The organism is Dysgonomonas sp. GY75 (assembly GCF_015234155.1).
Taxonomy (GTDB): Bacteria; Bacteroidota; Bacteroidia; order Bacteroidales; family Dysgonomonadaceae; genus Dysgonomonas; species Dysgonomonas gadei.
Window position 1 is genome coordinate 1 of the sequence record NZ_JADCLQ010000022.1, and the last position, 115,343, is coordinate 115,343.

The 115,343-nt window shown below is 39.5% G+C and carries 99 protein-coding genes and 3 pseudogenes (1 of these 102 running past the window's edge); 62 read left to right on the forward strand and 40 right to left on the reverse strand.

All coding sequences use genetic code 11. The features are described 5' to 3' along the window. From IR083_RS10350 to IR083_RS10445, 20 genes and pseudogenes are all read left to right on the forward strand, one after another. Positions 1-243 (forward strand): annotated as a pseudogene (locus tag IR083_RS10350) (IS110 family transposase); the annotation flags it as partial. Next, positions 244-612 (forward strand): annotated as a pseudogene (locus IR083_RS10355) (DUF4138 domain-containing protein); the annotation flags it as partial. A gap of 3 nt (positions 613-615) precedes the next feature. Beyond that, a complete protein-coding gene (locus tag IR083_RS10360; RefSeq protein ID WP_194224262.1) occupies positions 616-1,203 on the forward strand; it encodes a conjugal transfer protein TraO in 588 nt (195 codons plus the stop codon). A 164-nt stretch (positions 1,204-1,367) separates the two neighbouring features. Beyond that, the gene (locus IR083_RS10365; protein WP_194224263.1) at positions 1,368-6,092 is read left to right on the forward strand and encodes a beta strand repeat-containing protein; all 4,725 of its coding nucleotides are present in this window, start codon (positions 1,368-1,370) and stop codon (positions 6,090-6,092) included. Positions 6,093-6,142: 50 nt separating this feature from the next. After that, complete coding sequence (locus IR083_RS10370) at positions 6,143-7,201, forward strand: T9SS type A sorting domain-containing protein (RefSeq protein ID WP_194224264.1); 1,059 nt, start codon at positions 6,143-6,145, stop codon at positions 7,199-7,201. Between the two features lie 150 nt (positions 7,202-7,351). Further along, on the forward strand, positions 7,352-9,184 hold the full coding sequence (locus IR083_RS10375; protein ID WP_194224265.1) for an OmpA family protein: 1,833 nt from the start codon (positions 7,352-7,354) through the stop codon (positions 9,182-9,184). A 45-nt stretch (positions 9,185-9,229) separates the two neighbouring features. Then, positions 9,230-9,682, forward strand: a complete 453-nt coding sequence (locus IR083_RS10380; protein ID WP_194224266.1) for a TraQ conjugal transfer family protein — start codon at positions 9,230-9,232, stop codon at positions 9,680-9,682. 135 nt (positions 9,683-9,817) lie between these two features. Continuing rightward, the gene (locus tag IR083_RS10385) at positions 9,818-10,210 is read left to right on the forward strand and encodes a hypothetical protein (protein ID WP_194224267.1); all 393 of its coding nucleotides are present in this window, start codon (positions 9,818-9,820) and stop codon (positions 10,208-10,210) included. A gap of 211 nt (positions 10,211-10,421) precedes the next feature. After that, positions 10,422-10,706 carry a DUF6047 family protein gene (locus tag IR083_RS10390; RefSeq protein ID WP_194224268.1) on the forward strand — a complete coding sequence of 95 codons (285 nt, stop codon included), beginning with the start codon at positions 10,422-10,424 and terminating at the stop codon, positions 10,704-10,706. A gap of 764 nt (positions 10,707-11,470) precedes the next feature. Beyond that, the gene (locus tag IR083_RS10395; RefSeq protein WP_194224269.1) at positions 11,471-12,469 is read left to right on the forward strand and encodes a type IV toxin-antitoxin system AbiEi family antitoxin; all 999 of its coding nucleotides are present in this window, start codon (positions 11,471-11,473) and stop codon (positions 12,467-12,469) included. Continuing rightward, positions 12,447-13,295: a nucleotidyl transferase AbiEii/AbiGii toxin family protein gene (locus IR083_RS10400; protein ID WP_194224270.1), complete on the forward strand. Its 849-nt coding sequence runs from the start codon at positions 12,447-12,449 to the stop codon at positions 13,293-13,295. The genes IR083_RS10395 and IR083_RS10400 overlap by 23 nt, the downstream gene beginning before the upstream one ends. An 11-nt stretch (positions 13,296-13,306) precedes the next feature. Next, a complete protein-coding gene (gene mads2 / locus IR083_RS10405; protein WP_242052402.1) occupies positions 13,307-15,388 on the forward strand; it encodes a methylation-associated defense system DNA methyltransferase MAD2 in 2,082 nt (693 codons plus the stop codon). Next, positions 15,385-16,767 (forward strand): methylation-associated defense system restriction endonuclease subunit S MAD5, encoded by a 1,383-nt coding sequence (gene mads5 / locus IR083_RS10410; RefSeq protein WP_194224272.1) that lies wholly within the window; start codon positions 15,385-15,387, stop codon positions 16,765-16,767. The genes mads2 and mads5 overlap by 4 nt, the downstream gene beginning before the upstream one ends. Beyond that, on the forward strand, positions 16,752-20,825 hold the full coding sequence (gene mads6 / locus IR083_RS10415; protein ID WP_194224273.1) for a methylation-associated defense system protein kinase MAD6: 4,074 nt from the start codon (positions 16,752-16,754) through the stop codon (positions 20,823-20,825). The genes mads5 and mads6 overlap by 16 nt, the downstream gene beginning before the upstream one ends. Further along, complete coding sequence (gene mads7 / locus IR083_RS10420) at positions 20,822-22,363, forward strand: methylation-associated defense system protein MAD7 (RefSeq protein ID WP_194224274.1); 1,542 nt, start codon at positions 20,822-20,824, stop codon at positions 22,361-22,363. The genes mads6 and mads7 overlap by 4 nt, the downstream gene beginning before the upstream one ends. A 6-nt stretch (positions 22,364-22,369) precedes the next feature. Continuing rightward, entirely contained in the window at positions 22,370-27,700 is a 5,331-nt protein-coding gene (mads8, locus tag IR083_RS10425; RefSeq protein ID WP_194224275.1) for a methylation-associated defense system ATP-binding protein MAD8, read from the forward strand. Next, entirely contained in the window at positions 27,701-28,390 is a 690-nt protein-coding gene (locus tag IR083_RS10430; protein ID WP_194224276.1) for a PP2C family protein-serine/threonine phosphatase, read from the forward strand. A gap of 154 nt (positions 28,391-28,544) precedes the next feature. Further along, positions 28,545-29,171, forward strand: coding sequence for a nucleotidyl transferase AbiEii/AbiGii toxin family protein (locus tag IR083_RS10435; protein WP_194224277.1), 627 nt, complete (start codon positions 28,545-28,547; stop codon positions 29,169-29,171). Between the two features lie 125 nt (positions 29,172-29,296). Further along, positions 29,297-30,100 (forward strand): NYN domain-containing protein, encoded by an 804-nt coding sequence (locus IR083_RS10440; RefSeq protein ID WP_194224278.1) that lies wholly within the window; start codon positions 29,297-29,299, stop codon positions 30,098-30,100. A gap of 69 nt (positions 30,101-30,169) precedes the next feature. After that, complete coding sequence (locus IR083_RS10445) at positions 30,170-30,673, forward strand: hypothetical protein (RefSeq protein ID WP_194224279.1); 504 nt, start codon at positions 30,170-30,172, stop codon at positions 30,671-30,673. A gap of 144 nt (positions 30,674-30,817) precedes the next feature. On the opposite strand, the gene IR083_RS10450 is transcribed toward IR083_RS10445, so the two are convergent. The 11 genes from IR083_RS10450 to IR083_RS10500 all read right to left on the reverse strand — a co-directional run bounded on the left by IR083_RS10450 (position 30,818) and on the right by IR083_RS10500 (position 36,664). Further along, on the reverse strand, positions 30,818-31,069 hold the full coding sequence (locus tag IR083_RS10450; RefSeq protein ID WP_194224280.1) for a hypothetical protein: 252 nt from the start codon (positions 31,067-31,069) through the stop codon (positions 30,818-30,820). 75 nt (positions 31,070-31,144) lie between these two features. After that, the gene (locus IR083_RS10455) at positions 31,145-31,429 is read right to left on the reverse strand and encodes a DUF4120 family protein (RefSeq protein WP_194224281.1); all 285 of its coding nucleotides are present in this window, start codon (positions 31,427-31,429) and stop codon (positions 31,145-31,147) included. Positions 31,430-31,570: 141 nt separating this feature from the next. Beyond that, on the reverse strand, positions 31,571-32,491 hold the full coding sequence (locus IR083_RS10460; protein ID WP_410492863.1) for an LPD29 domain-containing protein: 921 nt from the start codon (positions 32,489-32,491) through the stop codon (positions 31,571-31,573). A gap of 359 nt (positions 32,492-32,850) precedes the next feature. Beyond that, positions 32,851-33,777, reverse strand: a complete 927-nt coding sequence (locus IR083_RS10465) for a DUF932 domain-containing protein (protein ID WP_194224282.1) — start codon at positions 33,775-33,777, stop codon at positions 32,851-32,853. A 32-nt stretch (positions 33,778-33,809) separates the two neighbouring features. Continuing rightward, positions 33,810-34,037 (reverse strand): hypothetical protein, encoded by a 228-nt coding sequence (locus IR083_RS10470; protein WP_194224283.1) that lies wholly within the window; start codon positions 34,035-34,037, stop codon positions 33,810-33,812. 18 nt (positions 34,038-34,055) lie between these two features. Continuing rightward, a complete protein-coding gene (locus IR083_RS10475) occupies positions 34,056-34,262 on the reverse strand; it encodes a hypothetical protein (protein WP_194224284.1) in 207 nt (68 codons plus the stop codon). A gap of 17 nt (positions 34,263-34,279) precedes the next feature. After that, on the reverse strand, positions 34,280-34,513 hold the full coding sequence (locus tag IR083_RS10480) for a hypothetical protein (RefSeq protein ID WP_194224285.1): 234 nt from the start codon (positions 34,511-34,513) through the stop codon (positions 34,280-34,282). Beyond that, a complete protein-coding gene (locus IR083_RS10485; protein WP_194224286.1) occupies positions 34,510-35,460 on the reverse strand; it encodes a hypothetical protein in 951 nt (316 codons plus the stop codon). The genes IR083_RS10480 and IR083_RS10485 overlap by 4 nt, the downstream gene beginning before the upstream one ends. 101 nt (positions 35,461-35,561) lie before the next feature. Continuing rightward, positions 35,562-35,867, reverse strand: a complete 306-nt coding sequence (locus IR083_RS10490; protein ID WP_194224287.1) for a hypothetical protein — start codon at positions 35,865-35,867, stop codon at positions 35,562-35,564. Between the two features lie 11 nt (positions 35,868-35,878). Further along, positions 35,879-36,373, reverse strand: a complete 495-nt coding sequence (locus IR083_RS10495; protein WP_242052403.1) for a hypothetical protein — start codon at positions 36,371-36,373, stop codon at positions 35,879-35,881. A gap of 15 nt (positions 36,374-36,388) precedes the next feature. Further along, positions 36,389-36,664 (reverse strand): DUF4326 domain-containing protein, encoded by a 276-nt coding sequence (locus tag IR083_RS10500; protein WP_194224371.1) that lies wholly within the window; start codon positions 36,662-36,664, stop codon positions 36,389-36,391. A 289-nt stretch (positions 36,665-36,953) separates the two neighbouring features. Here IR083_RS10500 and IR083_RS10505 point away from each other — a divergent pair, with 289 nt between their 5' ends. Together IR083_RS10505 and IR083_RS10510 are read left to right on the forward strand one after the other, a co-directional pair. Further along, positions 36,954-37,412: a hypothetical protein gene (locus tag IR083_RS10505; RefSeq protein ID WP_206759860.1), complete on the forward strand. Its 459-nt coding sequence runs from the start codon at positions 36,954-36,956 to the stop codon at positions 37,410-37,412. Between the two features lie 10 nt (positions 37,413-37,422). Further along, positions 37,423-38,163, forward strand: a complete 741-nt coding sequence (locus IR083_RS10510; protein ID WP_194224289.1) for an NYN domain-containing protein — start codon at positions 37,423-37,425, stop codon at positions 38,161-38,163. Between the two features lie 121 nt (positions 38,164-38,284). Here IR083_RS10510 and IR083_RS10515 read toward each other — a convergent pair whose 3' ends face one another. From IR083_RS10515 to IR083_RS10540, 6 genes are all read right to left on the reverse strand, one after another. Next, positions 38,285-38,461, reverse strand: a complete 177-nt coding sequence (locus IR083_RS10515; RefSeq protein WP_194224290.1) for a histone H1 — start codon at positions 38,459-38,461, stop codon at positions 38,285-38,287. A 115-nt stretch (positions 38,462-38,576) separates the two neighbouring features. Then, entirely contained in the window at positions 38,577-39,218 is a 642-nt protein-coding gene (locus IR083_RS10520; protein ID WP_194224291.1) for a nucleotidyl transferase AbiEii/AbiGii toxin family protein, read from the reverse strand. A gap of 4 nt (positions 39,219-39,222) precedes the next feature. Next, positions 39,223-39,735, reverse strand: coding sequence for a transcriptional regulator (locus IR083_RS10525; RefSeq protein ID WP_194224292.1), 513 nt, complete (start codon positions 39,733-39,735; stop codon positions 39,223-39,225). 204 nt (positions 39,736-39,939) lie between these two features. Beyond that, on the reverse strand, positions 39,940-42,942 hold the full coding sequence (locus IR083_RS10530; RefSeq protein WP_194224293.1) for an N-6 DNA methylase: 3,003 nt from the start codon (positions 42,940-42,942) through the stop codon (positions 39,940-39,942). Between the two features lie 19 nt (positions 42,943-42,961). Then, a complete protein-coding gene (locus IR083_RS10535) occupies positions 42,962-43,906 on the reverse strand; it encodes a hypothetical protein (RefSeq protein WP_194224294.1) in 945 nt (314 codons plus the stop codon). 74 nt (positions 43,907-43,980) lie between these two features. Continuing rightward, on the reverse strand, positions 43,981-44,736 hold the full coding sequence (locus IR083_RS10540) for a DUF4121 family protein (protein ID WP_194224295.1): 756 nt from the start codon (positions 44,734-44,736) through the stop codon (positions 43,981-43,983). Between the two features lie 443 nt (positions 44,737-45,179). On the opposite strand from IR083_RS10540, the gene IR083_RS10545 reads away from it, so the two are divergent. From IR083_RS10545 to IR083_RS10580, 8 genes are all read left to right on the forward strand, one after another. Next, entirely contained in the window at positions 45,180-45,491 is a 312-nt protein-coding gene (locus IR083_RS10545) for a helix-turn-helix domain-containing protein (RefSeq protein ID WP_194224296.1), read from the forward strand. Positions 45,492-45,560: 69 nt separating this feature from the next. Further along, on the forward strand, positions 45,561-45,857 hold the full coding sequence (locus IR083_RS10550; protein ID WP_194224297.1) for a helix-turn-helix domain-containing protein: 297 nt from the start codon (positions 45,561-45,563) through the stop codon (positions 45,855-45,857). Positions 45,858-46,298: 441 nt separating this feature from the next. Then, positions 46,299-46,667, forward strand: coding sequence for a hypothetical protein (locus tag IR083_RS10555; RefSeq protein WP_194224298.1), 369 nt, complete (start codon positions 46,299-46,301; stop codon positions 46,665-46,667). Further along, entirely contained in the window at positions 46,668-47,552 is an 885-nt protein-coding gene (gene fic, locus IR083_RS10560) for a protein adenylyltransferase Fic (RefSeq protein ID WP_194224299.1), read from the forward strand. It begins immediately after the preceding gene. Between the two features lie 225 nt (positions 47,553-47,777). Continuing rightward, the gene (locus IR083_RS10565) at positions 47,778-49,352 is read left to right on the forward strand and encodes a hypothetical protein (protein ID WP_194224300.1); all 1,575 of its coding nucleotides are present in this window, start codon (positions 47,778-47,780) and stop codon (positions 49,350-49,352) included. Continuing rightward, entirely contained in the window at positions 49,345-51,177 is a 1,833-nt protein-coding gene (locus tag IR083_RS10570) for a hypothetical protein (RefSeq protein ID WP_194224301.1), read from the forward strand. Before IR083_RS10565 ends, IR083_RS10570 begins: the two co-directional genes overlap by 8 nt. 5 nt (positions 51,178-51,182) lie before the next feature. Then, positions 51,183-51,983: a hypothetical protein gene (locus IR083_RS10575; RefSeq protein WP_194224302.1), complete on the forward strand. Its 801-nt coding sequence runs from the start codon at positions 51,183-51,185 to the stop codon at positions 51,981-51,983. Between the two features lie 5 nt (positions 51,984-51,988). Next, positions 51,989-57,151: a DEAD/DEAH box helicase gene (locus IR083_RS10580; RefSeq protein ID WP_194224303.1), complete on the forward strand. Its 5,163-nt coding sequence runs from the start codon at positions 51,989-51,991 to the stop codon at positions 57,149-57,151. A gap of 202 nt (positions 57,152-57,353) precedes the next feature. Here IR083_RS10580 and IR083_RS10585 read toward each other — a convergent pair whose 3' ends face one another. Further along, positions 57,354-58,586 (reverse strand): site-specific integrase, encoded by a 1,233-nt coding sequence (locus tag IR083_RS10585; RefSeq protein WP_194224304.1) that lies wholly within the window; start codon positions 58,584-58,586, stop codon positions 57,354-57,356. A gap of 65 nt (positions 58,587-58,651) precedes the next feature. Beyond that, entirely contained in the window at positions 58,652-59,878 is a 1,227-nt protein-coding gene (locus IR083_RS10590; protein WP_194224305.1) for a site-specific integrase, read from the reverse strand. 257 nt (positions 59,879-60,135) lie between these two features. On the opposite strand from IR083_RS10590, the gene IR083_RS10595 reads away from it, so the two are divergent. The 4 genes from IR083_RS10595 (at position 60,136) to IR083_RS10610 (ending at position 61,559) form a co-directional block, all read left to right on the forward strand. Continuing rightward, complete coding sequence (locus tag IR083_RS10595; protein WP_199343219.1) at positions 60,136-60,336, forward strand: tyrosine-type recombinase/integrase; 201 nt, start codon at positions 60,136-60,138, stop codon at positions 60,334-60,336. Between the two features lie 135 nt (positions 60,337-60,471). Then, the gene (locus IR083_RS10600) at positions 60,472-60,813 is read left to right on the forward strand and encodes a helix-turn-helix domain-containing protein (protein WP_194224306.1); all 342 of its coding nucleotides are present in this window, start codon (positions 60,472-60,474) and stop codon (positions 60,811-60,813) included. Between the two features lie 145 nt (positions 60,814-60,958). Beyond that, positions 60,959-61,261 carry a helix-turn-helix domain-containing protein gene (locus IR083_RS10605; protein WP_194224307.1) on the forward strand — a complete coding sequence of 101 codons (303 nt, stop codon included), beginning with the start codon at positions 60,959-60,961 and terminating at the stop codon, positions 61,259-61,261. Positions 61,262-61,277: 16 nt separating this feature from the next. Beyond that, positions 61,278-61,559, forward strand: a complete 282-nt coding sequence (locus IR083_RS10610) for a helix-turn-helix domain-containing protein (RefSeq protein ID WP_194224308.1) — start codon at positions 61,278-61,280, stop codon at positions 61,557-61,559. A 96-nt stretch (positions 61,560-61,655) separates the two neighbouring features. On the opposite strand, the gene IR083_RS10615 is transcribed toward IR083_RS10610, so the two are convergent. The 3 genes from IR083_RS10615 to IR083_RS10625 all read right to left on the reverse strand — a co-directional run bounded on the left by IR083_RS10615 (position 61,656) and on the right by IR083_RS10625 (position 65,362). Next, positions 61,656-62,864 (reverse strand): site-specific integrase, encoded by a 1,209-nt coding sequence (locus IR083_RS10615; RefSeq protein WP_194224309.1) that lies wholly within the window; start codon positions 62,862-62,864, stop codon positions 61,656-61,658. A 574-nt stretch (positions 62,865-63,438) separates the two neighbouring features. After that, on the reverse strand, positions 63,439-64,455 hold the full coding sequence (locus IR083_RS10620) for a helix-turn-helix transcriptional regulator (protein WP_194224310.1): 1,017 nt from the start codon (positions 64,453-64,455) through the stop codon (positions 63,439-63,441). Positions 64,456-64,465: 10 nt separating this feature from the next. Continuing rightward, on the reverse strand, positions 64,466-65,362 hold the full coding sequence (locus IR083_RS10625) for a hypothetical protein (RefSeq protein WP_194224311.1): 897 nt from the start codon (positions 65,360-65,362) through the stop codon (positions 64,466-64,468). Positions 65,363-65,471: 109 nt separating this feature from the next. On the opposite strand from IR083_RS10625, the gene IR083_RS10630 reads away from it, so the two are divergent. The 8 genes from IR083_RS10630 to IR083_RS10665 all read left to right on the forward strand — a co-directional run bounded on the left by IR083_RS10630 (position 65,472) and on the right by IR083_RS10665 (position 73,151). Then, positions 65,472-66,221 carry a DNA polymerase beta superfamily protein gene (locus IR083_RS10630; protein WP_194224312.1) on the forward strand — a complete coding sequence of 250 codons (750 nt, stop codon included), beginning with the start codon at positions 65,472-65,474 and terminating at the stop codon, positions 66,219-66,221. Then, a complete protein-coding gene (locus IR083_RS10635; protein WP_194224313.1) occupies positions 66,218-67,276 on the forward strand; it encodes a DNA polymerase beta superfamily protein in 1,059 nt (352 codons plus the stop codon). The genes IR083_RS10630 and IR083_RS10635 overlap by 4 nt, the downstream gene beginning before the upstream one ends. Positions 67,277-67,283: 7 nt before the next feature. Next, entirely contained in the window at positions 67,284-68,069 is a 786-nt protein-coding gene (locus IR083_RS10640) for a hypothetical protein (protein ID WP_194224314.1), read from the forward strand. Positions 68,070-68,137: 68 nt separating this feature from the next. Continuing rightward, positions 68,138-69,442 (forward strand): hypothetical protein, encoded by a 1,305-nt coding sequence (locus tag IR083_RS10645; protein WP_194224315.1) that lies wholly within the window; start codon positions 68,138-68,140, stop codon positions 69,440-69,442. A 9-nt stretch (positions 69,443-69,451) separates the two neighbouring features. Beyond that, positions 69,452-70,381 carry a 5'-nucleotidase gene (locus tag IR083_RS10650; RefSeq protein WP_194224316.1) on the forward strand — a complete coding sequence of 310 codons (930 nt, stop codon included), beginning with the start codon at positions 69,452-69,454 and terminating at the stop codon, positions 70,379-70,381. Continuing rightward, complete coding sequence (locus tag IR083_RS10655; protein WP_194224317.1) at positions 70,382-71,566, forward strand: hypothetical protein; 1,185 nt, start codon at positions 70,382-70,384, stop codon at positions 71,564-71,566. A gap of 17 nt (positions 71,567-71,583) precedes the next feature. Next, positions 71,584-72,237: a hypothetical protein gene (locus tag IR083_RS10660; RefSeq protein WP_194224318.1), complete on the forward strand. Its 654-nt coding sequence runs from the start codon at positions 71,584-71,586 to the stop codon at positions 72,235-72,237. After that, complete coding sequence (locus IR083_RS10665) at positions 72,234-73,151, forward strand: AAA family ATPase (protein ID WP_194224319.1); 918 nt, start codon at positions 72,234-72,236, stop codon at positions 73,149-73,151. The genes IR083_RS10660 and IR083_RS10665 overlap by 4 nt, the downstream gene beginning before the upstream one ends. Before the next feature lie 80 nt (positions 73,152-73,231). Here the strand turns inward: IR083_RS10665 and IR083_RS10670 are convergent, their stop codons facing one another. The 10 genes and pseudogenes from IR083_RS10670 to IR083_RS10715 form a co-directional block, all read right to left on the reverse strand. Then, positions 73,232-73,930 carry a DUF1097 domain-containing protein gene (locus IR083_RS10670; protein WP_194224320.1) on the reverse strand — a complete coding sequence of 233 codons (699 nt, stop codon included), beginning with the start codon at positions 73,928-73,930 and terminating at the stop codon, positions 73,232-73,234. Next, positions 73,927-74,466, reverse strand: a complete 540-nt coding sequence (locus IR083_RS10675; RefSeq protein WP_194224321.1) for a hypothetical protein — start codon at positions 74,464-74,466, stop codon at positions 73,927-73,929. Before IR083_RS10675 ends, IR083_RS10670 begins: the two co-directional genes overlap by 4 nt. Positions 74,467-74,474: 8 nt before the next feature. Continuing rightward, positions 74,475-75,530 carry a winged helix DNA-binding domain-containing protein gene (locus IR083_RS10680; protein WP_194224322.1) on the reverse strand — a complete coding sequence of 352 codons (1,056 nt, stop codon included), beginning with the start codon at positions 75,528-75,530 and terminating at the stop codon, positions 74,475-74,477. Positions 75,531-75,592: 62 nt separating this feature from the next. Next, positions 75,593-76,114: pseudogene (locus IR083_RS10685) on the reverse strand (type II toxin-antitoxin system death-on-curing family toxin); the annotation flags it as partial. Positions 76,115-76,154: 40 nt separating this feature from the next. Then, positions 76,155-76,739, reverse strand: coding sequence for a hypothetical protein (locus IR083_RS10690; RefSeq protein ID WP_194224323.1), 585 nt, complete (start codon positions 76,737-76,739; stop codon positions 76,155-76,157). A gap of 81 nt (positions 76,740-76,820) precedes the next feature. Further along, positions 76,821-77,165, reverse strand: coding sequence for a hypothetical protein (locus IR083_RS10695; RefSeq protein WP_194224324.1), 345 nt, complete (start codon positions 77,163-77,165; stop codon positions 76,821-76,823). Between the two features lie 7 nt (positions 77,166-77,172). After that, on the reverse strand, positions 77,173-78,279 hold the full coding sequence (locus IR083_RS10700) for a site-specific integrase (protein WP_194224325.1): 1,107 nt from the start codon (positions 78,277-78,279) through the stop codon (positions 77,173-77,175). Position 78,280: 1 nt separating this feature from the next. Next, positions 78,281-79,207: a helix-turn-helix domain-containing protein gene (locus IR083_RS10705; protein ID WP_044216727.1), complete on the reverse strand. Its 927-nt coding sequence runs from the start codon at positions 79,205-79,207 to the stop codon at positions 78,281-78,283. 270 nt (positions 79,208-79,477) lie between these two features. Further along, on the reverse strand, positions 79,478-80,869 hold the full coding sequence (mnmE, locus tag IR083_RS10710; RefSeq protein ID WP_006801207.1) for a tRNA uridine-5-carboxymethylaminomethyl(34) synthesis GTPase MnmE: 1,392 nt from the start codon (positions 80,867-80,869) through the stop codon (positions 79,478-79,480). Positions 80,870-81,200: 331 nt separating this feature from the next. Further along, positions 81,201-81,896, reverse strand: coding sequence for a helix-turn-helix domain-containing protein (locus tag IR083_RS10715; protein WP_194224326.1), 696 nt, complete (start codon positions 81,894-81,896; stop codon positions 81,201-81,203). A gap of 525 nt (positions 81,897-82,421) precedes the next feature. Here IR083_RS10715 and prfB point away from each other — a divergent pair. The 5 genes from prfB to IR083_RS10740 all read left to right on the forward strand — a co-directional run bounded on the left by prfB (position 82,422) and on the right by IR083_RS10740 (position 88,293). After that, positions 82,422-83,535, forward strand: a protein-coding gene (prfB, locus tag IR083_RS10720) for a peptide chain release factor 2 (RefSeq protein ID WP_185095965.1) whose coding sequence is annotated in 2 segments (ribosomal slippage) — positions 82,422-82,484 and positions 82,486-83,535 — 1,113 coding nt in all. Because the reading frame shifts where the segments join, the coding sequence is not laid out codon by codon here. A 48-nt stretch (positions 83,536-83,583) separates the two neighbouring features. Continuing rightward, positions 83,584-86,352, forward strand: a complete 2,769-nt coding sequence (locus IR083_RS10725; protein WP_194224327.1) for a S9 family peptidase — start codon at positions 83,584-83,586, stop codon at positions 86,350-86,352. 125 nt (positions 86,353-86,477) lie between these two features. Then, positions 86,478-87,671 (forward strand): low temperature requirement protein A, encoded by a 1,194-nt coding sequence (locus IR083_RS10730; protein WP_194224328.1) that lies wholly within the window; start codon positions 86,478-86,480, stop codon positions 87,669-87,671. Between the two features lie 60 nt (positions 87,672-87,731). Next, positions 87,732-88,028: a GNAT family N-acetyltransferase gene (locus IR083_RS10735; RefSeq protein WP_194224329.1), complete on the forward strand. Its 297-nt coding sequence runs from the start codon at positions 87,732-87,734 to the stop codon at positions 88,026-88,028. Positions 88,029-88,071: 43 nt separating this feature from the next. Continuing rightward, complete coding sequence (locus tag IR083_RS10740) at positions 88,072-88,293, forward strand: (4Fe-4S)-binding protein (protein WP_006801200.1); 222 nt, start codon at positions 88,072-88,074, stop codon at positions 88,291-88,293. An 85-nt stretch (positions 88,294-88,378) separates the two neighbouring features. On the opposite strand, the gene IR083_RS10745 is transcribed toward IR083_RS10740, so the two are convergent. The 4 genes from IR083_RS10745 to IR083_RS10760 form a co-directional block, all read right to left on the reverse strand. Continuing rightward, a complete protein-coding gene (locus tag IR083_RS10745; protein ID WP_194224330.1) occupies positions 88,379-91,039 on the reverse strand; it encodes a transglutaminase domain-containing protein in 2,661 nt (886 codons plus the stop codon). A gap of 816 nt (positions 91,040-91,855) precedes the next feature. After that, the gene (locus IR083_RS10750; RefSeq protein ID WP_194224331.1) at positions 91,856-92,377 is read right to left on the reverse strand and encodes a hypothetical protein; all 522 of its coding nucleotides are present in this window, start codon (positions 92,375-92,377) and stop codon (positions 91,856-91,858) included. Positions 92,378-92,379: 2 nt separating this feature from the next. After that, positions 92,380-93,954, reverse strand: a complete 1,575-nt coding sequence (locus IR083_RS10755) for a hypothetical protein (protein ID WP_194224332.1) — start codon at positions 93,952-93,954, stop codon at positions 92,380-92,382. 333 nt (positions 93,955-94,287) lie between these two features. Continuing rightward, positions 94,288-97,035 (reverse strand): putative LPS assembly protein LptD, encoded by a 2,748-nt coding sequence (locus tag IR083_RS10760; RefSeq protein ID WP_194224333.1) that lies wholly within the window; start codon positions 97,033-97,035, stop codon positions 94,288-94,290. A 376-nt stretch (positions 97,036-97,411) separates the two neighbouring features. On the opposite strand from IR083_RS10760, the gene IR083_RS10765 reads away from it, so the two are divergent. Next, positions 97,412-98,689, forward strand: coding sequence for a M64 family metallopeptidase (locus tag IR083_RS10765; protein WP_194224334.1), 1,278 nt, complete (start codon positions 97,412-97,414; stop codon positions 98,687-98,689). Between the two features lie 93 nt (positions 98,690-98,782). Further along, positions 98,783-99,496 carry a tetratricopeptide repeat protein gene (locus IR083_RS10770; protein ID WP_194224335.1) on the forward strand — a complete coding sequence of 238 codons (714 nt, stop codon included), beginning with the start codon at positions 98,783-98,785 and terminating at the stop codon, positions 99,494-99,496. An 85-nt stretch (positions 99,497-99,581) separates the two neighbouring features. Here the strand turns inward: IR083_RS10770 and IR083_RS10775 are convergent, their stop codons facing one another. Further along, positions 99,582-100,364 carry an NUDIX hydrolase gene (locus IR083_RS10775; protein ID WP_194224336.1) on the reverse strand — a complete coding sequence of 261 codons (783 nt, stop codon included), beginning with the start codon at positions 100,362-100,364 and terminating at the stop codon, positions 99,582-99,584. An 8-nt stretch (positions 100,365-100,372) separates the two neighbouring features. Beyond that, a complete protein-coding gene (locus IR083_RS10780; RefSeq protein WP_194224337.1) occupies positions 100,373-101,218 on the reverse strand; it encodes a hypothetical protein in 846 nt (281 codons plus the stop codon). Between the two features lie 381 nt (positions 101,219-101,599). Between IR083_RS10780 and IR083_RS10785 the strand changes: the two genes are divergently transcribed. The 5 genes from IR083_RS10785 to IR083_RS10805 all read left to right on the forward strand — a co-directional run bounded on the left by IR083_RS10785 (position 101,600) and on the right by IR083_RS10805 (position 104,916). Further along, positions 101,600-103,048, forward strand: coding sequence for a CCA tRNA nucleotidyltransferase (locus IR083_RS10785; protein WP_006801193.1), 1,449 nt, complete (start codon positions 101,600-101,602; stop codon positions 103,046-103,048). 85 nt (positions 103,049-103,133) lie between these two features. Further along, positions 103,134-103,595 (forward strand): hypothetical protein, encoded by a 462-nt coding sequence (locus tag IR083_RS10790; protein ID WP_006801192.1) that lies wholly within the window; start codon positions 103,134-103,136, stop codon positions 103,593-103,595. A 3-nt stretch (positions 103,596-103,598) separates the two neighbouring features. Continuing rightward, positions 103,599-104,099 (forward strand): dihydrofolate reductase, encoded by a 501-nt coding sequence (locus IR083_RS10795; protein WP_194224338.1) that lies wholly within the window; start codon positions 103,599-103,601, stop codon positions 104,097-104,099. 82 nt (positions 104,100-104,181) lie between these two features. Continuing rightward, the gene (gene rpmH, locus IR083_RS10800) at positions 104,182-104,334 is read left to right on the forward strand and encodes a 50S ribosomal protein L34 (protein ID WP_081852563.1); all 153 of its coding nucleotides are present in this window, start codon (positions 104,182-104,184) and stop codon (positions 104,332-104,334) included. A gap of 84 nt (positions 104,335-104,418) precedes the next feature. Further along, the gene (locus tag IR083_RS10805) at positions 104,419-104,916 is read left to right on the forward strand and encodes a CvpA family protein (RefSeq protein ID WP_194224339.1); all 498 of its coding nucleotides are present in this window, start codon (positions 104,419-104,421) and stop codon (positions 104,914-104,916) included. On the opposite strand, the gene trxA is transcribed toward IR083_RS10805, so the two are convergent. Then, positions 104,909-105,346, reverse strand: coding sequence for a thioredoxin (trxA, locus tag IR083_RS10810; RefSeq protein WP_194224340.1), 438 nt, complete (start codon positions 105,344-105,346; stop codon positions 104,909-104,911). The genes IR083_RS10805 and trxA overlap by 8 nt on opposite strands. A 147-nt stretch (positions 105,347-105,493) precedes the next feature. On the opposite strand from trxA, the gene IR083_RS10815 reads away from it, so the two are divergent. The 8 genes from IR083_RS10815 (at position 105,494) to groL (ending at position 113,393) form a co-directional block, all read left to right on the forward strand. Further along, complete coding sequence (locus IR083_RS10815; protein WP_194224341.1) at positions 105,494-106,324, forward strand: 1-acyl-sn-glycerol-3-phosphate acyltransferase; 831 nt, start codon at positions 105,494-105,496, stop codon at positions 106,322-106,324. Positions 106,325-106,330: 6 nt separating this feature from the next. Further along, positions 106,331-107,395, forward strand: coding sequence for a GNAT family N-acetyltransferase (locus tag IR083_RS10820; protein WP_006801187.1), 1,065 nt, complete (start codon positions 106,331-106,333; stop codon positions 107,393-107,395). After that, positions 107,343-107,807, forward strand: a complete 465-nt coding sequence (locus IR083_RS10825) for a methylated-DNA--[protein]-cysteine S-methyltransferase (RefSeq protein ID WP_006801186.1) — start codon at positions 107,343-107,345, stop codon at positions 107,805-107,807. Before IR083_RS10820 ends, IR083_RS10825 begins: the two co-directional genes overlap by 53 nt. Beyond that, positions 107,808-108,386, forward strand: coding sequence for a Maf-like protein (locus tag IR083_RS10830; RefSeq protein ID WP_194224342.1), 579 nt, complete (start codon positions 107,808-107,810; stop codon positions 108,384-108,386). A 58-nt stretch (positions 108,387-108,444) separates the two neighbouring features. Next, the gene (locus IR083_RS10835) at positions 108,445-109,596 is read left to right on the forward strand and encodes a sensor histidine kinase (protein ID WP_006801184.1); all 1,152 of its coding nucleotides are present in this window, start codon (positions 108,445-108,447) and stop codon (positions 109,594-109,596) included. Positions 109,597-109,688: 92 nt separating this feature from the next. Then, positions 109,689-111,059, forward strand: a complete 1,371-nt coding sequence (locus IR083_RS10840; protein ID WP_194224343.1) for an MFS transporter — start codon at positions 109,689-109,691, stop codon at positions 111,057-111,059. 312 nt (positions 111,060-111,371) lie between these two features. Next, positions 111,372-111,641 carry a co-chaperone GroES gene (locus IR083_RS10845; RefSeq protein WP_006801182.1) on the forward strand — a complete coding sequence of 90 codons (270 nt, stop codon included), beginning with the start codon at positions 111,372-111,374 and terminating at the stop codon, positions 111,639-111,641. A 120-nt stretch (positions 111,642-111,761) separates the two neighbouring features. Further along, positions 111,762-113,393: a chaperonin GroEL gene (gene groL, locus IR083_RS10850; RefSeq protein ID WP_194224344.1), complete on the forward strand. Its 1,632-nt coding sequence runs from the start codon at positions 111,762-111,764 to the stop codon at positions 113,391-113,393. Between the two features lie 150 nt (positions 113,394-113,543). Here the strand turns inward: groL and IR083_RS10855 are convergent, their stop codons facing one another. Beyond that, positions 113,544-115,343, reverse strand: the 3' portion of a protein-coding gene (locus tag IR083_RS10855) for a hypothetical protein (protein WP_242052404.1). It continues 63 nt past the right edge of the window; the window shows 1,800 of its 1,863 coding nt (coding positions 64-1,863); its start codon lies beyond the right edge, outside the window; the stop codon is at positions 113,544-113,546.

The following is a 115,343-nucleotide window of genomic DNA, read 5'->3' on the forward strand; positions in this document are numbered from 1 at the left end:
AATAACTGGTTAGGTGAATTTTACAGGCGCATCAAGGCCAAAAGCGGTGCACCAACAGCCATAAAAGCGACTGCTCGCAAGCTGGCAATTATTTTTTACCGGATGCTCAGGGATAAAAAAGAGTTTTCGCCTTTACCTCTTGACGAGTATAATCACTATTTCAAGGAACGAAGAATTAAATACGTTGATAAACAGGCCGCTAAGTATGGTTTTAGATTAGTGCCTATCGATAGCGTTTCTTAAGAGTACACGCTGAAAGGCATCTACTCGAACGGCGGGATACTGTATTTCCATATGCAGCTGAAGAATACGACAAACATGCCTTTCAATGTGGATTTTATCACATTCCGGGTCGTCGATAAGAAGGTAGCAAAAAGGACGGCTATACAGGAACAGGTTATACGGCCGCTCAGGGACTATAACAACATGACGGTAATAGGAAGTAAGCGCACCGGGCGTATGGTCTTCGCCCTGCCGCTGTTTACCCTGCCGGACGGCAAGCTGCTGCTGGTAAGTCTGCATGAGAAGGACGGGGGAAGGCATCAGCGCTTTACAGTGGATAATGCCGATCTGGCGCGTGCAAAGGTCATTAACGAACTTAAAGCGGAATAAGCCATGAGCAGGATAGCATTAATCATCACGCTGGCCTTTTCACTGGGGCTATTGTGTATCAAAGCCCCTGCTCAACGCGCCCTGCCGGGTATGAAGGGCATACAGCTAACAGGTGGTATGGTTGACGGGGTTTATTCGCCTTCAATCCAAAATGAAGCGGGCTGTTACTTCGGGGCGGCAATGGCTGCTTATACAGGCCATAGCAATAAATGGGTATTCGGCGGGGAATACCTGAACAGGTACTACCCCTATAAGGATACCCGTATCCCGGTAATGCAGCTTACGGTTGAAGGAGGCTATTACCTGAATATCCTCTCCGACGGAAGCAAGACCTTTTTCCTTTCTGTAGGTGGTTCAGCTTTGGCTGGGTATGAAATTGTAAACCAGAGTAAAAAGCTATTATCAGACGGGGCTACGCTCCTGAATAAGGACGCTTTTATCTATGGCGGGGCCGTTACATTGGAACTGGAAGCGTACCTGTGTGACCGGATTGTCTTTCTCATGACAGGACGCGAAAGGGCATTGTGGGGAAATACCACAGGCCGTTTCCATGCACAGTTCGGTGCGGGAATCAGGATTATGGTAAACTGAATAAAATTTGGCTTTGCCGAATTTTTATCTCAAAATTTCAAAATCCCGGTATTTCAAAATTCAAAGTTAAAATGAACCGGTACGCTTGCTATAAGCTACCGGCTGAAAGCTTCACCGGCACATTTTATTAATATACAGTATTCATCTTTTAAACAATTAACAATATGGCAAAGAAAATTTATCTACTGCTGCTCCTTGCAATAGCGGGGATAGCAATCTCAAACATGAATGCGCAGGTGCGCATCAGCGGCAGGGAAGCGCCGGACAGCTCGGCTGTGCTGGACTTAAATCCCGATAACAAGACAAATGAAGGCAATGCAGTCTTAGGATTGGCATTACCGAGGGTAAAGCTCAAGGGAAGCTCGAACGCTTCCCCGTTAAAAGAACATGTAAAGGGTATTATCGTCTATAATGTAAATACAGCGGGCGATGTTGTTCCCGGCTTATACCAGAACGACGGGACAAAATGGCTGCGCCAGCCCGACGCCGTATATATGGACGAGTCCCTGAAATCGCTGGCAAGGCTGCTGGCGGAAAAGGACAGCATTGTCGGCAACGAGGTGGTAAATGCGACAGGCGGAGGAGGGCTTATCCGGGCAGGGGCAGGAACAAATGCCTCGCCTTATACGCTGGGTATAGCGAAAGGAGGCGTTACGACGGATAAGATAGCCGATGGGAGCATCAACATCAATAAGTTCGCTGACAGTACGGTTATTCATCTGGGAAATAATATCGCTTCCAGTATCTATCATACAGTATTGGGCGATACCATCATTAGCTACATCAGCCGGAATATGGATAATTCCGCATTGATGGACAGTGTAGTAAATGCCATCAGCCATAACAATACTTATATCAGGCAGCTGATAGATAATATAGCCCAGAATGAGTACAGCACTGTGCTGGGTGATACTATCATTAGCTACATCAGTCAGAATGTGGACAATTCGGTGTTGATGGACAGTGTAATGAACGCTATCGGCAATAACAAAGCCTACCTGAAACAGCTGATAGACGGCATATCCCAAAACGAGTATAATACGGTATTAGGCGACAGCATTATCAATTATATTACGAAGAATATCGGCCTGACAAACCTGGGCGACAGCATCAGCTATTATATAAGCAATCATTTCAGTACGCAGCTGGGCGATACGGTAATGAGTCATATCACGAACGGACTGGACGGCTCTGCCCTGATGGACAGTATCAGTTACCATATAAGCAACAATAACGCCTACCTGAAAGAGCTGATAGATAATATCGCAAAAAATGTATATAACACTACACTGGGAGATACGCTTGTAAACCATATTGCACAAAATATCACACAGACAGTCTTAGGGGACAGTATCCTGCACTATATCACGAACGATATACGGAATACGGTACTTGGCGATAGTATTATCAGTCTGGTGCATGAGAATGAAAGGGACGGAATTATCGGCAATGAAATAACCAATGCGACAACAGGGGGTGGCTTAACGCGTTCAGGGGCAGGAACTGTCGTTTCGCCCTATACACTTGGAGTGGCTGCGGGTGGTATTACAACTGATAAGCTTGCCGATGGCGCCATTACCTTCAATAAATTCTCCGACTCTACGGTTGTCCATATCGGTAATAATATCGCCTCGCATATGCATCATACGGTACTGGGCGATACCATTGTCAGCTATATTACCCAAAATATCGGCAACACCGTGTTGGGCGGCAATATCCTGCAATATATAACGGATGATATAAGCAATACGGCATTGGGCGACAGCATCATTAGTATGGTACATAAAAACGAAAGGGACGGAATTATCGGAAATGAAGTTACTAATGCAACAATGAATGGCGGTTTAACAAGGGCAGGTTCGGGAACAGCTGCTTCTCCTTATACGTTGGGAATATCAGACGGAGCGATAACTACAGCCCGGATTGTAGACAATGCAATTACATCAGTAAAGATAGCAGATAACGCCGTTACTATTGCAAAAATAAATGATAACGCCGTAACTTCTGCTAAAATAGCAGATGGAACAATCACTAATTCCGATATTAGTACAACGGCAGCTATTTCAGGAACCAAGCTTGCCGATAGTGGTATTACTTCATCTAAAATAGCTGATAACGCTGTAACTACAGCTAAGATAAACGATAAAAGCGTTACCATTGGCAAAGTCAACGCAACAGGCACAGCTTCTTCAACTACCTTTCTTCGTGGCGACGGTTCCTGGTCTGCACCTGCGGGAGACGGGCAGGGCGTGACTTCCGTTAGCGGTGCCAATGGTCTTACTGTTACTAACGGAACAACAACACCGACTATCAGCCTTCCTGCCGGAACAACAAGTGGGAATGTTTTAAAATGGAATGGTACGGCTTGGGCTTCATCTGCCGATGCTGGGATAACAAGCGAATCGGATGGAATTATCGGCAACGAGGTAACAAACGCTACAGCCAATGGAGGCTTAATCCGCTCAGGTTCGGGAACCGCCACTGCTCCTTATACGTTGGGAATATCCGACGGAGCAGTAACTACAGCGCGGATTACAGATAATGCAGTGACATCAGCCAAGATAGCAGACGGTACAATTACCGATACAGATATTAGTGCTACGGCAGCTATCACAGGTACGAAACTAGCTGATAAAAGCGTTACCGTAGGAAAAGTCAATGCCACTGGTACGGCTTCTTCAACAACCTTTTTACGTGGCGATGGCACCTGGTCTGCACCTGCGGGAGACGGGCAGGGAGTAACTTCCGTCAGTGGTGCCAATGGTCTTACTGTTACTAACGGAACAACAACGCCTACCATCAGCTTACCTGCCGGAACAACCAATGGTAATGTCTTGAAATGGAACGGTACAGCATGGGGTTCCTCTGCCGATGCAGGTATTACAAGCGAATCGGATGGAATTATCGGCAACGAGGTAACAAACGCTACAGCCAATGGAGGCTTAACAAGGGTAGGTTCGGGAACTGCCACTTCGCCTTATACACTGGGAATTTCAGATGGAGCTGTAACAACAACCAGACTTGCTGATAACGCTGTAACTACAGCTAAGATAACAGATAATGCCATTACATCAATAAAGATAGCTGATAACGCTATTACCACTGCTAAAATCTCCGACGGTACAATTACCGATTCCGATATTAGTACAACGGCAGCTATTTCAGGAACAAAGCTTGCTGATAAAAGTGTTACCGTTGGCAAAGTGAATGCTACAGGTACAGCTTCTTCTACAACCTATCTTCGTGGTGACGGCACATGGTCTGCTCCTGCGGGAGACGGGCAGGGCGTGACTTCCGTCAGTGGAGTCAATGGCATTACTGTAACAAATGGAACAACAACGCCGACCATCAGTCTGCCTGCCGGAACTACAAACGGGAATGTTCTGAAATGGAACGGTACAGCATGGGCTTCCTCTACAGATGCGGGGATAACAACAGAGGCAGATGGTATTATAGGCAATGAGGTAACGAATGCTACAACAAGCGGAGGTTTAACCCGTTCAGGCTCTGGAACCGCTGCCGCTCCTTATACATTGGGAATATCGGATGGAGCTATCACTACAGCACGGATTGCGGATAATGCAGTGACATCTGCCAAGATAACAGATAATGCCGTAACTACGGCTAAAATAAACGACAAAAGCGTTACTGTTGGCAAAGTCAATGCCACAGGTACAGCCTCTTCTACAACCTTTTTACGCGGTGATGGCACCTGGTCTGCACCCACCGGTGATGGTCAGGGAGTAACTTCCGTCAGTGGAGCCAATGGCCTCACTGTTACCAACGGTACAACAACACCTACCATCAGCCTTCCTGCCGGAACAACAAGCGGTAATGTCCTGAAATGGAACGGCACAACATGGACTTCTTCTACCGATGCAGGGTTAACAACAGAGGCAGATGGTATCATCGGAAATGAGGTAACGAATGCTACAACAAACGGAGGCTTAACAAGGACAGGTTCAGGAACCGCTGCCGCTCCCTATACACTGGGAATTTCAGATGGAGCTGTAACTACAGCCAGGATTGCTGATAATGCCGTAACTACAGCTAAGATAAACGACAAAAGCGTTACCGTTGGCAAAGTCAATGCTACTGGTACAGCCTCTTCAACTACCTTTTTACGTGGTGACGGTACCTGGTCTGCACCTGCCGGTGATGGACAGGGTGTAACTTCGGTCAGCGGGGCAAATGGTATTACTGTTACCAATGGAACGACAACACCTACTATCAGCCTTCCTGCCGGAACAACCAATGGAAATGTTTTAAAATGGAATGGTACTGCATGGGCTTCATCCTCCGAGACAGGCATTACTACCGAATCGGATGGTATTATCGGTAATGAGGTAACCAATGCCACAATCGATGGCGGACTTGTCCGTGCAGGCTCCGGTACGGCAGCGGCTCCTTATACGCTGGGCATAGCTGATAATGCAATTACATCCGCCAGGATAGCCAATGGTACAGTTCAAGCCGAAGACTTAAACAATATGGGCGCTTCAGGCGGACAGGTACTTGCTTATAACGGCAGCGCATGGGGTCCCTCAACGAATTATACCACCCCGAGGGAGATTACCCCGCCTATTACAAGTACGGGGACAGGCACGGTGACTGCCGGTGGATTCAGTGACGTATATGTCTGGGACAATCTTCCTGCCGGATTATATACCATCCGCGTCAAGATAGCCAACGGCGGTACGGCAAAGTTCAAGCTGCATTCGGATGTTCCCTTCAGCACCAGCGCACTGTTCGAGGTCACTTCCGATTCGGAGGACAGGATCGCCGAGCTTGTGTTCCTGCATATGCATACCAGTACGCTGAGTTTGAAAGCCAATTGTACGGGAGCCTGCCCGACACGCTTATTCAACTTGTTTTTAGCGCGTTTGTAATATCTCGGACCGACAAATAATATAGGGAAATATAACTATAAATGAAAAGAATGAAACGACAATTTATTATAAAACTAACCTGCCTGCTATTCCTGTGTATAATAACAATACCTGCAATACCCATAAAAGCGCAAGCAGTACAATCAGCATGGCATGGCAAGATCAGTATCGGTGATATCCCTGTACTGATGCACGGGGATTTGGCCCTGCAATCCGACGGCGAGCTGTTTACAAATAACGGACGGATGGAGCTTGAAGGCAGCTACTACGGCGAACCCGGCTCCAGGGCTTACCGCTATATTAAAGGAACAGCTATCGATGCCGATATAGACGCATCCTTCTTTCTGGATGCATCCATAGCGACAGGTTCCACTGAAATTATACCCGAGTTGGACGAAGGCTGGGACGGCTCCCCCGTTGAATTGGTTAAGGCAGGATTGGGTATAACCGCTATTGGGACAGGAACAAGTACAGGAAGCAGCGTTTTCTATATTGAACCCAAAATACCGGATTGCGGGGACTTATATGTGCAGTTATTACATAAGGGAAATGGAAATAACTCCGTCTGGTCTCTTACCGGAACCATTACTTTACCCCTGATTAAACAGCTGCGTAACCATACTTTGCTGATAAACAACAATCCCGATACAAATGACGGACACAACTTCAGCTATTACAAGTGGTACAAGGATGGACAGCAGTTAAAGGAGGGCTCCCACAAGGAGCATGGAGGCAGCTATTATACCGGGGGAGCAAACCTGGATGAAAATGCGGTCTATATGGTAGAAGTAACAGATGCTGACGGAAAGCGTTACTTCTCCTGCCCGTACAGCTATGTCCCAATAGCACTTCCTGCCAGCGTAAAAGTCTATCCGAACCCTGTCAGCCGGGATAACAGCCGTGTTTATGTACAGGTGGAGACAACCGATGAAAAGCTGCTTGAACAGGCGGAAGTGGAGGTTTACAGTTATACGGGCAGCTATTACGGGAAAGTACAGGCTAAGGGGCAGCATACGATCCCTGTAGACCTGCCAAAGGCCAGCGGCATTTATATACTGAAGTTCAAATCCAAGGAAATGGAAACAGGACTCAAAGCAGTGGTACAATGATAATGTGCCAATGTCTAATGATTTGAGCTGTTAGCTTATAGCCGTTGGCTGTTAGCGGCGCAAAGCGAAAAAAAGCTATAAGCTAAAAGCTAATGGCTAATGGCTAACAGCTTAATTTAACCCGGACTAAAAATAAAATAGAAATAAAATATGAAGAATATAAGAACTATAAAAAATATAAAAAAACGTATAAGGCAGCCCCGGCTGTTATACAGGCGCGGGATATATAGAACCTGTTTACACAGGATATATGCCGTATTGCTGGGCCTGATGGTATTCCAGACAGCCTGTGCCCAGACGGGGGATACTAAAGATCCGGCACGGCATATAACTACAGACGGGGATGATCCTGCGGAAAGGGAAATACGGGAAAGGCAGCTGCTGGCCTATTACCTGGAATGGAGTTATGTCCCGCATGAATTGAACCTGTGGATGGCAGGGGGATTTTCTTCCCTGAACTACCGCCCGAATACAGGAAAAGCCGGTACGGGCATAGGATATGCCTTCGGTATCGGGTATACACGCTATATAAGTAGGAACTGGGGTGTTTCCACCGGTATGGAGTATGCCCTTTACCGCAGGCATATAAGCATTGGTAACATAAGCAGTTCCTATGCAACCCATGACGCTGACAATAATCCGATTGAATACCGCTCGCATATGGATTACTATAGGGAATACCAGCGTTCAGGCTTGCTGAATATCCCTATTTCATTGATATACCGTGCAGGAAGGAATAACAGGTACTATGCCTCGATGGGCTTTAAATTGGGCATTCCTGTTTACGGCAGGTACACGGCAAGCGGAAGCACGGTCGCTACCTCAGGTTACTATACTGACTACCATCAGGAAGAAATCTGGCAGAACGATCTGGGCTACGGTACCTTTTCCGTAAAGACAATGGAAAGGCCTTTGACGTTAAGAACGGCCTATACCGGAACACTGGAAGCCGGCATGAAATGGAATGTGGGTATCGGTACGGATTTATATACGGGCTTCTATCTGGACTATGGCCTGAATAATGTTGCCGGAGGCGTAAAAACACAAAAAAAACATTTTGTCGGATATAACTACGATAACCCGTCCGATCCCCGGATAAACGATTTGCTGTCCTCCGTATACGGAACTTCGGATAACAGGTTGGCCTTTATGGAGAAGGTATCGCCTTTAGCCATTGGTATAAAACTAAAGCTTGCCTTTGCCATCAGTAGCGGCGACTTGCTGGCGGAAAGGAGGAGGTACAGGGAGATGCAAAATTCAGGCGGATGGGACGATATCTATGGATATACAGAAAGCACAGGGACTACAGGCACAGATACCAAAGACAGGCACAGGGAACCGATCCGCATACGGATGCAGGAACGGAAGCAGGAGGAACAACAGTTACAAGCACCGGCTCCGGGAAAAGATCCCGTAACGGCGTTTGATGAATCTGCCGGAAGATATACAATGTCTCCAGCCGCTGCCGTAAATACAGCCGCAAAAGATACGGAAGAAACTGAACTGGCGGGGAAAAATGCAAGTGAAGCAATAAGCGGTACGGCAATAGCTCCAATAGAAACCGTCATCACCGATACAATCGTAGAAATAAAGGGAACGGGAAGACAGGAATCCGGGACAGGAAACTGTAATTGCGGCCCGGCTCTTCCATCCGTAATAACCATGGGCAATTACAAGCTGGGACAAACCGCGCTATCGCCTGAACAGAAAATCATATTGGACGGATATACCGGATTATTGCAGGCAAACCCGCAGGCGCATATCGAGATTACCGGGCATACCTGTAATATCGGTACGGAAAAGGGCAATATCCGTATGGGACAAATGCGGGCGGATAAGGCAAAAGGCTACCTGGTAAGCAAAGGCATAGCATCTGGGCGCATCAGCACATTTAGCAAGGGTGATACTGAACCTGTGAGTCCGGGTAACAGTGATGAAAGCCGCAGCAGGAACCGCAGATTGGAGATAAGGATAAGCAACTGATTTTCTGATAATATAAAGGAATAACAAAAATATAAAAAAAGAATAATGAAAAATATGCTAACGAAAATAAAACGCGCGTTTGCGCAAATAACCTGGCTGGCGGCGGTAATGCTGCTGGCCTTGGCCTGTAGCGGCGATATTGATATTAAGCGGGATTATGCATTCAAGGTTACTCACCTGCCTGTACCGAAAAAGATAAAGAAAGGAGAAACCATTGAAATCCGCTGCCGGTTGGAACGGACCGGATATTATAAGGATACGGGGTATGTAATGAGATATTTCCAGACACAAGGCCGCGGCCTTCTAAGGATGGGGGATAACGGGCCTTTCCTGCCGAATGACCTGTATGAATTGAAGGAAGATACATTCCGTTTGTATTACACGTCACAGTCGGAAGAACAGGCAGTGATAGATATTTACTTTTTTAGTTCGGAAGGCAACAGCTTTATGCTCAGCTTCAGCTTTAATAATGATAATCCGGAGGAGGAACAGCCATGATGACAATGATAATCATATCGTATACCCTCAATTGGGTATTTATAATTTACTCATTGGCGACCGCGAAAACGGATGTGGAGCTGTGGAATGGGGAAATGGAGTAAAAATGTATTATAACAAAAAAATAAAGGATTTATGTTATCAGATTTTTTTAGAATAAACCTGCCGTATGGTTTGGCAAGAAATGCGAAAGGGCAATGGATGGCTTTCAACAGGGAATATAAGCCGTTGGGTTTCAATACGACAGAAACACTTGTAGATGCCCGTACACTGAAAGAGAACAGCAGGGAACTGCCCCTGTTCTCTTTGTTCTTCGGCTTGACAAACCGCTTTATACAGGAAATAACCGAATATGACGAACACGCCGTCAACAGGGATGAACAGGGAAATATTAATCGTTTCTGGCTCTATAACGACAGTACGAATCCTATGAACCAGCCGGATAAAGACAATAAATATTGGGAAATCTACTGGAAGAAGCTGGAAAAGATAGCCCGGTTGAGCGTGCATCATAATACCGGATGGTAATATGGTTCTCCTTACCGTATATTTACAATCCGGTGAGGAAATCAGGCACAGGGCAAAAATACATTTGCTTATTTTTGCCCGGCCGCTTACTGTTGATAATGTACCGGATGATAACAAATACTTACACCTGCGTTGCGACCCAATAGATTTGGGAGGAAAGTAAGTTTTTGTATTGAGGGCTGTTAATCAAAAAACTTTAAATTAAATATATATGTCCGTTGAGAATCCGAAAAACGGGTATGGCGGCTATAATGCCATTGAAACAGATAAGGGCGTATTGCTGTTCTCCGGAACAAAAGAAGGTTTCAGGCTGTTTCACGACTGCATGGCTCTGTTTATGGATAACCTGTACAATCCCTTATGCAACAACGCTTATTTCAATATCCACTATATCGAATCGGGCAATCCTTCGGTAAGTATTCGGCAGACTGTGCAAAAACTGTCTAAAAAAATGGATTATATCAGAGCGTATAATAATTGGCATATTCCAAAATGAACTTTTTCTTCCGTTTTTTCGTAACAAACGGACATAACATAAGAATAGGTGAGCAAAACACACAACTTATTTTTGAAAAAGGCTCCATAAGGTCTTTCAACCTATTTCTGAAGCCCTCTATCCCCAAAATAGACAGGCATCTCCTTAGGTTATATACTATCATCAGTATATTCACTTCGCTTAATACATTTACTCTACCTTTCATTAAAGTATAGGTAAAGCCCCATTGACGTTTAAGAACACCAAAGGGATCAGTTCAAACGTTTGACCAGTCAATCGACCAACCAGTCAATTGATTAATCAATCAACCAATAGTAATAGTGGGCAAAACATTCTCTCTTCGTTATTCTCCATACTTCCCACTGCTGCGGATGTCGGCAATCCTAATCCGGAAGATGAACAGCCACTACGAAAACAAAAGAAAAAGAAGAAGGGTCGAAGTATGGGTTAATATACTTCTTTTTCATTTGGTAAACAAAGGTATATTCCAAGAATAAAACGTCAACACCAAGCCGCAAGCGATTTTACGCGAAATCTCCACTCCTCCGCTATGCTTCGGGTAGTATTTCGCGTAAAAGTGTTGTCTAATTTATTCTTTCCATAGAAGAGGTGTTTACAAAATGTAAAAGGGGAAAATATGTAGGTGTGTTCGCTCAGGATCTTATTTGCTTCAAAAACTGAACTTTTTTCTTGCTAATTCAAGAATGTTCATTATATTTGCATGTTCATTGACAATGAACGGCTAATTAAAATGAACAAGCTCCATGAAAACAAAAGATATCCTATTAGAGGAAGTAAAGGATAAATTGCTTGAAAAAGCGGGAATTACTATAACTTACTCTGATAGTAAAAGAGAAAGCAATAGTGTTGCTCGGATAAAAGAAGAGCGTTTTATCGTTGATGTGAAGCCTGAAATCACACAAGGAAATAAAGGTGTTGTGCTTCAGCAGCTCAAGGATGCCTCAAGGGAGGAAAATCTGCCGGTGCTTCTCATTACAAAATATATTCCTTCTGCCATAGCTAAATCTTTTGTAGAGGAAGGGATTAACTACATTGATGCAGCGGGTAACTGCAACATACAACAAAATAGTATTTTACTGATTGTTGAAGGAAAGAAAATAGAACGACTTCCTAAAACAAACCAACCTCGCGCTTTTCAAGAAGCAGGAATAAAGCTGATATATTGCCTGCTTGTTAATCCGGACAATATCAATAAGTCATTTCGAGAACTTTCCGAGTTATCCCAAATTTCATTGGGTTCTGTAAGCACGATTGTTCAAGAGCTTGTTGAGTCAAAATTTCTCTTAAAAACAAAAAATAAGAAAGTTCTTAAAAATAGAATAGATCTTCTGAAACGTTGGGTTATTGCTTATAATGATGTGCTTCGTCCTAAATTGTTCGTAAAAAAGATGAATTTCACTAATAAGTCTGAATACTCGAACTGGAGTAGTCTGGACTTATCTTCTGTCTCTGAGAAAACATTGTGGGGTGGCGAATGTGCTGCCGGTATCATAACGAAAAATCTTACTCCGGCAAATTTTATCATTTATACTGATGCCACTTGGCAAACTTTGGGTAAATCGTTGAAGTTGATTCCTGATGAGAACGGAAAAATAGAAATACTCCGTTTGTTTTATGACGCAGAAAAAGGCGATACTGTTTCTCCTCTTTTGACATACGCTGATCTTATGGGCAGTGGGGATAGTCGAAATATAGAAATCGCAGAAATAATATTGAACAATGAGCTACAATATCTCAAGTGAGAACTTAAATAATCCACTATTGAAGGATTTGCTAAAGGAACTGAACGACTTCTTTGGTAATATAAATGTAGACTTCTATGTAATAGGAGCTACCGCCCGTGATATTATACTGAGCAATCTACATGATTTAGTTCCGGAGCGTAAAACAAATGATCTTGATATCGCCATTGCCATATCAGATTGGAATCAATTTCAGTCCATTGAAAAGAATTTGCCTAAAAAAGAAGGATTTACAAAAAGCAAGGAGCAAAAGCAACGCTTTATCTACAAAGGATTTTATGTGATTGATATTGTTCCGTTTGGCGATGTGGCAGAAGATGATGGTAATATCTACTGGCCACCTGACGAAACCATTGCAATGTCGGTTTTGGGCTTTCCAGAAATGGCAGACTCAACAATTAGTGTAGAAATTGATGGGGAGGTCTCTATACAAATAGCTTCTCTTCCCGGATTATTCATATTGAAGTTGGTTGCATGGAAAGACCGTCATTTGTCGGGCTCGAAAGACGCATACGATATGGCTTTGCTCCTAGCAAACTATCTGGACATTAATACAGAAAGAGCCGTTAAAGAACATTACGATCTCTATGAAGCGGACGAATTTGTCCAAGTTATTGCCGGGGCACAACTTATGGCAAGAGATGTCAAATTATTAATACGGGATAACGAGAATACATTAATATATCTCTGCGATATAGTAATCAAGGAGATAGAACTTGCCGAAGAGAGTCAGTTAATCAATCAATTAATGGAATCAAACGCGAGTTTGCAGTATGAACAAGTCCTTGCTTGTTTGGAATCAATTCTTAAAGAATGGAAATCATAAAAAATATAGATATGGAACAAAACAAAGAATACACAACAGAAGATGTTGTCTTGGAAGACAATCAGTTGATTTGTGCTCTGACAAAAAAGATAAAAACAGCAAACGAGAAAGAGCTTACATTGCAATCAATGATTATGATGCTCAACGAGGAGTATAATTTTGATTTGAATGATATGGAGCGTGATTTCCCCTTCTCTTATGAAGATGACGAAGGAAAAACAAAACGAGCCAAGGCAGACCTTGCCATATTTGATTCTGGAAGAGCACATGATGTGGAAAATATGATTCGTATTGCAGTAGTGTTCGACTCCAAAGTAAAAGATAAAGACCCGAAGAAAGGGGTTTTTGAAACCTTGGGAGTGTATCTGGAATCTACCGATTGCGAGTTTGGCGTTTGGACAAACGGGAACGACCTTCATTATCTTCAATGCGAGAAAGACGATTTTGGGCAAGTTCAAACCAGTGATATTTCCGATTTCCCCGGCAAAGGACAATCTATGGAGGATTTGGAATTGGCAGGAGAACGGGCACATCCGCGTAAACCAGCCAATGATTCGTTGGTAAAAACATTCAAGCGTTGCCACGATTATATTTATGGAAACGAAGGGCGAAAAAAAGATGCTTTTTGGGAGTTATTGTACCTCATTTTCTGTAAATTGTATGATGAGAAACGGCGCTATATGGATGCAGAGAAAGGAATTAGCTACCATCGTCACTTCTGGGTTGGTGTGAAAGAGCAAAATGCCCCAGAAGGACAACAAAAAGTTGCAAATAGAATAAAAGGCATATTTGAAGAATTGAAAAATGGAGAAAACTCTCTATTTAAAGAGGTTTTTGATGGACATGAACAAATAACAATATCTCCAAGAGGAATTGCATATATTGCGTCAGAGTTGGCTAAATATTCTTTTTTAGATGCGACTATTGATGTAAAAGGGACAGCATACGAAACCATTGTGTCAAATACGTTGAAGCAAGAGGCAGGACAGTTCTTTACACCTCGCAATGTGATACAGTGCATGGTAGAAATGATGGATCCTGATCAGAATACTCGCGTACTTGATCCGGCATGTGGCTCCGGTGGTTTTTTAGTTATGGTATTAGATCATGTTCGAAAAAAATATACAGCCAATTTATATTCGCATTTGTCGGGAGTCCGTCTTGAAGAAAAATATAATTCTCCGGAAGTTGTGAATTTTGTAAAAGGATATGCAGAACGTATGCTTTTTGGTTTCGATTTCGACCCCGATTTGAAGAAGGCGGCACGGATGAATATGGTTATGGCAGGAGATGGACACGCTAATATTTTCAATATTAATTCACTTGATTATCCCAAAGGACAATTGGTTGATAAAGATAAAATTGCTCCCAAAGTAGCAGAAAGCATTGACATTAGTCAAGATAAAGATTTTAACTTTGAGTTTCCCAGAGAAAACGCATTTGGAAAATTCGACATGATATTTACTAATCCCCCATTTGGAGCAAAAGTGGAAGTAGATCGCAGTATATCTTGTCGGTACGAATTGGGACACAATCCGGTAAAAGATGCTTATGGAAACTATCTATTTAATGGTGCTGTAAAATCAAGTGAAGCTCCCGAAGTTTTGTTTATAGAGCAATGCTATAATTTCTTGAAGCCGGGAGGAAAAATGGCGATTGTGTTGCCCGATGGCATATTAGGAAATCCGAATACCGAGCCAGTTCGTACTTGGATACTCGAACGCTTTAAGTTATTGGCTTCAGTTGATTTGCCGGTCGAAACATTTCTGCCGCAAGTGGGAGTACAGGCCTCTTTGCTCTTTTTGCAAAAGAAAACAGCCGAAGAAAAATTGATTGCGGTTGCCGATGAAAATTACGATGTATTCATGGCAATTGTAGAAGCGGTAGGAAAAGATCGACGTGGAGTTCCTGTATATGTACGTGATGAAGATGGAGCAGAATTACTGTTCAATTACAAGAAAGAATGGCTTAGTATGGACGAGAACGGCAATACGATAGTAAAAAGTCGGAATGAGCGAGTGAAACAGTTAGATGATGATTTGCCAAAAGTGAGTGAGGCGTATAAGGAATTCTTAAAAGGATTGCAGAAATGAAAACAGCAGTAATTCAAAATAACTCTCTGCTCAATAGCGGTAGAATCGACCCAAGCTATCATTTGAGCGAAAGCATAAAGTTAAAGAAACAACTATTGGGTTCTCCTTATACATTAAGTACTGTAGGTAAAAAATCTGAAGATGTTTTTTTAGGGAATATTTTCACTCGAGTATTTGTCAAAGATGCTGAATATGGAATTCCATACATAGCAGCTTCTGACATGACAAAGGCGAATATTGATTCTGGCAAATTCATATCAAAGAAACAAGCGAAAAAAATAAACCGATTAATGCTGGATACTAATTGGATATTAATTTCATGCTCCGGAACTTTAGGAAATGTTGTTTATACAAACGATTTATTTAAGAATACGTTTGCCACTCACGACTTAATTCGCCTTATCCCTGATGAGAAGAAGTTGCCTTCTGGCTTTTTGTATACCTATTTGGCTAGTAAATATGGATATACTTTATTAACACAATCTGGATTTGGAGGAGTAGTAAAACATATTAATTCAGAGCATATTGCAAATATTCCAATCCCTCTTTTCCCTGAATCCAAACAGCAGGAAATTCACAATTTGATTGTTGAGTCGGCAAATTTGAGAGTAGGGGCGAATCGGTTGCTGGAAGAGAGTAAGGTATTATTGGACCAAGAAATAAATACTCATTTTCAAAAAGAGTCATTCAAAGTAAGCAGTAATAATATTAAGGATATTTTTTATTCATTACAGTGTAGATTAGATCCTCCTGCCTTAATTTCAGATGGCGTTGAAACAATAAATAAACTCAAAAGCAAAGGAGTTGTATTCAAAACTCTGTCTGAATGCAACACTTATGTATATAGACCGGGAATTTTTAAAAGAAGTTACGTGGAGAAGGGATACCCCTACATAAAAGGTTCAGAACTATTTGATAATAATCCCTTTTTAAGATGTCAATATCTATCTAAAACCAAAACTCCTTTTGTTGAACAAATGCTATTAAAAGAAGATCAAATTTTAGTAACATGCGCAGGTTCTTGTGGACAGATTAAGTTGATAACAAAAGAATTTGAAGACAGAGGAGCCATTGGCTCTCAAGATATAATTAGAGTTGAAGCAAAAGATTCACTGTTTACTACAGAATATCTTTTTATTTACTTTCAATTGCCATTTATTTTCGATTACATTCAATCAATGAAGTATGGTTCTGTAATAGAAAGAATTGAACCTTTTCATGTGGAATCTATTCCCATTTTTATCCCTTCTGAAGAGGTGAGTAAAAAAATTACAGATAAGATAAATACATACAAAAAGTATATGTACGTTGCATTTAATAAAGAATCCCAAGCAATCTCTCTCGTTGAAAAAGAAATAGAATCATGGCAACAATCATAAACCCGAAGTTTAATACCGGTCCGGTCAATGGGGGCGAAGAACGGCTTCTAAAGTTTCTGGAGGTCAATCTTCCCGATGGTTACTACATTGTTCCTAATGCCGAGTTTGCTAATACCAACCCACGTGGCGGAGTGCAGTATTTGGAATACGACTGCTTGGTGGTAGCTCCGCATGCTATATTCAACATAGAGAACAAAGATTGGGGTGGACATTTGGAAGGCAACGATCATGTATGGTATCTGAACGATTCCGAACGTGCCAATCCGCTGAAAACCTTACGTTACAAAACCAGTGTGCTTGCCAGCAAGCTGAAAACTAAAAACTTTCAATGGAAGGCTGCTTGGATCGAAGGGATTGTTACCTTAAGTAATCCTCGACAAAACAAATTTGGGCTCGACCGCGAAAGCGATTGTTATCGTGCTACCTACACTCTCGGAGATGAATTAATCGATTTTATTTCTAATCCAGAGAAAGTGGGTAAACAAGCCAATGCCATACAAGCTATTGCTCGCGATATTGTTGATTATCTGAGTGGTGAAAGCTTAAATCGTACTCGCAAAGAACGCACCGAGGTTATCGGATTGAAAATAGAAGAAGTCCTAGAGAAAGGAGATGACTTTACAGAATACCTTTGCGTACCGGAAGATTTTCCCGACAGACGATATAAGGTGCGCGAACACATTTTAGATGTAGCCGGAAAATCACCAACAGAACAAGAGGTACATAGCAACAAAGTCAAGAATGCGTACATGGCTCTGATGCAGATGCCATACTCTTCCTTCATCGTGAAAACAGAGTTTCAATGGAGCGAAGACCGCTTGCGATTTTATGAGAAAAGTGAGTATCTGGACGAAAACAAACTCAGTTCCGAACTCAACCGCAAAACATTTACTCAACTTGATGCTATTAAGATAGTGTTGGATATTGCTAATGCACTGAAAGTGGCTCACAGTCAGAGTATCTATCACCGGTCGGTTTGTCCAGATAATATTTTTTTGTTGACCGATAATGCCGCCCTGTCCGGTTTTGGACGTTCATGGTTTTCAAAACATATCGATTTGAACTACACTATGGGAGCTCTTTCTCAGGATATGGCAAATCCATATCAACCTGCTGAATTGTTTCAAGACGATGCTTCAACAGCGACAGATATTTATTCGTTGGGTGTTGTTTTTTATCAGCTAATTGTCGGAAAAGTGCCATTCCCTAATTTTATGGAGCTGGCTCGGTTGGGAGGAAAACTATCAGACGAACTATTACCTTCGCATATCAATTCGGCTCTTCCTACATGGATGGACGAACTTTGCTTGCACACCATGCTCGAAGATGATACTGCTCGATGGAGTCAGATGGACGAGGTGATAGATTTTATTCTGACGAATGCTTTTGGGGAAGAAATAAATATCTCTGAAAAGCAAGAAAAACCTGTTTGCTTGAAGGAATTAAAACCGACAGACCAGGTAACACCAGATTTGGTTTTGTTCGAAATGTTAGGCGAAGGCGGTTTTTCTCGTGTATTCAAAGCCAAACACTTACTTCAGAATAAATTCTTTGCAATGAAGATTTTCAGCGAAGATTTGAATCAGCAAAGTGTACAAGATGAATACAAAGCTCTATCAACGTTGTCGCACCACAACATTGTGAAGTTTGTATTCAACGGTACCACCAATCAGAATATGTTTTATACGTTGATGGAATTGATTGATGGAGAAAACCTAAGCAATTACACAAAAGGTGATTTACGATTGCCATTGAATGAAATCTATAAACTTGCCAAAGAGATGCTTTCGGCATTAGTTTACCTACAGTCGAAGCAACCGCCTGTTTATCATCGCGACATTAAACCCGGTAATATCGTTTGGGATAAGCGAGAACGTTTTGTGCTGATCGACTTTAATATCGCGGCCAATGCAGGAGCTGATAAAGACAGGGTTGGCACATATCCGTATCAAGCACCGGATTTGGTTAAAAACGGGCATAGGATGGACTGGGACACAAGTGCCGATACGTTTGCCTTGGGTGTTACTCTGTACCAGCTATTAACCCATGCCTATCCTTGGCCGGGTTCTTCAGTTCCACCGTTGGATAAAGCACCAACACCAGTTAGTAGCTTGAATCTGCAACTATCAGATGCGTTTTCGAAGTGGATAATGAAAGCGATAGGTACGAAACGTGAAAACCGTTTTGCCTCGGCTACCGAAATGCAGGAGGCTTTACTAAAAATTGATGAAGATGCATTATATAACTCAAGACAGGTAACAATAATTGATAAAACAGGAGCGGAACTGTCGATAGTTGATTATATCAACAGTTTGTATAGTCAGAGTTCTCATGGTAACGCAGGTACACGTGCCGGATGGAAAGAGCTTACCCTTGACAAAGCAACCTATACACAAACAAAACTTGACAAAAAACTTCTGTCAGCTATAAAAGAGGGGCAATATCGTCTTGTTATTATTACAGGAAATGCGGGAGATGGCAAAACCGCTTTTATTCGTCAGGTAGAAGGTATTGCTGAATATGCAGAAAAACTCTCAAATCGGAATGGAGCAATATTCTCCATTAACGGAGTACCATTCCAAAGCAATTATGACGGTTCACAAGATGAAGAGGAAAGAGCAAATGACGAGGTACTTACCGAATTTTTCAAACCATTTGAAGGATTGAAAAATTATTCAGAAGTAAAAGAAGGACGAATCATCGCAATTAACGAGGGTCGGTTAGTTGACTTCTTACAAGAGCCAACAAATAATCATACAAATTTAGCAGATATTATTGACGAGTATTTCTATAAAGAGGGATATACCGAACTCCCTGAAGGATTAATGATTATCAACCTAAACCTTCGCTCGGTGACTGCTAAAGATGAGAACAATGATTCCTTATTGCGATCACAAATAAAGACGCTGACAGATAAATCATTGTGGGGAAAATGCAACGCTTGTCCGATAGCCGAAAGATGTTTTATTAAGTACAATGTTGATACATTAAATGATAGTGCAGCCGGAGATGAAGTTATCAACCGCTTAGAGTGGTTGATTCGGACAATTGTATATAAACGTGAGTTGCACATTACCATACGTGATTTGCGTTCGTTTATAGCTTATATGCTAACACGCGATCAGTCGTGCGATAATGTTGTACAATTGCTTCAGGCTGTTGACAACAAAGAACTGGAGGAAGAAATTTATTGGGAACTTTATTATTTCAATATATCTTCGAATGAATGGCGATTACCTTCGCAAGACCGCTTAATCAAACTTATCCGAGAAACGGATATAGCTCAGGTGGTCATCCCATCAATAGACAGAGATCTTTATTTCAAAAACTTGGAAGAAGGCGATTACTTAATTTTTGAAAATCGAAAAGTTTCTCTTTTACCGATTTTCAACGAGAGAAATATTCGTAAAATAGTTTCAGAACAAGATAAAGAAAGTCTGAACCTATCGAAGGCTCGTCATAAAAGTTTTATTCGTCACCACTACTTCGAAGGGCAATATGACTTTATGAAGCGGTTGCCTTATCAATCACTTGGGAAGTTCTATAGAAAATTGGATGGAAATGAAGTAGATATGGAAAAAACCAAGCATAGCTTGGCTTATGCGATATCGTGTAGTGAAGGCGGATGGAATAAGGAAATTTCTACCAATTATTTGCTTCTGTCTTCTACACAGATTAAAGATCCTTTCAGTAGCAGTTATCGGCGATTCGCTCTTTCTGATTTTGAGCTTCTTGCCAATAAAAATGAAAAGTTGGTACAGTTTATTGAACATGAAAACGATAGCTTGATTTTCCGGCATAAAGAAAATAAGTATATTCAGTTGACGGTTTCGCTCGATCTTTATGAAATGCTTGATTATATTGAAAGAGGTTTTAATCCGTCAATCAACGATTTGAGAGGACGATTCATTGAACTTCAGGTATTTAAAAACTTATTGCAAAGCAAAGTGCATACCGAACTATTAGTTACCAGAAATAATCGAAAGTTCTACTCGATAAAGCTGAACGCAGAGACTAAGAAAATTCATATTGAACCATTAATCAAGGATAGCTTATGATTCCAAAGCTTACAAAATATGATCCGGTTTTCCGTAATGAATTAATTTTCGCCGGTGATGCGAAGAACATTACATTGGATACCACTTTAATCAACTTGTTTATGCTTATGCGAAACAACGGTTCACGCATTAAATTGAAGCTACGCCATACACATACAATAGATAGTCTAAAAAAATACTTAGAGTCACTTGAGAAGCAAGGCCATATTGAGGGGTACAAAGACAATGAAGAGGCTGGAGAAGATTGGTTGCGCAGTAACTTGATCAATATGGTAAATCGCGGAAACTTGCAAAAAGAAAACATAAGTTCTTTGCGTCCCATGCACTTAGAGAGTTATCGTATCCGAAACGTAAAATATGCTCGTGATTATAACTCTTCCGACCAAGTTTACCTGATGCTATCCAAGCAACCTAATGTTTTGCAGAGTCTTAAGGATTATTTGTCTATTGGTTGGGATGAAAGTAGTAAAACCATTGTAAGTAACTCACAATTAGATGTTGATACAGTTGGCGTTCTGCATTTGATGCGGAATATTTCGATTGAAGTATTACCTGCCGACAATATAAATAGAATAAAGCCTTTACTGGAAAGACAAGCAGATTTGTTTTGTGATGATATTAAACGTCTATTAGTATATAAGAATATTATCCCCCGCAACATTTTCATTGAATATCTGCAAACTCTAATCGGATTTCATCTGTCTCTTTATTTTCAGAAACTTATCGTTTTCCTGCCTCGAATGATTAAAGCAGGCAAAAAAGAACTTGAAGATGATTGGAGCATTGTAGTAGATGTTACTGATAATCTCGATAGTCGTATATCTTCGGTTGCTTGTGCCGATATGCTGGGAACCTTAAATAGTCAGCTTGACTACTTCAAGTCTACCATGCAAATAAATGCAGTGATGACTTTGCCCCAATTTTCAATGAAAAAACCAGATGATCTTGATCAAGTATTATCAGTCTTGGCAAATCGTGATGCTACATTTGAAGCTTATTTTATGGCTAAGTTCAGTGATTTAATAGGACGCTTCACGGAGCAGGAAGATAAAGAGCAACTGGGCGATTTTGTTCAGTATGAAAAGTCTTTTTTTGATAAATATGTTTTGTGTTTAACAAAAGTTCGCGGTGCATATCAGTTCAAACACACCTCTTCATTTTTAGATAAAATATCAATGAAGAATACAGAAACCGCTTTTATTGCTGATGGGCGGAGTCGGAAACACCCGCGAAGAGCGGTGTTAGGCTCAGGATTATTAGAAACTCTTGTTCAATTATTAGTATTAGAAATTGAGGGTAATAAATTTGTATCCAAGCCATTGTCTATCGATGAACTAATTGATAAGCTGAGAGATCGCTATGGGATAATTATAAACGGATTGGATGAAGCTCGTTTTGCAAATACGGATGTGCAAACACATTTGGCATTTAAGGAAAATGTAGAAGCTTTCAAGAATAAATTGAGACAGATTGGCTTCTATACCGATTTGAGTGATGCCAACATATTGCAAAAAATCCGTCCACGTTACAAAATTTGATATGTTATGAATCTTTCTGAATTATATTACAATAAATTTTTGGCTCTGTTTGTAGAGGAGTATAAATATGAGCTAATGCAAAATACTCCTGGCTACTGCATGAAAGTTACTGGTTTGTCTCTTGACAAGTTGGAGCAGCTATATCCTCTGATAAGGGAACTTAATCCGTCATTAGAGCTATATATACTTTCCGAAAATCAATCCGGCGATAGATATATTACTCCGACTAAGCTGATTGAGTTAAGAAATGATTTGAATATCACATTATTAGTACTTATTCCCGTAAGTAGTCGTACAAGTGCTGAAGATTCTTATGGCGATGCTACCTTTAAGGAACTGTCAATACTACCGATTGATAGTCGTATCCTAAATAATATATCTTCCGAAATTCCGGAACAATTTAAACCAATAATAGAAGAACTCTTTGCTTATCTGAAAGATAAAATAAATTTAGCTACTGTCATACAGTATCTTCTATATCAGGAACTAAATGGTTATACAAAAGAATCGATAGGCAATGGTATTTATCTATTCGGTCTGATTCCAGATAGAGATTTGACTGAAAATATAAATGTGATTCGAAAAAGACTAGCTTTTAATGTAATTTGTAGCGAGTCTCTATTTGATTTTTCCATATCGGTTTCTGAACGTATTATTAAGTTGCCAATACCTCCGGATACGCTTCAAAAAAGTATTGCCAATTTTCTTCAAGCTGAAACTGAGAGCAAAGCCAAATATGAGCTAAGTTATAGCATTCTGGAAAAATATCCCGATTTGAACTTTGCTGACTGGCAAATTCCTCTTGATCCAAGTAGCAATAACTTAACTGTTAGTGCTGAAATCCTGCAAAGCAAGGATATGGCGAAGAATAAAGAAGACGGTGGTTTCTCATTATCCATACAAAGCGGGAAAAAAGCGACACTAAAATTGAGAATATTCACAGACCCTATTCCCAGAGAATCGAAAGATTTGAAAAACTTCAGAATTATCCTGATGAATGTAGATGGGATGTATTCAATAGGGGAGATTAAAAAGATAAAAGTAACGGATGGAGCAAAGCCTTATCGTGATGTATCCTTTGAAATAGCTGATGGACAATATGAGGATGGGGCTTATTATTTTCATGTAGTTGCAGAAGATGAACATGGAACAATACTGAATCAAGATGACCCGTTTCGACAAGAATCCATTCAGGAGCAATGGGAAATAGCTCAAAAAAATGATGTCGGATTGACCAAAAGTCAATTTCAAATGGATCACCGTGTGTTATTTACAAGTGATACAGAGTCATTCTACCTGAAATTAACAGATGAAGAATCTGAATTAGTAGAAACGAGAAAAGCGAAAATAGAAAATAGACTGGAAGCCTATTTTCATTATCGTATTGAAAAGATAAGAAACAATAAAGAGTTAGATAATCTGGAACCGAGAAGAGCTGAATGGATTGAGGGAAATCTACTTTCCAGTATATTTCATATTCAGTACAACACTTCGCATAACTATCAGATCATTTTGTCGAAAAAATTGATTGATATAGAACGGAGTCTTTTACAACACGGTGACTCTGCCGGATATTTATCAGTGCAATTAAGTGCCAATCCAACTGACCACCAATTACAATCGTGCCAATTCATTTCTGCGGATGATAAGTTAGTATTTAATCAGCCACTAAAAGAAAAAAGAATCGAATTGTTTAAAGTAATTCAGGCGAGCGCCCCAGAATCAACAGGCGTTATAGAAACGTTCGATATTTTCAATCACATTAAGTTAGTGAAAGATTATCTGTTCGAATATAAGAACTGGCTTACTGAGATAATGAAAAACAGTAATGATTCACAAATTAAGAATGTCTTACAGCAATTGGATATAGCGTCTCTTTCTGTAGAAATGCCTGATGCCAGTTATAGTTTGTTGAAATTGATAACTCCATTGCACCCACTGCGTTTAGCATGGCTAGTCAATCTATTCGATTTGTTTCAAAACTGGGAAAAACAATCTTATGAAGTAATCAGCTATCAAAAAACTTGGTGGAAAAACTTGGAAAGTCTCTTTTATGGCGATCTTATGCCTGAAGTTGCTCCTTTAGTTTTAGTCGATTCTCAAAAAACAAACTATTACCAATATATTGGAGAACTAACTTATGGTTGGGGAATTTTTGCAGATCCTTCCAATCACACAAATGACACATTTGTAAATATTCACAGGCAGATAAAATCATATCTGGCTTCAATTTTAAATATTGCCAAAGAGAGGCGTATTGATAGTGATATCAGTTTGTCGTTAGTTGTTCGGCATTTGAGAAATTATATTGTACAGCATCCATATACAGATAAGTTGGTAATCAATATCTTTAATCCCGGCGATGCGGCTGTTTTTGCACGTGCAATGATAGGGTTAGAGCAAACCGGATATGATTTGCAATATGAAATATGCTTATTCACAGAGGATAAACTCATTCTGCCGGGCGATGCTCTAAGAGATTTGATTAATCCTGAAAATCAAATTTCAGAAAATGCAGAGTCTTTCTCACAAGCGGCGGAAAACCGATTATTCCCCAAATTAAGATTTTCAGTCAATGACATTGCCGATTTTTTGAATAACAGTTCTAATTATCAGGCACATATTACATTTTTGGTAAACCCATTTTCCTCTCAAACGGATTTGATAAGACCTGAGAAAGAAGAACAATCATTTTATCTCAATGGAACAATAGCCAATCCGGTAATTGAAATAACTGAAAAAGAAAACGAATTCACATGGAGTCGATACATATCTGATGCTCCTCTAAAAATGCCGGTAAATTCAGATGCAAACATAATTGTTGATTTATTTGCTTTATTTCAAATTTGCATTTCAGAATCGTTATCTGCCAATAGAGAGAACTCCATTCCCGCGATGAAGTTATCATTAGGTAAAAATGATCAGGCTTTGTTGGCAATTGTTCATGATATTTCCGATTGGGTTATTACATTCGACAAACATATGGGGCCTGAATTTTATGATTTGCCATGTCTTAATAAAGAAGATGTTCCATATTTATTGGATTACATTCCGAGCAATGATACTACGGGGATTTCCTCTTATCTAACAACCAGACCAACTTCTGAAATAGAAGGATTTATGATTCCTCTATTCGATGCTTTTGACATTGATATTTCCGGGGAAAATCGATTTGCTTATTTGTTAGAAGACCTACGATCTGTTGGTAGTTCATTAATAATGCAAGCAAACAGTTCAAGAAATAAAGCATTTGAAATTGTAGGAATCACCTTGACAAAAAGGATATTAGAAAAGAAAAGTCTGTTGGAAGATGCATTTCTTATCCCTATCGATTTACATAAAAATCTGTTTGAAGTTCTTAGAGATAGCAGTCAAGAACGAGCTGATAACTTATTGGTCGATATCTTCCCTTCAAAAAAAGAAATTGTCATAACAGTAATTGAAATAAAGTGCCGAAAAAGTCTGGGACAGCAGGAAAAAGAAGATTTGCAAGATAAAATGAATCGTCAAATTTTTAATACGATTGAAGCTTTGAAACTACATTTTGACAACCGATCTGAAATGGACGACCGTTTAGATAGAGAGTTGAAAACGATGGAATTGAAGTCTATTTTGCTATTTTATTTGCAACGGGCAAAAAGATATGGAACTATCTCTCAGGAATCCTATGACTCCTACATTAAGTTCATTTCAGAGCTTGATGCCGGATATAATTTCCGATTTAAGAACTTAGGAATTGTATTTGACTTCTCTGCTCCAATCAGAATGAAAAAGGAGTATTTGGATGATACTACTTTCTATTTTATGGGAAGTAAGGTTATTAATGAAATTTTGGATGACAAATCGGAACTGAACACTTACACAAAAGGAAAGAGTGTTCAAGATATAGATTTTATTGATTTCTTCGAAAAGTCAGAGAGAACTTTAGGTAAATTACAATTGAACAATATAGAAGCAAAGCCTAAAGGGAAGAAAAAGGTTGACCCACAGACACAACCGAAAATATATCCTACTACAGAAGAGAACAGTGAACAGCCTACCTTAGTGAAGGAGCCAGTTGTTGAACTAACTTGTACAAAAGGTAGAAAAGATACAACTCAGGAGAATCTGGCAGAAGCGCAGTATGTAGAACCCTCTTATGAAATCACAATAGGGAAAACAGCAAATAGTCCTCAATATGGTATTTTAGGAAAAACAATCACTGGAGAACGTTCTATAGCGATTGACTTAAGTGAGACAAATACAATCAGTTTGTTCGGCGTTCAAGGTGGAGGTAAAAGCTATACAATAGGGACTATATCGGAGATGGTGTTAAAGCAATTTTCAAATATAAATAAACTACCGGCTCCACTTGCAGGAGTTATTTTCCATTATAGCGAAAGTATGGATTATGCTCCGGAATTTACTTCCATGATTCACCTTAATGACGACAAGGCACAACTTAAGAAGTTGAAAGAAGTATATGGAGCAGAACCGGATAATATCGAAGATATTGTATTATTAGTTCCTCAAGATAAATTGGAAGAACGCAAACAAGAATATCCTTCAATTGAAGTGCAGCCGATATCTTTCAATTCTACCGAACTTAATGTTCAGGACTGGATGTTCTTATTAGGTGCAGTTGGAAATGACTCTACCTATATTCGCCAATTAAAGGCAATTATGCGTAGCGTTCGAAATAATATATCTCTTCAAACATTGAGGAGAGGTATTGCTAATTCAAATTTATTGACGACTTCTCAGAAATCGCTGGCAGAACAACGTCTGAATTTTGCTGCCGAATACATTAATGATAATGAATTATTAAAGGACTATTTAAAACCGGGACGTTTGATTATTGTTGATTTGCGTGATGAACTTATTGCAAAAGAAGAAGCTTTAGGCTTATTCGTTGTGATGCTTAATATCTTTTCCGGCGTGAGAGAAATTGATGGAAAGCCCTTTAATAAGTTTATTGTATTCGACGAAGCTCATAAATATATGAACAATAGTGATTTGACAGAAAGCATTGTGACCGCCATTCGTGAAATGAGGCATAAAGGTGTTTCTTTGATGATCGCCAGTCAAGATCCGATGAGTCTGCCTAATGCTATTATCGAATTAAGTAGTATTGTTCTGCTTCACAAGTTTAATAGTCCTCAATGGGTAAAGCACGTTCAGAAGTCTATTACACAGCTTTCTTCATTATCAGCACCTGAAATGGCTGCATTATCGCCGGGAGAAGCCTATTTATGGGCAACCAAATCAACAGATAAACAAGTAATGAACCGACCTGTTAAAATTTCGACGCGTCCTCGTGTAACCAAACATGGTGGAGATACGATAAAAGCTATTTAAATGATGAATACCATTTCCTATACTAATAAAGGTCTACGTTCTAAAAATGAAGACTGTCTGTTGTCAGAGCAGTTAAGTCCTGATATATCTTTCCATATCATTGCAGATGGAATGGGCGGATACAATTATGGTGAAAAGGCGGCGAAGATTGTAGTCGATACCTTATTTAGCCAAATTAGCCAAACGGATTTTTCTTCCATAGTAGAAGAATCCATAATTGGTGCATGTGAAAGAGCCAACCTAAAGTTGCGGGAAGAAGGAGCAAAACTATCTTCAAAAATGGGGGCAACCTTTGCCGCTGTCCTGATTCTAAAAGAAAAAGTCTTCGCTTTTTGGATGGGAGATTCACGAATTTACCAATACAATGCAAGCAATCGGCTACTGTTTCAAAGCGAAGATCATTCCTTAATAAATGAACTCCGCTTAAGTCGAAAACTGGCAATAAGTGAAATTCGAAAATATGACTCGATCGTCACCCGTTCTCTGACAGGCGTCACTATGGAGAATCCTCCTCAGATAGAAACATTGCAACACTCTCCGAAAGACAAGTTTATCCTTTGTTCTGACGGATTACATAAACAAACCAATATAGATGCCATTCTTAACATGGCTCAGGAGGATTTACTGTCATATTTGGCTTCTGTAGACAGTAAGATGAATGACAACTATTCAATAATTATAGTTAATTGAAAACACTAAGTGCATGACGTGTTCACTATCTTTGCGTGTTCTTTGACAATGAACGGCAGTTTAAAATGAACAAGAACGACTAAAAACGATAAAGTAACCGATATTTTGCATACACAATATCAGTATCATATTTGTACTAATAAATTATAAATAATTGATATTCAAATATATTACTCCCGTTACGACAACAGACCCGGAAATTATCGAAGTAGAATACAGGTCCGTCTTTGATGATGAGATATCTTATATCCGCCATAAAGTAATTGTTGAAGTTAGCGGGAGGTCAATGAGTGAGCCTGTTGTCCCGGTCTCTCTTCATTCACTTATAGACAGCGTATTTACTGAAGCGCCATTTAGTGAACCGGAGTTTGAAGTAAGGACGGTTGCCCCGCAACGTACATTCCTGGAAAAAGTATTCCTGCTGCATGAGGAGTTCTCCAAACCACACAAGTTGATGCGTACCGAACGTATGTCGCGTCATTTATATGACATCGTACAAATAATGAATACTCAGATAGCGGAAGAAGCTCTGACAGATGAAAGCCTATACCGTTCCATTATAGAACATCGCCGGGTTTTTATCGGGTTGAAAGATTTCGATTATTCGACATTACTACCTAAAAGTATTCGAATTGTTCCTCCTGCCGATATTATGGCGGTATGGCAAAAAGATTATGCCACGATGCGGGAAACAATGATTTATGGCGAATCTCTACCTTTTGAAGACCTGATAGAAAAGATACGGGTTTTAAATGAAAGAATCTGTGGATTATCTTACTAAAAGGATTATATCCACTTACTTTTATATCGTAACTTATGTGGTGTGGCAAATGAAGATACAGATAAACAGGAATCACTTCCGGAGAAGAGAACATTTAGAAAAACATTGAAATCCCAAATGTAATTATGGAAGAACAAGAATTTACCCCGGGCCTGCTGAAACTGGCCGTGCTGATCGACGCCGACAATGTACCCTACGGCAGCATCAAAGGCATTATGGAAGAGATTACCAAAGACGGTATCCCCACGATAAAACGGATCTACGGGGACTGGACAAAACCTGCGATGAAGGGCTGGAAGGAATCCCTGCTTGAATATTCCATCACCCCGATCCAGCAATACGCCTGGACCACGGGAAAGAACGCGACCGACTCGGCGTTGATCATCGATGCGATGGATATCCTTCACCGTGAACATGTGGAGGGCTTCTGCATTGTATCGAGCGACAGTGATTTTACGAGGCTTGCCAGCCGTCTGCGGGAGTCCGGCAAGATGGTCATTGGTATCGGGGAGAAGAAAACCCCCAAGCCGTTTATCACCTCCTGTAATAAATTCATCTATATCGAGATCTTACAAAAAGAAAGTGCCGTCACAGAAGATAACGACTCAAAAACCCCGGGACAAACAGCGGCTGCCCCGGCTAAGAAATCCGGGAAACAGGCGGACAGCCTGCTTAAAATGGACGAAGAGATAAAGTCCCTGCTGCGTAGCGCGGTAGACAGGGTAAGCGATGATGCGGGCTGGGCCAACCTGGGGGATATAGGCAATTCCCTGCGGGTGGTGAAATCCGACTTCGATTCACGCAATTACGGCTTCAGTAAACTGTCCGGCATGTTCAAATCGCTGAACGCCCTTTTTGAGACCGAAGAAAGGCCGCATAGCAGTAAAAAAAAGAGCAAGGCCATCTATGTCAGGAACAAGCCGCAATAGAGCATATACAGTCTATATATACCGTATATACAGCATTGAAAAACTGAAAAATTTCATAACTGGCTATATTTGTGTACAGCAGGACATCCGAATGATTTTTTAGAAACAACAGGAATTGAAGGGAGCATGCGGAATGTCATGCTTGACGACAGGCTGGGAGTCCGATTCGGGAAGAAAGAATTGATTATACCCGGCGGCACACCGGAACTTGAGAAGATCGCCAACAGCCACTTGGAAAAGATTATGAATTTAGGAATGAATATGAACGAATTATCTTCAAAAAATTTGAACGATGACAGCAAATCCATTCACGAATTTGACGTGAATTTAATCTGCGAATATTTCTCGCGATTGGAACGGCAGGGGCTCCGGCAGTCCGAAAATGACGGTCATCCGCAAATTGCTGTACAGGAAACCTATCTCAAGGAATACGCAGGTAATGAAACAGCTGGGAGTTTCGTCGCTGCCGAACAGCACGAAATGAAACGATATCCCAAATACAAAGAGTATTACAGTTATATGTTTATATCGGAAAAAAATTGGAATAACGATGAGTACATCGTAACGGAATGACAGTCAAGTCAAGGGACGCTTTGTAATGCATTATCGCGGTATTAATATAGCGCATTTGATTTTTGCAATTAAATGCACCACGGGTTAAACAAGAAATCAGATATTTATTGGAAAGAACTGATTTCTTGTTTATTTTTTAGGAGTTTACTTATTTTCCATGCTTTCTAATATTTTACCGACAGGAAATGTAGCCGTATAGAATTCTTCGCCCGTATATTTGCCGTAAGCCTTGTAAAATCCGCTGCCGTCTTTGTACAGGACCAACAACCCCTGTTCCAGCCGGGTTTCAGTATTCCTGAAAGATTCTTCTTCATCCCTGTTAAGCGTAACGAAATCCCATTCCTTTCCCTGACCAACCCGGCCATGCGGTAAAATAGCCATGTACATTAAGCTCATATAATTTGGACAGGAGGAGGTAAATTATTTCCGGTGTATCCTTATCCTGTTGTACCGTGTTGTTTCTGCTTCAGGTTATGTATGGATCTGCCAGCCGTTTTCCGGAACAAGCTGAATTGCCATAGATTCATCGGGATTTCCGTGATAGAGTAATCCTCCGTTCATCACCCGTTTTCCGGACTGGTCGTTCATCTCAAAGTAAAACGACAGGGGAGCATGATCATAGCAAAGTGTAATCATGCATTTTTGGTTTATCTCCCACCTTTTGAGCCTGTCTAAGCAATCCTGCAATGTTTTGTCCCCGGTTTTCTCCGCATGGGCCATTGCCTCAACATATCTTTCTTCACATTTAACCAGCATAATTCGTGTCTTTATTTTTTTAGTTCATACCGCTATAAATAAGAAGAAAGCCTTCCTGCTCCCCCTGTTTCCATATTTTCTTCATCCCCGTGTTCCTGATCCCAGGCTTTCTTCGCGTCAATCCACTCCTGCCTTTCTTGTTCAAGTTGCGCTTCCGTTCCGGGATGTTGTTTTGCAGGCAATACCTGCCGCCTGGAGCTTATCCAGACGCTTCTGTGCCGTTTTCAGGCTGGAGTAGCTAAGCGGGTAGAAATGTCCGGAACCGTCCTCCCATAAGTGTGATTTACCGAGCGCCATTATGTTGCCATGCCTGCGGGTTTCATATAGCGCGAATTTATCTTTCCCGAGAGCCTGCCGGATGGCTTTATGAGCTGCTCCTTCCGGATGGCTGAACCGGCGGATAACTGTTCCCTTAGGGGCTTTCAGCCCGGGTATTTCCAGCTTATAGGGATTCAGGCCGTTCCCGATACTGATATTCAGGTAGAAGTTCACATGGAAGTAGTCCGTCATGGCATCGCTATCATCGAAATTATATGAGTTGGCATACGACAGTATGTTCTGCATCACTTCGAGCGCCCGGTCCGTCAGGTCCGCGTCTTTTTCAAGGTAATATCGGTTCAGTTCCTTGTAGTTTGTATATTTTGAATCTTTTTTGAAAGGCTCGAAATCCGCTTTGAGCAGATGTATGCTTATACAATGGTAATCGCGCCTCCTTACGGAGAACTTGTAATGTGGATATGTTTCCTTCAGCCACTTACGGACAATCTCCACAACCTCCGCAGGACGTTGTCCCTTATAATTACCGCCACGGAAACGGTACTCATTGTAAACATAGCCGGTATATTCCCTTGCGGACGCGCCCGTATAGTCATTTTCGTAGCCTGTGGCCGTATCTGTGATATTCATATCGTTTTTCCATACGGCAAACAGTTTCCCGAACTCAAGGTTTATCTGCTGCATCGCTTCGGTTGTGCCACCCTTGTCCGGGTGGTTTTGTACCGCGAGTTTGCGGTACTGCTTTTTCAGTTCCGCAAGGCTGTTTATTGTAGAAAAATATTTCATATGGTAATAATTTTGGTTTCAATTGACATATGGAACTTGCATGGTTTGTTTCATGGACTTTGGTGATTTGGTAAAAATCATGCTTCGTTTCATAGTAATTCATCTTTATTTATGATTTCAATCAAGTCCGGTTCATAGGACCGGATGAAGATGCCGGGCTTGCCTTCATCGCTTTTAAATACCAGCCCGGATCCGTCATATCCATTCAGGGTGTGTGAAAAGACGGCCGGTTCACCGGTTCTCTGATGCCCTGCCTTTATTCTGATTCTCCTGCCTTTCCAGCGGTTATCTATATCCTTAAAAACTCATGGTGTTATAAACGGGAAGAGAGCCTTCCGGCTCTCTTTCAATTCTTGCAGTCAGGAAACGAATACCGCCTCCACATCAATGACGTCATTATCCTTCACCTGACAGAAACTGTCAAGCGTCGAGGCAAACGCGACATTCTGATATACAAGGGATGGGATCGGGGTCTTTTCCGGTTTGTAATACTCAGTCGCGATATTGTACAGGTCCCATGCCGAAATGGAGCTGCGTCCTTTCATTTTCTTCAGCACATCTTCCGTAAACGCCGAGATCTGCGATTGATTCAGCGGGTAGTTCTCCACCCTGCCGGAAAGTGTCTCATCCGGACTGTCATGGGCAACGCGCAAGGCCGTCAGTAATCCGATATACGTATATACCTCCTGCCGGCTGATAACCGTGTTTTTCAGGCGCCTTATCCGTTCACGGTCTTCCGTCATCTGGGTCTCGAACCGGCTTAGCCACTGATCTACGGTATTGAACAGCTCTTCCGTACTGACCTTATTTTTCCCGTAATTCGAAACGGTGCGTTCCGCGCTCAGGATACACTGGTTGTGGCAGGCCTTTACGCATGGCCCTATCGCAGCCTGGATACCGTCCTGATGGTAAGTCAATACAATCGTGGTGGTCAGCTCGTCAGTTTCGTAGTCATTGATCCGGATAGTCGTGAATATCCTCCGCAGGATATGGGCCGACACCGATTTTTCGCCGTGAACCATTTCCTCTTTCTTCAAGACAGTCACTCCGGGGAGGTGCTTGCTGTTGTTGTGCGCCGCGAATATCTCTTCCACATCGTAGTTCAGGTCGTACTTGCCGCAGATGGCAAGCACATTTTCAATTGCCTGGAAATGATAGAGTCCGCGAAGGGGATTGCCTTCGTAATCATCTTCCATGTGGGTACGCTTCAACGTCTGCAAATCCATGGTTTCTACTTTGTTTGTAAGGAAATCGAATGTTTCCTTCCTTGTCATTAATCCGTTCATAATTGTAATTTTTAAAATTGTTAAAAAATGATTTATATATTCTCCTTTATTGTTTCCGGAATGATTTCAATTAAATCCAGTTCATATAACCGGATAAAGATGCCGGGCTTGCCTTCATCGCTTTCAAATACCAGCCCGAATCCGTCATATCCATTCAGTATATGGGAAAAGACGGCCGTTTCACCGGCCCGCGGATGTCCCTCCTTTAGCCTGATCCTCCTGCCTTTCCAGCGGTCATCTGTATCCTTGAAAAAACTCATGGCTTTTCTAATTCAGGGTTAAAATGCCAAAGCATTCATGAAATATTCTATATAGTCATGTTCCAGCCCAAGGTTATCGCACGCGGTTTCCATATCGCTGTATTTCAGGCCGCCCAGGTCCCTTAATTCCCGGAGGTTGCCGGTCTCATCATCAAGATATTCCTGCGCCTGTCCGCTATTGCAACTACATGAGCTGCAGATAGCCGGAATAATCGATCCTGTCATAATTGCAAATTATAGTATTATTTAAGTTGGCTGTTTTTCTTTCCGGTTTGCCTTACATCTACTATCTCCGTTTCCGGATGAATGCCGAAATCCCAATCAACGTCTTTTTCATCCAGGGTTGTATGGATATTGCCGCCCATTACCAGGCCGCAGTGCCTTTCAACATTTTCACGCGCCTTTTCCTGATTTTCAGCGTTCACCCGGAATATTCCCCCGAAGACGAACCGTGTCTTTACTTCATATCGTTTCATACCGTTTGAGGTATTTGGGGTTGGCTGATTATACTTAACGGCTTACCGTAGAATGAGTCGAATACGCCGTAGACCTGCCTGACGGAATAATCACAGTCCCTCCCGTCTTCTTCCACCCTTAGCCGGAAACGGGGAAAACCATCCGGGCTAAGGCGCAGCCTCACATCCTCTTTCAATTCCATTTCCATCAGGCTGCCGCCGCCCTGCATCGAGCTGAACAGGCCGCATTTATTCCCTTTGGGCAGTATTATTTCCGTCAGGTTGAAATCTGCTTCATACAGTTCCCTTATATCTATTGTCGCGATATACGTCAGCAGGTTTGCACCGCAGCATGCATTTTCCAGCTCTTCGTAGAACTGCTCATAGGAAATCTGTTCCTTCCCGTTCCCGGAACGCTTATCCGGAAATATGCCGGCCGTTTTTTCTTTGTGTTCCGTCAATATCTTCCTTACCTTGGCCGGATTCAGGTTCAGCGCATCGACCATATCCCCGAAGTAGGATTCTTCGTAGCGGTACCCGCCGGATGATTCCAGCCAATGGGAGTTAATGCAGTCGTAATTGGATAACAACTCTATGCGGACAGGTATTTTACCCGTATTCCTCAGGAGGTCTTTCAGGGGATCGGAATTGTCCCGGCTGTAAATGGCCTCTTTGATCCCTTCCTCATTCTCCTCAAAGAATTTTTCGGCTTCCCATTTCTTATATCCCATGCCGGCCAGCTCCTTTTTGAGGCCTTCCATAATATCCACTACCGATTCTTCCATTTGGAGGGAATAGCGTTCTTCCACATCCTCTATCAGCGCGATGCCGTTTTTTGCCTCCAGGCATTCTGCAATGGCGGCGGTTCTTTTGTCCAGGTTCTCGTCATAATCGATATAGGTCAGGGAATAGGTTTCATCCATTAATCCCCTTACCATATCCGGATCAATTTCTTTTTTTGGTTCCATCGTTTTTCTTTTTTTGTGTGTTATAAAATGAGTGAAGAGCAGCCTATCAACCACTCTTCCTTGTTTATTTCCTTTATTCCGGTATCTCTTTATGTGTTAAATTAATGAACCGTTATATCCGGCCTGCGCCGGTCTTTGCATACGAGTGTTACAAACTGCAACTCAATCAGCTTGTGTCCGAAGCAGATATCCGAACCGGAACCGGCCCGCTGCCATACACTGAATGTATAGTCTGCAAACGACCATGTGAAGTGGGCGGACAACTTGCCGGAGCGGTCCCTTTGCAACAGGTTCCTGTTTAACTCCACAATATTATCCGACAGGAGTATCATATTCAGTATATCCGTAAAGGCGTTTACCGCATTTTGGCTTGTATGGTAAACCGGACCTAAGAATTCTATCTGCATGGCTGTAATTGTTAATCGTAATTATCATCGAAAATTTCAAGCGAATTGCGTTCAATATCGAAGAAGCTGCCGGAAATGCTTTGACAGGCAAGGACGTCATCCGGTATTTCCAGCGTGTCATCTTCAAATTCAGGACAGGAAGCATGGTTGTCCCGGTAATTCGTGACCAGCAGGTGGGGGTCGTCTACAGCTATATTATGTCCGTGATAGTTGCACCATGAAAGAAAATGATCTGTTTCCGATTCGTCCAGTTGCTCCAGCGCATCCCTTATTTCAAAGAAATTCGGGCAGAGCCATCCTTCATTTATCAATATATCCGGAATATTCTCCCATGCAGGATACCTGAATACCGGATTGCTTTCATCGGGAAAATAGTTATCGCAGGCGGTGTAAAATTCTCCCATATCCCCGTAGTCGGATAAGTAGAACCAGTCACCTCCACGACTATCGTTGTCTATTTCCCGTTGGGTAGTTACTACAACTTTTGCTTCTGTTATATCCATCATCTTCAAGGTCTATGGTTATACTTCTTCCGCAATAGTATCTAAATATTCCGCGATAATATCTCCATGACAGGGATGCGGTTTGCAGAAACATCCAAGCCTTTTGCCTTTTAACGAATGAATCCTTTCCTTGAACTCCGGATCTGTCTGAATACGCTTATCGAAATATTCCTTATACTTTTTAAGTGTCGAACCTCTGGCAGACTTATCCATAAGTGGAAACGGGTTGCCGAAATATCCGCTTAGGCCTTTTCCAGCCCGGCCTATATATACGTCGTACCCGTCACGGCGTATATTGACTACTGTTGTTTTTTCATATCATACTATTTTTTTATTCATACTTATGTGGAAACCGTCTGTTTCCGGTCCACAGGCTTTAAAGGGCGCGTGTCCAGGCGGTGCAGGGCTTTCCGGAAAAATACCGGAGCGCAGCGAGGATGATTTTTCCCGGAAACCGCTTTAGCGGCCCCGGCCTTGCTCCGCCGTTAAGGACTCGCAAGCTACCTTTGCCTGTGGGACCGGAACAGACGGTCTTTTACATTGTTTCCCTTTCTTTATCAAAGTGGTAATCGCATAATTATGAATGAGCCATCTCTTATTTTTCTTTTTATTCTTACCTTTACAGGAAGAAAAAACAGACGGAATGACAGAGCGTTTTTATGATATAAAGCATTTGACGACAGGACAGCTGCGGGAGTTGTTTTCATCCTACAGGAAACATGGTTGGGTCGATTTTGAATACGATGAACTAAGCGGAAGCAAGCCTCCGGTACTGGCTGATGCCGGGATTATCCTGAATATACAGGCTGAAAATGAAGAGAATTACTTTGTGTATATGCTCGGCCATGAGGATGAAAAGGATGGGGTAATGATCGGCTTCGGGTTGACTTACCATGAGGAATTTTCCGCCTTCCTGCATCTGCCGCCCCGGTTCCTGGATGAGCTCGTTGAAAAGTACGGGCTGAAGGATTCCCATGAGCAAAAAGACTATACGCTTATCGAATTCCTTGTGGAGGATTATAAGGGGAAACCGCTTAATTGACCGGAAACAGATGAAAAAAGATAAGATATGCGTGGAGAATCCGGCACAGAGGGTTGCCGTACTGGTTGACGGGGATAACGCGTCCTCCGCTAAGCTGCAGGATGTAACGGAACTGGCCGGGCGTTATGGAGAGGTAATCGTTAAAAAGATTTATGGGGATTGGACTAAAACGGGGCTGTCCTCATGGAAAGAACCCGCAAAGGAGTTTTCTTACCGCTTAGTTGAAGCCCTGCCTTATGTGAAAGGGAAAAACACGACCGATATGACGCTTGTCATCGAGGCGATGGATTTGTTGAACTCGGGAAACATAGATGTTTTCTGCATTGTTTCCAGCGATAGCGATTATACCCCTCTGGCTATGCGTATAAGGGAGGAGGGGCTTATCGTGATCGGATACGGGGAGAGTAAAACGCCTGCCGCTTTTGTCAATTCATGCAAAAGGTTCGTGTTTTCGGACCAGATAGCGCAATCCGGTTCCAATCCCGGTAAAGGGGATACTCCCGGTATCCTGCTCAAAAAAGAGGCGGACCTGTTCGATAAGGCATATGAGCTGGCTATCGATGGAAAAGAAGAGGTAACCCTCTCCCAAATAGGCATGGCTTTAAAACGGATCAGGCCGAAGTTTAAAACCAGGCGTTACGGTTGCAAAACATTAGGGGCGATCTATGAGAGACTGGACGGCTATGAGGTGATGCAGACCGGGATAAAGGGTATTTATAATGTTGTCAGGAAGAAAAGCAGTTTGCAGTGAGTTATGGTAACCTCCTGTTTTTTATTTATAAATGCGCCTTTCCATGGATAGTTATTATCAAAATAAAAAAAGATTATCCCTCTGAAGAATAACCTTTTATGACTACAAATAAGAATGGAAATTACTTTTTGGAAGCGTCCAAAGAGGCCTTGCGGAACTCTTTCAGGGCCTTTTCTATTGCCAAAGATGTTTTTCTGGCGCGTTGTCCAGCGGCCTTATTTCCACTTTCTGCCTGGGAGTTTGCATCTTTCGTAAATTCGGCAAATAGTTGGGCTAAATTTTCTGTTAAATTTTTCATTGTTGTTCTATTTAAAATTCAGGCAAAGATAATATCAAGTCCTGTATTCATAAAATTTTGCATGCTGCTTTTTTGAAAATTAGGCGCCATCCCCTATGATAAAGGCCTGAAAACATTATTTTGTATTTACGGCTTCAACAAAATCAAGCTTAATTAAATCCCAGTATTTCCCTTTCAGGCACACAGGATCCGGATCGTTTTCAGCAAAATCGAACTGTGTGAGGTTATTAATAACGTCTTTCTCGTTTTCGGCATAAGGGTAACGTTCCGTATAGAATGAAAGCATCCTGTCAATGCTATATCTGTTTAATAACTCATGCAAGTCCCAGAAATCTTTCTTCCGTCCATTCCGGGAGAACACGTCTAATTTCATTGCTATAATATCCTCGACGTCTGCCAGCCGGATATTATCGATTTCTTTTACAGGACGGATAAAAGGATCTGTATAGTATAAATCCAGCTTGATATAATCAGAAGCGGATTCCCCTATATAGTAAGACTTCCCGAATCCGATCAAATCGATTTCCGATGTCGAAACATAAGAAAACTCCCTGTCCAGATAATCCTTTATAGCATCAAAATCAATACTGCCGTATTCAGAATCCGTAAACAAGTCAATATCGACAGACTCCCTGTGCCCAAACTGCAAACTTAAAGCAGTGCCGCCGACCAGTCTGAACGGTTTCAATATACAGGCCGGCATCAGTTTATTTAACGATGTAAGCAGTAAAGGAGTAATCGTGTTATAGTATAGCATAACCTTATACTTTTGATAGAAACTTATTTGCCTTATCCCTGACGGAAGGCTTAATGTCATTATAAAAATTCAGAGCCTCATTTATAGTATCTTTTCCATAGAAGCGGGAGATTTCTGTTTTTTCCTGCTCATTTCCCCGTTCAAAAATCCGCCGGATAACCGAGCGTTTATTTTTTACCCAATCAATGTTTTCTATTCTTGTATCCCAGAACAGGGTCGGATTTATCTTTGTCAAATCCGGATGATAGTCCTTGTACTTTTCCTTTTTAATCCGGGCTATATCATAATACACTTGCAGTATCATAAAGAACCCTTCTTCAATGTCCAAAGCATTCTCTATCTTCAATGCAAGCTCAGGATTCATCCGTCTCTTACCCTTAGTTATCGCAACTAAGGTCTGGGGATATTCATCAATAGACAGGGCAAAGCGGCTTTTTGCCATCTTTCTCTTCTTTAATTCCCGGTCAAGAAAAATCCCGGGATGAATACCTTTTATTATGTCTATTATTGAATTCATAAGAACATTACATATTTATTCCAATACAAAGATAATGAAAAAATAAACAATTTTGTTTTCTTTATATTGTTTGTTTTCGAATTTATAATTTCAAAAAGTCGGGATACCCATTTGTAATATGAATTTTCAGTTTCTAAAGGGAGCGTTCAGCATAACACGAACAGGTGAAATCGATTTAACACCAAAGCCTACCTTTTCCATTCTCTAGCACACCAACCTCTGTCGTCCCCAGCTGATATGGAATTTTCCTTCGCTGTCCTGTTCCCGGGTAAGCAGGCTTTCGATTACGGACATGGTAATATCGAATTCTTCAAATATTTCCGATTGTTCCTTAACTTCCCCGGTTTTTATGAACTCGTTCAGCCGTTCCTTGGTCAGTACCAATGCCATTAAGTTCTGCTCGATCGAATCTTCATAGGTTACAAAATGTACCCGCGTTTGATCTTTTGAATCGAGCCGGATAAAGCGGAAGTAAAACTGCTCCATCTTCGGGATATTCCATTGCAGGGATTCGAGTATGACGTCATTGCATGTCGGGATATTGGCCGAACTTTTTAGCGATTGCTGCGTGCAGATAAGGATGCCGTTCAACGTATCCTCAAATTCCGTAATAATGCTTTGCCTTTTCTTGAATGTGACATCCCCCTTGATTATAAATACCGGCCTGTTTGGAAATTCTTTCCTGACATATTGCTCATACATATCCAAAGCCGCCAGCGTAGTACAGCCGATAGTAACCTTTCCGGGTATCGACTTTACCATATCTTTGATATACCTGGTCTTATTCGGATATGGATCGCCGGAATAACCGTCTATCAGGTTGGGCACGGAGCAGGCTTTTACCAGCAGCCTGATCTGCCTCATCAAACGCAACCCGGCTTCTTTCTTGCTATCCCCGGTGCTGTTGTAGTATAATTCGCATATCCGGCAGAATTCCTCGACAATGACGCGGTAGACCTCCCGTTCACCATCGGAAGGCGTAACCGAATGGGTCTTCACCTCGTATTTCTCCCCTGCGAAGTCCTTAAACTTGCGGGTAATGATCGTTTTGCCGATCAGGTCAAACAATTCCCCCTTATTGTAGATATCCTGATTTTGTTTTTCGATACCGAATACGCTGGCTTTACCGGGACAGAAGCAGGCCTTGAACAGGGTATGCCCCTGATAGGCTGGAAAGGGTTCCCCGTAATAGTCATTGATCTTTCTGACAATATCCCCGCCTTTATCCTGATAGTAAATCCGGTCGCACCGGCACATCATATTGATGGAGTTGTTGTAAAGCAGCTCAAACTGGCTATATAACTCGGTGATGTGGTTCCGTGTGGTGGTTCCCGTGTCCAGTATCTTATAATTCAATCGCCTGAATATGCTTAGTGCGGCCTTAGTCCGTTGTGATACCGGATTGGTTATCTCATCCGACTCGTCGAATATCAGGCAGAATTTCCGTGAATGGAGTTTTATCAGCCTGCTCAAGTCCCGTTTCAGTTTACTGAGCATGGATATGCTAACCACCAGGAAAGCTCCTTCGGGTATATTTCCGAAGTCCTTATAGCTTCGCAGCGTATAATACCGCTCCCTGTTCATTTTCAGGAATGTTTCCCATGTCAGGTTGGTCGCTATTGCCGGAGCCAGTACGATGACATTCCTTACCTTCCGGTATTTGAGCAGGTACTTTGCATAATGGTATACTGCCGCCGTTTTACCCGAGCCCTGCTGCCAGTTGAGCAGGGAGTACCTTTTCTGAAGAACCAGGTTCAGGTCGTGTTTCTGCAAATTAGTGAACCGGCATACTTCCTGTTCCTTATTGATAAATGTCGCGTTATCCAGATAGTTCTGAATATCCGGGTCGATATTCATTTCGGAGAATATAAGGCTTTGTTTTTCATATTCCCGCTGTTTCCTGCGTATCAACTTCTCCGCGGCTTTTACCTGCTTCCTTATCTTAGAAGTATATTCGGGAGGAACAGGCAAAGCGTCCCTCTCCAGAACCAGATCGTTCATATCGGCAAAGCGGCGCTTTATCCCATCCAGCAGGCGGGGAGCATATTGCTTGAGTTTAAAACCGTAATTTGTTTTAACCAGGGCGACTTCCTTTCGGTGTATGACATGCTGGCTGGTAATATATTTTCGGATAATACCCAGTACTTTTACCGTTGTCAGCTTATTCCTTTCCCATTCCTTAAACTGTTCATTGGAGCAATCTTCCGGAGGCTGCTGGTTACGCAGTTTGGCAACAAGCGCAACCGCTTTGTCATAGTGCTTTTGAAGGTGTTTGTGCGTTTTCAGTTCAAACAGGTACTTGCTTAGCTTATATTCGAACCGCTCCAGTTCCTCCCTGTTTATTGAATGCGTTTCCCTCATCAGGCTCACCTTCAGGTTGGCTTTGAGTATCCCGGCTGCATCGATCCGCTTGCCCAGTTCTTCCCATGAAACAAACTCTTCGGCATTGTATGGTGTCATTTCGATGTGGCGTGATTCACGCATAAACGCCATTATTTTGGTATTGAAGTTGTGGACACCGACTCCGGCAAAAGCATTCGCATCCAGTTTGGTCTGTCCTATAAATGAAAAATCACGGTTTATGACCGTGACTCTCGTTTTCTCCCAAAATTCGTTTTGCAGGAAGGAGCAGGGGACGATTATCATCAGTATGCCTGCCGGATTCAGGACGGAGTGGGCTTTTCCCATATAATAGAACTGGGACGGCTGCCTGTCGAATTCCAGATTGAACGGCGGGTTGCCGATCACCACATCAAAGCGTTTATCCGGCTTGTATTGGAAGATATCGCATTTTTCGATATGGGCCTCGGGATATAAGTACCGGGCGACCGAAACCGCTTTCCCGTCGATATCGAAACCATATACATTATGTGGGTTCGGCAAATGGTTAAAGAAATTCCCCATGCCGCAGCACATATCGAGTACCATATCCGACCGGTCCGGTTTTATTAAGCCGGCCATATCCCGGCAGATCTCATGGGGCGTGAAAAATTGCCCCATTTCAAATTCTTTCTTGGCCTGGGAATATTCATGATAACTGGTAAAATCTTCCAGTTTAAGGTTATGCAGCCCGCCGGCGCCTGTGTAACAATTGTATATCGTTTCGGGCGGCAGCTCGTTTTTGCCGGTATCGATGCAAAAGAGGATTTTCTCGTTTATTTCCGCCCGCCTGTCCTGCGGTATCTGTTGGGGAATTATCCGGTACATAATGGTTTTAGTTTAAAGGTTAGTCTTCATTATCGTCCCTTAACTGGAGCGTATCCAGCTTTAGTTTACAGAAACACGCCTCAGCGGTCTTCGCGTCTTTGAACCTGACATCGATGCGCCCGTTTTTAAAGAATTTCATTTCTTCCGCGTTGCTTGCCGTCAGGCTGTATGGACGGGAAACGTCCACATTATTGTCATCAAACCATATTATCACGGAGGCGCCTCCATCCAATGTATCATCCGTGCAGAAAGCTATTCCCGCGCAAAAGTTTTCAAGCTTACTCCGGCTGTTATATTCCAGTTTGTTTTTCTCCGGCCAGAAATTATCAAAGCTGATTACATCGGGAAATACGATTTTGTCCTTCTTCAACTCCGGCTTTACCTTACTCCAGGGGCCGGGCTTAACGGCGCCGTGGAACCGCCGGATTAATTCTTCTTCCGCCGTATCCCGGAAACTGCGTCCCCCGAGGTGTTCGATTACCAGGTCGACATAGCTTTGGTAAACCGGACGGAAACCTATAGGCAGTTTTTCAGCGTCTATCCCAGGGTAAGGGACGGATACGTTGTAGGCGCTATTGAAATAAGCCACGATTGACCTGGCAAATGCCGTTACAGCCCCGCAGTTCTTTTCAACCAGCTTATCGATGGCGTCAAACGGCTTGAATTCAAAGTCCGTATAGTCCGTCCTGATCGTTTCATAACTACGGTAAGGGTCGCTTTTTTTGACTTTACCATTGGCCGTATAATTGATTTTATGGCTGTCCTTATATCTGGCGGCTTCCTCTGCAAACAGGCCGTACCAGCGGTCGATTTCATCCAGGCTGCGGTAGAGGCTTGCCTGTTGCCCTTCGCAGAATATGCGGTCTGCACCGGATATTTTATCTTCATTGCGTACCTGTATCTTATAAATGGAAGAAAGCAGGTCGGTGCTGCTTCCGCCTGCCGTATTATTTTGTGTAGACATAATTACTTATTTTATAGGTTTAACTGATGAAAATTTATTCGGGACGGATGAGGAAAGTGATGACCTGATGTGTTTCATGGTCTTCCTGTACCTTTACTTTTGTGGGTAATGCCCCTATTATACGGGTTGTAACAGGCGCGTTGAAGGGGCAGGCGCTTGATCTCGTCACGGTAACACCATACGACAAGCTGGTTCCTGTTGTATCCCGGAAATACGGCGGCACAGAACCTGCGGAGGAAATTCCGGTACTCGTCTTCGGAATAAAAGGCAATGCCGTTTCCCGAATACAGGTATTCTGTTTGAGGGTCTTCCATCTTATTTAAGATGATCTTCCGCCATGTCCTTGTGGTAAAATCGCCGAACAGCGGTTCCGGTTCGGTATATTCCCACATGCTTACCTTCGCGTGGAAATAGACCGCCCCGTTTGCCCTCATGCCGTTATGCCCCCATGTTTTAAAACGGTTGTTGACGGTTCCGGCATACTTCAGTTCCTTTTCGTGCATGCCGCAAAAGGGGCCGCCGCTAACGTCGAAGCTGATTTCCCCGTCCATGCACCCGGCAAAGGGAACCATCGGTTTGACACATACATACAATTCCCCATCCTTATTTCTTTCAAGAAAGGCGATGGGGGAGTAATCCCCGTGTTTGCATGTATAAAGCAGGCGGTCCCCGGCCTTTGGTTTTGACTGCGACCGGGTCGACTTAATCCATTCGACCAGATCATTCACTTTGTCCACATCTTCCTTTGTCAGGGTATGGCCGCCATGATAGGATTCGTTTAAAGGCATCAACGTTCCGATGCTGTACCTTTTTTCTTCTTTCTGTAGCATATTATTTTCCTTTTTTTATTAATCCGGCTTGTGGGGCCGGAGATACCCATAGCTACAGGCCGGAAAAGGTAGTGTCCGGGCGGGGCGGGGTTTTCCGGAAAAATACCGCAGCGGAGCGAGGATGATTTTTCCCGGAAACCGGAAGGCCTGACCTTGCCCCGCCGCTCAGGACACGGATATACCTTTGCCTGTGGCTATGGATAGCTCCGGGTTTATTTGACGGCGCTTTTCCCTGTTATCTTTAATTATCCAAAATGTCCTTTCCATAATCATACACGTTTCGATGAGGTGCATGCGTAATTTTCCATTGTATGATCCCGGAAGCCGCCTGTGTGGTGACATATGATGATATAAGGTGTAACAGGCCGTCAGGGATATACAGCCTCTCATTTTTTGTATTTTGTTTGCACCGGAAATAAACCAAAGATCAAAAGAAAAATGTTATGGAAATAGTAAATATCGACGCGGAACTATTCGAGAAGATGCTCTCGAAATTAGAGGGTTTTATCGCCCGCATGGAAACCCTGTGCCGCCTGCATGCCGGTAAAGACAGCGGTAAATGGCTGGACAACCAGGATGTATGCCTGCTGCTTAGCATATCCCAAAGGACTTTACAGACGCTCCGGGATAACGGCACATTGGGTTTTAGTAAAATCAGCCGCAAAGTCTACTACAAGCCGGAAGATGTGGAGAAGATCATTCCACTGGTGGATTACCTGCGGAAAGCAGCCCTCAGGAAAGGAAAGCAGATATAATGAAGAGGTATGGTAACCGTGCCGTATGGGGATAAGTTTTAGAGTATAATAATATAAACCGGAAAACAGATGGGTAATCAATTAATCACAGCTGAAAATGAAAGGATAAAATCATTGTTCCATTCATTGGAGCGCCTCTCCTCATCATTAGAGCGCCTGCTTTCTTCCCGGAAGCCGACGTTGAACGGGGAGAGCTTTTACACGGACGAAGAATTATCGAAAAAATTGAAGGTCAGCCGGAGCAGTTTGCAGGATTACCGCGACCAAGGACGTATCCCATACATCAAGCTGGCCGGTAAGATCCTTTACCGCGCTTCCGATATCGAGAAACTATTGGAAGATAATTACAGGGAGAAGTTCGGATAATTGTCCCGTACTTCAGGTATTTTAACAAACATTTTGTAGAAGATTGTGAAAAACGGCAGGCTATTAAAATTAGCCTGCCGTTTTAATTAATATTATAGTCTGTAATAGGGCCAGGCCTGTCATCGGCTGTCATGTATCATTGATGTTTTACCTCGGCCTGCGCCTGTATATCCCAAGAATAAAACGTCAACACCAAGCCGCAAGCGGCTTTACAAAAAGTCTCGACATCTTCGCTCCGTTTCAGATTGTATTTTCCGTAAAGTGTTGACTAATTTAGTCCTTCCACAGAAAGACATGCTTACAAATTGAAAAAGGAAAATTATATAAAAAACTATCCTCATAAAACACATCGATATATTAAAATTCCCTAAATTACCCCTCCTGAAACTCATTATTTTTCATATATTTGCCTGATATTGAAACAATGTATTGCTAACGACAATGAATAAATTGCTGACATATCCCAGGGAAGAGAATCAGGCTAAACCAAAAGGCGGATTGTATCACAAAACGCAAGTGAACCCAGCCTATAATTCCAATAAAATTGGGAATAGTAAACTGGCTGAAGAACAAACCCGCTATATTTTAGAGGCACATACTATTGATCCCAAAGATCAGGAAGTTATACTTGCTAAAGCATTCAATCTCTTTATTGCGTTCGATTATCTGTTCGATACAATAGATAAACATCTTTCAAATGATATTATAAAAGAGTTTTATCGTATTCCGAAAACAGGAACTTCCGATGCGGCAAAAGAGAAGAAAAAATACTTTTATGCCGGTTTAACGGATGAAAACTTCGTAAAATAAATGAGCAACAAGGCAAAAATATCCATTCGTTTTTTTGATGACCGTGAAGTTCGTGCTATTTGGGACGAAGAGAACAACAAATGGTGGTTCAATGTCGTAGATGTTGTTGCTGTACTCTATGGTCAGGATGATTATACGAAAGCAAATAACTACTGGCGTTGGTTAAAGCGAAAACTTACCAAAGAACAAAACGAACTTGTGAGTGCTGCTCACGGTTTCAAATTCGTAGCGCCGGATGGCAAGAAACGTTTAGCCGATACGCTTGATAGTGATGGTGTTATTTCATTAGCGAAACATTTCCCGAACAACAAAGCTGTTAAATTCCTTGATTGGTTTACATACAGCGACAATAGTATTGACGGACAGAGTAAGAAAAAGGCATATTCCTTTTTTGAAAGCAATCTTATCAATGATGCTGAGATCGGAACAACAAAAAGTTTGCGGCAAATTCATGCCTATATTTTTGGCGGATTATATGACTTTGCGGGACAAATAAGGCAAAAGAATATCTCAAAGGGCGGATTTCAGTTTGCTGTGGCGCATTTTTTAGGGAACACACTGAAAGAAATAGAACAAATGCCGGAAAGCACATTCGACGAAATAGCCGAAAAATATGTAGAAATGAACATCGCCCATCCATTTATGGAAGGTAACGGGCGAAGCACACGTATTTGGTTGGACCTGATACTGAAAAAACGATTAAAGAAATGCGTTGATTGGAGTAAAATCAATAAAAACGATTATATGGGTGCGATGATAGAAAGCTCCACAGATAGCACTAAGCTGAAGAGTTTGCTAAAAAATGCGCTTACAGGCGAAATCGATAGCCGTGAAATGTTTATGAAAGGAATAGATTATTCATATTACTATGAAGAGAATGAATGACCTGCTATCAAATACTGATAAAAATACATATCTCATGGCTTGTAGTGGGATATGCTTTGTGTGATGAAGTGTTGAAGCTAAAAGTTAAACATCCGAACGTTTTGACAATTATCACCATTCCATTTATGAACCAAGAGTAAAACCATCTCTTGAAAACTTTAATAAAATTGAAAACTTCTAAGGACTGGACCGTTATGAATTACTGAATAAGAACAATTAAGCGCAATGAAAACATACGAACTGTTCACAAGATATGTAATAGACACCTTTCTTACACATGACAAGAAAGATGAATTTGCTTCGCTTGTTATTGATGAGCAGTTTATGGAAAGTGCAGCAAATAAAATTGAAGTTTCAAGAGATAGCCTTGTAAAGAATCTGTGTTTAGAGCTGTTCATTCCTTGTGACAATCCAATTAGGGATATTGACTCTATTGTAGCTATTGTAGCATTACAACTTTATGCTGCGTCTAAATGCGAATCGGATGGTGAATATTCGGTAAACGCTTACAATCCAAGATTATGCGAGATAATAAATTGTGATATAGGTTATCTGCAATCATGGTATAGAGATAATCAAGAAAAAGTATGGGGGAAATTTTATGAGTGGTGTGCAGATAATGGTTTTATAGTACGGGAATGTCAGCCAAGGCCTTATAAAAACAGATTTATCCAATATCCATTAGAACTAGCAAAGTATTTGTTGAATAGAGAGGATATGAAATATATCACTTCTGTATTTAACAGATACAAGTTGCAACCTTATGAAAATATCTTTTACTCAGATTTTTGGAATATTATTAATATTAGATTTGACTTTAGACAACTAAACAACCATATTCAAAAGGTGTTTGATTCAGTGTTTGAAGATACGGAAAATTATGACATTGTTAAATCTCAAGTATATAATCATTTTTTAGTTTGGGGCGGAGAGTATATAGATACATATGAGTTACGAATAAAAAAGACAAAATCAAAAGAGCGATTTCAAATACATCTATCTGACAAAAACGATATATATAGAATCGATATTAGAAAAGAAGACAGATCTAAAATTACAAATTTTCAAATAGACTCTACTTTTTATCAAGAACTGGATAAGTATTATTCGTATAAACGTGATGGTATTATTATCTTTCAGAAGGACAGCGATGGAGATTTGAACTATTGGGATGAAACAAGGTTTATTGGAGATAAAAATGAATCGGGGCTTGCAATAGTATCTAACAATTTTCAACGGAGTAAATTTTATGGAGCTACCCCGGTATTTTATTATAGAGATATAGTTATATATGAGTTTAAATACAACGAACTCACTAAGGAGTTTTACTCAAGTGGAGAACAAATATTTGAGTTTATAGGCGGGTTAAGAATTTCACGTGGGATATATCTAATTGGAGGGGAGCCGATATTACGCGTTCACAAGGATTGTACATATTTAATGAATGGGAAAACTCAATCAGTAGTAAAAGGAGATTACCATTTGGTTTTACCTGAAGGTGAGTATTCTTTTAAATTTCCTAAAAGTAGAGAGTTGAAAATTACCATGCAGTCTCCGTCAAACAAAAGCATTCTGTGGTCTGAGGTATTTTGCAAATGGGAAATTAAAAAGAAGGAAAAGAAATGGTTGCCTGTCGAAAATGCAGAGGGAATTATAGGGCTAAACTTTGAACCCTATTCAAAATCGAATATTCAAAATTCGGCATTAAAGAAATGGGTAAAAGCCGTGCAGAACGAAAAAGTAGATTTTGGAAATAATGTGTCATTGAAACTACTAAATAACACTAATAAATATGAGTGATTTTAATTATAGACTACACAAAATTATAGGTGTTGCAAGAAAAAAATACCCAGGGGCTCTGCATGCGAGCATATATCCTTTAGGTTATGTAGACAACAACTATCATTTTCAACCATTTTGTAGAAATATGCAGAAAGATATTTTTTTGCATAATGGGACAGTGTTTGGATACAAATTCCCAGACTACTGGCTAGATAAGCTTATCATGCTAAATATAAGAGAGGACGAAATTAAAGATGATCCTAATAAAGATGTATATTTAGTTGCTTCTAAGCCAGAAAATTACCCTCACACTTCTATCATAAATATTAATGTTCCTGATTTAAGGGATGCTATCAAACAAGGTCAATACAATAGTTATTATAAAGTCGAAAATAAGATTTACTATATTACTGACGCTGATTCAAAAAAAGGAATTGCAAAGTATTGGTCTATTGAAGATGGGTTATTTGATGCTAATAACAACATGTGTAGGTGTGATGACGATGTTTATTTAATAAGAGGAGATATAAAATATCCCTTTAAATATAGCGATATTCTCACCAATGAAGAAATAGTAAGATACGTTATTGATTTAATTAGGCGGTACAACATTGCTCCAGAAAACCTTACAGAAATATCTGATGATCTAATTAAAACTCTCGAAATATCATCTGATATTTTAAATTTTAGATTTAATGTATTTAAAGAATTACTTCCATCAATCGTGCTGACGCAAAAAAATATTTTGGATTTGGCCTCTAACCCCATATTATCCGATGTTCTGCAAAGAAGCATTAAGGAATACGAAGATGAATATATAAAGACATATGAGGATTATAATCGAGAAACTATTAAAAAGATAGAAAATGCAAAAGTCCAAAAATTAAAAGAGGTAGAGGATGAATGTTTGAGAATCGAAAAAGAGCATATTGCAAAGGTAAACCTGATCAAAGAAGATATTAAGGCTCAGGAATTAAAACTGAAACAAGTTATTGACAAGATTAAAACAAAAGAAGCTAAAGCCGATACTATAGAACAAAGATTTATAGATATTGAAGAACACAAGAATCGTTTGATTGAAGATTTTTCTATCATCAGGGATGTAATTGGGGGGCATAACCAGAATCCACGTATTAGTTCCACAATAATTAATATCGAAAGCGTAACGTGTAACGGTGAACAGATAACTGAATTTGATGATTTTTGCAATCACTTAACCTCTCATTTATCAAAAAACAGTTTTTCATATGACAGTGCAGTAGAGTTATCCAAAAATTTAGCTCGTTTATTTGTTGCGAAGAATAGGTTAAATAGGCATATAGGCGTAATATTATTGCCAAGTCTTTTAATCTTTAAATCGCTGATTGACGCTATCGGACTGTATAAATTGCATTCAGTATCTGTAGGTGCAAACTGGAAGTCTTTTGATGATTTATATTGCAATGGACTAGAAAATATGCTTGTTTCAGCTAATAATAATCCTAAAGAGATACACATTCTATTGTTACAGAACATGAACCTATCCTATATTCCATCATATATGCAGCCAATAAACGATATCCTTATTGGAATTAGCAGCAAACTTCCAAGTAATCATAATATAATTGGTTTTCCCTCTAACTTATGGATTTTTGGAACAAGGACATCTATGAATGAGGAAGTTATACCTATTTCCAAGTCAAATATAGAAGAGTATGGTTGTGTCGAGTTTAAGAACTATACCTACAGCGAAGATGAGTCGGTAGTATCTATCAGTGGCAAATTTATTACAATGGACTTTATAGAATCGCAACGAGAAGAAGGCCGTAGATATAAATCATACCCAGATTCGTATTTAGATTAAAAGTTATGCAAAACGCGCAAGAGTTGTTATACCTATGGTTTAAGGAAGTTGGTGATGTTAGATATGAACGCATTAAACAAACTTGTGACTATCTTAACCTTAAACTGGAATTAGATTTAGAAAAACCTATATATAATATTTTTTACCCTCTTTTATATAGCGGCACTGTGGAATTTGCAGGTAATAGCAGATACCATATGGCTCCTGAGTGCATTATATCCAAACATAGAGACTCTCTCGTTGTGTTAAATCCGGTATTAACTGACGGATTACAGCAAACGAGTTACATAGGCATATATTTACACAAAGACATTGATAGGTTTAATGGTCCGAACAGATTTAATTTCAACCTTGAATCTATTTTGGGAAATATGCCTTCCATTGACCATTGCGTATTATCAATGCAGGAAGTATATGACATAAGAAGAGATGATTTTGAACATTACATAGGAGTGGTATCGCGAAAGATAAATGATACTAAAAAATGGTATTTCATCGACTGTGAGCATAATAAGTGTTACGCTATACCACATCATTCAATCAATCCTGATGCATTAAATATTGCTTATTCCTATGATAGAGTTGTAAAACAAGAGAATAACGGTATATATGATGTTAAGAACAAAGAGTTGAGAGTGCCCATATTCCATATGCCTATAATAATTTATAGAGCATTAATGATTGAGTCATTATTTGCAGAATCAATGCCCTATATTGATAATGGCTATTATGTATTTAAGAACGTAAATAGAAGAGCTTATACAGAACTTAATAGGATTTTTTGTGAATCAATAAAAACAAACTAAAGAATATGGACAATCCAATTAAAATACATAGAACATTACGAGAGTTATACCTTAAATATATTAACAGTGGAATGCCATTTTCCTCTGATTGCTACAATAATGAAAGAAATGAGTTGCTACTGTCGGACGCAACTATATGCCAGCCTCCCATTATTGAAATAGTGCCGAAGTATAAGGAAGTCTGCACAATTGAAGAGTTGTGTAATAAGGAGGGAATCAGCAAAGATTTCGCTGAGTTTGTCAATTGCGGCTTGTTTGATGGGAGCAGCAAATTTATAAGAAAATTGTATGAGCATCAGGTTGAAGCTATTGTACAGGCAACAAAAGGGAGAAAGGATATTATTGTAACAACAGGTACTGGTTCGGGTAAAACTGAATGTTTCCTTTTACCTCTTATATCGGACCTAATAAATGAGTCTAAAACCTGGACGAAGCAAGGTCGCCCTCGTGCCATGCGTGCTATGATTTTATATCCTCTAAATGCATTAGCCGAAGATCAAATGATACGACTTCGAAAGGCTCTGGATAGCAAAGAAGGTGACGGTAGGAATAATGCCCGAAAATGGCTTGACATGCATAGAGATGGTAATAGATTCTATTTTGGACGATACACAGGACGTACTCCTGTTAGTGGAACAAAAGAAAAAGCCGATGCTAGACTAAGAGAAGAACGAAAAGAACACGAAAGAGATTGGAGGGCAGTCATAGAAGAAGTTGAAGCTAATGGTACAACTGAATTGTTGTACCAAGTGCCATGTATGGATGAAGATAGTGCAGAAATATGGTGTCGCCAAGATATGCAGGATAATGCACCAGACATATTAATTACAAATTATAGTATGCTCAATATTATGCTTATGCGTAATATTGAATCTCCAATATTTGAACAAACCAAAACTTGGCTTCAATCTGATCCTACAAATATCTTTCATGTAATTATTGATGAGCTACATACATATAGAGGAACTTCAGGCACTGAAGTAGCGTACATATTTAGAATCTTATTAGATAGATTAGGGTTAACCCCGAACTCTCCACAAGTTCAATATCTGGCATCAAGTGCTTCTATGGAGGATAACGAACAGACAAGAGAGTATATAGGACAATTCTTTGGATTAACTTCAGAAGAGGTTAAAAATAGGTTTGTATTGTTGCAAAATCCGCCATCAGATGAGATCGTTAAACCATCTGTAGAACTGCCAATAGAACAATTATTACAGTTCAATACAAATACTTCAGAGTTATTAGATAACTTAAACTGTACATCGATTCCCGAAATTGTAAATAAATACGAGTTAGATAAATGGCTAAAATATGGAATGGTAAAGAATGGGAAGGTTACTGCATCAAAAGGTGATGATATTTGTACAAAGTTACAGCTTCCTACTGACGTAGCTTCTAACATAGTCGAATCCATTATTAAGATAATATGCCAAACTAAAACTGGCAATAATAATTTAATGCCATTAAGAGCCCACTTTTTTTTCAGAAACATAAATGGATTGTGGGCTTGCTCAGACCCTGACTGTTCTTCTTTAAGCGAAGAATACAAGACTGCTGAGAGAGAAATTGGAAAGATGTATAAACATCCTAATTCTATTTGCTCTTGTGGAAAACGAATCCTGGAACTCATATTGTGCGAGAGTTGCGGAGAAGTTTTTCTTGGTGGTTTTTCTCAAATACAATCTGGTAGAAATATTGTTTCTGTACAACAACCTGTGGGAGCATCAAAGAACCCATATGTTGTTCTAAAAAAGTGGTCACAATCCAAGCCCATACCCCAAAAAAGCGGTTGGATATCAGTGTCGTATGATAATGTCTCAGGGGAATGTCAAATTGATAAATCAGACGGCAATTATATTATATATCAAGAGCAAACAGAAACTCAATTACCATATCAATGTCCTTGCTGTGAAGTAAAAGCAAGAGGTAAAGGTAAAGATAGAATCCCTCCATTAAAGAGACATTCAACAGGTGTTCAAAAGGTGAATCAGGTTATGGCTGATGCATTGGTTAAAACTCTAAAAAGTGAAGGAGCTAATCCTAAAATCGTCCTGTTTTCCGATAGCCGGCAATCTGCCGCTAAACTTGCAGCTGGTATTGAACTAGATCACTACAGAGATGCATTGCGTTGGGCAATAATCAAGGCTATGAGTGTTAATGATGAAGATATTAACTTAATCAAACTATTTTACAATCTCTCAGATTCTCAACTTTCAGAAAGTGAATTGGACAAGAAAAAGGAATTTAGAAGAGATGAAAGATATAGAAAAATCATACAGTTAATAAGAGATAAACATGACGATTATTTAGACGCAAAGGACAAAAAAGAACTAGAGTCTTTAATGAGAAATCTAAATCTATCTGATTTGGAAAAAACTTTAGATTTTGTGATACATTGTCTTGTTAGTGCTGGAATCAGCCCAATTGGACCAAAACCTTCAATTGCAAATAATAATAAGGCATGGTATGAACTGTTTGACCTTAATACTAACACATTCAAAGATGATTCGGGTGACTTTGACTATAGAACCCAGATAAGAAATATAAATAAGACAGAACAATTACGCAGTATTTTTGCCCATAAGAAGCGTTCCTTTGAGTCTATGAGATTAGGATATGTAACTCTTAAAGAGCGTGATTCTGATGAAATAAGAGCGCAATTACTGGATAGCATAATAAGAATAATGGGCGAACGAAGTCGAATTGTTGGTGTTGACTCTGATTGGCCAAGAAAAAGTCTTACTAGACATTCCGAAAATCTTATAAAAAAGGCATATAATGTTAGTGCCTCTACAAAAGTTACAGAATTAAAAGATGAAATTATTAAAACTCTTCGATTAAAAGGTGCTTTAACCAGAGATGGTGAACTGTTACTTACTGGTGAAGGACTCTCTTTCAAAGAATCTACTATTGGAGATAAAGTATGGGTTTGTACTAAGTGTAAAACAGCCCATTTACATCCATCTGCGGGGTATTGCATTAACTGTACAGAAAAGCTAGGAGTACCTGATACGTTAACCGAGAATGATATTAATAATCCAAATGATTATTATTTATCTCTTGTTAAAAATAGCGACACAATATTTAGATTGCATTGTGAAGAGTTAACAGGACAGACTTCAAGAGATGATTTTCGTAAGCGACAGAGGCTCTTTCAAGGATTCGCATATAAAGGTGAAGAGCGAAAAGTCGAAGAGATAGATCTGCTTAGTGTAACAACTACAATGGAAGCAGGTGTCGATATCGGTTCTTTGTCCGCAGTAATGATGGGCAATGTACCACCTCAAAGATTTAATTATCAACAAAGAGTGGGACGTGCCGGACGTAGAGGTAATCCTTTATCCATTGCATTGACAATAGCAAAAGGAAATAGTCATGACCAAACACATTATGCAGAAACAGAGCGTATGGTATCTGCAATACCTAAAGCTCCATATCTTGAAGTAAGAACTAAAGAGATTGCTGAAAGAGTGATAATTAAAGAGGTGTTGTATCAAGCGCTTAAACCAGTTCTTTCAACGACAAAGGACAATATACACGGAGGTTTTGGACGTGTTGAACAATGGGATAAAAATAAGCATATAGTAAAAACATGGATTTATGACAACAAAAAAGCAATTGAAAATATAATCTCTACTGTTTCAAGAGGAACAAATCTTAAAGATAGCACTAAAAGTGATATACAATCGTTAATCAGCGATCAACTAGTCGAGCGAATAACTGGTGAGGTTGATAATAACAATGGTGTATATGATTATTTGAGTGAATTACTTGCAAATACCGGAATGTTGCCTATGTTTGGGTTTCCAACTCGTGTAAGAAATCTATACTTGAGGCATCCCGGCAATAAATTCCCATCGGAGGACGTAGTGTCCCGAGATATGGATATTGCAATAGCATCATTTGCTCCGGGCTGTGAAATAGTAAAAGATAAATTAGTCTATAAGGCAGTTGGAGTCGTTGATTATGAATCCGACAAGACAGGTAAGGTGCGGGTCAAAAATCGCTCTTTGAGCGTAATACGTAACAAATTGCATAAATGTAATAATTGCGGATTTTCATCAGTAACTCAAGACTTAGACATTTGCCCTATTTGTTCAAATTGTTTAGACAAAATAGATGCCTGCTCTCCACTTGGCTTCTGCATAGATTATACAGAAAAACCAAAAGACTTTAATGGTGTTTATGATTGGCACTCTCCTAGTAGTGATATTGCGCTTGATTGTTCTGACAAATTAGAACCAATCGAACATTGCATAAAGAATATACATATAAGAACTAATGTTGTACCGTCGACAGGCCGTGTCCACCAAGTAAATGACAATAATGGTGCATTATTCTCTTTGGGTAGGAGAGGAGAAAATAGTGAATGGATTTGTCGAAATGCTATTTCGGATGAAAAAGAAAGAAATAAACTGAAGTTATTGTATGAATCTAATTATGCATTTGTTTCATCCAAAACTACGGGAGTAATGGCTATAACATTGGATAGTATTAATGAAAATATTAATATTAACCCTATTTGCAATGATAATTCTCATGCTGTAAAAGCAGCGTTTCTTTCTTGGGGGTATTTGGTAAGAAGGTCTATTGCAAGTTTTCTTGATATTGATGCACAAGAACTATCCGTCGGATTTAATATAGATGCAAAAACACGTAATCCCGAAGTCTTTTTTGTTGAAAAATTAGATAATGGCGCTGGATATTGCAATTACTTGACAAATGGAGAAATTGTAAATAATGCTATTGTTATGCCTCTGGTTCAGGGAGGTCAAGAATACGAGAGATTGACAACGAAAGATCACTTGAGGTGTTCTTCTTCCTGCTACGACTGTATTCGTGATTATGGAAATCAAAATATACACAATATTATTGATTGGAGATTAGGATTAGATATCGCCAGATTATCTGATAATCCAAATGCAAATGTTGGTTTAGATGTTGAATATTGGAAAGAATATGTTGATACAGTAATTATTAACCGCATGAAAAGGCAGGGATTCACAATAAACAAAATATCTGATAATATAATTATATTTAATAATGAACGGGAGACTTTTTTATTAACTCATCCACTATGGTCAGATGACTATATTGAAAAGATTGAAGTTGAATTAGGGGTTCTTTTAGAAAAAAAATCTATATATGATTTATCGAAACTATAATAAAAATGGTTATATAAACTTGTCTAGAATTGTAATGTGAGTTTTATATTGTGTGACAGGTTGAACTTATTATAAAATAGGCATGAATTCATACACGTTCAATATCAGCAAATATCCTGCGGAAGGCTGTGAAAAACGGCAGGTTAATTTCAATAGCCTGCCGTTTTAATTAATATTATAGTTTGTAATAGGGTCAGACCTGTCATCGGCTGTCATGTGTCATTGATGCTTTATCTGTTGCCGGACCATCCTTTTTCCTGCGTATCATCAATCTGTCCATATCTTCCGATATTTTCTGTTCCGTGACCTGCGCATAACCCTGTGTTGTGGAAATATTGGCATGCCCCATCATTTTGGCGATGCTTTCGATGGAAAGTCCTGCCGAGAGCGCCAGCGTCCCGAAGCTGTGCCGGCTCTGATGGTAGGAAAGATTCTCCTTAAATCCCATGGAAACTCCGATCTGGTTTATATCCCACCAGATCATGTCGCGGGCCGGTAACGGGAATACAGGCTTGCTGTCGTCCGTGGTATTATAGAGCGACAATATCTGCCTAGCTACCGGATGTAACGGTATAAATGCCTCCACATTTGTCTTGACTCGCTGTTTCCGGATATAGGGCCTGCCCTCTGCCGTTTTGCCGATATGGCGCGGATAAAGACGGTACATATCCGCATAGGCGAGCCCGGTAAATGAAGAGAAAATGAAAGCCCTGCGTACCAGTTCCAGGCGCAAGTCGCTCATCGGGGTTTCCATAATACGCTTTAAGTCCTGCCTGCTTATATAGCGGTGCTTGGCGGGTTCTTTCTTTTCGTACCGTACATCTTCAAGCGGATTGCTCCTCAATACCTCCTGGTCGATGGCAATGTAGACAAGGCGGTTGAGCCAGGTAATGCATTTGTTTATATATCCCGCCCTCCGGTTATGCGTTATTTTCATAAAGGTCTTGAATGATTCGCCGAACTCTCCGGTGATATCCGTAAAAGCAATATCTTCCATCCCTCTGGAAAGGAGAAACTCCTGCAGGTTCAGTTGTGAAAGCCTGGATTGCCGGTAGGCAGAGGTCGAATTTATTTCTATCGAGCGAATCCGCAGCCGTTCTATCTCTACTTCGCCGGCTTTGAGCAGGCAGGTTGGTATGGAGTTTACCCCGGTAACCGTATTCTTAAGCAGCTCGCTGCTGACTACCCCCTGTTGTTTAAGTATATGCTCATAGGTATTTACAACACGGTTGCGGAATTCTGTCAGGCGGTTATTATCCCTTACCGTTTTGATTACGCCTTTTTTAGCGTTCCATTCTTCAGGAGGACTGTAGATGCCTGTTGTGAGAACGGAAATTTTACCGTCGATACTGATCCGGCACATAACGGCGGTTGTACCGTCCGACTTTACCTTATTGCGGTTGATGTAAAATAGCAATTTAAATGTACTGCGCATGACTTATAAATTTAAAGATTTAAAATGCAAAAATTTAACGATTGACAGAATCCGGAATCAGGGAACTAAAGAATTAGTTTCAAATCGCCGGTAGCTGCTATAAACTTATCCATATCCTCAAAAAGCTTCTTCGGGGTGACGCGGGCATAGATTTGTGTTGTCCGGATATTGCTGTGTCCGAGCATCCGGCTGATCGTTTCGATAGGAACGCCCTCTTCGAGCGTAATAAGGCTGGCAAAGCTGTGGCGGCCTGAATGGTAGGTCACCGGCTCTTTTATATCCGCCATAACCCGCAAGCCTTTCATATTGGCTTTTACCATGTCGGCCGACTGCATCGGAAACAGGGTATCCCTGCTTTCGTCCCTGTATTTCTCAATCAGGGCAATCGCTTCGGGCAACAGCTTGACGCGTGCCCGGTAGTCCGTTTTCTTCCTTGCATATTTGAGCCACAGGCTGCCTTCTTCATCCGTAAACAGGTTCTCCCGTGTAATGCGGATCACATCCGCGTAGGATGTGCCTGTATAGCAGGCGAAGAGGAACAAATCCCTTGTGAAGCGGGTTGAAGGACGGTTTTTAGGAATATCCAGGTCTCGTATTTTCTCGAAATTCTCCCGGCTCAATGCTTTCGGGGTAGTCTCTTTCTGTTTAGGCAGCTTGTAATGGGCAAAATGAAATTTTTCGGATAGGCCTTCTTTGAAAGCGATCTTACAGATTTTCTTCAGGATAGCTAAATAATGGCGGACAGTATCCATCGAATAGCCTTCGCTTAACACAAAGTCCTGATACTCCCGGATGAATTGCTCGTTCAGCTGCCCGAAGGCAATGTCTTTGGTCTTGAATTTCTTTTTAACGAACCTGCCGAGCGAACGGTGCGTGTACACATAGGTGCTTAGCGTGGTCGGTGCGACGTCGATTCCGGTACGGGCCCTTAATCCTTCCATGTGCCGGTCGAGAAGGCTAAGCAGGGTCATTTGTGCGTCCATGCTTCCCTGATATAAAGCCTTTACCGATTCGGCGTCAAAAGGCTTATTACGTTCCACAAGGCTGTCAAATGCATGATGCACCGCCAATAGTAATTTATCTATTTTGGCATTCACGTCGACCGCTTCATGGCTTTTTCCGTCCAAGCGGCTTTCACGGGGATTCCACAAGGCGGGGGTACAGGATAGCTTGCTGCTGAACTGTACCTTTGACCGGTTTACGGTGATACGGCCCATGACCGGGGCTTTACCCGACTTGTCCAGACCGCTCTTTTTAAGGTAAAGCAATACTTTGAATTTTTCTACTTTCATACGCTTTTGTTTTAACTGGTGAAATTACCTGTTTTATAAGCGTTCTTTGTTATGCAAAATACTGTAGTTCAGTAGATAATAAGCAGGTTGAAATATAGTTGTTTACACACTGTTACCTATTCGTATTCCGGTAACAGCCGGCTAACGGTTTGGTAACTGAAATACCCTGATATTTTGCAATTTCTTGCTTTTTATTCAAACCCTGAATAGTCGTCAAACAGCTAATTAACAACTGAATACCATTTTATTTCATCATTTTGTTTTCGCCCGCTTTTCTGAAAATTACTCATGTTGCGAGGCATACTTTCGCGACAGTGTCAATTTCATTAGGAATTCCTATAGAAGTTGTAAGCAAATTGTTAGGGCATACTAGTATACGAACCACACAAGTTTATGCCAAAATTGTAGATACAGTTAAAATTAAAGAAATGCAGAAATGGAATAATTTGAAAAAATAACATTATTTGTAAGTATTATCACTATCCATCATCAACGGTTAAAAAAAACAAAAACCATAGAGACTTTTCAGTGAAATTTTTCACCATAATATCACCATCTACACTTGGGCATGTTTAATTTAAAATGGCCAAACTATGATGTACAATGATCTTACTTTCGAAAAGTTACCCGAAGCGATAGCTTATCTAATCAAGACTGTAGATGAGCTTAAAATCTTACTTGTCAAAACGGAACCCCAAAACATTGAAAAACGGATGCCAATAGGAATAGATGAAGCATGTCGGATTATTCAAAAAGCTAAATCGACAATCTACTCTTTAGCTAGAAAAGGATTGATACCATGCTATAAAAAAGGCAAGAAATTATTCTTCTTTGAAGATGAACTTATCAATTGGATTCAAAAAGGTAAAAAGAAAAGCCTGGATCAAATCAGAGAAGAAATGAGTAATAGTATTTATAGATATGGAAATAAATAACTCTCATCCTAAAAAAGTGACAAATCATGCCAAAACCAGACAAATCACGCCAAATATCTATAATACAATTCATTAATTAAATAACACGTTATATTTGTAATGATTTTTTTGAAATACTAAAAGTTTAACAATTAAAAAATTTCTTATGGAACAGAATTTTATAACCATTCAAAGCGATGCCTTTAGGGCAATAATGATGAAACTTGAGCAAATAGAAAGTTATATCATCAATCGAGAGAAAGAGGATATTAAACGAAGAAAGGCCAATAGTAAATTACTTACTGGTGAAGATGTCATTAAAATGCTTCGTATTTCTAAACAGACCCTCTGGAGAATGCGTAAACGAGGTGATATTGCATATATTAGACCTGGTAATATTTGTCTATATACTCAAGAAGAAATTGAGAGGATAGTCAATAATCAGATTATAAGATACCGAAGAAAATAAAACCAACAGCTGAAATATGGAACAGATTAAAGATAAAATAGATAAATGCATGATTCTAATCATGGAAAGGTTTGATAAACTGGAAAACAAATTAGAAAAGTTGCATGAAACTAACAATATCAAAGATACTGATTTGCTAGATGATAATGAAGCACAATCACTATTGAATGTCAGCAAACGGACACTGCAAAGATATAAACAGCAAAAGCTACTCCCCCACTCAAAAGTAAAGGGGAAATCTTATTATTTAGGATTCGATATTATTATGTTCAAAAGAGGTCGAATGAATAAAATCTGATGCGAATGTTTAGGCAAGGTATTCTTATATATGAATACCTTGCTTGCTTTTTGTGTAAAAGCTTAGATCCAATCTGTAATAGATAATAACTAAGGCTTAATCTGACAGCTGTGTCTCCAAAATTGCCATTTCCTTGCTTATTTTAGTGCTTGTTATTTGAGCATATATCTGAGTTGTCTTTACATTGGTATGTCCTAGCATCTTGCTTACTGCTTCAATGGACACACCATTACTGATTGCCAAAGTGGCAAATGAGTGTCGGGACACTCGAAAAGTCACATTTTTCTTGATATTACACAAATCGGCAATTTCCTTCAAATATTCGTTGGTTTTTTGATTACTTTTTATAGGAAATAAATTCTTATTAGGGGTATTTTCATCTTCATATTTTTTTATAATCTCAAGAGGTATCTTCAGTAACGGTATATTTGACTCCAGTCCTGTCTTTTGTCTCAATATCATAATCCATAATTTTTTATCTGGACCAACCTTTATATCGTCACTTTTTAAAGAACACATATCTATGAATGATAAGCCTGTAAAGCAGCTGAATACGAAGTAGTCCCTGATTTGTTCTAACCTTTTGCTGAGAAATTTCTTACGCCAGATTTTATTAATTTCATCTTCATTTAAATATATCGGACTAGTTTTATCTAATCGATAATTGAACAGTAAAAATGGATTTTTATCTATTAATCCTATTTTACATGCATAGCTTACGATGGATGCTAAACGCTGTACATATTTTATAGCTGTATTATTGATACAGCTATATTTTTCTCGAATAAAAAAATAGAATCGCTCTATAAAATACAAGTCTATTTTTTGTATATGAATATCATCTGTGCCAAGTTCACTCCGCATAAATTCAATAACTATATTTAATGTCAATTCATAACGACTCAGAGTTTTTTGATCAAGTCTAAATCCGGTCTTGGTCTTAAAGAATTTCAGTTGTTTCTTAAACTGATAAACCAACATTAATTCCCTAGAGTTATCTATTCCCAGAAAAGTATTCTTTAGGTATTGGGCAGATAAGCCCTTCCCTTTATTCGATGCCTCCAGATAAGAAGTGAATAGTTTTGTCCTTATCATATCCAAACGGTTATTTATCTGATTAGCGAACTGCTTCTTTCCAATAACTTTCTCTGCCTTCTGATCCCATATTGCGGGCTTAACATCTAAACCGCTACTGAATTGTACTCTTTCCTTATTAAAGGTTATCCGAATCATTATAGTAGAGTGTCCATTTTTTTTAGGTTCATTTTTTTTTATAAAAAATAGAACCCTGTATCTATTGTTCATTCTATTTAGTTTGTGTTTTGTGATTGATTCTGTGAGATATATACATAAAAAAGTACCTCAAAAATCTATCACAAAAAGAGTCGTTTTTTGTAACAAACTTACGCTCTTTTATCTGTCCTTATAAAAATAAGACACTGTTATTCAACTAAATAACAGTGTCGCATTCTTTCTATTTTAATTTTATATAAATTTATATCTATCTCATTTTTAATTATTTAACTAGCAGTGGGTTAATAACGGTTCCGAACCCTGGGTCTATAATCCGCCATACATACATCATGCGAAAGAATTTAAAAAAAACGTGTAACGAATATGTAATGCAAATTTGTAGACTATTGGAGTCGATATATTATATGCTGACTACGTCAAATGTAAATATAAGTTAACTATTGATTTTTTGTAATCACATTTATTTTATAATTTTATATAATATTGTAAAAAATAATCAAATAAACATTGTGCAATTTGACTAAAATACTGTAAACAAATTTCCACCTCAATGTCCATTAAGGTGTTTACAAATATAGCTTATAGCTACTATATAAGATGGCTATTTATTAGTAACTTTGGGAAGTTATATATCTCTTTCGTATCGTTCCTTTGCCAGCCTAAATTTCCATCCCATAAATTCAACTAAAGATTGCGGAGATAAAACTTTTATAGTATCCACGTATCCAAAGAATTCGCGTTGCAGTTCCTGATTGATAACTACATTAATTTCGAATACTTTAGACCCGTCTTCGTATTCTTCAACTACTTTCTGGCTTTTATGAAAAGGCTTGGTTTGCACATAAGGTGCATTTTCCTTATTTACCCAAAAGCGTACGGTTTCGGTTTTCATGCCGACATTCTTGGTTACTCCTACTAAATCTTCAAAGAAAGTCTGAGGGTTGAATAAGTCATTCTCTACAAATTTTTCTTTTTCTGCTATCTCTATATTATGTATCCGATCCAGTGCCAGATTGATTAGATTTCCCCTCCTGCGACCGAATACAAACCATCTGTTACGATATTCTTTTAATAAGTAAGGATAGAATAAGAATGTATTTGCTGACCGGGCTTTGAATGACCGGTATTTTATGCTTAGTACTTGCTTGTTAACAATAGCGTGATAAATAATATCAAGATAATCCAACCCTTTTAGGCTTTCATTTTTCTCGAAGTCTATAACGGGTATAGTTTTTTGTTTGGCCGAAGTAACATGATCCTCCAAGCGACTGACAATATCGCCCATACCTGAGAAATAGGAGAATCCTTTGAACTGACGCAAAACCTCAACAGCCTCTGACATGGTTTTTAGGTCTTGTTCAGACAACGGCGTATTGGTTATGCTGTAATCCTCATCTTGGTATTTATAATATTTATTGTCATATACTACTATAGGTGCATTATAGCCTAACTTTTCGCTCCGCATCATTTGAATGTCCATTTGGACTGTGCGTTTACTGATACCTTTGTCTATTCCTTCATATTCATACAAAGCATCCGAACAAGCATCTATCAGGTCTTCAAGTGTCCACTGTCTATATTTGTTTCGTAGACAAGTATCTATTGTCTTATAGCGAATGAGGGCATTACGGTTTACTGGCATGGTATTATACTCAATCTGTTTTTATTTCTTTAAAAAGACTGTCTAAGATGTCTTTGTTTTTAGAATACTTATAATAATCTTTATCTCTCAAAATAGAGCCTAATAACAGTTCATGATATTCTTTTTCCGATTTATCTTCTTTTTTAATACATAGCAAATGATTCAAGAGTACCTCATAATATTTACCTATAAAGTAATTTTTATAACTTTCTTTTCCTCTATTTGTATAAATAACCATTTCAAAATCAGGAAAATTGAAATCATTATACTGATAGTATTTTAATCCATTGAATTTAGGATATTTCTTTATATTATCATAAGCTCCTTTAGTATTCATCGGTTTTGCAATATTTATTAACCTCCAAATCTGTTTACCACAAAACTCCATACAACGTAAAAACAGAATACCCTTCTCTGTATCATTCTGTAAATTATATTCATTCAAACGAAAATCAATTTTAGACATATTAAATGGCTTTACTTTATTTCCATATGAGGCAAACAACATGCTGTAATATCTATCAATCATTTCATATCTGGGAATAGTAATATTTAATAGACTATCGACTATCTGCTCATTCCTTACTGGTTCTTTGGCATGGAGATTATAATTGACAGAGCAAACAATGTAGATGTTTTTCAGAGTCTGTTCATCAGGCAAAGTTAAATAAGCTTTATCAATAATTTTTGTTTTCGGAATTATGGTTTGGATAATGAAATCTGTAGTTGCCATTAAATCCTCTGAGCTGTTCTCTTTTAGATTTTTCACATAGTCATCCGTAGGGGTATTCACAAACATAAAATTTTTGTATGCTTTACCTAGCTCTATAAGTTTCGGTTGTTCATTTTGAGCATGCAGACCAAATGTAATCAGGAAGAAGATAAAAAAAGAAGTTGTTTTCTTCATAAGATTTAGATTTATGGGTATTTATTCTCAAAAATAATAAAAATATATTTCATTACGCAAAAATACTGCGTACGCTGTATTTTACTTTGTATCATCAAAGTAAATAACAATGAAAGCAACTATACAACAAAAACTAACTGAAATAGAAAAAGCTTACGGAATAAAAATACTTTACTCTTGTGAATCTGGTAGCCGGGCATGGGGATTTCCTTCACCTGATAGTGATTATGATGTGAGGTTTATATATTCACGACCAATAGAGGAATATCTAACCATCAAGCCAAAGAAAGATCATCTGTCTTTTCCGATAAATGATGAATTAGACATATATGGTTGGGATATATCAAAAGTGCTACACCTGATAACGAAGTCGAACACGACACCATTCGAATGGTTGCAATCGCCTGTGGTTTACAAAGAAGATACCACATTCAAAGATGAACTGTGGACACTTTGTCAAAGCTATTTTTACCCTCGCAACAACATACATCATTATCTGGGTATAGCACGTGGAGCGATGGAAACTATGCAGGGAGAAGATATAAAAATAAAGAAACTGTTTTATGTACTTCGACCAATGCTTGCAGCTTGGTGGTGTGCAGAAAAGAATACAATAGCTCCAATGAGCATCTATCCATTAATGGATTTATTGACAGATGATTTGCGAAAAAAGGTTTTATCTTTGATAGAACTGAAATCAACAGCAAATGAAAGTTATTTGATAGAAATAGATCAAGATATAAAAACATGGATAGATCGGACATTTGATTATTGCATGGAAGTTTCGTTACAATTAGCAAAGAAAGACTTTGATCAAAAGATATCTGATGAGTTTTTCAGAAAAGCAATACTAATATGACTATACAAGAAATAAAAGATAAAGGGCTGCTTCTTTTCGAATGTGTAAGCGGTAGCAAAGCATATGGATTGGATACCCCTCAGTCGGATACTGACCTGAAAGGGGTATTCTATCTGCCCAAAGATCAATTCTATGGATTGGAATATATACCTCAAATAAGTAACGAGACCAATGATGAGGTGTTTTATGAACTGGGGCGTTTTGTAGAGTTGCTTTGCAAGAACAATCCAAATCTACTTGAATTACTAGCTTCTCCCGAAGAATGTATATTATACAAACATCCATTGATGGAGAAGTTTCATATAAATATGTTCTTGTCAAAATTATGTAAAGATACTTTTGCTGGCTATGCTCTCACTCAGATAAGAAAAGCAAGAGGATACAAAAAGAAGGTTGTGAATCCTATGGAAAAAGAACGTAAAACAGTATTGGACTTTTGCTATATAATGGATAGTTATCAGTCCGTGCCGGTAAAAGAATGGCTTGACAAAAATGGGTATGCTCAAGAAAAATGTGGGCTTAGCTCCATCTCTCATGCAAAAGGAATGTATGCCTTATTTTATGATTCTCAAGATGAATTTGGCTATCATGGTATAGCCGTAAAAGAAACTGCCAACGAGGTGTCGTTATCATCTATACCTAAAGGTCAACAAGCTCTTGCCTACCTGTTTTGGAATATGGAAGCTTATTCACTCTATTGCAAAGAGTATAAAGAATATTGGGATTGGGTGGAAGAACGCAACGATAATCGCTATCAGACAAATTTGAATCATGGAAAGAATTATGATTCTAAAAATATGATGCATACCATCCGCTTGTTGCAAGTAGCGGAAGAAATATTACGGGATGGAAAACTGAATGTAAAACGACCGAACAGAGAACAACTACTTGATATAAAATCCGGAAATATGGATTATGATGATTTATTGACTATGGCTGATAAGTTGATGGAGAGTATAGAGTCATATTGTTCTATATCTTTTTTGCCTACTGCTCCTGATAAGGATTTAGCAGAAAGGGTATTGGTAGAAATGAGAGAAGAATTGTATAAGTAATATCAGAATGGCAAAAAACAAGAAAATAAATAGATTTGATCAGTTAACAGATAATCTGACCAAAGAATTCTTAAAGATTCCGAATTTCAATTTGGTATTAGAAAATGAATTGGCAAACAAAGTATTCAATATGACAAGCTTTAGAATGATGGAAATCATATCTTATAAAGAACTCGTCTGTAATAGCTTTATTCCTGCTGTAAACAAATCGATTTATATAGGAAAAAATGAAGTGAGAAACTCACGTCATAAAAATTTGATTGATATTAAAAGCTTTGACTTTGAAGAAACATTGTTTGACACAATAAGGTTAGCTTATGTAGGTTTATTTCACAAACTAGAGAATTATATAAATGAAGTTGAAACTATAATAAACTTAATATTTCAGAAAGAAGTTTTTGAGACAGAAGTGACCGTATCTGAATGGGCAAAGGAAAGATTCCAGTTTAATCTTAAAGATTGGAGACAATTTTATATTACATCAAAGATTAATTGGATATGTAATTGTGTAAAGCACAGAGATGGGTATCCAACTAAAGATCCAAAACCTGTAGGCTTTCAAGCAATAGATGAATCTTTAAGAATAAGAATAAAAGTTGACGAATTTAAAAAAGATTGTGATATGCTTATTGACTTATACCCTCATTATTTATCAATTATGACAAGTATAGCAAAGCATAAAATGTTTTATGAGATGACTCTAAAAAACACAAATACAGAAGTAGAATATTTAAATAATGTTATAGCTCTTGAATCATTAATAAAGGGGCAACTAAAAATATTAAAAGATTAGCAATATTACGCAAAAATACTGCGTACCTCCTATTTTCCTTTGCATCATAAATCAAAGAACAACCAATTATGATTTTAAAAATTAAGAGCCAAAATGACCGATTATTGGATATCCTATATAAAAATCCGAATACAGATAATGGGTTATATTTCAGACCATTGAAGAACGGACAAATTGTGGGTAATGTAGTCAATAAGAATTATTACGAAGTTATATTTCAAGACACAAAATATAGCTATATGCCCGAAGAAGCCAATCAGATAGATTATCAGAGCTATTGCACGCCATTAGCCGTGTTACATATTTGCAATGAGCTATTCGCCCATATATTAAAAAGTAAGAATGAATTTTCCTCAAAAGATATTCAGTGGCTTGGTATTACTCAAGGTGAAGCCGATATAGAACCTTGTGTTATTGAAATACTATCGTTCTATATTGATTCCAACTGGTACAGAAACGGCAGGTTCCTGCCAACCAAATATTTTGAGGGTGTAAAAGTCACACAGCAGTCTAGTCGTATTTTTAACCTTACGATTTCGGCTAAAAGTATATTCGAAGCATTTAATCTATTGGCTTTAGTCTCACTATTTACACATGTGACTAACGATTATGGAATGTTTACTTATATTGATGACAGCCTTGCCCAAAAGTACGGACGTATATTGACTAACATTGATAATGTGCCTTATTTCGTTTTCTATCTGTTTATAATGAAAGCAGTAAAATCGGAACGGCAATTTAATGAGTTAAAACCCGTCTTTGAAAATTATCTGGCAAAATACGGATTAGAAGCTAATCTAGTTTTACAAGGAACATATCTACAACGAATTCATTTTATAACCAATCTATTAGAACGGGATATTCCAATCTTGGATATTGGTTGTGGTGAGTTTACATACTATAAAAAGATGATGAATAAAGAGTTTTCATCTATATATTATGCAATAGATCATGACGAAAGGTTTGAAAGGCTTGCTGAAAATGTATCAAGACGATATGATGAAGATAATCTCGTATTCATGAATTCACTAGAAGAATTCGATTCTAAAGATTGTGTAAATATCCTGCTAACTGAAGTTATTGAACATAATCCGATAGATGTAGCAAAAGAATTAATACAAGAAGCTTTGTCATACAATTTTAATAAATTAATTATTACAACACCGAATGCAGAATTTAATCAGTTCTACAATATGGAGACAGAGTTTCGTCATGATGACCACTATTTTGAGCCTACTCGACAAGAGTTTCTTAATCTGATTGCAGAATGTACCGAAAGTAAAGATATAAATATTGAATTTTTCCAATTGGGAGACAATTTAAATGGTATTCAACCCACTCAAGGTTGTGTAATAACAAAAAACAATAAATAACTTTTATATATGCCATATCCAATAGATAAGAAATTAGTAATAGCTGTAGCATCAAGTGCTTTATTTGATTTATCTGAATCTCACCAAATATTCAAAGAGAAAGGTGTAGAAGAATATAAAAAATATCAAGAACAAAATATAGATAGAACCTTTGAAAAAGGGGTCGCATTCCCTTTTATAAAGAGACTACTAAATTTGAATAATATATTTTCAGAGGAGCAACCAGTAGAAGTCATATTACTTTCGAGAAATAGCCCTGAGACAGGTCTTCGAGCTTTTAGATCCATAAAGAAATATGATCTAAATATTACTAGGGCTGCCTTTTTCTCAGGCTCATCCCCTTATGAATATTTACCCGCATTTAATACATCCTTGTTTTTATCTGCTGATGAAAATGACGTAAGAGCCGCATGTGAGAATGGTTATGCAGCAGGGAGAGTATTGGATGCAAGAATGGAAGATGACGAAAGTGATGAATTAAGAATTGCTTTTGATTTTGATGGAGTCATAGCTAATGATGATGCTGAAAAAGTTTATCAATCTAAAGGGATGGAAGCGTTCCACTTATCTGAACAAAACAATGCAACGATACCTCTTAAACCAGGCTTATTGGCTAATCTTTTTGCAAGAATAGCTATTTTTCAAAAAATGGAGTCTAAGAAGATGATGGAAGATAGAAATTATAAAAGAATATTAAAGACTTCTATAGTAACAGCAAGAAATGCACCGGCCCATGAGCGTTTAATCAATACTTTAAAGAGCTGGGGCGTAGACGTAAATGAAGCTTTCTTTTTGGGAGGTATTGATAAGGCTAGAGTACTAGACGTAATGCATCCCCATATATTCTTCGATGATCAATTAGGGCATTTATCTCATTTGAAAAATATTCCTGCAGTACACATTCCATTCGGAATTACAAATACACAAAAAATAAAATAAATGGAAGACCTAAAAAGACTAAAAAATAGAATAGATTGGTTTTGTGAGAATAAAGTAAATGCTTTTTCTCCAACCATATCCCCTGCACCTAAATCACCGGAACGAAAGGAGATTGAGAGTATCGACAAGGCTGTCCGCTATTTTTATAATAATGAAATAAAGGAGATCGTTGTCGAAAAAAAATATATGGGATCATATTGCGACATCTACTTAAACAAAAATTTGGAAGATACTTATTTTGTAAGTCGCAATGGGCACAAAATAGACCATATCGATTTGGATGCTGTAAAAGAAGCTTGTCGTGAATTACATGCTCGTTTCGATTGGACTAATTTACAATTTATAATAATTCAATCTGAATTGATGCCTTGGAGTTCGATGGGTAAAGGACTAATAGAAAATGAATTTGGCGGATATCTAAATGTACATCAAAATCACTTTGAACACCTCGCAAGTTCCAATTTGTATAAAAAGATCGAATCCGTAAGAGAATCAGAGGTCTACAAGCAATTCATTGAAGATAAAAATATGCTGTCGACCAAGGATCTTAGAGCAAAATATCCGTACCATATCATCCGTCAATATGAATCTCTATTTGAATTTAAGGTGTTGGATTTGACTGTTTACAAGCAAAGCATTGATGTTTACGAAACTCAGATCAATCATTTCGGGCAACAGGGAGATATTTATTTCAAACCTTTCAATATTTTAAAGAAGGTATTTGATGACGGTTCGGAGGATTTTGGAAATGACAATCTCAGTTATAAGGACGTAAATGATGATGAATTTTTGTATCTGTCGATAGATAATGATATAGAATTAGATCAATCAATAGAAACTGTTTATTCTTGGTTTGCCACATTAGAGAAGAATAACGAAGAAGGAATAGTTATCAAACCCCGGCAAGCTTTTATCAAAGGAATGCCCCCAGCTTTCAAAGTGAGAAATAACCAATATTTGACTATGATATATGGTGTCAATTTCCATGATCAATATAGCTACTATATATCTAAACGTAATATTGGACGAAAACTGGAATGCTCTATCAATGACTGGATGCTGAACTGGGAATTATTAAAAGTCCCATACCGAGAGATTAACAAAGAAAACTATTTCCTCAAGAATCTAGTTTTCGACCGTATTATGGGTGAAAAAGCAGAAGCCGGATTGGATACAAGATTATAAAATAAAAAAAAAGCATTATGGCATTTGGAAAAGGTCGAGATAATAGAGTTGCTTTTGTAGAAGATTCTATTCAAAATGTAGCACATATAGTTACACAAAGCATACATTTACTCGAGAAGGAAATAACTATAGAATCAGAAAAGATTAAGAAAGAAGCCAAGCAGTTTGGAAATGGAGATAAAGAAATTGAAATAGATATCGCTAGTTACTTATATGAGAATAATCCCATTAGCATTTGGGAAGAATACATTAGTGATCTTCGTGGGGCGCACTTCTGCTCAATTTATAATATGTTCGAGAAATTACTAAAATTTATACGAATTGAGTTTGATATAATCGAAGGACAAAAAGACAAAAAGAAAAGTTATGTTTATAACGAAATTTCCTACATAAAGGCATATTTAGCTATCGAATCATTTGATGCAGAGTTGGAAGGATTAATAGCTAAGATAGAAACTGAATATAAAAATATTAGGGTCAATATCACTCATGGCGAAACTAAAAAACTAGGATACCTCAAAGAAATTTTAAAGGATGAGCCTAGTATTAGTGTTAATAAAGTAACCGTGATTTTTCACAACAACAAATATTTAAATATTCTTATTTCAGATATACAAAAAGTAATCATATTGATTGCAAGACTTGTAGAAGAAAAATCCAAAAAACAATGAAAAGAAAAAATCCAAAACTATTAATATTAATAGGTGCTCCTGGTTCGGGGAAGTCAACCTTTGCAAAATATTTTATCCGTACTGAAGAAAACTGGATGCGTCTGTGCCGTGATGATTTTCGCACTATGCATTTCACATATTCAAATCTTCCTCCACACGAAGAGGGAATGATAACGGAAATGTTGGATGCCTCAATAGAAGTTTTGTTGCGCAAACGCTTCAACGTATTGCTCGATGCTACACATTGTAAATCTGAATATCTGGATCATTATATTGAAAAGTTCAATTATTTAGCGGATATTTCATTCAAAGTATTTGAAACAGAAGCCAAAACGATTACCGAACGGTGCGAAAAGAGAAATAAAGAAATCGGTAAATATATCCCGACTAACGTTCAGAAGCGTTATATGAAAGAGTTGGAAGAATTGAAAAAGATATTCGATTTCTCGACTCGACCTTTACAAGACAATCGTGTATTGACCATTAAGCAAGACATATCACTTCCTAAAGCGATTATTTGTGATTTGGACGGAACATTAGCTTTAATGAGTCATCGCAACCCATTTGATGCAAGCTCTTGTGATGAGGATGAATTAAATATCCCTGTTGCCAATACACTGAAAGTTTTTGCCAAAGAAAGATATGAGATACTACTTGTATCAGGAAGGGAAGACCGTTTTCGTGAACCAACTCTTCGATTTTTGGAAAGATATGACATTCCTTATCATCAGCTTTGGATGCGTCAATCAAAAGATTTTCGAAAGGACTCCGTTATCAAGGGTGAAATTTATGAAGCTGAAATTAAGAATAAATACTTTATTGAATTCGTTTTGGACGATAGAGATCAAGTGGTTGATCTTTGGCGGAAAGAATTAAGACTGCCATGTTTTCAGGTGAATTATGGAAGCTTTTAAAAATACAGAAAAGCTGATCTTTTATAAAAAACAAAATAGAATAATAAACTTTAGTTTCTTTTATCAGGGATTAGCTTTTATCATTTCAGCGAGAGACTGTTATTCAACTCAATTTTAAATTTACTCTCATCGAAAGTTAATTTTTTTCTTATCGTTTCTATTTCGATATCTCTCAAGGACTTTGCAAATACCGCTTTCAGAAAACAAGCTATTTCTTCTTGTTTATTTCTCATTATCGGTTTGAAATGATTCCAGATATTCCAACCATAATGGTATAGATCATAAGTGCTAAGATCGTGGACTATAGCGAATTCTATATCATCGAATCCAAATCCATTGTAATAGTCTGTAACATACTTACATATAAGATTTATATTTTCGTCTGTGGCATAAGGAGCAAAAGTTTCCCGCGTATATTCAAGAGCCGTCTCCAATAACCTTTCTTTATATAGAAGTTCCTTTTGCTGATGTTTTTCACGGATGATATCAAGGTCTGATTTAGGCTCTTCTATGAATGTCTCAACCTGTTCAGAAATAATATTTTCTTCTAAAACAGGTTCGCGTTCTTGATTAGTCTTACTAAACCGTGAAATGAGAAACTCCAGATAAGATATAAAAAGAATTAGGCATACAACAAATACAATAACAAATACGAGATTTGCACCAAAAGAGTCAAATCCCAATCCAATAAACAGATACCTAAAAACGAGAGCTATTAAGCCAATCCCCATTGCCCCACAGATGATTAAAAAGATATTATCGGGATCTTTGTAGTTCATATACTAATATTTTGTAAGCTTTTCCCTTTCGGAATTGCTTTAAGAATATTCTTTTGCACTGACCTGATAGCCGGACATAATTCCCCTTCCATCATCTCAAGAGTAGTTTTCAATTCCTGGGTTAACTCAGGAATAGTACGACAGAGCTCGTAAGCTATTTTCATACAGAGAGACTGAACACCCGGTAATTCTTTAACTGAGAGCATTCGCACCAGACAGAAATCCAGAAAATCAACCCTCGGAGGATTTGATAAGGGCTGTTTATAAAGCAGATTGAGGATAACCCTCCGTTTACCTCCATGCTCACACATCATCACTTCGTTAACAAGCTCATCATGTTTTTCATACAGCCATTTATTAGCTTCCGGAGAAAAATGTGTAAAGATCCAAGCCGCATGATATCCTATTTTTTCATCTTCTCCAATAACTAAATCATATAATTCTTGCTTTCGCTTATCACTTTGTTGGGTTAAACGAAGTATTTCATGGATATCATCCATACCAATCCGCTCCGATAATTTAGCTTTGAAATTCATTGCTATTCTTATTTCTTAATATAATCCTGGAACTTCTTCTCTTCTAAGGCAAGTAACTCCTTATCTATTTTGAACTTACTATCCCAAAAAGAAATATCAAAATCAATCCCTTTCGCTTTCTTAATCTTTTTCCAATTACCTACACCATGGCCATTATACAGTATAATTGATTGAAATATACCATAGTTATTAAAAGCTTTCGGATGATGCTCTAAGTCTAAAACATTTGTCCTATCCTTGTAGCTGATAAGATACTCATCATATGCAGGAAGGAAGTGAAGTATATTTGTATCCGAAGAAGCGCATTCATTATAGTCTTTGTGAATATATAATTCAGTCGAACCGAAGTGATCTTTTATCAATTCATTGTCAATTAGGCTAAAAGCGTGTCTGCAATCTTTGATCGTCAACCCCGACCACCAGACAAAATCTTGTAAGCTTGCAGGAGAATGACTCTGCATATATCTTTGAGCTAGCTTAGCCAGCGCTTCATCCTTGTGTATATCTTTGCTTTGGGGAGCTCTTTCGTCCAGTAGTGCATATGTTTGTTTTTTCTCTTTCAATGAACCACTGCATATAATGCCATCAGCTTCAGCCAACATTGTAAAGAGGTATATATGCCTTTCGGTAGCCCTGAATCCTGCTTGCTCGAATGTTTTTGTAATCTCGTCCTTAGTCTGATGGTTATTGTCCCCCAGTGTCCTCTCTAGCAGTTTATAACATTTTGTAAGTTCCTGTTCATCAACCTTCAGATCTTTTACATATTTCCATGCGCCTTTAATTCGCTCTCCTGTCAATTTCAGAAGCCACCTGATATCGTCTGAAGAAACAAAATGCCAGGTTGGGCGCATGATATGGGTTCGAAGAAAATCCCCTCGGTTGAAAGCGCCTTCGATATCTTGTTCTGTACATTGTTTCGATCTGATAGCAATAGCCCATTTTGCCATAGTGAAATCCTGAGCTTGCATTGCTCCCATCCACGACACCACTTCTTTTGGTGTATCCAATGTCTGTTTTAATAGTTGTTGACTCTTTAGCCGTATGTTTTTTATAGTAATATTCATATGTGGGATGTTTACTTTAAATTTATCTTATTGCCTGATTTTCAGTTTTGTTGTTACCCCTATCAATTATTCTGGTTTATCAGATTCACAATAACTTTTACCATAATATCTTTTTCCTCTGTACGGCTTTCCGCAATCATCAGAGTAAGAGCAACGAGCGTATTGTTTTCAATAAGTCTTGTGCTGTCACTTTTGTACAGAATACCATTTTTCTCTAAAAACCAAAGGAATAGGAATGCTGCAATTCGCTTATTTCCATCGCTGAATGAATGGTTTTTAGTCACTAAGTACAGTAGCATAGCTGCTTTTTCTTCTATGCTGGGATATAACTCTTCTCCTCCAAATGTTTGATAAATGGTACTGATTGAACTTTTGAAAGACTGGTCTTTCTCATTTCCGAACAAACCTCCACTTCCAAACTTATCTCTCAATACATAGATAGCTTCCATCGCATTGTCATAATTCGCTCTGAAAGGTTCATCGACCGTCGTTTTTTCAATCTCAAGTTTTTGATAATCGTATCTATCTAAGGTGTCTAAAGCATAGGTATAGTCTGTTATGACACGCAGTAGTCCTACTCTTTCATTCTCTGATAAAGTATTGCCACTTTCCACTTTTCCTTTATTATTCATGGCTATTCTGATTTAAAAGGTATTCTTCTTTTATTTTTCTGATTACTTCAACAGGGATTCTTCGCTCTGAATCAACGACCTGTAGTCCATCGTCCATATAGAACTGTATCGGATAATTACCTACAAGTTTATCTAAGTCTAGCTCTACACCTAGTAGTATGGCTTCTTCTTCATTATAAAAATCCTCTCCTGATTGATATCTAATTTCTAATTTCTCAAAATCGAAGATATGTTTCTCTGTTTTAAAAGGCTTATTGACTAACACATATTCTAGCTTATTAGGGTAAAGTATAAATATCTCTAACCCTTTTCGTTTCCACCAATAGGAAGAGAAAAAATAAAGGATTACAAATATCTCTAAAAGTGATACAATACTATTAATTAGAATAAATTTCAGTGTAATATCAAGTATGGGCAGAATCAAGATTAACATACCTATGTGAAAAAGAAAAAGTCCAGAAAATAATACGATACAGCCTAAAAATAGTAATTGATTACAGTTTTTAGGGCTAATCGTGAGTCTGAGTGTATCTCCTTTTCGATCAAAAGTATATGGATATAGTACTTTCTTTTTCATATAACCTTTTATTAATTCTTCTATAATTATAAGTTTTATTATTTCAAACTTATTTTATTTGTTGACTCTCTTATATTGAATTTATAATAATCCATCTTTCCAAGCATAGTAACATCCTTGACTGAAAAGTCTAGCAGAATTACTTTCATTGATCCAAGAATATTTTTCATTTATATATGACAGTACAATTTCCTTGAGTTGCTCCGACTCAATTCTTTTTTTCTCTAATGTTTGGTTGATAAATAAATTTATATCTTTCTGTACTTTTTTCGAGAATGAATCTAAAAAGTCTGCTTGGTTTAAACTCAGACTCGGTAGCTTAAGCATTATTCGTTCTTGTATTGGAGCCAACCAATGTTCACCCCATTCCAGAGTTAATTCAAGGCTCATATTTAATATATTTGAGTCAAAGTCCTTTATCTTCATATGTTCTTTACTTTAAACTAATTTTATTTGCAGATTCTCGTTTCTTCGAACTAACCAAATCCGCATATATCTGTGTTGTAGAGACATTTTTATGAGTAAGCATCTTACTCACAGTGTAAATATCTGTACCTAAAGCGATTTGCAAGGTAGCAAAAGTATGCCGAAAGCAATGGAATGTGATGTGTTTTGTTATTCCGGCACTAGCAACCCATGCTTTTAAAGGTTGTTGAGTCATACTTCGTTGTAGACCTCTAAAGACTTTTCCTTTTCCTCGTTTGCCACATAAATCCAAAGCCTCGTCGCTTATTGGCAAGGTTGTTTCTGTTTCAGTCTTTTCTATTCGTAATCGCATGCAATAGCCTCCATCCGAAGCCGGCTCTATTTCTTTCCAATCGAGTTTCAATATATCACTGATTCGCAATCCGGTCATGCAGGAGAACAAAGAAGCAGTTTTCAATATCGGGTAATCATCGCATGGGGTGTTGGCTAGCAACTTGACTTCATCCAACGTGAGATATTCTTTCTTTACATCAGTTGTTTCTATTGAATCAAGAAAGTCATTCAAATTCTCTCTAAAAAACTTCTCTTTATAGGCGACCTTCAATAATGCTCTGAAGGTAGAGAAATATCCGGATGCTGAATTCTGCGATATCCGATAGTTCTTGTTTTTCAATTGCCTTGCATCCTGCAAATAATCTCTAAAACGATTGCATAGATCTACAGAGACTTGTCCGAAAGCGCATTTGCCTTTGACGAAGTTAGAAAAATGCAAATACACCTTCATCCATTTCTGATCTTTCTTTTCTGCTTTAGTTTTGAAGTAGATAAGAAAATCCGCTTTTGCTTTATTCTTGTCTAAAAAACCGAATTCCTCATTAATGATGGATTGTACCCTTATGCTTCTGATAGCCTCAGCTTTCATCAACATTTCGTTGTTGAATTCTTTTTCGAATTCATTTCTAGGCTTTGCATAAATGTAAATACCCAAATACTCACGCCGTGTCATCTTCATGGAGTGAGGATCACGAATTGCAGGGTAGTAGTCTAAATAGAGGCTTATCCTTCCTCTTGTTACATCTCGTTGTCTGAGATGAACTCTCGTCAGTGTTGCCATATTATTGTGTTATTTGAGGGTTAAACAATTTGTCGAGTTCAGGCTTCGATATCTTAATGTATCGACCATCTTTCATTTTGGGTATATCATGATACTTTATATAATGGTATAGTGCATCACGAGTCAGGTTGTATTTTTCCATAGCTTCTTCTACTGAATAATATTCAGGCTCCTTGGGTTTTTCATATCCCTTTGCTACATCGAAATCATGTTTGGAGTATAAAACCATTCGCCCATCCTTCTTCTTGGGTATTTGATTCTCTGAGACAAAGCTGTATATTGCATTGAGAGTCAACCCATACTTTTCCATAATATCCGCAACTGTGTACCATTCTCTAATATCCTGATAATCATTAATGCCTTTCTTTTCAAAATATTTATCAATGTGCTTCTTGCTAAAATAGGATTTTCCCCGAATCAGAGTTTTAGGTATATCATTCTCTCTGGCTACTTTGAATAGCCAGGATTCTTTAATATTGAATTTTTCTTTGATCTCAGCTACTGTATAGAATTCGGTGAGCGGTTTTGCTTCGACACTCGGCCTGGCCTTTGACTCATATTTTTCGGCATTATCAAACATCGCATCAATATCTGAACGACGAATAAAAGTTTTGCCATCCATCCGGATTCCTTTTAATTGTCCGCGATGTAGATAGCGATAAACAGTGGTCCTCTCAATACTTAATAGAAAAGCTGTTTCTACCACTGACAGAAACTCTTTATCCTGAATTTCTTCGAAGCGTTCACTGATCCGTTCTATCTCCTGCATAACGGCATAGTTGAGACCTACGACCTTTCTCTTCTTCTTATCTTCTTTATAAGCCCTCGAGTTACATTGGTGAGAACAATAACGGGTCGTCGTTCTCTGTGCTACGAATCTTTTTCCGCAGTACTCACATTTTTTTATAATCTCTAATTTATTGCTCATAATTCTATCCTTTAACTTCGCTAAAAATCTGTTGCCTTGTGTTGCACTTTGTATCACAGCGTTGCTACATGTTGCAAATATGCATAATCTATGTTATTAATCCAAACGAGAGTGCAATTTTTTCGATGATCGGTACAAAAATGACATAAATATCATCAAAAAAACTATAATTATTGATTAGCAAAGATAGAATAGAGAAAAAGAAAAGCCACCATAAAATGGTGACTTTGTGATGATTGATAATTATTATCGATTAATATTGATTACTTATCATTTGCCGATACAAAACTTACCAAATATATTCCCCAATATCTCATCAGTAGATATCTGTCCAGTTATCTCACCCAGATAATGCATACATTCCCGAATATCCTGAGATAAAAAATCCCCGGATAGATGTAACTCCAGCCCTTCCCCTACTCTCTTTATAGCAGTTAATGCATTCTCCAACGCTGCATAATGGCGCATATTAGTTACAATAATATCCTGCTCTCCTATTTCCGGGATATTAGCCGCTTTCACAAGCAAGCTCTCCAAGTCATTCGTTCCCTGTTCATATTTTGCTGAAATGAAAATACGATCCGGAATCTCTTCCTTAAGTAGTCTCTCTTTATTATCTTTTCTCTCGGCAGAAATCATGTCAACCTTATTGAACACCAAAATCAACTTCTGATTCTTTATAGCAGGTAATATCTTTTCAGCCAAATCCCGGATATGCTCATCCGCTGTTCCTACATCCGTTATCCACAGTATAATATTGGCTTGCTCTATCTTTTTGAATGTACGTTCTATCCCGATACTCTCTATCTCGTCAGTTGTATCACGTATCCCGGCGGTATCGATCAGGCGGAATGTCAGCCCTTGTATATTAATAGTATCCTCTATCACATCACGGGTTGTACCATGTATATCCGAAACAATTGCTTTCTCTTCATGTAACAACAGATTCAAAAGAGTTGACTTTCCCGCATTCGTCTCACCTATGATAGCTACAGGAATACCATTCTTCACAGCATTTCCCAATTCGAAAGATTCTGCCAGTTTCCTTATATGCAGTTCAATATCATAAGCCGTTTCTTTTAGTCGCTCCCTGTTCGCAAATTCAACATCTTCCTCCGAGAAGTCAAGCTCCAGTTCGATCAGGGATGCAAAATTCAGGAGCTCAGTACGCAGCTCAATTAATTTATTACTAAATCCTCCGCGCATTTGGTTCATAGCCAGTCTGTGCGTGGCAGCCGACGACGATGCAATCAGGTCTGCGACAGACTCAGCTTGCGACAGATCCATCTTACCATTCAGAAAGGCCCGTTGTGTAAATTCTCCGGGTTGAGCCAAAGCAGCACCTTTGGATATCAACAACTGCAAAATATTTTGCTGTATATAAACAGAACCATGACAGGAGATTTCTACAACATCTTCACCGGTAAACGAATGCGGTGCTTTGAAAACACTAATCAGCACCTCATCCAATACAGTACTATCCTTTATTATGTACCCGAAATGGATTGTATTTGCCTTTTGCTCTCCAAGTTTTTTATTTCCAAGTGGCTTGAAAACGAACTCTGTCAACTCAATACACCCTTTCCCGGATAAACGAATAATGGCTATACCTCCCACACCGGCCGGAGTGGATATTGCTGCTATAATATTATTTTCCTGCATATTTTGTTCTCTCAAGTTATCTCCTCAAAGTTACACTGTTTCTGTTACATAAAAAATTAATCATCTCCCGAAGAGTAAAAAAGTAACAAAGGTAACAGGGAAAACAATTAAGAATGAAGAATGAAAAATTAATAATTAGCTTATCGTGTTGAGCAGAGCAGGGTATCCTGTTTATAAAAAACTCCGTGTTACTCCGTTTACTCCGTGGTTAAAAATAAAAGGTAACAGGTTTTTCATTCAATTGTTATCAGTTAGCAACTTGTATCTCGTGTCTTGTCTACCCCCGTATCTCATATAACTTTTAACTTATTACTCATTACTTACTACTTCCTCAATCTGTCCTCGATGTGTATCCCGGAGGCAGAAACGGATAAAGATTCACCTTGGACTTCTCCACCGGAGCGTCAGATTGTTGAGCAACAGCTGACTCTTCCTTGACTTTATCTTGCCCATTTTTCACTTTTAATTCTTCACTTTTCACTTTTAGTTCTTCTTCCAGTTTCCTGTCCACGGCCGCCACTACCTCCGCATTGAGCGAGCCGCCCGGACGGAAGCCATTCTCCTGTAAGATCATCAGTTGCCGTTTGGTTTCTTCATCCTGTACTTCGATGACCAGCGGACGGCGCTCCGATGCAAGTAACCGGTCTTTGTCTTTTTTCCTTTCCTCCCGGTCGAGTACATACTTTATCGCACGGATACTCGGCGGACAGAATTTCTTTTCCACCACACGGCATTTCTCCACATCGTTCAGCGGATCGTTCTTATCGGGGACATAGGTGACCTTCTCTTTTTTCTGCACGTAGCCCTCGAGCAGTTGTTTCAGTCCGATACGTGCCGAGGCTATCATCACGTCTTCCCGGTGGTCGATGGCTTCTTCTACTGCTTCTTTAAACCCGGGCTTTTCTTTTTTCCATTCGTAAAATGTTTTACGGCTGATTTTAAATGATTTGCAGATTTCTGATATGCTGCACAAGTCCTGCTCTATCATCCGGATAATCTCTGTTGCGATCTTTTCTTTATACTTCATAAGATACTTAAATATTAATGTTTAATAATTAGTTTCTTATATAGATAAAGATATTTGGTTTTGATAAAAAGCCCTGCCTTCGTCCTTTCGGATTTGCAATCCGAAAATTTCTACTATCAGGATTTATAATCCGTTAAAGAGCTTATGATAATAAAAAGCGGGGGATTACAAGTAGACAAGATACCCCCCGCTCGCGAAGACGTCCCGTCTGTGTATTTGAGCAACATAACAAGGCTAAAATCAGCAATAAAAATAAATATCTCATTATTATTAGTTTTAATTATAAAGTTATATAAACTAGAGAAAAAGCCGTTCGTTTTTCCATATTTATTCAGTACAGATTTTTCATGACTCGACTGATCGCACAGGCTCTCAGCCTGTAATACCTATTACCTCCTTCCATTATCAAAAAGAAACACACACACTATTTTATCACATTACAAAATACTTATAACTTATAACCCGTAACTTACAACTTATTTTTACCTTTGCATCTCAATTTAGTAATAACTTAAAAGGTAACTTATGATTACATCAGACCAACTCAAAGAAGTGTTGGAACGCGAGGACGCGTTGAGGAGGCATCTTTGACGTCGATGCAAAGAAAATACAACTCGAAGAAGAAGAATTAAGAACACATGCACCCGGTTTTTGGGACGATGCAAAGACTGCGGAAGCCCAAATGAAGATTATCCGCGGGCTTAAAGGCTGGATAGAAGGATACGAAGAAGTAAAAGGTGCTGCCGAAGAATTACAGTTAGCATTTGATTTCCAGAAAGAAGGCGTTACTTCCGAAGAAGAAGTAGACGCAGCATATGAGAATGCCGTAAAGCTTGTCGAAAATCTGGAACTGAAAAATATGCTTCGCCGCGAAGAAGATAAACTCGGCGCAGTATTGAAAGTAAACAGTGGAGCCGGAGGTACCGAAGGACAGGATTGGGCGTCGATGCTCTTTCGCATGTACCAGCGATGGTGCGATGCCAGAGGTTATAAAACAACCATCACCCATTGGCAAGATGGAGATGAAGCTGGTATCAAAACAGCTACATTACAGGTCGAAGGCGAGTATGCGTATGGTTATCTGAAATCGGAGAACGGCGTGCACCGTCTTGTCCGTGTATCGCCATATAATGCTCAGGGCAAACGTATGACCTCATTTGCTTCGGTCTATGTAGTACCCTTAGTCGACGATACTATCGAGATCGAAGTAAACCAGTCCGACATTACATGGGATACGTTCCGTTCCAGTGGAGCCGGAGGTCAGAATGTAAATAAAGTAGAGACAGGGGTTCGCCTGCACTACAAATACAAAGATCCTGAGACGGGAGAAGAGAAAGAAATCGTAATAGAGAATACAGAAAGCCGTTCCCAGTTCGGAAACAAGGATAATGCGATCCGTTTGCTGAAATCGCAGTTATACGAAATGGAACTGGAAAGACGTAGTCGCGAACAGTCGAAGATAGAGGCCGGTAAGAAAAAGATAGAATGGGGTTCACAAATCCGAAGCTATGTATTCGACGACCGCCGCGTGAAAGATCACCGTACAAACTACCAGACATCCAATGTCAATGCTGTAATGGATGGCGACCTGGACGATTTTATCAAAGCATATTTAATGGAGTATGGAGAAGAAGCCTGAAAAGGTTTCTTTTTCATTTCACAATCATAAACTAAAAAGACCTTAATTATGATCAGGGAAGCATATCGGATGAGTGCTGTTCTGTGCGTTGCACTATTGGCAGCAATGCCGGGAATGGCGCAGAAGAAAGTGTTAGACCATTCTGTTTACGATACATGGAAGAGCCTTTCCAATATCGAAATAACGAATGACGGAAAGTATAGCGTTGCCATAGTAAAGGAACAGGAGGGAGATGATTATCTCCTAATCCGGAACCTGAAAAGCCAAAAGGAGCTTATGCTTCCCCGCGGTTATACATATACCATTACTCCAGACCAAAAGTATGTAGTAGCTCAGATAAAAGCGCCTTATGCTGTAACCCGTCAGGCAAAAATAAAGAAAACGGCCGATGAGAAATTGCCTAAGGATTCGCTGGCAATAATATCCCTCGATAAATTTACACTATCTAAGATACCGAATGTGAAGAGTTATAAGCTGGGAAAAGATTATTCCGACTATATTGCCTACACATTGGACGACACAATAAAAGTAAAGGACAAGAAAGACGTAAAGGCATATTCGCTTATCTTCCGTAATCTTTATTCGGCAAAAGAAGATACAATCAAACATGCGACCGAATATGTATTCAGCCGCAACGGTAAAAGTCTTGCAACGATACTGAAGCCGAATGCCAAAGATACGGTAAATAAAGCGGGAGTATTATTCATCAACCTGAGTACTCTGGATCAGAGAACAGTTTCGACAGGAAAGACAACGTATAAAAATGTTGCATTATCGGAGTCCGGAAGTAAACTAACCTTCCTTGCTACAGCCGATAGTATCAAGAAAGAAATCAAAGACTATGGTCTCTTTTATTTCGATGCTACACTCGATTCAGCCATGCTTATGGCAGATAAAAGTACATCAGGAATGCCTGATAAATGGAGTGTGAGTGAAAATTATTCGCCTGTTTTCAGTAAAGATGAAAAGCGCCTGCTGCTAGGTACCGCACCCGTAAAATTGCCAAAAGATACAACTATACCTGATTTTGAAAAGGCTCAACTCGACCTTTGGCATTGGCAGGAACCACAGATACAGCCCATGCAGCTGATTCAACTGGAAAAGAAAAACAAACAAACTTATCTCTCATATATAGATTTAAACAATAATAAGTTTTATCAGTTGGCAACCGAAGATATTCCCGAAGTAAATATCTCAGGAGAGAATAACGGAAAATATGCATTGGGAGTTTCTGACCTCAAATATGAAATTGAGCAGCAATGGGATCTTTGGGCAGGATCGAGAAATGATATCTGGCTCTTCGATCTGGAGAATAATACAAAGAAGCAAATAAGAACGGGCTTAGAAGGACGAATTTACTTCTCTCCCCAAGGCAATTATCTGTTATGGTATACTCCCCAAGATAAAAAATACTATGCTTATTCCGCCAAAACAGGACAAGAAGTCTGCCTGACAAACAGCCTTGATGTAAATTTCTGGGACGAAAAAACAGATACACCGATACAGCCTTATCCATACGGTCCTGCTGCTTGGATGGAAAATGATGCTGCCGTTCTGGTTTATGACAGATATGATATATGGAAGCTTGACCCTGATGGAGTAAAGAAACCGGAAAATCTGACAAAGGGGATTGGGCGCGAAAAGAAAACCGTACTCCGGTATATTAAGACTGACCCGGAGAGCCGCTTTATAAAACCCGATGAAAAATTATTACTGTCAGCTTTTGATGAGACCAGTAAGGAAGCCGGATTTTATGAATGGAATAAATCGAAAGCAGTTCCTCTGATAATGGGTAAATATACATATACTACGCCGATAAAGGCGAAAGATAAGGATGTATATTGTTTTACAAAAAGCAATTTCAACACATCTCCGGATTTATATGTAACTACCGATCTATGGAAGACAGATGCTAAACTGTCGGATATCAATCCACAGATGAAAGAATACAACTGGGGTACGGCAGAATTAATGTCGTGGACCATGTTTGATGGCAAGACAACACAGGGTATTGTATATAAGCCCGAAGATTTTGATCCGGCAAAGAAATATCCTGTAATGATTTATTTCTATGAGCAGCATACAGATAATCTTTATCAGTATTTTCCTCCAGCGCCCAGCCGTTCCATCATCAATATCCCGTTTTATTGCAGCAGGGGTTATATTGTATTTACACCCGACATAGTATACACAACAGGACATCCCGGCGAGAGCGCCTATAACGCTATCGTTTCCGGTGCGCAGAAACTGGCTGAGAACCCATGGGTAGATAAAGACAATATGGCTATACAAGGACAAAGCTGGGGTGGCTACCAGACAGCTTACCTGATTACCCGTACCAATATGTTTAAAGCTGCGGGAGCCGGAGCACCGGTATCCAATATGTTCAGTGCATATGGTGGTATCCGTTGGGATACGGGAATGAGCCGCCAGTTTCAGTATGAGCAGACACAATCACGTATCGGTGCTACTATGTGGGAGGCTCCGGAACTGTATAAGGAAAATTCTCCGGTTTTCTTTGCCGATAAAGTACAGACTCCTTTGCTTATCATGCATAACGATAAAGACGGCGCTGTGCCGTGGTATCAGGGTATCGAATATTTTATGGCTCTCCGCCGTTTACAGAAACCGGTATGGATGCTTCAATACAATAATGAAGCACACAATCTGAAAGAGCGGAGAAATACCAAAGACCTGAGCATACGTTTACAACAATTTTTCGATCATTACCTGAAAGGCGCCCCGATGCCTGTATGGATGAAGACGGGAGTGCCCGCCACCGAAAAAGGGCGGAATTATGGCTTAGATATGGAATGAAAATATGAAAATATATAGGAGAAGACAGGCTAAAATAGCCTGTCTTTTTCATATCTTGTCTTCTTTGAACAAAGCATAGATCAAACCGTTAATAACATAACCGGTCCGATAAATAATATTAACTTATGGCTCATTCTTCACATACCTCACATTCCCTCCTGCGCAAGCGCGGTGAAGGAATTGCCACTGTGTCTTTCTCCGAGTTGCTGTTCGACCTGATATATGTATTTGCCGTCACACAGTTGTCTCATTACTTTTTACATCATCTGAACTGGACAGGCTTTTTGCAAAGCGCCGTACTCTGGTTTGCCGTATGGCTCGGCTGGCAGCATACCACATGGATGACAAACTGGTTCGATCCGAATATCCGCAGTATAAGGGGCATCTTATTTGTGCTGATGATGATCGGGCTACTGGTTGCGGCAGCCATTCCGGAGGCTTTTGGCGAAAGGGGATGGATATTTGCCTTTTGCTATGTGGCCATTCAGGTCGGACGTACAGCATCCATTCTATTTATGCTGGGCAGGAAGCATCAATTAACACCAAATTACACCCGTATATTCGGCTGGTTTATCATATCGGCAATCTTTTGGATCATCGGCGCATTTCAGGAAGGAGATATGCGCCTGTTATTATGGGCGATAGCTGTCCTGTGTGACTATACCGCACCTATGTTCGGCTTTTACCTTCCGTTTTTGGGACGGTCAGATTCGGCCAAAGACTGGACAATAGACGGGCATCATCTGGCCGAAAGAAGTCAGTTGTTTGTTATCATTGCCTTTGGGGAAACAATTTTAATGTCAGGCGCTTCATTAAGTGAAATCGAAGTATGGACAGCTCCTATTGTTTTGGCAGCACTTATATCATTCGTCAGTAGCCTGGCTATGTGGTGGATTTATTTCGATACAAGCAGCGAAGCCGGAGCGGAAAAAATAATGAAAGTGGATAATCCTGGCCTACTGGGTTTGAAATATCACTCGATACATGTTATCTTAGTAGGTGCATTGATATTATGTGCCGTGGGTGATGAATTGGTGGTCAATCATCCGTTGGGGCATATGACTGCATCTGCCGTATTTGTCGTGATTGTGGGACCGATCATCTATCTGATTGCGAATATGGTATATAAATGGTTTACATGCAGGATTATAGCAAAGTCTCATATTATAGCGATTGTGGCCTTAATTGTCCTTATTCTGGTTAGTCCTTATCTAAATCTTATCGTCTGCAATGCATTGTCTGTATCTATATTTGTATTTATCAGCATTCATGAAGTTATTGATTCGAAAAAGAAAGGTCATAAGAAAATAAAGGAATAAACAATATGCAACTGCAGGACGTTTATTAATAAAATACAAACTAAAAAAACTTATTCTGCAATGGAAAATTACGAATTAATCAACAATACAGATGAGAATCAATATGAGTTTCATGTAGGAAAATATCTTGCTAAGATAGAATACATAAAAACGAATAACGGAGAAATATACCTGACTCATACTGAAGTTCCTGTTGCTCTCGAAGGGCAGGGTATTGGCAGCCAGCTTGTCGAAAAAGTACTTACAGATATAGAGAAGAATGGGTTGCGCCTTATCCCCCTTTGTCCTTTTGTGGCAGGATATATCAAAAAGCACCAGGATTGGAGACGTATTGTGATGAAAGGGATCAACGTGTAACAGAGGAAACTATAAGATCTACTAAATATACAAAACTAAAAACATGGAAAAGAAAATTGAATACACCAATGGTGAACTTACCATTGTTTGGCAACCTGAGCTTTGTCAGCATGCAGGTGTTTGTGTGAAAATGCTGCCTGAAGTATATAATCCTAAAGACAGACCTTGGGTAAAACCGGGAAATGCGACTACAGAACAATTAATTGCTCAGATAAATAAATGTCCTTCGGGGGCGCTAAGCTATAAGCTGAATAATAAAGGTTGACCAGAGCCAACATTCATATCATAATTATAACCATAACGGCCATAAAAATAATGGCCGTTATGGTTATAATTGCTTCTTCCTAAAGCTATTTTTTCGTTGCTTTTTCTTCTTCTATTGTTTTAAGTATATTTTCTCCGATGCCAATACGGTAACCTTGCGACGAATATAATATGCCTCCGTTTGTAGACAAATAAACAGTCAAAGGAAAATTGTTCGAGAAATCTATTTGCAAAGCTCCCGCGACAGCATTAAGCAATACGCGGTTATTATCAGTCATCCACAACGATTGTTTAGGTAAGCCTTTAAACACAGAGGCATCAAATGCTTTGCTCAGTTTATCGTCAGGCACTGCAAATAATAATCCTCCGTTCCAGTCCTCAATAGCCTGCTGCACGGCCGGCAGATCCTGAAGAATATGCTTGGTCGGTTCTTTGTCAGGATCGGCGAAGCAGATAACCAAACCTTTTTTGTTGGTCAGCTCTTTCAATGTTTTTTTGCTGCCGTCATTCAATGTGACTATAGTATTCGGATCTACGATACCTTGCACCTGAATGCGTCCTTCTACTTTAGGTAATTTGATTTCTATGGATCTGGATTCCTTTCCTTTCACTTCTATATAGCGTGTGTCAATGGTTACAGAACCATCATTCCCCCTGCTGCCTGTCATTATACGGTAATACCCTTCGTCAACGGATATTTTTGCAGGCAGGCTCTTTATCTCGTTCTCATAGTCGAATGTGACAAAATTCCCATTATCGAAACGGGCGATTGTAAAATGAGTATAGTATCCCGGTTTCACTATATTATCCTTTGCACTAGTGAATGTTATGGTCGCTTTTGGCTTTTCTGCGGCTTGTTCTTCAAAAAATACATCTGTCCACAGATTATCCTCTGCCCTGAGATATTGGGGACGGCTGGTAGCCGGGTCTATACGTGTCAGTATATCCATCGAACGACATAAGGCGACAAAGAATATATCTCTCGAGTGTTTATCAGAAACCTTTAGCTCGTACACTCCTTGAGGCGAGACAGGACATTTGAAGTAGTTTTGTTCATCATCCACTTTTATATTGGTTCGGACAAAATCTACGACAGTCTGTATATCGGAGCGTGATTTATTGATAAAATCCTCAGTCAGCACCTTTTTGAAGTAGCCGCGCCACGGGCGAATTAGTTCCAGACCGATGCGTGGTGATAATATATATTGTGCATAACGCTTATGGAAGTCAGGTATTCCTCCCGGCCAGGAGCCATTGACGATCAGATGATCTGACAAATATCCGGCTGGAGTATCACGCAAGTCTTTGTCTTTTAATGATTCTATGAACGGGTATAAGTATCCGTTGCCGTTTTGAGATTTAAGGAATACAGATATCTCCTGCCAGTTCCCTTGCGATTTAGATAAATACTCCCACGTTTTGTCAGCATTCAGATTATTCTCTCCGGCAAATTTACGAGCGTCAGCCTCATTTATAAATGTATTCATATACCCATTACGGATAGAATCTTCATGGGCAAGACGTTTCGCATTCCCGGCAATCTTTTCAGCTGACAATTCTTTTACTGATTGTTCGGCCGGGGCTTCCATAATGATGGACTCTTCGAATTCCCCGCCTTGTTTTTCTTTTAGGGTAACTGTTAATTCCCCGCCATCCGGTGTCGATTTTGCATAGCCATATATGTCATCTTTATTTGCCCACACAAGTATATCCCCCATACCGGAAACAATGGACGCACTACCGTCCTCTTTTGTTATACTTTTAGCAACAGGATAAAATTCAGCATAGTTATATACATTAAAGTTCACCGTTGCTCCGGGTACAGGCTTGCCTGCTTCGTCCACTACCTTTACTTTTACATCACGGGTAGCAGTATAGTTACCTAACAGATTAATCACGGAATACAGACCCGTTTGTACATTTTTTTCTTCAGGGCCATTGTATAATCCGAAAACATTGGTATGTACCATCATTGCCCGCTTTACAGGCGCGGAAAACCATGCCACATCGAGTTCGGGTTCGGGTTCACAAGCGCCGATATAGTGCCATTTCCCGTCTACCCATGCTTCAACCCAAGCGTGGTTATCATCGGTGTGTACCCATCGTGGGGTATAACATTGACGGGCAGGAATACCTACAGCCCGTAAGGCTGCTGTAGTAAATGTAGACTCTTCCCCACAACGCCCCCAGGAGGTTTTAGCTAAAGCCAAAGGGGAAGACGTGCGTCCGTCCGTTCCTCTGTATGTTACTTTTTCGTGGCACCAGTGATTGACTTCGAGTACTGCTTGTTCCATTGTCAGGTTTTTCACCCGGTCTTTTAATTCTTCGAAAAAGACCTGGCGTGCAGTATCCAGATTTTCATTGTTTACCCGGTAAACCAGTACAAAATGGCGGAAAATATCATCTGGTATTTTCTTTCCCCAATCAAAATAGTCACGGGCATTGAATGCCGCATCTACTTGTCCGAGAAAAAAATCGCCGTCATAGTCAGCCAAATCGGAAAGCGGCATATAAGCATACAGAAATTCCAATGCTTCTCGTTTCTCTACAGGCAAATCTGGTCTATCGAGAACAGAGAATAGTTGCTCGCTACGACCGGCAGCCAGTTCTTTTCGTTTAAGGAATTGCTCGTGTACTTCTTTTCTGTACTTTTCGTCTTTCAGAAAATGAAGATTCGACTCACTACAGGCACTGATAAAAATCAATATAGAAAATAGGATAATAGAGTAGATACTTATTCTTTTCATGTCTATTAAAATTATGCCAATCAGGATTCCTAATTAGCTGTTAACATACAATCTTACAAAAAAGGTAACAGAGGTAACACAAATATCAGCTAACAGTCAACAGTTATCAGTTAACAACTTGTATCTCATATAACTTTCAACTTACTACTCAACACTTACTACTTGTTAATAAGTAACAAAGGTAACGGAAAAATCAGTAAACCGTTAGCAGAAATACAACTTTTTAGCTCCGCCGATTTTTACCCGCCTACGCTTTATCTATTTTTAATTGGCTAGCGCCGAACACTGTTTCGCTTTGTTCCGATTCAACTTATTACTTATTACTCATAACTTTATACTCAAAAAGTAACAAAGGTAACGCATTTTTAGCTATTAGCTGTTAGCCGATAGCTTATGTACAAAACCTGACAAACCTGACGACTTTTTACACAATTTTTATTGTCACTTTTTCTTCTAAAAACTCCGTGCTACTCCTTTTTGGCTCCGACCGTTGGTTCTCCATGTTTTAAAATAAAAGGTAACAACCAACCGTCACAGGAGCGAAGCGTATGTAAAGGTTACAGATTTTACATTCTCTTTTCTAATAAATCCTTAAATCCTCTCAGTATTTCAAAGAACAGGAAGCCTGTACTACTACTTTTATAGATAAAACATTTGATAGATTATACTATAAAAAATAAAGGTGACATACTAAAAGTCACCTTTACCTTTTTTAGCTTGCCGTGGGAGATAATCCCTTGCTCACTCTGTGTGTTATTCGTAGAACAAATATTTTACTTTCCTTAAACAAGCACAGCCGAAGCCCTGCTATACTTATCATTTTTTAATCTTATGAGGTTTTCTTTGCCTCGTACTTTTTGTTGTTGTAGACTTAGGCATTATAATCCGGTCTGTATATTCTATTGACCTTATTTTCATGTCTTTAAAATGATTATATAAGTCTTGAGACCAACCAGACTGGCTTCTTTTTGTATATTCATCCTCCGGAATAAGATTTTCAAATTTCAGATATAATCCGTTATAGGTATTCTCCGACATCATCAGATATCGTGCATAACCAGATGAATATATATATAAATATATACCTCGTATTTTACCAAAATTTTCTCTTCCCATAATTTTGGAACGGTTAAAATCTTTAATAGGTATTTGCAAATCTTCGGACACCTCTTTCAATGTTTTCCCTTTATAACAATCTGCCCTGTCCCTAAAATTATAAGTCATAAAAGCAACTGTATCTGTACCGAATGCAGATAAAGGTTTATAGGGTAATTCACATTGGGACTTTGAATTTAATGATGTTATTATCAATAATAACAATAATATAATCTTTTTCATAATCATTTACATTTTGATAATTTATAATTATATGTTTTTCCATTGGCACTATATACCTTATCTACCTTTATTTCCTTAAACTGCCCCGATGCAGATTCCTTTATGTAGATTTTTATACCGGAATCCTGCCCATCAAGGAGACTCATCATGCTATAAATGTGCGCATAATTTTGGGAATAGCCTTGATCTAAGAGATTAATAATTATATCATCATACATCCCCTGAACTTTAGAATTAAGAAAGTCATCATTTGAATCTACAGCAAACAATTCTTTTTTCCCATATAATTTTTCTGCCTTTTCATAATCCTCTACATGGATATAATATTCCGATCCGTCACAGGCAAAGATAACCGTCCCTTCATAATAATCTGATTTACCCACGGCATTGATAGTATAATAAACATCAAGGGCAGAAGGACTCGCGAGACCAATACTACAATTATAATGGGTATGGACAGAGTATACCGTATTCCGTCCTATTTCCATATTAATACCTCTTGAAGTACCCTTTTGCACTCCTCCGGAATTAATATAACCTTCATTATCAGCATCTATCAACATTCCGTACTCTACGGATTTGGATGACGCATAAAGCCTCAATCTTGATATATACTCCTTAATATCATTAGTACCGACTAAGCCTTCTTCCAGTTCTTGTGCCGCTTGCTCAGACTGTGCTGTGCAATCGGTACGCTCCCCGGGCTTCTTTCCATCATCGAAAGGTGTTGGCGTTAACGGTAGATTGGGACTACTTGTGCTTGTATTGCCGCCACCGCCGCCACCGGTAGATGCCGGGGGAAGAGGAGGATCCATACCGATGCCGTTATCTACATACACCGTTACATAAAATGTTTCTGAATGAGTGCTATATCCTATAACCTGATACTCGCCATTGACATAATGTCCTGTCTCCTGTCCCCATTGATATGTAATGCAAATTTCATAAGCTATCAGTTTTTTTGTCTTCTTCCCCTCAACCGGAGAATTAATACTTCCCGTCACCTTTCCTCTCTCGTATACCCGGCCGTTTATAAGCTGGCCATCCAGTGTATAGAAGAATATGTAACCGTCGAGATCAGAATCCGGCGACAGATAGGTACTCTTATCCAACTCATCGCCTTTACGCAGCATATAGTCCAGTTCGGGTATCACAGCCATGATAAAATTGTAAGTCTCACCTGTCTCCTTGTTCCTGAGTACAACCAGTTTCAGTACCTGTTTTGCAACTCCGTTTCCGTGCGCATTGGTATAATCACCTACTTCGGGAGTCATAATCATCAGATTACGGTCTCCGAAATCCAGTGGCGACTCTACGGCATACCATCGTTCGTCGGTAAATAACTCCGCGAGGTCTCCTAATGGCTTGTACGAAATTTTGTCGGAACTATCGGCTGTACTTTTCTGCTTAGCCAGTACGCCTACACTTGCATTGTACCAATCCATCGCCCCGCTGACCGTCAGGGGTTCTACAGGCTTTTCAGTGACAGCATGGCCGTCGTCATCGGAGGAACAACCATACAATACGGCTAATGTAACCAGCATGACCATTATCCGTTTCATCGTTTTTCTGTTCATGTTTTTCAGGTATTATACCGGCGATTTCCCATAACCGGCATTTGTTTTGTAATGTTTGTAAAAAGAAAAAGACATGGGAACTATTATAAATGCCTCTTAATAAATTCGATAAAATGTAATCGGATTCTCAACGCTATGATGCAACCGATCACAAGGATAAAATTATAAATTATTTGTTAAATTAAATAAATATTTTTATTTTTTTTGAAAGCTTGTATAATTACCCGGCATAACTCAAAAGTAATATTTGACTTTTAATTACTGAGTCGCACGGATTAAGGTTTTTAAATTAAACACCCGTCAGCAAAAATAGTTGACAGGCGATAGACCGGATTAATCCCAGTTAGGATCATAACTGGACGAACGGCCTCTTTGCTCATATTTCAAGTCCTGCAATAGGGATGAGCTTGCCCTTAACGACACAAAATATGACTTGTATGCTCCAACAGGGTTGAAGCTGGCGGTGATTGACCAGCAATGGAGGTTGCGGGTAAGGTTACAGCTCATATATGCGATTTTTTTAGCATCGAAATCGTAACTGGTGTTGAAATTGAAATTCCAGTTTTTTGTAGGTTGTATGCTTCCGCTTAATCCGAAGTTCTTGGTCAGGCGGCCTTTGTATTCCATCTTATCATAATCAAAATCCCCATAGTTATAGTTCATGGAGAAGTTGAAGGCCAGGTTCCATTTAATATCATTTTTCACATAGCCGTCTTCATCATATTGATTATCATCTTTCTTTTTTTCCAGCAGGCTACCCTTTTTCTGTTCTCCGGCTTCACCTTCAGGGTTGTCCGTATCCGTCTGACTGCCTTCTTTTTTGCCGCCTTCTTTCTCTACATCTTTACCAAACAGCTTTTTAAAGGTGTCCTGGTTGATGGATGGGGATATGGAATATCCCGTACTTTTCAGTCGCCCTATACCCTTACCGTGGCTGATACGCAGCTTGTCAACCTTTGTAGGGCTTCCATATTGGTCCAATCCATACATATACGGATCGAAAGCGGCGCCTATATTTACTACAAATGATTTGCTGAATTTGAAACGGGCATTTACAGCGATGTCGCTCCATTTGAGGGAGTCGGCCATCATATTGTTGCTGAAATTGATGCTGAGATTGTCTATCAGGCTTATCTTTTTGTATCCGGTCGAATCTTTTTCGGACGCGACTTTCATTTCCAGATTATTTTCAAAGTTGAATGAAACCATTCCCGAAGCACCCATCGGAGCTGTACCGAACATTCCCTGTGAATAAGGGGAATATACATATTCCATCTGCTGCCCTTTCGAGTCGATATATTTATATCTTTCGTAGAATCCGAACATAGGGTCGCTGAAGTCGGGAGCATAACTCAGGCTGATACTGGGAGTAAATACGTGGCGGATTCGTGTCGTTTTGGAAAAGACAGGGATATATTCTCCGTATAATTTAGTCTGGAAACTCAGTGCTGCATTGAAATCATAGACACGCTTGAATGAATATGTGGTATCGCCCCGCATACTCATATGTGTGTTTGTCTGGGGATTCCATTGTTTTTGTATCTTACTGGTATACCAACGTTCCGTATAATTTATAGATGGTGTGATATTCAGATAATTGAAAGCGCTGAATGTCGCGGAAACCGGAATAGTATGTTTCATCGCATTTTTCCAGTCTTTCTGTAAGTTGGATTTCAACAGGAGGTTTTCTTTCGTATCGATGCTGTTCCTGAAATCTCCGGTATAACTTAGTTGTATCTTCTCATACCAACGTTCTGCTCCCGCCGCTTCTTTTCTTTTGAACGGTGCTACACGGCTCATTGTTACGGTCAGGTTCGGCAAAGTCATGGAGATGGACGAGTCCTGGCTACGCTGTGCCACATTCATAGAGGCTGATATGCTCCACGCCGAATTTGGTATCTTCTGAGTCAGGTTGACACTCGAACCTTTCGTGTTACTTGTACCTTGCCGGGTATACCGATTATCGAGACTGTTGTTATTATAAGAGCTTGTTGCAAAGTTCACACTTGCAGAAAGCGTCCTGAACATATTCGCTTTAGGGTCTTGGGAGTGTGTCCAGTTGATGGCGAGGTCTTTGCTTATAGACTGGTCTACATCCTTTTCTCCATATTTGTTGTACAGGTAATTGAAGTCGAACGAGCCGGAATATTTATAACGTTTACGGTATGATGAACGTGCTTTGAGCGCCCATGAACCTTTTGTGTAAATATCTCCCGTGAGGGCAAGGTCTATATTGTCATTAATAGCGAAGTAGTATCCTCCGTCGTGCAGATTGAATCCTCTGTCCATCTCGTCTCCGTATGATGGCATGATAACCCCCGATGAATATTTGTCGGAAAAAGGGAAGAACCCGAAAGGAAGTCCTAGAGGCAGGGGTAATCCTTCAATAACGAGATAAGCAGGTCCTGTTACTACATTCTTTTTCGGTTTGACCTTTGCTTTTGTCAGTGCCAGATAGAAATGCGGGTGTTCGTGGTCGTCGCAGGTCGTGTATTTACCGTCGAGCATAAAGAAAGAGTTGTCCTCCTGCTTCTTAGCTCTTCCCGCTATTACATAACCCTCTCCCTGAGTGGTAATAACATTGGTGATATATCCTTTTTTTGTTTTGAAGTTATACTTCATATCTTTCGACTCATAATCCGTGCCTCCATCAGAAAAGACAGGATAGCCGAATTCTTTCCCTACCGAATCCAGTCCGTATGTGGCATATACCAGACTACTATCCATGTTCATGGACAACTTTTCACCTTTTAGTGTTATTTCGGTATATTTTACTTCTGCTGCGCCATATAAATAGCCCCAATTACTAGCCATAAGTACTACGGAGTCATTGGCGGTATAGTCCACTACGGCATCCAGCGCATTCTTTTTTTGTGCGGTAGAGTCTTGTAGCAAAGAGTCGTTGCGGAGCTTCAGGGAATCATTCTTCAGGAGGGAATCACCCTTCACACGGGGCAGGGTGTCGTTGCTATATATTGAATTTATAGCACGATGCTTAGTATAGGCATATTGTGCACCCCAAAAAGGCACAGAGAACAATATACATAGAAAAATGTATGCTAAGATGCGAACTTTTCTCATCTACAAAACCTCATGCTTATATATTCGGATGCAAAGCTAATCAATTAAACATGAAAGCAGAATACGAAAAAACAAAAAAAGTATAAATTTTTGTATTCAGACTGAATATTCACGATCAATCTTATTGCCCTGAGTCCGGATATTTATGTATATATTTAGAGCTTGTTTAAATTTTATTCGTTCCGATTTTCAGAACTATTTTTAGAATGATTTTTTCTTTTCTGAAGTGCGAATAGCGGGCTATTCAAGCTGAAGAAAGGGGAAAAATCAGATAAAAAGAGACTGAAAATGAACGAAAAAAGAGTTATAATAAAATATTTTGGTAAAATTTAAACAAGCTCTTACTATCTTTGTTCCTTATTAAACGAATCTTTCTATGAAATATTTTTTACTTGCCCTCGCGCTCTTCTTTTCAATAACAAAATCACAGGCTCAGAACTTTGAAGATTATTTCGTCGATAAAGCGTTGCGTATCGATTATATTTTTTCCGGAAATGATGAATCTCAGGTTGTGGCTCTCGACCAGTTGAACCAGTTGCCTCATTGGGCAGGGCGCAGACATAACCTCTCACAGCTACTCCGTAAAGGTAACGGACAAATATGGGTGACAGATGCAAAAACCGGGACATGTATCTATACCGATGCTTTCAGTACCCTGTTTTCAGAATGGCAGACTACGCCTGAGGCTAAGGAGGTTAGAAAAAGTTTCGAAAACTCATTCCTTATACCTTATCCTAAAGGGAAGATATCAGTGGAGATAAAACTGAGAGATAAGTTTGGTGCGTACAGAACTGCGATCAGGCACGATATAAATCCGGATGATATTCTGATAAAGAAAAAAGGATTGAAGAACATTCCGGCCTATACAACGGTACATCGGGGCGATTCGGTTAATAAATGTGTGAATGTAGTTATTCTCGCAGAAGGATATACAGCTTCTGAAATGGCAAAATTCAGAGAGCATGCACAGATTACCTGTGAACAAATATTCAATCATAGCCCGTTCAATCAACTGAAAGATAAGTTCAATTTTTATGCGGTAGAAACAATTTCAGAGGATTCAGGCGTAAGTGTACCGCGTGAAAACAACTGGAGCAGAACCGCCTTCAGTTCCCATTTCGATACATTCTATTCCGACCGCTATCTGACGACATCTCATGTAAAAGATATACATGATGTCATTGCCGGGATACCATATGCACATATTATTATATTAGCAAATACAGATGTGTATGGAGGCGGAGGAATATTTAACGCATACACACTGACGACCACCGGCCATGCTGCCTTCAAACCTGTTGTAGTCCATGAATTCGGGCATAGCTTTGCAGGTTTGGCTGATGAGTATTTTTATGAGAGCGATGTACTGGACAATATATACCTTCATTCTGTAGAGCCATGGGAGCCGAATATTACCACGTTGGTTGACTTTACCCTAAAGTGGCAGGATATGCTTGTGCCTCAGACTCCGGTACCCACAAATACCGATCTTGCAGATAAATTTAGTGTAGGAGTATTCGAAGGTGCCGGTTATTCGGCAAAGGGTATTTATCGTCCCGCTATCGATTGCCGGATGAAGACAAATACATGCAAAGACTTCTGTCCTGTATGTCAAAGAGCTATATTGCAACTCGTAAAATTCTATACTGAGTAAAAAAAAATACAGTCAGGATTTTATTTATAAGGATAAAACCCCTATTTTTGTCGCTGCTAATTCTGAATATTAAAATATATAACTAATAATACAATGTCTTCTAAAAAGAAACAAGCTGAAATACAGGAAGAGAAGGACTGGGGAAAAATCGACAGTGCTGTTCATAAATCTGAAAATTTTATCGAAAAATATCAGAAACAGATATTGATCGGAATTGGTATTGTTGTGGTAGTTGTCAGTGGCTATCTGGCATTCCGGCATTTCTATCTCGGGCCAAAGAATGTAGAAGCACAGGTTGCTTTATTCAAAGGTGAGCAATATTACAGAAACGGACAAGATTCGCTTGCTATCTATGGTGATGCAAACGGATATGTAGGTTTTGAATCTATCATCAGCGACTATGGTTCTACCGATGCCGGAAATCTTGCAAAATTATATGCCGGCATCTGTTATGCTAATATGGGCCAATACGATAAGGCTTTGGATCATTTGAAAGGATTTAGCGGAGGTGACAAAGTATTGTCTCAATTAGTAAATGGAACTATTGGAGACTGCCTTAGTAACACCGGAAAAGAAAACGATGCTGTTTCTTATTATGTGAAGGCAGCTAAAGGTGTTGACAATCCGTCACAAAGCCCGATCTTATATAAGAAGGCGGGGCTTATATACCGCAACCAAGGTAACTACGACAAAGTAGTTGAAACGTTTACTACGATCAAAAATCAATATATGAATTCACCAGTTGCAATGGAAGCGGATAAATATATTGAAGAAGCTAATCTGATGAAAGCAGGAGGAGCTAAATAAGAGGAAAGAAAAAATTATCCAGATATACAAAAAGCGCAGAAGTTGATACTTCTGCGCTTTTGTATTTAATACTATCTTAGTCTATTTAGAAATTATTACTCATCACCTGTATACCGTACTTTTCAGCTTCTTCGTATTTTTCTTTTATAAATGTGTACAGATTCGGGGATTTATGCGCTCCCGCTTTTCTTGTTTCATTCAAAGGCTGAATATAGCCGATCGACAACATTTTACGCTGAAAATTACGCCTGTCTATCTCCCGTCCCAGAATGGCTTCATATATACATCTCAGTTCGGGCATAGTGAATTTCTCAGGTAGTAATTCGTAACCCATTGGTATAAATCCGATTTGTCTACGGATAGTGGACATAGCAGTATCTATAATTTCTTTATGATCTGCATATAACGACGGTATTTCATTGATATCGAACCATCCGGCCTCTTCATACTCTTCGTTAGTAAATAATTGAGCTTCGTTATATTTAATGAGGGAATAATATCCCAGGCTGATAAAGCGGTCGGTATACCATTGGCCTTTATCTTCCCGGATATTGAATCGCTTAAGCATATCAGCATTCTCCTCTACGCCTATACGCCCTTTTTTTCCAAAAAAATAGAATTGTCTAAGATACACATCTTCAAGTCCGGTGCGACCTTTTAGTACCCGCAAAGCAGATTCATCGGGATCCTCGTCTTTTGCTACAAAGCCTCCCGGAAGCATCCATTTCTCACTGACTTTAAATTTGCATAATAATACTTTAAGACGACCCGAATCAAAACCCAGTATGATACAATCGACGGATACATTCGGTATGAATATACCCGATCCCTGATCCAGGGTCTCAAAAGGTGGCTTTTCTTTTTCCATAAGTTTTTTCATTTGATGACATTGTCCTGGCTTTCTTTGTCTTTTTTATTATCGAGATAATAAATATGATACTCTGCTTTCTCTTTAGCTGTTTTCAGACTGTCGAGTTGTAACATCATTGTTGATAACTGAAAAGATTTAGAAATTGCGGACTTCGTAGTTTGTGATAAGGTGTATGTATATTTTCCCTGTCCCTCAAGTGTAACAGTCAGGGGATTGTTTGAATTTGTGAATATAAATCCGGCTATGCCATTTTCGCTGGGCCCCGCAAAACGGATGATCTCATATTCTTTTCCCATATTAGAGAATCGATAATTAAGACCGTCGTCGGTCACCGCTAACGATTGAGCGAAGGAACCGTCTTTTGCAGATACTTTTATGCGGTTATGTTTTTGTTTTGACCCTACAAAAACACTCTCTATGTATAATACGCCATCCTCTCCTACTCCCGAGCGCAGCATTGTACCGGCAATAACACCACCGGTAAGGCTTTCTTTAGGAATAAACACCCCTGTTTCCTGATATTCTTTGTTACGCTGAAATGAAAAAAGGGTTTTTATTTTATCCAATGTGGGTTCATTCATGGCAATGAGTGAATCGCATTGGGTGATTACCAGCTCGTTCTCTGCCCTTCTTACCGTGTCGAGAAAAGCCAGACTGGCCCGTATCTGGTCAAACGCTTTCGGATACAGGATTTTCACACTGTCTATCTCCTGTTTAGCCAATGTATACTCTTTGTTGGTATAGAAACGACGAGCCGAGTCTAAACGCAGTTTAGCTCCATCATCTTTTGCTCCGCAAGCAAACAAGAAGATAAAGAGAAACACGATTGTATTTCTTAAAATTTTTTGCATAGGATGTTGCTCTGTTTTAGAGAGAAAGTATTCCGGGTAATCTTCTTTAATTGTGTACCAAATTACAAATTATTTTGATTTTAACAGAATTATTCTCAAATAATTTAACTTCTCAACACTAAAAATAGACAAAAACATCTTTCGGCATACACTTTTAACAGGAAAAAGAAAAAGATGTTTTTAATTGGTTGAAATTTATCATCCGGAGATGTATCATTCTTGTTTGATAATTCTTATTGAGGCAGAATTGCGGTATGATAATTGATTAGTAGAATTTATTATCTTTGCACTTTCTAACCTCTCGAAATCAGAGCAATTGTGAGATTTATTACTTAAATAGATTACTCCGTTGGTCAAAGAGAGTTATGCAGTAAAATTGAAATGATAAACCTCAACAATATAGAAATACAGCGTGAGTTGAAAAAGAAGTTCTCCGGGAAAACATTTGAAATAATTTCTCAGGTTGCAGATGATATGCAATTGGAGTGTTATGCTATCGGAGGATATGTCCGTGATATATTTTTACACCGCCCGTCAAAGGATATAGACATTGTTACGGTAGGCAAAGGGATCGAACTGGCTCAGGCTGTGGCCAGGACACTAGGCAAAAAAGCCCATCTCTCTGTATTCAAAAACTTCGGGACAGCACAGATTAAATACAAGGATACCGAAATAGAATTTGTAGGAGCACGCCGCGAATCTTACCAGCGGGATTCCCGTAAGCCGGTTGTAGAAGACGGAACATTGGAAGACGATCAGAATCGCCGCGATTTTACGATAAATGCTTTAGCCGTTTGCCTCAACAAAGACAGGTTCGGGGAATTACTCGATCCGTTCAACGGGCTGAAGGATATGGAAGACCTGATTATACGCACCCCTCTCGATCCGGATATTACATTCAGCGACGATCCGTTGCGGATGATGAGGGCAATCCGTTTTTCTTCACAGCTGGGCTTCAATATCGAGCCGGGAACATTCGATGCCATCACGCGTAACAAAGACCGCATCGGTATAATATCGGGCGAACGTATCATTGATGAATTAAATAAGATCGTACTGTCTCCCAAACCGTCTGTCGGATTTCTTCAACTCGACCAGACAGGCCTCTTAGCAATTATATTTCCGGAATTAGTGGCACTCAAAGGTGCTGAGACTAAAGAGGGGGTCGGGCATAAGGACAACTTTTATCACACATTGGTAGTTCTGGATAATATCTCGAAGAAAACGGACGACCTGTGGTTGCGCTGGTCTGCTATCCTGCATGATATAGCCAAGCCTGCAACCAAACGTTTTGATAAAAAGCTGGGATGGACTTTCCACAATCATAATTTTATAGGAGAAAAGATGATTCCGGGAATATTCCGCAGGATGAAACTTCCCCTGAATGAGAAAATGAAGTATGTGCAAAAGATGGTGACATTGCATATGCGTCCGCAGGTACTTGTGGATGAAGACATAACCGACTCGGCTGTGCGCCGCTTATTGTTTGAGGCCGGAGATGACATTGAAGACCTGATGACGTTGTGCGAAGCTGATATAACATCTAAAAATCCGGAGAAGGTACGCCGTTATTTACGAAACTTTGAACTGGTACGCCATAAATTAAAGGATATAGAAGAGAAAGACCACGTACGTAATTTTCAGCCGCCGATCGGCGGCGAAGAAATTATGGAGATATTCGGACTCGCTCCGGGTGTGGAAGTAGGTCGGTTGAAATCATCTGTAAAAGACGCTATCCTTGATGGTGTTATATCGAATGAATATGACGCCGCTTATGAATATCTGGTTGCAAAAGCTAAAAAGATGGGGTTAAAACCGAAGGAGAAATAAAATTTCGTAGTTTGTTGTGGATTTATTTACTAATTTGCCTCTTATTAAGAAAAGCAAATTACCTGAATCTAAAAGAAACAACATTATGAAAACTAGATTTTTTATCGTTCTGGCTTTAATTATCCTGACAGGATGTAGTTCTTCGAAACAATCGGCTAAGAAAGGCTGGGGTACTTACGGTAGTCCTAATGTAGAGCAAAAACTCTTGAATAATGAAACTTTCGTGGTCGACGTTTACAGCGATGATGCCACATACGGATACACTCAGGAGAATCCGATAATGGTGGGAGGTGGTGTCCTTAGTGGCGCCAGAAACGAAAGACGGTTTCTTAATGCGCTGATGGGGCCGGACGGAGAGCCGATCACCTATACAAGACTGGGAAGCTGTTGTGGGTTCAAAACAAAAAACGGATTATTGGATGATGGCGGACTTCTTGATATGTATCAGGTTGCGCACAAAGGTTTGGAGAAAGAAGTTATCTTATATATTAATATGTACGACTCGGATACATTGAAGATCCCTGTCGGATTTAAGAAGAAAAAATAAAATATGACAGTAAAATCCATTATAGTAGCAACGGATGAAGAGAATGCAATAGGCAAGGATAATAACCTGCTTTGTCATCTGCCTAATGATCTGAAATATTTCAAAAAAATAACGGATGGCCACCCTGTAATAATGGGACGGAAAACATTTGAGTCGTTGCCTAAAGGGGCTTTACCCAACAGACGGAACATTGTAATTACCAGGAATAAAGAATTACATTTCGACAGGTGCGAGATGTGTTCTTCTGTTGAAGAAGCTGTTGCGTTATGTAAAGACGAACCTGAAATATTCTTTATCGGCGGCGGTTCTGTATACAAGGAAGTTATCGATGTTGCCGACAAACTATATCTGACCCGCATCCATCACAGGTTCGAAGATGCCGATACTTTCTTCCCTCTGGTTGATCCTCAATTGTGGGTGAAAGTATCGAAGGAAGATCATCCTATGGATGAGAAACATAAATATGCATATAGTTTTATGACTTTCGAAAAAATAAAACGTTAATATTCTTGCTTATATTAAATAAACATCCTATTTTTGCAACCCGAAACTGAACAAGAAATAATAACAGAAAATATATATAGCGATGAAAAGAACTTTTCAACCATCAAACAGAAAGAGAAAAAACAAACATGGTTTTCGCTCAAGAATGGCTACAGCAAACGGACGTAGAGTGCTTGCAGCCCGTAGAGCCAAAGGTAGAGCTAAACTTTCAGTTTCAGACGAATACAGCAAATAATATTTGTAAAAAGATATTTTGCTCAGGCAAACAAAGTAGGAATTAGTATTAATTCTTACTTTTGTTGTTTATAGATAGCCCTTTATGGAGTTGAACTGGTTCGATCTGGTAGTTGTAATTCTCGTATTGGTAACGCTGATAAAAGGATTCTTTTCGGGATTGGTGATGCAAATCGCTTCTCTCGCAGGGATTATATTGGGCGCTATCTTCGCCGGAAAACTATCGGAATACATCGCCCCCTGGCTTATTAATCTGATCGATGGGTCGCCCCATATAATAGGGCCTCTTTCATATATTGTAGCATTCATAGCGATATTGGTTGCATTATTCTTTGCCGGCAAGCTATTTGAATCTTTTGTGGATGCACTGAAAATGACTATATTGAACCGATTGGCGGGAGCCTTGTTCTGTGCCGCAAAATGGATTGTGGTATTCAGTATTGCCCTGAATCTTGTGGCCGAGTTTGACCAACATAAGCGAATAATAAAAGAGGATGTGCGTGAGAAATCCCATACCTACCCTCTTGTAACTGAAATAGCAAAGACTGTGATCCCGTACCTGCGTTTCGACTGGATCAGTTAGCTTTCTTTGCGGAGTATTCCTTGATTACTTCGACCAGTCTATCTTTCGATACCAGTCCCATAATGCGGTCCACTTCTTTTCCATCTTTGTAAACGACTATGGTAGGCAATGCCTGTATACCCTTGTCTATCGAGAATTTCTTGTAATTGTCTACATTTACCTTGCCTATCTTAACAGAATCCTTATATTCCGTAGCGATTTCATCCAGGATTGGAGCCATGCGGCGGCAAGGGCCACACCACGCCGCCCAGAAGTCTACAAAGACGAGCCCTTTGGAAGTTTCACTCTCATAATTTGATGCGGACAATGTTACGACAGGCGATTTACCTTTCGGTTCATCCTTAATCTTTCCCGATACATTGAGACTTGTCAGGGTGAATATGCCTAGTAATGCGATGCTGAGGATAGAAAATAATATTCTGTTTTTCATTATTCTATTATTATATATTTTGTAATAAGAACACAAATATAATAGGTAAAATCAATTAAAACATATCAGTTATGACTATTTATTGATTTTTTGAAGTAATAATAACTCAAAATCAATTAATTTTGTGATTCATATGATTTTTCAGAAATGGCTCAAGAACCACTTATACTGAATTTAGATAAAGTACTGGAAGAAAAAGCTCCGAAAATTTATAATAAAATACCACGCTTTATTATAAATTATCTGAAGCGTAAGGTTCATATCGATGAGTTAAATGAAATACTCAGGATATATGCAGATAAGGAAGGTGTCGATTTTATGCAGGCCGTAGTCGGCTATTTCAATCTTACACTGGAGGTGAACGGGCTGGAGAATATACCGCAAGACAGACGTTTTATATTTGCATCCAATCACCCGTTAGGAGGGCTCGACGGTATTTGCCTCTCGGCTATAATTGGAGAAAAGTACAATAAGAAGATAAAGTATGTGGTAAACGATGTATTGTATTTCATCCGGAATCTGCAACCGATTTTTCTTCCGGTTAATAAATACGGCCGGCAGTCGAAGCAGGCAACCCTTACATTGAATGAAGCTTATGACTCCGATGATCAGATCATCACTTTTCCCGCAGGTCTTTGTTCCCGGAGGGAGAAGGGACAGATATACGATTTGCCGTGGCAAAAGAATTTTATACTGAAAGCTGTTGAATCCAGGAGAGATGTTGTTCCTGTCTACTTTGATGGGAAAAATTCAAATTTCTTTTATAGATTTGCAAATATAAGAAAGCGGTTAGGGCTAAAGTTCAATGTGGAATTGATACTTTTGCCCGACGAAATGTTTAAGAATAAAGATACAAGTTTTTCTATTACATTTGGCGAGCCAATTCCATATTCGACTTTCGACAATTCGAAAAGCGCTTCGCAATGGGCCAGCTATGTAAAAGATAAAACATATAAGTTAGCGAAATCAAACAGATAATATTAGATGGAAAAAATCATCTCACCAATAGATAAAAGTCTCTTAAAAGCCGAATTGACGAAGGACAAACTTCTGAGGCATACCAATAAGGCAAATAATGAGATTTATATAATCACACATCACAATTCACCTAACGTGATGCTGGAAATAGGCCGCCTGCGTGAGATTGCGTTCCGTTATTACGGAGGAGGAACGGGATTGTCTACCGATATTGACGAGTATGATACAATGGACAATCCGTACAAGCAGCTAATAGTCTGGAATCCCGACGCGGAAGAAATAATAGGAGGATACCGTTTTATCTGCGGGCCGGATATTTGTTTCGATGATAATGGCGAGCCGGTTCTGGCGACCTCCCACCTGTTTCATTTCTCCAAGAAGTTTATAAAAGAATACCTGCCTTATACGTTCGAGCTCGGACGCTCATTTGTCACATTGGAATATCAGTCCACTCTTGCAGGGTCGAAAGGTATATTCGCACTCGATAATCTTTGGGATGGATTGGGGGCATTGTCTGTGGCAGACCCGTCTATGAAATATTTTTTCGGAAAAGTGACCATGTACGATACCTATAATACTCAGGCCCGTGATATGATCCTTTATTTTCTGGGTAAGTATTTCCCCGATCCTGATAAGTTGGTTTGGCCGAAGCAGGCACTTCAGATAGAAACAGAAGAAAAGAAACTTATTCGTTTGTTCGATGAGGATACTTTTAAGGCTGATTATAAAATCTTAAATACATCTGTCCGCAGGTTAGGGCTTAACATTCCGCCACTCGTAAATGCTTATATGAGCCTTTCACCTCAGATGAAAGTATTCGGTACGGCCGTAAACGATACTTTTGGCAACGTAGAAGAAACGGGCATACTTATCAATGTGGATGAAATACTGGAAGAAAAAAAGAAACGCCATATAGAATCATACCTGAGAGACAAACCGTCGAAACGTTTCCTTAAACGCCTGCGCCAGATGATAAACTGGAGTTGGTCGAAATACGAAGATAAACCAAAGAAAAAAAATGAAGGCTTTTTTACAATCTCCCGTCGGAGTAATAGAAATAGAAGAGACTAACGGCTTTATTTCTGCTCTGCGGATTGTCTCAGAAATGAAACAAACGGATACGATCTTAGCTCCGGTTCTTGATGAGGCTATAACGCAACTGAAAGAATACTTTGCCGGTGAGCGCAAAATATTCGACTTGCCTTTGGCTCAGGAAGGGACTTCTTTTCAAGAAAAAGCCTGGGATTATCTAAATACTATTCCGTATGGCGAAACCGTCTCCTACAAAGAAGAAGCAATAAGTATAGGCTCTCCGAAAGGGTGCCGGGCTGTCGGCTCCGCGAATGGGAAAAACAATATAGCCATAATCGTTCCTTGCCACCGTGTAGTGAATGAAGGCGGGAAGCTGGGCGGATATGCCTACGGCCTTGAAGTGAAAAAGAAATTATTGGAATTGGAAAGCCGTCAAAAAAACTTGTTCTGAATGCTCGATTTGTCAAAATATAAGATCATACTTGCATCCAATTCACCTCGCAGAAAGGAACTTCTTTCAGGATTGAATATTGCTTACGAAATAAAAACGCTTCCCGATATCGACGAATCATATCCTGACAATCTGCACGGAGAAGATATCGCTATCTATATCGCAAAGGAAAAAGCAAACGCATACAAGGCCTGTATGAAGGATAATACACTTCTTATAACAGCGGACACAATCGTTCTCCTCGATGGAAAGGTATATGGCAAACCTCTTAATGAGGAGGATGCCAAACAAATGCTCCACGATCTTTCGGGTAAGACACATTCGGTGGTAACAGGCGTTTGTGTAGCAACAAAGGATAAGCAGAAGGCATTCGGCGTCTCATCCGAAGTGAGATTTGCAAGGCTCGAAGAAGATGAAATAGAATATTATGTAACGAAATATAAGCCGTTGGATAAGGCCGGGGCATATGGTGTGCAGGAATGGATCGGTTATATCGCCGTGGAATATATTTCGGGGTCTTATTTCAACATTATGGGATTACCCATACAACGCTTGTATCAGGAACTGAAGAAATTCTGATAATCAATATTATTCCCGTCGAAAATGCGTTAAAGAATAAAACAATTATCTTTATTGCATGAAAATATTTGAGAACAATAGGCTCTTATTGCGGTACATCCTTATTATAGTGGCTATAATAATAGCTTTCGGGTCGCTTATTGTCTCTCATTACCTGGTAAAAGACCTTTCTAAAGAAGAACGCAACAAGATCGAGATCTGGGCTGAGGCCACTAAAGAAATGGCCAGTAATACCGAAAATCTGAATATGAACCTGGTAGTCCAGATCCTGAAAAGCAACACGACTATCCCCGTCATTTTATATGACAAGAAAGATAACTACTATACTTCCACAAATATAGAACTTCCCGAAACCGATGAGCAGGAGTTTCTGAAACAGCAGTCCCGAACTTTTGAAAAGAGACATAAACCTATTGTTATCGAAGTTGAGGATTTTGACCAGTATGTATATTACGACGATTCTTACACCCTAAAGCGGTTACAATTATATCCGTATGTTCAGGTGAGTGTACTGATCATATTTATGATAACTGCCTTTTTTGCATTGTTTACCACGATGCGAATGGAACAGGACCGCCTTTGGGTAGGTCTGTCGAAAGAAACGGCACATCAGTTAGGAACGCCGATATCATCATTGCTGGCATGGCTGGAATATCTGAAATTAAAAAATGCCGATCAGTCTATCTTGTTGGATATGGAAAAAGATGTGAACCGCCTGCAAATGATAACGGACAGGTTCTCGAAAATAGGTTCTGCTCCATCTTTGGAACGAAAGGATATAAATGAAATCGTAACTCAATCTATAACCTATCTTGAAAAGCGAATTTCGAAAAAAGTCATTTTTGAACTTCAGTTGTCATCTGCACCTCTTTATGCAAACGTAAGTGAGCCTTTATTAAGCTGGGTGATAGAGAATCTGACAAAAAATGCAGTGGATGCAATGGAAGGTCAGGGCGAGATCATTTACACCTTGTCCGATAAAGGTAAAATAATAAGTCTGGATATACGGGATACGGGAAAAGGCATTCCTAAATCAAAATTCAAAACGATCTTCAGTCCGGGATTTACCACAAAGAAAAGGGGATGGGGACTGGGGCTTTCTCTGGCAAAGCGCATTATAGAATCGTACCATAGAGGTAAAATTTATGTGAAGTCATCGGAGATAGGTGTCGGCACTACTTTTTGTATTGAGTTAAAAAGGTCTAATTAACATATTCCGTAAAGCGCATAACCTTTCTAAACAGGATTATTTTCTTATTTTTGTGACGATTCGTTTAAATTTTAACAATTCTATCAAATCTAATGACTAAATTTTCAAGGGCCTTTTGGGTTGCCAATTCCGTCGAACTGCTCGAACGGCTGGCGTATTATGCCGTATTTATTGTAATCACCCTCTATTTATCCAATGTTTGGGGTTTCTCTGATATCGAAGCCGGTATTATTTCGGGTATATTTTCAGCAATGCTCTATTTTCTTCCCACTTTTGCCGGAGCATATGCAGATAAAATAGGCTTCCGTTCATCCATTATACTAGCATTTACCTTATTGACAGTTGGTTATGGAGGTTTAGGCCTTTTGCCTACTCTGCTGGAGAGTGCGGGACTGGTAAGTTACGGGATGACAGCTACTTTTACCGGCCTTGAAACAAGTTATCTGCGTTGGAGCATCGCTCCTATTCTGGTGCTTATCGTTATAGGCGGAGCATTTATAAAAGCTGTGATATCGGGAACGGTAGCGCGTGAGACTACATCGGAAAACCGTGCACGCGGATATGCTATCTTTTATATGATGGTAAATATCGGGGCATTTACGGGCAAAACCGTTGTTGACCCGCTACGCAGAAGCATGGGTGATGAAGGGCTTGTATACCTTAATTTCTTTTCCGCGTCAATGACTCTTTTGGCTTTGATCGCGGTTTTCTTTTTCTATAAATCGGTAAAAACCGAAGGTAAAGGGAAAAGTTTTGCCGAGATAGGAAAAGCCCTGTGGAAAGTTTGCCAGAACGGACGTCTGATAGCATTGATACTCATTATTAGTGGTTTCTGGATGATTCAGAGCCAGATGTATGCAACTATGCCTAAGTATGTGATCCGTATGATTGGCGAAGGAGCTTCCCCGGGTTGGTATGCCAATGTGAATCCGTTGGTGGTATTTGTATGTGTCAACTTTGTCACTTCATTTATGAAAAGGCGTACTGCTCTCACTTCAATGACTATAGGGATGCTGATTATACCGTTCTCGGCATTGGTAATGTCGTTTGGCAACCAGATCGGGACTGATTATGTAATGGGATTGCACCCTATTGCCTTTATGATGATAGTGGGTATTGCCATGCAGGCATTGGCAGAGTGTTTTATATCACCCCGTTTTTTAGAATATTTCTCATTACAGTCGCCAAAAGGGGAAGAAGGCCTTTATTTAGGATTTAGTCACTTACACTCATTCTTTTCATACCTCTTTGCATTCGGACTGTCGGGCTTCTTATTGGAAAAGTACTGTCCGGACCCTAAGGCATTTGCATCGCAGGTAGAATATGCCGCAGCTACAGTAAACGCGCATTATATATGGTATGTCTTTGTCGGAATCGGTATGGTCTCTGCCATCGCACTTGTCATATATGGACGGGTAGTGAGAAATCTGGATAAAAAGAAACTGAACCCGGAGACTGAATAATAATAAATTACTTTATCTATATGTGTAGCTTATGGCTAATAGCTGTTAGCTTATCGTTCTTTGAAAAAAATAATTAGCAAATAAGTGAAATAGTGTAACCTTTGTTACTTTTTAACAAGTAGTAAGCTGAAGAAGACGTATTTATATTAACTGTTAATTTATGACTGTTAACAGCAAATGACTACTTGTCAGTTTTCATACGTTCCTTATCCTGCTTTTTTGACAGAAATATACTTTGGCACGCATTTCGCTTATCTCTAATCAGAAAATATTTAAAATTTAATATATAACAATTTAAAATCTTAAAGAATCATGAGTATTAAACCATTAGCAGACAGAGTGCTTGTAAAACCGGCCGCTGCAGAAGAAAAAAGTGTGGGAGGTATCATTATTCCTGATACTGCAAAAGAAAAACCGCTTAAAGGCGAAGTAATTGCCGTAGGAAATGGAACAAAGGACGAAGATATGGTGGTAAAACCGAAAGACAATGTGCTTTATGGTAAATATGCCGGAACTGAAATAGAACTGGAAGGTCAGGTTTACCTCATCATGCGTCAGTCGGATATTCTTGCAATTATTTAATTGCGAGTGTACTAGATAAAAGTTTACCAGCCTGCTAGAATTGCTTATAACTCTAATGACTAGTAAACTATCAAATCCTAGTAAACCAGTAAACTAGAAATCTTTAAAACTAAAAATAAAATGGCAAAAGAAATCAAATTTAATATAGATGCTCGCGACGAGCTCAAAAAAGGTGTTGATGCATTGGCTAATGCTGTAAAAGTAACCCTTGGGCCTAAAGGCCGTAATGTAATTCTGGATAAGAAATTCGGCGCGCCTCACATTACAAAGGACGGTGTAACTGTTGCTAAAGAAATAGAACTGGAAGAACCATTCCAGAACATGGGAGCACAACTTGTAAAAGAAGTAGCTTCTAAAACAAACGACGATGCCGGTGACGGAACAACTACTGCTACAGTATTGGCACAGTCAATCGTTAGCGTAGGCCTTAAAAACGTTACCGCAGGAGCAAATCCAATGGATTTGAAACGTGGCATCGACAAAGCCGTGGTTAAAGTTGTTGAGAACATCAAAGCGCAATCGGTAACAGTAGGCGATGACCTGCAAAAAATAGAAAACGTAGCTAAAATTTCTGCAAACGGCGATGAAACTATCGGTAAACTGATTGCTGAAGCTATGGGCAAAGTGAAAAAAGAAGGCGTTATCACAGTTGAAGAAGCAAAAGGTACTGAAACTTACGTTGACGTAGTAGAAGGTATGCAATTCGACAGAGGTTATATTTCTCCTTACTTTGTAACTGATACAGAGAAGATGGAAGCTGATCTTGAAAACCCGTATATCCTGATCCACGATAAGAAGATTTCCGTATTGAAAGATATTCTTCCAATACTTGAAGCTGCTCTTAAATCGGGCCGTTCACTGCTTATCATTGCTGAAGATATCGATTCGGAGGCTTTGACCACATTAGTAGTAAACCGTCTTCGCGCAGGCTTGAAAATAGCTGCCGTTAAAGCTCCGGGCTTCGGAGACCGCCGCAAGGAAATGCTGGAAGATATCGCTATTCTTACAGGAGGTACAGTGATCACAGAAGAAAGAGGTCTTTCTCTGGAAGCTGCTACTCTCGATATGCTTGGTACTGCTGATAAGATTACTATCAACAAGGACAATACTACTATCGTAAACGGAGCCGGTGCAAAAGAAGCTATCGCCGCACGTGTAGGCCAGATCCGTTCACAGATGGAGAAAACAACATCAGATTACGATAAGGAAAAACTACAGGAACGTCTTGCTAAATTGGCAGGTGGTGTAGCAGTTCTTTATGTTGGCGCCGCTTCTGAAGTGGAAATGAAGGAAAAGAAAGACCGTGTTGACGATGCTCTTTCTGCAACCCGTGCCGCTATCGAAGAAGGTACAGTACCGGGAGGTGGTGTAGCTTACATCCGTGCTATCGACGCTCTTGAAAACATGAAAGGCGAAAATGAAGATGAAACTACAGGTATCGAAATCGTAAAGCGGGCTATCGAGGAACCTCTTCGTCAGATTGTAGCTAACAGCGGAAAAGAAGGAGCTGTCGTAGTTCAGAAAATACGTGAAGGTAAAGGAGATTACGGTTACAATGCCCGTACTGATAAATATGAGAACCTGAATGCGGCCGGAGTAATCGACCCTGCCAAAGTGGCTCGTGTCGCTCTTGAAAACGCAGCTTCTATTGCAGGTATGTTCCTTACTACAGAATGTATCATAGCAGATAAGAAAGAAGAAAACCCTGCTCCAATGCCTCCAATGGGCGGTGGAATGGGCGGAATGATGTAATCAATCCAATCTAACATACCATTAAAAGTAAAGCGGACAATTCAAAGAATTGTCCGCTTTCGCTTTTATTAGGTTTACTCTTGCAGGCTTGCGCCAAAGAGGGCACTTCCGGCAATAGATACGACCTGATCCATATTCTGCTTATACTAATTAATAAGGATTAATTCCGCTAACCGCCGCCTTTCGAATCATAAATGCCACTGCATTTAGTTCTAAAGCCGCATTATAAACATAACGGTTGTTGGTACTGCCGGGCCCATAAAGTTTAGATGCAGGCAAGTTGTTCCTGTAAATTGCAGGATATGCACCGGTGCTTGTATCACTGGTACTGGCCCCTGTACTATCCCCAAAATATACAAAGTTTTTACTATTATTGTACCATACAATTGATATGACGGGATCTATACCGGGTTTTGACGTGGACTGCGCTGTACAAATTTGTACGGAGTTTGGAGGCAAAGAAGACATTACAATAGAGTAATTAGAAGTATTATCCTCACCCCAATACATTCCCGCAAGATTACCGAATGGCCCGTTTATGATAGGATCAGAAGAATTGTTTGCTATTGGATATACATTATCATCCCCTCCTCCTGTTTGATTCTGAGCCGGTGATATTCCAAAAAGACCACTCATCAATGTATTGACGGCAGTGGCTGTATTATCAGAGGAACCATATATTACACAACCTCCCGCATTGATATAATTAAGAAGTGCCGTAGTTAATGCAGATGTCGGATCCGCACCATATGCGAAGTATAAAACAACATCAGGATATTTACCACCATTTATGCCGTTGGTTAGATTAGTTGTAGCGGTGGATGTACTGGTAGTACTCCATAATTGTTTAAAACTTTTTATCCTTACGAGGCCATCAGGGCTAAAGCTGGCGGAACCCGTATTCGATAGAGCATTTGTTCTTGGTGTTGCAGCCCAGGACCAAACTCCGCTGCCTATTATCGCATAGGTCATATCCGGCAATATGATAGGAATCAAGACGGAACATTCCGCAGAACCCAGCGATGTATTTGCTTTTATTACGACCTGAAAGTCTTCATTTATGGTAGGGATTCCGGTACCCGGCAATTCTACGGTTTGTGTTCCTGTAGCGGCAAATGACCCCGAAGCCCTAAAACTGATGCCATTTTTTGTTTCCGTATAAATATTATATGAGCCCGGTTGGGATACATTGATATTCATTCTTATTTTATTCGAAGTTGTTAAAGCCTGGCCCTTGAAAAATTGACCTTGTACCACAGCCGATGAGCAGACCATCGTATAGGCGGCAACCATTTCCTGTACCGTTATTTCCGGCTCACAACCGGAAACCAGACTTATTCCACTGAATGTCAATTTATCCGTTTGTACTAAAGCCGGTGTTCCCTGTGCCGGTACTTTAACTGTTAATGTCCCTGTTTCCAAAGCGACCCCTGTGTAATAAAAACTATAGCCGTTGCCGGATAAGACTGAAATAACGAAAGAACCTTTTTTGGTTACAGTCAGGTCTATTTCCAGATAGTTGTTATTGTTGGCAGGTACTCCTTCTATGTAGGAACCGTTTATCCGGATAGCGGAACAGTTTACAGGCTGGATAATTGCCGCTCCGTCCTGATTCAATTTCACCCATTCATCAATCTGCCACATATATAAGCCTTCATCCATATTGATGGCGTCAGGGTTGACGTTATAAACAACCATTCCCGTCGCTTTCAGCTTCTCTTCGGCTGTGGATTCGTCGGACCATACTCCGGAACCATCGTCGGAACCGCCATATAAAGGTGTAAGTTTAGAAGCGTCGCGAAGGAAAACCTTTGGATGCAGGACTCCTTTTGTAGAATTTTCGAGACTGACCACATCCTGTGTAGGACTTGTGACATCTCTTTCTTTAAAATCCAATAATGCCCCTCTCTCGGGAGGAGTTCCTGCCCCTATTGTCACCTGGGCGGATAA

Bases quoted from the DNA above. Each gene is read 5' to 3' on its own strand.
- IR083_RS10605 (WP_194224307.1), top strand. From the start codon at position 60,959: ATGGAACAGAATTTTATAACCATTCAAAGCGATGCCTTTAGGGCAATA.
- IR083_RS10475 (WP_194224284.1), bottom strand. From the start codon at position 34,262: ATGACAGGATCGATTATTCCGGCTATCTGCAGCTCATGTAGTTGCAAT.
- IR083_RS10430 (WP_194224276.1), top strand. From the start codon at position 27,701: ATGATGAATACCATTTCCTATACTAATAAAGGTCTACGTTCTAAAAAT.
- IR083_RS10495 (WP_242052403.1), bottom strand. From the start codon at position 36,373: ATGATGGATATAACAGAAGCAAAAGTTGTAGTAACTACCCAACGGGAA.
- IR083_RS10785 (WP_006801193.1), top strand. From the start codon at position 101,600: ATGATAAACCTCAACAATATAGAAATACAGCGTGAGTTGAAAAAGAAG.
- trxA (WP_194224340.1), bottom strand. From the start codon at position 105,346: ATGAAAAACAGAATATTATTTTCTATCCTCAGCATCGCATTACTAGGC.
- IR083_RS10805 (WP_194224339.1), top strand. From the start codon at position 104,419: ATGGAGTTGAACTGGTTCGATCTGGTAGTTGTAATTCTCGTATTGGTA.
- IR083_RS10455 (WP_194224281.1), bottom strand. From the start codon at position 31,429: ATGCTGGTTAAATGTGAAGAAAGATATGTTGAGGCAATGGCCCATGCG.
- IR083_RS10550 (WP_194224297.1), top strand. From the start codon at position 45,561: ATGGGTAATCAATTAATCACAGCTGAAAATGAAAGGATAAAATCATTG.
- IR083_RS10535 (WP_194224294.1), bottom strand. From the start codon at position 43,906: ATGTCTACACAAAATAATACGGCAGGCGGAAGCAGCACCGACCTGCTT.
- IR083_RS10440 (WP_194224278.1), top strand. From the start codon at position 29,297: ATGGAAGAACAAGAATTTACCCCGGGCCTGCTGAAACTGGCCGTGCTG.
- IR083_RS10640 (WP_194224314.1), top strand. From the start codon at position 67,284: ATGGCAAAAAACAAGAAAATAAATAGATTTGATCAGTTAACAGATAAT.
- IR083_RS10765 (WP_194224334.1), top strand. From the start codon at position 97,412: ATGAAATATTTTTTACTTGCCCTCGCGCTCTTCTTTTCAATAACAAAA.
- IR083_RS10485 (WP_194224286.1), bottom strand. From the start codon at position 35,460: ATGGAACCAAAAAAAGAAATTGATCCGGATATGGTAAGGGGATTAATG.
- IR083_RS10610 (WP_194224308.1), top strand. From the start codon at position 61,278: ATGGAACAGATTAAAGATAAAATAGATAAATGCATGATTCTAATCATG.
- IR083_RS10395 (WP_194224269.1), top strand. From the start codon at position 11,471: ATGAAAACAAAAGATATCCTATTAGAGGAAGTAAAGGATAAATTGCTT.
- IR083_RS10515 (WP_194224290.1), bottom strand. From the start codon at position 38,461: ATGAAAAATTTAACAGAAAATTTAGCCCAACTATTTGCCGAATTTACG.
- IR083_RS10480 (WP_194224285.1), bottom strand. From the start codon at position 34,513: ATGAAACGATATGAAGTAAAGACACGGTTCGTCTTCGGGGGAATATTC.
- IR083_RS10665 (WP_194224319.1), top strand. From the start codon at position 72,234: ATGAAAAGAAAAAATCCAAAACTATTAATATTAATAGGTGCTCCTGGT.
- IR083_RS10585 (WP_194224304.1), bottom strand. From the start codon at position 58,586: ATGCGCAGTACATTTAAATTGCTATTTTACATCAACCGCAATAAGGTA.
- IR083_RS10625 (WP_194224311.1), bottom strand. From the start codon at position 65,362: ATGAAGAAAACAACTTCTTTTTTTATCTTCTTCCTGATTACATTTGGT.
- IR083_RS10510 (WP_194224289.1), top strand. From the start codon at position 37,423: ATGAAAAAAGATAAGATATGCGTGGAGAATCCGGCACAGAGGGTTGCC.
- rpmH (WP_081852563.1), top strand. From the start codon at position 104,182: ATGAAAAGAACTTTTCAACCATCAAACAGAAAGAGAAAAAACAAACAT.
- mads5 (WP_194224272.1), top strand. From the start codon at position 15,385: ATGAAAACAGCAGTAATTCAAAATAACTCTCTGCTCAATAGCGGTAGA.
- IR083_RS10360 (WP_194224262.1), top strand. From the start codon at position 616: ATGAGCAGGATAGCATTAATCATCACGCTGGCCTTTTCACTGGGGCTA.
- IR083_RS10565 (WP_194224300.1), top strand. From the start codon at position 47,778: ATGAAAACATACGAACTGTTCACAAGATATGTAATAGACACCTTTCTT.
- IR083_RS10660 (WP_194224318.1), top strand. From the start codon at position 71,584: ATGGCATTTGGAAAAGGTCGAGATAATAGAGTTGCTTTTGTAGAAGAT.
- mads6 (WP_194224273.1), top strand. From the start codon at position 16,752: ATGGCAACAATCATAAACCCGAAGTTTAATACCGGTCCGGTCAATGGG.
- IR083_RS10755 (WP_194224332.1), bottom strand. From the start codon at position 93,954: ATGAACAGAAAAACGATGAAACGGATAATGGTCATGCTGGTTACATTA.
- IR083_RS10725 (WP_194224327.1), top strand. From the start codon at position 83,584: ATGATCAGGGAAGCATATCGGATGAGTGCTGTTCTGTGCGTTGCACTA.
- IR083_RS10460 (WP_410492863.1), bottom strand. From the start codon at position 32,491: ATGAAATATTTTTCTACAATAAACAGCCTTGCGGAACTGAAAAAGCAG.
- IR083_RS10735 (WP_194224329.1), top strand. From the start codon at position 87,732: ATGGAAAATTACGAATTAATCAACAATACAGATGAGAATCAATATGAG.
- IR083_RS10400 (WP_194224270.1), top strand. From the start codon at position 12,447: ATGAGCTACAATATCTCAAGTGAGAACTTAAATAATCCACTATTGAAG.
- IR083_RS10530 (WP_194224293.1), bottom strand. From the start codon at position 42,942: ATGTACCGGATAATTCCCCAACAGATACCGCAGGACAGGCGGGCGGAA.
- IR083_RS10385 (WP_194224267.1), top strand. From the start codon at position 9,818: ATGTTATCAGATTTTTTTAGAATAAACCTGCCGTATGGTTTGGCAAGA.
- IR083_RS10700 (WP_194224325.1), bottom strand. From the start codon at position 78,279: ATGGCAACACTGACGAGAGTTCATCTCAGACAACGAGATGTAACAAGA.
- IR083_RS10790 (WP_006801192.1), top strand. From the start codon at position 103,134: ATGAAAACTAGATTTTTTATCGTTCTGGCTTTAATTATCCTGACAGGA.
- IR083_RS10555 (WP_194224298.1), top strand. From the start codon at position 46,299: ATGAATAAATTGCTGACATATCCCAGGGAAGAGAATCAGGCTAAACCA.
- IR083_RS10540 (WP_194224295.1), bottom strand. From the start codon at position 44,736: ATGCTACAGAAAGAAGAAAAAAGGTACAGCATCGGAACGTTGATGCCT.
- IR083_RS10770 (WP_194224335.1), top strand. From the start codon at position 98,783: ATGTCTTCTAAAAAGAAACAAGCTGAAATACAGGAAGAGAAGGACTGG.
- IR083_RS10830 (WP_194224342.1), top strand. From the start codon at position 107,808: ATGCTCGATTTGTCAAAATATAAGATCATACTTGCATCCAATTCACCT.
- mads2 (WP_242052402.1), top strand. From the start codon at position 13,307: ATGGAACAAAACAAAGAATACACAACAGAAGATGTTGTCTTGGAAGAC.
- IR083_RS10365 (WP_194224263.1), top strand. From the start codon at position 1,368: ATGGCAAAGAAAATTTATCTACTGCTGCTCCTTGCAATAGCGGGGATA.
- IR083_RS10730 (WP_194224328.1), top strand. From the start codon at position 86,478: ATGGCTCATTCTTCACATACCTCACATTCCCTCCTGCGCAAGCGCGGT.
- mads8 (WP_194224275.1), top strand. From the start codon at position 22,370: ATGAATCTTTCTGAATTATATTACAATAAATTTTTGGCTCTGTTTGTA.
- IR083_RS10820 (WP_006801187.1), top strand. From the start codon at position 106,331: ATGGAAAAAATCATCTCACCAATAGATAAAAGTCTCTTAAAAGCCGAA.
- IR083_RS10740 (WP_006801200.1), top strand. From the start codon at position 88,072: ATGGAAAAGAAAATTGAATACACCAATGGTGAACTTACCATTGTTTGG.
- IR083_RS10590 (WP_194224305.1), bottom strand. From the start codon at position 59,878: ATGAAAGTAGAAAAATTCAAAGTATTGCTTTACCTTAAAAAGAGCGGT.
- IR083_RS10470 (WP_194224283.1), bottom strand. From the start codon at position 34,037: ATGAGTTTTTTCAAGGATACAGATGACCGCTGGAAAGGCAGGAGGATC.
- IR083_RS10670 (WP_194224320.1), bottom strand. From the start codon at position 73,930: ATGAACTACAAAGATCCCGATAATATCTTTTTAATCATCTGTGGGGCA.
- IR083_RS10520 (WP_194224291.1), bottom strand. From the start codon at position 39,218: ATGCTATACTATAACACGATTACTCCTTTACTGCTTACATCGTTAAAT.
- IR083_RS10580 (WP_194224303.1), top strand. From the start codon at position 51,989: ATGGACAATCCAATTAAAATACATAGAACATTACGAGAGTTATACCTT.
- IR083_RS10840 (WP_194224343.1), top strand. From the start codon at position 109,689: ATGACTAAATTTTCAAGGGCCTTTTGGGTTGCCAATTCCGTCGAACTG.
- IR083_RS10390 (WP_194224268.1), top strand. From the start codon at position 10,422: ATGTCCGTTGAGAATCCGAAAAACGGGTATGGCGGCTATAATGCCATT.
- IR083_RS10750 (WP_194224331.1), bottom strand. From the start codon at position 92,377: ATGAAAAAGATTATATTATTGTTATTATTGATAATAACATCATTAAAT.
- IR083_RS10795 (WP_194224338.1), top strand. From the start codon at position 103,599: ATGACAGTAAAATCCATTATAGTAGCAACGGATGAAGAGAATGCAATA.
- IR083_RS10380 (WP_194224266.1), top strand. From the start codon at position 9,230: ATGAAAAATATGCTAACGAAAATAAAACGCGCGTTTGCGCAAATAACC.
- IR083_RS10545 (WP_194224296.1), top strand. From the start codon at position 45,180: ATGGAAATAGTAAATATCGACGCGGAACTATTCGAGAAGATGCTCTCG.
- IR083_RS10695 (WP_194224324.1), bottom strand. From the start codon at position 77,165: ATGAAGATAAAGGACTTTGACTCAAATATATTAAATATGAGCCTTGAA.
- IR083_RS10615 (WP_194224309.1), bottom strand. From the start codon at position 62,864: ATGAACAATAGATACAGGGTTCTATTTTTTATAAAAAAAAATGAACCT.
- IR083_RS10645 (WP_194224315.1), top strand. From the start codon at position 68,138: ATGATTTTAAAAATTAAGAGCCAAAATGACCGATTATTGGATATCCTA.
- IR083_RS10680 (WP_194224322.1), bottom strand. From the start codon at position 75,530: ATGAATATTACTATAAAAAACATACGGCTAAAGAGTCAACAACTATTA.
- IR083_RS10635 (WP_194224313.1), top strand. From the start codon at position 66,218: ATGACTATACAAGAAATAAAAGATAAAGGGCTGCTTCTTTTCGAATGT.
- IR083_RS10690 (WP_194224323.1), bottom strand. From the start codon at position 76,739: ATGAAAAAGAAAGTACTATATCCATATACTTTTGATCGAAAAGGAGAT.
- IR083_RS10575 (WP_194224302.1), top strand. From the start codon at position 51,183: ATGCAAAACGCGCAAGAGTTGTTATACCTATGGTTTAAGGAAGTTGGT.
- IR083_RS10620 (WP_194224310.1), bottom strand. From the start codon at position 64,455: ATGCCAGTAAACCGTAATGCCCTCATTCGCTATAAGACAATAGATACT.
- IR083_RS10650 (WP_194224316.1), top strand. From the start codon at position 69,452: ATGCCATATCCAATAGATAAGAAATTAGTAATAGCTGTAGCATCAAGT.
- IR083_RS10760 (WP_194224333.1), bottom strand. From the start codon at position 97,035: ATGAGAAAAGTTCGCATCTTAGCATACATTTTTCTATGTATATTGTTC.
- IR083_RS10815 (WP_194224341.1), top strand. From the start codon at position 105,494: ATGGCTCAAGAACCACTTATACTGAATTTAGATAAAGTACTGGAAGAA.
- fic (WP_194224299.1), top strand. From the start codon at position 46,668: ATGAGCAACAAGGCAAAAATATCCATTCGTTTTTTTGATGACCGTGAA.
- IR083_RS10450 (WP_194224280.1), bottom strand. From the start codon at position 31,069: ATGAGCTTAATGTACATGGCTATTTTACCGCATGGCCGGGTTGGTCAG.
- IR083_RS10655 (WP_194224317.1), top strand. From the start codon at position 70,382: ATGGAAGACCTAAAAAGACTAAAAAATAGAATAGATTGGTTTTGTGAG.
- IR083_RS10775 (WP_194224336.1), bottom strand. From the start codon at position 100,364: ATGGAAAAAGAAAAGCCACCTTTTGAGACCCTGGATCAGGGATCGGGT.
- IR083_RS10370 (WP_194224264.1), top strand. From the start codon at position 6,143: ATGAAACGACAATTTATTATAAAACTAACCTGCCTGCTATTCCTGTGT.
- IR083_RS10505 (WP_206759860.1), top strand. From the start codon at position 36,954: ATGAGCCATCTCTTATTTTTCTTTTTATTCTTACCTTTACAGGAAGAA.
- IR083_RS10630 (WP_194224312.1), top strand. From the start codon at position 65,472: ATGAAAGCAACTATACAACAAAAACTAACTGAAATAGAAAAAGCTTAC.
- mads7 (WP_194224274.1), top strand. From the start codon at position 20,822: ATGATTCCAAAGCTTACAAAATATGATCCGGTTTTCCGTAATGAATTA.
- IR083_RS10675 (WP_194224321.1), bottom strand. From the start codon at position 74,466: ATGAATTTCAAAGCTAAATTATCGGAGCGGATTGGTATGGATGATATC.
- mnmE (WP_006801207.1), bottom strand. From the start codon at position 80,869: ATGCAGGAAAATAATATTATAGCAGCAATATCCACTCCGGCCGGTGTG.
- IR083_RS10705 (WP_044216727.1), bottom strand. From the start codon at position 79,207: ATGAGCAATAAATTAGAGATTATAAAAAAATGTGAGTACTGCGGAAAA.
- IR083_RS10570 (WP_194224301.1), top strand. From the start codon at position 49,345: ATGAGTGATTTTAATTATAGACTACACAAAATTATAGGTGTTGCAAGA.
- IR083_RS10715 (WP_194224326.1), bottom strand. From the start codon at position 81,896: ATGAAGTATAAAGAAAAGATCGCAACAGAGATTATCCGGATGATAGAG.
- IR083_RS10780 (WP_194224337.1), bottom strand. From the start codon at position 101,218: ATGCAAAAAATTTTAAGAAATACAATCGTGTTTCTCTTTATCTTCTTG.
- IR083_RS10525 (WP_194224292.1), bottom strand. From the start codon at position 39,735: ATGAATTCAATAATAGACATAATAAAAGGTATTCATCCCGGGATTTTT.
- IR083_RS10745 (WP_194224330.1), bottom strand. From the start codon at position 91,039: ATGAAAAGAATAAGTATCTACTCTATTATCCTATTTTCTATATTGATT.
- IR083_RS10845 (WP_006801182.1), top strand. From the start codon at position 111,372: ATGAGTATTAAACCATTAGCAGACAGAGTGCTTGTAAAACCGGCCGCT.
- IR083_RS10465 (WP_194224282.1), bottom strand. From the start codon at position 33,777: ATGAACGGATTAATGACAAGGAAGGAAACATTCGATTTCCTTACAAAC.
- IR083_RS10375 (WP_194224265.1), top strand. From the start codon at position 7,352: ATGAAGAATATAAGAACTATAAAAAATATAAAAAAACGTATAAGGCAG.
- groL (WP_194224344.1), top strand. From the start codon at position 111,762: ATGGCAAAAGAAATCAAATTTAATATAGATGCTCGCGACGAGCTCAAA.
- IR083_RS10835 (WP_006801184.1), top strand. From the start codon at position 108,445: ATGAAAATATTTGAGAACAATAGGCTCTTATTGCGGTACATCCTTATT.
- IR083_RS10490 (WP_194224287.1), bottom strand. From the start codon at position 35,867: ATGCAGATAGAATTCTTAGGTCCGGTTTACCATACAAGCCAAAATGCG.
- IR083_RS10825 (WP_006801186.1), top strand. From the start codon at position 107,343: ATGAAGGCTTTTTTACAATCTCCCGTCGGAGTAATAGAAATAGAAGAG.
- IR083_RS10600 (WP_194224306.1), top strand. From the start codon at position 60,472: ATGATGTACAATGATCTTACTTTCGAAAAGTTACCCGAAGCGATAGCT.